Genomic DNA, 115,343 nt, shown 5'->3' on the forward strand with positions numbered 1-115,343 from the left:
TTGAATATCATAAAAAGCTATTTAACACTAGCCCTCTCTGAAAAGCAAGCAATAAGCAACTATAATATTCAGAACATGAAAAACATCCTCAAAAGTAATTCTTTTAGGTGCTAAATAGATTAGTGATCACACAATTTGTCCGGAGAGGTTAATAAAAAAACCAGCCAAAATATTACTTCTGGCTTGGTTTTTTTCTCGTAATATACAGTTTTAACTATTGTTTGCAATCTTATTAATCATAAGTAAACCAGACTAAAGCATCTTTTCGCCTTAATCTTTGATTTGACTCATTACTTCATCAACAAAATTGTCTTCTTTCTTTTCGATTCCTTCGCCAACTTCATAACGAACGAATGAATGAACCTTGCCACCTTTTGAAGCAACATATTTACCCACAGTTTGGTCGGGATCCTTAACAAATTCTTGATCATCCAAGCTAATTTCAGCTAAGAACTTATTCAAACGACCTGCAACCATCTTTTCAACAATCTTTTCAGGTTTACCTTCATTCAAAGCTTCCTGAGTCAGAACTTCTTTTTCATGGTTCAGTTCTGCTGCAGGAACCTGGTCGCGATTAACATATTTTGGATTAATTGCAGCAACGTGCATTGCAACATCCTTAGCAGTTGCCTCATCTGCTTGATCAAGGACCACGAGTGTTGCGATTTTTCCACCCATATGCAAGTATGCACCAAAGTTTTGATCATCTGTCTTTTCAGCCAAAGCGAAACGACGTAAAGTAATTTTTTCACCAATAACTTGTGTTGCTTCGATAATTTCATCATTGACGGTCCCATTAGCTGTTTTAACCTTCAGGGCTTCTTCAACAGACGCAGGTTTTTCAGTTGCAATAACACTAGCAATTTTCTTAACTAATTCTTTAAACTGCGCATTTTGTGCAACAAAGTCTGTTTCGGCATTAACTTCAACGATAGCTGCTGTATTTCCGGCAACTTCAACGTCAGCTAGACCTTCTGCAGCAACACGGTCACTCTTCTTAGCAGCCTTCGCAATTCCCTTTTCACGCAGATGATCAACTGCTTTAGCCATATCCCCGTCTACTGCAACGAGAGCTTTTTTAGCAGCCATCATTCCAACACCTGTTTTATCACGCAGTTCTTTAACCTGAGAAGCAGAAATTTTTGCCATATCAATGGCCTCCTTATTTTTTAATAAAAACTGCCTCAAACTTAAGGCCCTTAACGTGCCTAACGTTTGAGACAGCCTCTGTTTTAACTATTCAGCATCTTTAGTATTGTTTTTGCCTTCAACGGCTTCAACAATATCTTCAATTGAATCAGTTTTTTCGGTTTCACCAAATGACTTTTCTGTAAGTTTTTCTTGATCTTCACCTTGATGTGCTTCGATAACAGCATCAGCCATCTTAGAAGTAATCAAACGTACCGCACGAATTGCATCATCGTTTGATGGGATCTTAACATCAATTTCATCCGGATCAGCATTAGTATCTACCATTGCAATGATTGGAATATTAAGTTTACGTGCTTCCTTAACTGCAATTCTTTCTTTACGAGGATCAACAATAAACATTGCATCTGGAATCCGTGGCATATCTTCGATACCGCCAAGGAACTTTTCAAGACGTTCTCTTTGTTTAATCAACAAAGCAACTTCTTTTTTAGGTAAGACATCAAATGTTCCATCTTCAGCCATAGCCTTGATTTCCTTCAAACGTTTGATCCGTTTTTGGATTGTATCCCAGTTTGTCAATGTTCCACCTAACCAACGATGGTTAACATAAAATTGACCTGCACGTTTTGCTTCTTCTTCAATTGCATCTTGTGCTTGTTTCTTTGTTCCAACGAACAAAATAACACCATCATCTTGAGCTGCATCCTTAACGAAGTTGTACGCACTATCGATTAATTTAACTGTTTTTTGTAAATCGATAATATAGATCCCGTTACGTTCTGTGAAGATATATTTCTTCATCTTAGGATTCCAGCGACGTGTTTGATGTCCAAAATGAACACCAGCTTCAAGCAATTGTTTCATGGTAATTACTGCCATAATTTGTTACCTCCGATATTGTTTTTTTCCTCCCCTATGTTCGACTGATAGAAGACTCAAACTGAGCAACCTTCCGCTCATCGCATAGAGTGTGAATTGGTGCTATTACAGCAACCTTAAGTATTTTACCCTATTAACGGCAAAAAAGCAATTCTTTTTAAATGAATAGCCTTACTTAAACTTGTTCATTTTAATTTATCAATGTTTCTGCCGTTCCAGTTTCGCAGACTGCCTTGGCGCTGTTTAATGCAATATAAACCATATTTTGAACTGCTATTTCTGTATAAAAGGCTACATGCGGCGTTACGAGGACATTATCAAGCTGCAATAATTCGTTAAAAGTTTCATCCTTGATCTCTTTATTACGCCAATCATGATTGAATAAAGTACTTTCGTTTTCATAGGTATCTAATGCTGCTCCAGCTACTTGACCATTTTTGACAGCTGTAATTAAATCAGCTGTGTTGATGAGCGAGCCACGTGCTGTATTAATAATGTAAACGCCCTTTTTCATCTTGGCAATCGAAGCTGCATTTATCAGATGATGATCTGCAGGTGTTGCTGGCATATGCATTGTAATAACATCAGCTTGGGCAAATAACTCATCGTATGACGAAACATAGATTCCTTCTCTATCTAATGCTGGATTAGGATAAACATCATATGCAATAACTTTTGCGCCAAATCCCCGGTAGATGTTAATTGCAGCACGCCCAATCCTACCAGTTCCAATAACACCAACTGTTAATGAACGTAGTTCTTTTCCAACAAAAGGAGCCCACCGGAAATCGTGTTCAACCACTTTGCGTCTAAAAACCGTCGTATTACGCAAAAGCTGCATTAATTGTGTTACTGAGAATTCAGCAATTGCATTTGGTGAATAAGCTGGGACATTAGTAACCTTAATCTCGTTTTGTTTTGCTTCCTCTAAGTCAAGGTTGTCAACGCCAACATTACGGATAGAAAATACTTTAATATTATTTTCCTTCAGCTTGTTAAACATTTTTTGCGGGTATGTTCCTGTCTGCAAGCCCAGAACACCATCATACCCAGCAAGCTGATCCAAAGAGTCAGTTGTTAGTGCTTCATGTACTGTATCAACTTGGATACCATTTTCCTTTTCCCAAGCTTTAAAATACGGTAACTCATCTTCACGAACATTAAATGCAATAAACTTCATTGTGAACCTCCAATTAAATAAATGATAATTATACGGTGAGAAACCAAGCTTAACTTATAATTAGCTATGGTTACCAAATGTTATTGTACCACGAAGTTAATCTTCAAATAAAAATTAAGCTTTTTATTACTTTAAGTGTTGTGGCAGTTTAGCAGTTACGCCCGCTGCGCGTAAATAAATAAGTTTTTGTGCACGACTTTGATGCTTAAATGCATACTCAGCTTGTAAGGCTAACCTTTTTTCTTTAAATGTTTCATAATAGAGTATCTTTACTGGCTGTCTCTTTTTGACACGGGTATATTTTGCCCCTCGCCCAGTGTTATGTGCAGTCAATCGATGTTGCAAGTCGGTTGTATAACCACCGTATAGAGTTCCATCCGCACAAAGTAAAACATAAAAAAAATAATTTTTAGTCTTCTTTTTTTCCATCGTATAAAATCTCCCGTACAAAAGAGCTATATTGATTATTTTCACCATAGACCGTTATTGGCGGTAAAAAGCGGAGCCCCTGCTGCCGCCCATCTTTAATCGCTTCAACTAAAATCATATTGGCCTCACGTCTCTTTTTAGGATACACCAGTTGAATCCTTTTAGGTGCTAAACGGTGCTGCTCTAAAAGTGTTAGCAATTCAAAGGCTCGTTCTGGTCGGTGCACAAAATATGCCTTACCATTCATCTTTAGCAGGCCACTGGTAACCTCAATTATTTTCGCTAGATTAACGGTGATCTCATGCCGAGCAATCGCAAAGTAAGGATTTTCATTTTTCTTACTATTATCTAAATTAGCAAAATACGGCGGATTACAAGTTACCGTGTCAAATGAATCCTTTCGTAGATAACGTTCAGCATTAGCTAAATCAATATTCAAAACATCCATCTGTTTAGTCAATTCATTTAATTCCACACTGCGCTGAGCCATATCTGCAAGGCGCGGTTGGAGCTCAACTTCCGTAATATGTGCTTGTGTTTTAGCGCTCAAAAAGAGCCCTACAGCTCCATTTCCAGCGCATAGATCCACGATTTTACCTTTCTTTTTTCTTATTGGCTGTGTAAAATGGGCCAACAAGACAGCATCCAGTGAAAAAGAAAAAACTTCTGCACTTTGAATTATCTTAATATCACTGGAATACAGCATGTCAATTCTTTCATTTTCATTTAAATTCATTTTTTGACCTAACCTTATTTAGACTTGCAACTAACACAAAAAATATGCAATACTAATCACTGAAATATTTTAATGTAGAAAGGAATGTCATCGTGATGTTCTATTCATTTATTCGTGTTGTTGCACGTCTTTTTCTTTTTTTAATTAACGGTAATACGCACTACCGTAATAAAGAGAAACTTCCTGCTGGTAATTATATTCTCGTTGGTCCACACCGGGCATGGTTTGATATGATTTACTTTGCTCTTGCAGCTTCACCTAAGAAGTTTTCTTTTATGGCGAAGTCAGAGTTATTCAAAAATCCAATTTTACGTTTTATTTTGGTGCACGCCAATGCCTTTCCAGTTGACCGTAAACATCCTGGTGCTTCAGCCATCAAGACTCCTATCAAATGGCTAAAAAGCCGTGATCTCTCGCTGATTATGTTTCCGTCAGGTACGCGGCATTCGCAAAAACTGAAAGGTGGTGCACTTTTAATTGCTAAATTAGCTGGTGTTCCGCTCATTCCAGTCGTTTACCAAGGACCGCCTACTTTTAAGAGATTATTACTGCGCAAACGAGTAACTGTTTCGTTCGGTGAACCCGTATATATCGATCGAAAACGTAAGCTAACAGACAGTGAACAGCAGTTAGTTCTTAAAGATTTGCATGACCGTTTTGACGAACTAGACCGAGAGATCGATCCAACTTATGAATATATCGATCCCAAAACAGTAAAGAAATAAAAAAGGAGCTCCTTAACGGAGCTTCTTTTTTATTTTTTCTTATTATTTTGTGCTTTCATTGCATTCATCATCTGATGCAGTTTCTTTTCGGATGGTTTTTGTCCCATCTGCAACATCATCGCTTTTAACATATTCTCATCAATTGGAGGATTTTTCTTCAAGTAGTTTTCCATGTATTTGCGTGCTGCAAAAAAACCACCGGCAAACCCTACGATCAATGCAAGAACTGCAATAAATACCCAGATCGTTGTCGACATCAACAATTACTCCCTTCAAGTCACTCTATCTCTTAATTTTACACAACTAGCTCTTAAAAATAAAGGACATATCACAAATAAAAGTTAATCATCGCGTAATCCTTTTTTTCGCTGAATCTGTTTAACTTTTTCTGGGGTTACCTCATTGCCCTTTTTATCAAAAACCTGTAACATCTCAACATTACTTCTGAAGGTCTCTCTAAACAAGGACAAATATTTTTGGCGTAACTTTCTTTGCTCTTTTGATTCAGCAGCTGATAAGCCACTTTCCTTTTTCTTTTTAGATAACTCGTTAATACGGTCAATCAGTTCTGGTGGTATCTTTCCTGCCATTATTAGATGCTCCTAACTTATTCGTAATTATAAAATCCATCATACAAGAAAAAAATATGTTTTTCAAATGCCTAAGCCGAACATTTGTTTGTAACCATGCTTATTTTATGCTAAAATTTAACTAATAACTTAGTAAATTGAGGTGTCATAAATGACAAAAGCTTCTGAAAAAAGACAAATGGCTGTTCTGCGTTTCATCTATGAACGAGTCAATGAAAAGGGATATCCACCCACTGTTCGTGAAATCTGTCAGGCAGTAAACCTTTCCTCAACTTCAACAGTCCATGGACACTTGGCTCGACTCGAAAAAAAGGGCTACCTCCAGAAAGATCCCACTAAACCAAGAGCAATCGAGCTAACGGCTGCCGGATTAGAGGCCATCGGAATCGAGGAGCACACGCAAGCTATTCCTGTCTTAGGGACAGTCACTGCCGGAACACCTATCCTAGCTGTTGAAGAAGCTACCGATTACTTTCCTTTACCACCTACTATGGATTCAGCAACTGACTTGTTTATGTTGACGATTCGGGGTAAAAGTATGATCAATGCGGGGATTTTAAATGGAGATAAAGTCATCGTTCGTAAGCAACGTGCTGCCGATAACGGTGACATTATCATTGCACTAACTGATGAAAATGAAGCAACCTGTAAACGGTTCTTCAAAGAAGCTGATCATATTCGATTACAACCGGAAAACGATACTATGCCTCCAATTATTTTAGATTCAGTTTTAATTCTAGGTAAGGTCGTTGGCCTCTACAGGGATTTTCTTTAAAACAACTTAATATTTAGTCACACAAATTTGGACCGCAGAGAGGTTACACTTACCTAACAGCTAATTGTAACTCTTATTGTGGTCCCTTTTTATTTCTCTTTAATTGGTGTGTTTGGCTTTAAGATCATCTGCCATCTCTAATAATTCATTAGCATGTTCAAGGGTCAACTTAGTAATCGTTGTTCCTGCTAACATTCGTGCTAACTCATTTACACGTTCGGAGATAGTAAGTTTCTTAATAGCTGTTTCAGTCCGACCACCCACAGTTTTTTTAGAAAGAAAGTAATGCTGATCGCTGATTGCTGCCACTTGGGGAAGATGTGTAATACAAAGGACCTGTGAATGTGCCGCTACCTGGCTTATTTTTTCAGCTATTGCCTGTGCAACACGCCCACTGACCCCCGTATCAACTTCATCAAAAATAATACTAGTAACACCCTGCGTTTTCGCAAAAATCGTCTTTAAAGCTAGCATAATCCGTGATAACTCACCCCCTGAGGCAATCTTAGCTAATGGCCCCATTGCCTCACCTGGATTAGTCTGAATATAAAACTCAACTTCATCAATTCCATTGCGACCGAGGTCAAGCTTAGAGCTTTTAAACTTAACTTCAAATAGAGCTTTATCCATAAAAAGTTCTTTTAGTTGACGATGGACATCCTTTTGTAATCTTTTTGCTGCTTTATGTCGCTTGCTTGAAAGTTCATCTGCTAATTTTCGTGCCACTGCTAAAGCTTGTTGAACAGCTTCTTTTTGTTGTTCACCGTTATCTTCTGTTTTTCGCATCTCAGTCAATTCACTCGTAATCTTTTGTTGATAACTCAGTACTTGAGTAATTGAGTCGCCATACTTATGCTCCAACTGATGAATTAACTCTAAACGTTGGACGAGTTCATTTAAACGGTCTTCGTCCCACTCCATCATATCCAATTCACCTGAGATTTCGTGTGCAGCATCTTGAAGCGCATAAAAAGCATTGGCGAAACCTTCACTAATAGCTCGTAGCTTATCAGAATATGAAGCAATATTATTCAATTCTTCCATCGCCCCACCAATTTGCCCTAATGTATCTGTTGTTTCTCCTGATAATAACTGATAACTTCTCAGCAACGCACTACGAATCGTCTGATAATTTTCTAATTTATTTTTTTCGCTGCTCAGCTGTTCTTCTTCACCTGTTTTCAAATGGGCTTCGCTGATTTCATTTACCTGAAACTTCAACATATCTAGCCGTTGTGCCCATTCCTTTTCATTAGCTTCGCGTTTTTGTAGCGCTGCTTTTAAACTATTATACTTTTGAAAAGCTGCTAAATAACGTTTTTTCAGTATCTTAAAGCCTGGAATATACTCATCCAACAGCCCGATATGCCTTTCTGTCTTCATTAATTCCTGATGCTCATTTTGACCATGAATGTCAATCAGCCTCTCACCAATCTGCCTAAGAACTGCTAAATTTACTAGTATCCCATTAACACGACAGACACTACGTCCACTACGGTAAAGGTCCCGCTGCAAGATCAAACCGTCATCTGCATAACTGATCCCCAGCTCACAAAGAAGACTCTTTAATTGCTCGTCTGACGTTAAACTGAATAAGCCCTGTAACATTGACTTGCTCGCGCCTTTACGAATAAACTCCTGCGAACCGCGACCACCTGCTAACAGCCCCAACGCATCGATTACAATTGACTTACCGGCCCCTGTTTCACCGGTCAGTACAGTCATCCCCGCCTGAAAATCAATATCCATTTTTTCAATAATCGCAAAATCTCTAATTATGAGTTCTTGTAACATCGGATCATCCCTTTAGCTTCTATAAATAATTATACTTAGCTGTTAACCCCTACTCTGTTAAGCCTAATAACCATTGTTGTGTATCAAGTGCTTTAGCAGCTGAGGTTGAAATTACCAGCACGGTGTCGTCATCACCAATTGCACCAAAAATAAATTCGCGTTTAAGTTGATCGATCAAGCTTGCAACAACAGGTCCGTTCCCAGGCAGAACTTTGATTAAAAAGAACTCATTTTGAATTCGCGAGGAAATATAAGCATCTCGTAATGTATGCCGTAATTTTTTTTCTGCATCCATCTTTTTTTCTGCTGGCATACTGTAATGATAACTTCCCTCTGGCGAAGGTAGTTTAATTAGCTGCATATCTTTAATATCACGCGAAATCGTTGCCTGTGTAACTTCTATTCCCTGTTCACCTAACAACCTAACGATATCTTCTTGCCTATCAATATCATTCTGCTGTATTAGTGTCTTTATTGCTTTTTGTCTCTCCTGCTTTCGCACCGTCATCACCAACCTCTAAGATAATATTCGCATTTATCCTTAATCATAGCTTATCTTCTATTAAGATTAAAAATTGCTGCTTTCTGAAAGGACTAACTTTTTATTTTAAGACTGCATAAGCAGCTGTAAGAACATTTTCAACATCTACATTTGGCATCAGCTGAGCTTGCTGGTCAGTACTACGTAAGTGAACTATAAATTCAATATTGCCTTCACCGCCAGTAATTGGTGAAAAGTCTAGTCCGCAAACATTGTACCCATTAGCAACCGCAAAATTCAAAATTTTTTGCAAAACATCTTTATGCACTTTTTTATCTCGTACAATTCCGTGTTTACCCACATTCGCTTTGCCTGCTTCAAATTGTGGTTTGATCAACGCTACAACGTCCCCACCCACTGGTAAAATTGCATGTAACGGCGGCAGAATCAGTTCCAGCGAGATAAACGAAACATCAATTGTCGCAAAATTAGGCTGCCCCACTGTAAAATCAGCTAATTTACTGTAGCGAAAATTTGTGTTTTCCATCACAACCACACGTGGATCTTGCCGTATCTTCCAAGCCAACTGATTAGTTCCAACATCTAGAGCGTAACTCAATCGTGCTCCATTTTGCAAAGCTACATCAGTAAAACCACCTGTTGAAGAACCAATATCCAGCACAATTTTATCCTGAGTCGTTAATGCAAAAACTTTTAGTGCTTTATCCAGTTTGAAACCACCCCGGCTGACAAAAGGCATCTTGGTCCCCTTAAAATGCAGTTTAGTTATTTCTGGGATCTTTACGCCAGGCTTATCAAGCCTTTCTTCATTTTGACCAAGGATCTCACCTGCCATAACTGCTCTTTTGGCTTGTTCACGGGTTGCAAATAAGCCTTGCTTAACTAATAAAACATCGACACGTTCCTTTTTCATTTCTTCTTCCTTCTCATAAAATAATCTAAGAAACCGTTCAATAGTTCTGTACTCATTCCCATTTCTTTTAGAATGTTCAAACTAGTTAACGCCTGTTGTAAAGCCGCATCTAAGTGCTGATAAGCTCCATCAAGTCCAACTAACCCCGGGTACGTATTCTTATGCTCAGACTGATCCTTATGTACAGCTTTACCCAGCTGATCTTCCGTTGCAACAACATCTAAAATATCATCATAGATTTGAAAAGCTAATCCAAAGGTAGCACCAAAGCGTTGGACCTGTTCCTGCTTTTCTGCTGACAAATCACCTAGAACACAACCGGCATAACAGGCATAATTAATCAACGCCCCTGTTTTATGCTGATGAAGCTGTTGTAATTGTGCAAGGGAGAGCCGTTTGTGTTCGCCTTCAATATCCGCTGTTTGACCGCTAACCATTCCTTGTGGTCCGGCTGCCTCAGCTAATGCTGTCATTAGACGTACTTTGACATTACTTGATAAAGTTGTTTTTCCTAAACACTCAAAAGCAGTCGTCAATAACCCGTCACCTGCTAAAACAGCAATTGCCTGTCCAAACTTCTTATGGTTTGTCAGACGTCCCCGCCGTAAATCATCATTATCCATTTCTGGCAGATCATCATGGATTAATGAATATGTATGCAGCAATTCGAGACTGCTAGCAACTGCATAAACATTGGTATCTATCTGCTGATCGGCCTCACTACAAATAGCCATAATCAACAGGGGTCTAATTCTTTTGCCTCCGGCAGCAACTGAATAGAGCATAGCATCCTTAAGTGTTTGCTCACCCTCAAGTTTTGTTAAGTACTTTTCCAGATAGCGGTTAAGAACTGGCAAGTGCTGCCTTTGAAAAAGCTCTAACTTATTCTTCATTAGAATCATCACGCTCGAAGGTTTCTTCATTTCCGTTCTGGTCCATTACTTTAGTCAAAGTTTTTTCTGCATTTGCAAGTTTAGCTTGTAATTGCTTGCTAAGCTCCATTCCTCGCTGAAACTTATCAAGTGATTTTTCCAGTGGAATATCACCTTGTTCCAACTTCTGTACAATTTCTTCCAATTCATTTAAATTATCTTCAAAGGTTGGTTTTTCAGTCATTGGTTCTATTCTCCTCAATATTCTTAATTTCAGCTGTTGCTTTTCCATCTATAAAGTGAATTGCAACTTTTTCTCCAGCCGTCAGCTGTCTGACTGACTTAACAACATGTTCATCCTGAGCAATATAACTGTAACCGCGAGTCATAATCTTAAGTGGACTTAGCATATCCAGATTAACAATGGCTGTCTGGACCTGCTGCCTCTTTTGTCCCAAACAATCTATACCCGCTTTATTCAATCGTGCTTTTAGATACTCCACGTTACGGGCATTCAGCCGGACACGTTCAAGCGGAGCAACTTCACGTAAACGATTTTGTCGACGTATTAACTGATGTTCATTTTGGGTAAAAATAACTTGTGTGGCACGTTCAGCCCGTTTAGCTAAATAATCAAGTTTTTGTAAGTAGCCTTCGTAAAGCCTTTGTGGCTGTTGAAAGACGTAAGAGGCACGCAACTTGCCCAGCCTTTGCTTTTTTAGTTTTAGATCTGCCTTAAAAGCTTGATAAAGTCGGACGCGTAGCTGGTTGATTTTTAGTAATTCATCACTGAGAACAGGTACTGCCAATTCAGCCGCGGCTGTTGGTGTTGCCGCTCTAACATCAGCTACTAAATCCGCAATCGTTGTATCCGTCTCATGTCCTACAGAGGAAATAACTGGTAGTTGGCAGTCATAAATAGCCCTTGCCACTATTTCTTCGTTAAAAGGCCAAAGATCTTCGATTGAGCCGCCACCACGTCCTATTATCAATGTATCAAAACTACTGAGTTGCTCAACCCATTGGATCTTCTCAACAATATCTGCTGCCGCACTTTCACCTTGAACTAATGTTGGAAATAAGACTAGTTGTGCAATTGGATAACGTCGTCTAACTGTTGTCATAATATCTTTAATTACAGCGCCTGAAGGGCTTGTAATAACTGCTATTCGTTGTGGAAAAAGCGGCAGACTCTTCTTAGGAGCAGAAAACAAGCCTTCTGCTGACAGTTTTTTCTTTAGCTGTTCATAGGCTTGATAGAGCGCTCCCACACCGTCAGGTTCCATCTTTTCCACATAAATCTGATAATTACCTGTTGCTTCATAAAGCGAAATTCGTCCAACGACTAAAACCTTCATCCCTTCTTCAGGACGAAACTTAACTTTTTCAAAAGCTGAACGGAACATAATTGTACTAATCTTAGCATGTTCATCTTTCAAGCTAAAATACTGGTGTGCACGCGGACGCATACGGAAATTTGAAATCTCACCCGTTAAATAAACTCTTCCTAAATAAGGATCTGCATCAAACTTGCGTTTTAAATATTTAGTTAAGGCACTAACCGTTAGATACTTCTCCGTCGACATTTTGAACACCTCGTTCCGCAAATTTAACCGTTTGCTCCATCAGCATTGCAATCGTCATCGGTCCAACTCCCCCAGGAACTGGCGTCAGATAAGAAGCAACTTCAGCAACCTCTTTTTGATCAACATCGCCTACGAGTTTACCTTTATCATTACGGTTCATCCCTACATCAATCACAACTGCCCCCGGCTTAACATCCGTTTTTTTAATAAACTCTGCTTGTCCGATAGCTGCAATTAAAATATCAGCTTGACGTGTTAATTCCGACAGATTCTTCGTCTTACTATGCGTGATCGTAACCGTTGCATCATTATTAAGCATCATTGCTGCCATTGGTCGCCCAACAATGTTACTACGTCCAACGATAACTGCATGTTTACCCATCAGCGAAATATTATATTTCTTAAAAAACTGCATAATCCCGTGTGGTGTACATGGTAACGCATGGGGATCATTCATAAATAAATGTCCGATGTTAACCGGATGAAAACCATCAACGTCCTTAGCTGGGGCAATTGCATGAGTTATCTTCTCTGCATTTATTTGTGCTGGTAACGGTAGTTGGACCAGTATTCCGTGTACTGAATCATCTTCATTATACTTTTTGACGTATGCCAGTAGTTCATTCTCCGTGATTTCTTGTGGGAGCTCAATATCTTTCGTTTCGATCCCAATTTTTTGGGCAGCTCGGTGCTTATTGCGCACATAAATCCGGCTAGCACTATCATTGCCTACCAGGATCACAACTAATTTGGGGGTAACCCCTTTTTGTTTTAATTCCTGCACCCGTTGTTTTAAGTGTGTGCGTATTTCCATAGCTAACTTTTTTCCATCCAGTAATTTTGCTACCATTAAGTTCACCCTTATCATTTTTTGCTTATAGTTTATTCTAGCATATCTTCTTTTGTTTCTATAGACCCAGCTGCCAGTTATCTAGCCAGCTGAAATAAGCGGCTAAGGCTATCATCTTGAGCGCCTTAACCGCTTATTCATTCATCAGCATGCTAATTAATTCTGCCGCTTATTCCAGCTTGCTGCTTTGTTCAGTTATCAAGTTAGATAAAACCCCATTGATGAATCGACGGGACTTCTCATCACTAAATTCCTTTGCTAACTGTAATGCTTCGTTAACCGCAACCTTTGTCGGTACTTCTGCAGCAAATTTTGCTTCGTATACCGCAATCCGTAAAATAAGCAAATCAGTCTTATTAAGACGCTTGATACTCCATTTGCTGCTTAAATGCGCAGTAATCGTTTGATCAAGTTCTTCTTTTTGAGTCATTACCCCTGTGACCAGCGAAGTTAAATACGATGGCATTTCCAGGTCGGCATGTGATTCATCATTTTGAATCTGGGCGTAAAGTTCGTTAATATCTGTTTCTGGATTGCTCTCAACAGCATAAAGTATTTGAAAAGCAATCCGACGAATAGTATGTCTTGTTATACTCACTACTTGTCACCATTTTCTTCAGCAAATAAATCATTGGGGTTGATATCTTGAACATGTTTCTTAGGAACCACACCCTGAACATAGACATCAACTGTTTTCAGTTCTAGTCCTGTCATAAAGAATAATTGCTGTTTCACTTTCTCTTGAATATCTAGTGCAACCTTAGGCACAGAGACACCGTAGTTGAGGAAAACATAGATTTCTATCCCTAGATTAGCACCGTCCTGTTCTAGCTTAATTCCCTTACCACGACTTTTACGTCCAAACAATTCATTCAGACTATTAGCCAGCGAACCTCGCATAGAATAGACACCTTTTACTTGATTAGCCGCAATTCCCGCAATAATTTCAATCACCTCGGGTGCAACTTCGATCTGTCCCAGAATGGGTTTTTGACTTGTTAAAATAATACTCTTATTCTCAGCCATCCAACAGTACCTCCTTTAAACTTTAGGCACGGGAAACATAACTTCCATCTTGTGTATTAATAATCAAAGCATCGCCTTCATTGACGAAAAATGGTACCTGAACAATCAGCCCAGTTTCCAGTGTTGCTGGTTTTGAACCGCCAGAAGATGTATCACCTTTTATTCCTGGTTCTGTCGCACTGACAGACAGTTGAACAGTGTTAGGTAATTCGATCCCTAAAGTTTCATTGCCATACATTATAATATTAACCAACATGTTTTCCTTCAGATAATTTAATTCACTCTTAATTCTTTCACCGGGCAATTCTAATTGCTCATAAGTTGTTGTATCCATGAAAACATAACTAGCGCCATCGGCATAGAGATACTGCATCTTGCGGTTGTCAATTTGGGCCCGTTCAACTTTTTCACCCGCACGGAATGTCTTTTCCTGAACCGCACCGGTGCGCAAATTTTTAAGCTTTGAGCGAACAAAAGCACTGCCCTTTCCCGGTTTAACGTGTTGAAATTCAACCACACGCCAAAGGGCACCATTAACTTCAATGGTCAGCCCATTTTTGAATTCGTTTACTGAAATCATGTTATTCCTCCTGCAAATCTCTAAATTATAAATCTCTCTTTATAAGAGAAAAGTCTTAATTGTCTTCTTTCAGCTTAAGTTGATTACAGTTAATAATATCAATAAAAGCCCTTAAAATGCAAGTCTATCCTTTCAGCTCATGGTAGTCACGTTCAAAATCTGTGAGTATTTCATGGCCATCTTTCGTAACTAAAATATCATCTTCCAGCCGAACACCACCTGTACCTGGAAGATAGATCCCTGGTTCAACTGTCACAACTTGCCCAACTTGCAATTTAGCTGTAAAGCCATTACCAATATTAGGCAACTCATGAATCTCCAGGCCAATACCATGCCCCATCCCGTGATTAAAGAAGGCCCCGTAACCGCAGCTCTCAATATACGACCGTCCAATATGGTCAAGCTCCTGTACAGCTATTCCTGGTTGGATCGCCATCATTGTTCTTCGCTGTGCTTCCAGAACTACTGCATAAATTTCCTTAACCTTAGATGATTGGGGGCCTATTGCAAAAGTTCGACTAACATCTGTGGTATAACCTTGATAGTAATAGCCAAAATCTAATAATAGTAATTCATTAGATGTTATTTTTCTCGCTGTAGCTGCAGCATGTGGCTGCGCTGTCTTCTCTCCACCAGCAATAATCGTTGGAAAGGAACTTGCGCTAGCACCATGTTGTCTCATATACCCATCGACCCAGTTTGCCAAATCAAGTTCTGTGTAACCTGGCTGTACTTTTCTTAACAGCACTTGATAACATTTACCCGCCAGTTTACCCGCTTTTCTTATCTTCTCAATCTCTATCGGCTCTTTAATCGAACGCAACTCTTCAACAACATCAGCTAGTGGAACAATATCACACATGGCATTTTCATCAAGATAGTCGTACTGACGATATGACAATGAATCCTCGAAACCTAATGCCACTAACCGTAATTGTTCTGCCAATTGACATGCTTTTTTCAAGCAATCATGTGTAATAATAGTTTCCCAACCAGTCAGTTCATCTTGAGCCTGCTGCTCAAAACGGCTGTCCGTCAGCAAGTACCCTGCTTGTTCAGTAATCAGCAGTATTCCAGCATCACCTGTAAAGCCACTGAGATAGCGGATGTTAACCGGTTTTGTAACCAAGAAGGCGTCCAAACTCATTTGGTCCATTCGAGCCAATAATCTGGTAACACGTTCATTGAGCATACAAATCTCTCCTCAAAAAAAGATCCATGGAAAACAAAAAAGACCAATACAAAACAGTTCGTCCCGCATTGGTCTTATTGTAAAATATCTTTTATTATTCAGCTACTGGGTAAACCGACACTTGCTTCTTGTCACGACCCTTACGTTCGAAACGAACAACGCCGCTAACTTTAGCAAACAATGTGTCGTCACCACCCAAACCAACGTTTGTACCCGGATAGATACGTGTCCCGCGTTGACGGTAAAGGATGGAACCACCTGTAACAACTTGACCATCAGCACTCTTAGCGCCTAAACGCTTAGATTCTGAATCACGGCCGTTAGCTGTGGAACCACCACCCTTTTTATGAGCAAAGAATTGTAAGTTCATTAACATAGTTAAGTGCACCTCCCTAATTCAATTGATTATCTTAATATAATTAGCATAGTTTTCAACAATAGCTTGCAAACCAAGTTCGAGATTGGCTAATAGGAGTTGCGCATCATGATTTTGGAACTCATGTTGGGACAACTTTACACTAAGATAGCCACCCTCCTCTTCATTCGCATCAACCTTGGGCTTTATCTGCACCAGTTTTTTCATTCCGTTGATCGTGCTGATCGTTAGAACTGAAACAGCCGCACAGACAATATCCTGTCCATATTCACCAGCATCCGCATGCCCTGTTATTTCAAAGCCGGATGTTTGCTGGTTGCTCCTAAAAAAGCGGACTTTTATCATCTCAAGGCCTCACTTTCGGTAACAACTAGGCATTGATGGCATCAATGACAACCTTTGTATATGGTTGACGATGACCTTGCTTGGTATGTGAATGTTTCTTTGGCTTATACTTGAAAGTAATAACTTTCTTAGCACGGCCTTGTTTCTCGATAGTTCCTGTAACGGTTGCGCCATCAACGAATGGTTTACCGATAACAGTCTTATCTCCACCTACTAAAACAACATGATCAAAAGTAACTTTTTCACCTGCATCTGCTGCAAGTTTTTCAACATAGATAGCTTGACCAGCCTCTACCTTTAATTGCTTACCGCCTGTTTCAATAATTGCGTACATTTGTGCACCTCCTTAATAATCTTAGACTCGCCGTAATGTAGTGGTACAAAATACAATATTTGTACTCTTAAACTTAAAACGTGCGGTTGCAGTTGTGGTTTACACAAATACAACACTCAAATGATAGCAAAGAATACCTAAATCGTCAATCTTTTTTAAAAATAACTTTTTAGTAATTCCTTTAAAATATGTTGGTAACTAAGAAGAAGCATAAAAAAAGACGGAACCAAAGTTTCTTTGATCCCGTCCTTATCACTACTATATGGCGCGGGAGAGATTCGAACTCTCGACCGTCCGCTTAGAAGGCGGATGCTCTATCCAGCTGAGCTACCGAGCCATGAACAACACTCAGTATTATAGAATAATTCGATACTTGTTGTCAAAACCTTTTTGCAAAAAGTTTTTTATTTTAGTTTTCATTCGAAAGAATAAGCATTATAATTGAAATGTTTTTGTAACTATGTGACAATAATGTAAATTAAATGTAATATAAAACTAACAAAGGGATGATTTGGATGATACAATTTTTAGCACTTATCGGTATTTTGCTTCTTGCGGGTATTGTTCAGTTATATGCCAATCAACGCAAAGTTCGCAGTAATTATAAACACTTTAAAAATGAGGTTCCGCAAAATAAGCTTTTAGGTAAGTAACAAAGTAACACCAAAAAACTGTTTTAAGTAAGAGACCGTGTCTAAAGACATGGTTTTTTATTTGTAGAAGTTTTTACTTTCCAGTTTACTACTTCAACTCATTACGGACATCTTTCACTAGTACTCTAAAAAGAGGCCTGAATCAAGATCTAACTTTTGATCCGGTCTCCTCCGCTTACTTTGAATCATCATGGCATTAGCCATGATTCTTTAGTTAGTAAATTTTGTAAAATATCTCTCTTCGATCTCCGACGGTGTATACTCCAGCTCGACCAAACCAAACTTAAGCAGCAAATGCCATGCATGCAAGAATGGTTGATTCTGTCGTTCAAAAAAACTTTTATTTAATTGCTGTTGTAAAATCATAAAAAGCTTAGCTACCGCTTGACTCGCCCATTTCTGTTGTAACTGGATCGTCTGCTCATCTGACAGTAGCATTAGATACGTCCATTTTCGTTGATTACCTACCCGACAAAACGCATATAGTACATCACAATAATATGTGAGTAATTCATCCCGGGTTTCTTTCTTAGCAGCTGCAGTTGCCATAATTGCTAATGTATTATTTAACTCCAGATACAGCGCTGCAATTTTATCATCCTCTGTCAGCCCGGTAGCCAACGAAAATCCCGTATAATGTCGTGCAGCATCAATCATTTCCTTTACGCGCAAATCAAGCAACTCCCTTTCAATTGTTAGTTAAAATACAAAAGATCAGACCTAACTTCTAAGTCAGCTAGATTATCCAGATACCATTCCCTAATAAACTGATACTGAAGTAAAATATCAAACCAAGCTACTCGACTCTCTCCATCGTTCACCCTAATTATCCACTCAGAAATAGCCGTATGATCAGATCTGCTTTTATCTACCAAGGTCACTATAGTCTGTTTATCTAAATTCAGGATAGCTTCGTTATCTTCGCCAACTTTCAGCATTCGACCACCATTGGCTGCCATCACAAATAATTGGTCGATAGTACTATGCGGTAATTGTGGATTTGCTAGTTCGTAAACAGCACTATTGGAAGGATCTAGCAAGTTAAAATCAACATCGAAACCATAATCTTCTTTAAGGTAGCGTCCTAAATTTAACAAATAAACTTCAAAACCCTTAATAGCTTCGGGCTCAAGTTCTTTTAAATAGTCAACTAACAATAGTTTGACTACTGAACGGCTGTTAAAACGAACGATATTCTTTCGAAAATTCAGATAAAAGAGAATTTCACCCGAATTTTTTTCAGTATAATAAGCACCATCAGGTGACCCCTTCTCAAGTTGGAATACAAAGTAACCATGTGTATTAATTCCAGGAAACTCGTGATACAACTCGTGATTTCGATCTGAGGACTGTAAAATAACCTGTTCACTGTTATGCAATTCCAGTAGCCGATTTAAGAAAATCAAATAAAAGTCAGCTCGGCTGTACTGCTGCGGAAAGACTAGGTATGAATTATCTAACTGGTAATTGATTAATTTTTGTGCTGCCGCAAATAAGGTTTGTGGCTCCCCTGTCTGGACGAGTTGATCTAACAAATGCGTGAAATACAACCCGTTATTTAGACTATCCTTTAATTCTTGGTTGTACGCTAGTAACCTTCCCGTTGTACTCAAGGTCGCTGCACTTTCACGTATTGCTGGAGAAGGTTTAAGATTATCAATTTCCTTGGGGGTAAAAGTTACTGTTTTTTGTTTATAATCTTCAGCCATCGATCTTCACCCGCCCTTTTGTGGCAATCAAATCTGCAATGTAATTGCGGTAAAGTGATTCATTACAAGCGGTAAAGTTCGCAAAACTACCAAACTTAGCAACAATACTTTGCTTTTCATAGCCAATCAACGTGTCTTCCTTCGACAATGCTAAAACTTTTTCTTCGCTCTCGCGAATAATCTTGTATGCCTGCTGTGCTTTTTCATCTTGATCAGTTAGCAGTGATAAACGTTCTACCAGTTTTTGCTTAGCTTCCTTAGCTTTCGAAGCTTCCCATGGCAAGACTTTATCTTGTGCTAATTTCTTTAACTGCAAGCGGACCTGTTCTTTTTCTTTATCACGACTATTCTGTGCATCAATTAAAGCCTGCAGTTGATCTGTTTGCTGTGAGATAGCCGCTATTTTGTCACTGTTAAGCCGCTTTTTCTGTTCTTCGAGTTGGAAGGCCAACTCCAACTTTTTATATTCTGTTTGGTTAAAATCAAATTGCACCTTAAGGATATCGAGCGTTCCAAAAAGCCGGCGGTCCCACCAATTTCCAAAATAAAACTGAAACTGTCCCAGACCTATCTGTTCAAAGTAAAAAAAGGGATAGGTTTCACGGAGATATGCAATTAAATTACCACTAAGATATTGGCTCAGTTTATCTGAAATATCAGCAACGAGCTGTTCATTCCGCTCATCTGAAGTGCCATGCTTGGCCTGCATAATTTCTTTAGAGTAGCGTTCACCATCAATCAGCTGATAGACTAACCGATCATCTTGCTCCTGGATCGCCGCCGCTAAAGTTTGCAAGTATCTCGCTTTGTTTGCGACAGCCTTCTTCAATTCTGTTGTCGCGAGTATATGTTCTCTTTGTACTACACCATCCTGTATGTTCGCCAAATCTATCTCCCCTTATCAACAACTACCGGTTTAAAAGCCATCTAACAGTCCAAGAGTCACTGGACGGCTCACTTTATATCCAAAAAGCAACAGCAGTTATTTATCATTCTAAAATAATTGCACTAATGTATAACATTATTATAGCATTCTCTTCTAAAACAACTCAATAATATCGCCGTTTGTCTCTAGAATAACACTGACTCAGTAGAAATTTATCCAATTAATGTTAATGTTCAAGATACTGCCGCTGGTACTCTTTAACTCCTGCTAACACAAAGCGTGCCGGATCATTACTATAATCAAGTTCTTCGGTTGCTGCATGAAATAGCTGTTGCTTAAATAAGTGTTCATACTTATCCACACTAACTTGCTGGCGGTTAGCTAAAAGCTGACTATAATCTACTCCCATCAGCCCAGCTTTAAAATCTGGTTGCAAAATACCAGAATAAAACTCGGCTTCTGCACCTGAACCGTAACTAAATAAGCCCAAGCGATCACCAGCTATCAGCTGTTCACTTTGTTGTAATAGTGATAGCAGGCTCAAATACAATGAACCAGTATACAGATTACCAACAAGGCGGTTAAAAGTTCGTGCATGTTCAAATTCTTTAGTTAGCCTTAACGTTAAGGCTGGTTCTGCCCCAGTGGTCAGCTGACGTATTCCCTTTAAGCCTAGCTTAGTGTACGGTAAATGGAATAAGACAGCAGCTAAATCTTCGAGCTTTAACCCTGTCTTTTGTTGGTAATCCTGCCAAACATGATCAAGAAATTCTAAATAGATATTTGAAGAATACTTACCATCAACCATTGCTTCCGTCTGTCCCAATGGTCGCCAGAAATCCATGATATCCTGTGTTTGATAGGCACTTTGCTTGTCCAGCGCCAAAATTTGAGGATCTGCACTAACCAGCAGTGCGACCGCTCCACCACCTTGAGTTGGTTCTCCAGGCGTTTTCAAACCATAACGTGCAATATCAGCACCAATAACTAAAACCTTGCTTCGTGGAAAAAGTGCAACATGATCCCTTGCCAATTGAAGCCCAGCTGTTGCTCCATAGCAGGCTTGTTTAACTTCAAAAGCCCGTATATTTGATTTCAGACCCAATAAGCGTGCCACATATACTGCTGCCGCTTTTGAATTATCAATTCCTGATTCGGTAGCAAAAATAACCAGATCTAACTGTTCTTTATCATCAACGGTCAAAATACGCTGAGCAGCATTGGCTGCCATTGTTACGACATCTTGTGTTGGCGGGATCACCGCCATTTTTGCCTGACCAATTCCAATTAAGTACTTATTAGGATCTTCATGCCTAGTGCGAGCCAGCTCAGCCATGTCAACATACAGATCAGGGGTGAAAAAACCTAGTTTATCGATCCCTATCTTCATAAATTTCCACTCCTTTGTTTTTTTAACTATATCATACACGAAAAAAGTTCCTAAGGCACTTTCCCCTCAGAAACTTCTCCTTAATAACTTATTCATATCATTTCAATTATTAAAAAAACCAACACCCACAAAAAGATACTTATAATCAGGCCATTGAATAGACCTTTAAAAAAACTCATACTTTCATCTCCAATGTGGTGCTGCTTTTAAGACGTGCCTCATCCAATCTAAGTTTAACTTTAATCATCTGCTATTTGTTGCAAAATACTTCTTTTTAAACTTTTATTAAACTCCCAATGATTTTGTACTTTATACCAGCCTCTTTAAACCATTCTTTTACCTCTGCTTCTGTTTACCCTAATTTAGGGTATAAGGGTATAATAGTGCATAGGATAGCAGTCAAGTCCATTTTAGTAAAATCATTAACAAACCTAGGAGGAAAAAAAGTAATGAAAATAATTAACGTTGAATTAACCGTTAAACCTGAATTACAGGCTGAATATGAAGAATTTGTAACTGAATTAGTTGAGCACTCAGCCACTGAACAAGGAAATCTTTCTTACGCGCATTTCAAAAAAATGAATGCTGCTTATGACTACGAGATCATTGAACATTGGAAAGACCAAGCCGCCGTCGTATATCATAACAAAACACTACATTTCCAAAGATTTTTAAACCAGATTGAAAAATATCTTGCTAAACCGCTTGTTATTTTACGGATGGATTATAATGAATAATTTCTAAAATTTTATATTTATAAAAAAACTGCAGCATACCTTGGGTGAAAAATTTCTGGGCATCTTACTGCAGCTTTTTATTTTTTTCTTTGTTAATTTTTTATTTAGATCAAGCGTCTAAAAATTGCCGCTAACGACTCGATCCGCTTGATTCGATCGGCCACTTGTCCTGCCATAAAAGCCCCAATTATCGTGTTTCCCTCATTAACTGCCGCATGCAGCGAAAGTGCCCTGTTAGCCGTTCCCAAATTGAGTACGCGAGCAAAGATTCCCGCCTCTGACTTCTTAATAGTCGTTCCTGGATTACTTGCAGCAACAAGCAATTCCTTATACTTGGCTGATATTTCACACTCCTCAGCTGCTAAAAAGATCGTCCCAGCTTGGACGCCTTGAGCTCCTAAACACTTAACCGCTTCAATCGAGTTATGATCATAAATACCACCAGCAGCGACCACTGGCAGTTTAGTATGCGCTGTTACTTGCGGCAGTAGCGTTAACAGTGTTTCAGTTCCAATATGTCCGCCGGCTTCCATTCCTTCAACAACCAGTCCATCCACCGCCAATTTCTGCATTTTATATGCGATCTTCAGATTGGGAACCACTGGATAGATTTTCACTCGCGCCCTTTTCAGCTGTTCAATATACGGCTTGGGTGTTCCCGCCCCAGTTGTAATAACTGCTACTTTTTCCTCGCAGATTACTTGGCATAAAGCCGCTGCCTGTTTCTCAAACAAAACAACATTGACCCCGAAAGGTTGATCCGTTAGTTTTCTTGTCTGCCGAATCATTTCACGCAACTTTGCCGCAGTTCGACCACCACTGGCAAGAATCCCTAGCCCTCCAGCATTAGAAACTGCAGCAACAAATCGTGGTGTAGTGACCCATGACATCGCTCCTTGAAAGATCGGATATTTTAGCCCTATTTCCTGATACCACATTGGTAATACACCTGCTTTCATTTATCGCAACGGAACATATTGCGGCTTACTCCAGTAACCATTCCTGTTGCCATTAACAGCAAAGATCGTTCCTGTTCTTGTCGTGGGCAGCACTTCTGCAAGAATAAATTCAGCAACAGCTTCCGTTGACCCCAGCTGCCACTCTACAGGCAATTCGCCATATTTAGCTTTAAGTTTAGCTATCACAGGAGCCGTCATCTCTGTCACTGCACCAGGTGAAACAGCATTTACCCGTATTGAACAACGTTGCAATTCCGCTGCTAAAGTATATGTTAGTCCAATAAGAGCAGCTTTAGCCGCACTGTAATTGGCTTGACCTGGGTTCCCTAGCAAACCGGCCTGCGATGTCATGAAGATAATCTGACCATTTGGATTTAATTTGGGAGTCAGTGCTTTAGTAACATTAAAAGCACCTGTCAAATTCGTTGCAAGCACATCATCCCAATCTTCAATGCACATTTTCTCCCACCAATTATCTGCGATCATACCTGCATTATTAACAATGTAATCGATATCAACAATCCTTGCAAGTTCTCTTTTAGCCGCTGTTCGATTTCTGATGTCAAAACAACTGGTCATAACTTTATTCGTTTTTTTGGATAAGATCAACTTTTTCTCGCGTAAGACGTACGGATTTCGTCCCTGCAAGATGACTTCTAATCCAGCTGCAGCAGCTTTTTGCGCCAACATCCATCCTATTCCGCGCGTTGCACCTGTAATTAATATTTTTTTCATTTTTTTATTTCCATCTCCCCTTTGCCAGCAGTACTTCTCTATCATCTTTTACCCAACTAATCCTGAATGCAACATCTTCAATTTTAATTACGATTTCTTCCTCTGAATATAGTGGATGCAGAAAAGTGATACATAGCGACTGCACCGCTGTCTGTTTTATTTCAGTACAGTATTCTTCAACTTTTTCCAACAGCAAATTTCCTGGTACAATCTGCCTTGTTCCACGATGCAGTGGATTACGGTCATTAGAACGCCGTAAATAGTCATTGACCATCGCCGGTGTAATATTTAAATACTTTTTCATCCCATTCACTTTCTGTCATTAATGTTATCCCAACTCGGGCCATCATTTTTTTACCATGGTCCAATTCTAAAATCAGTTCAATAATCGCTTTTCCTTTTGAAGTTCGATGTTTCTTGACAAGATACAGAATAGTTTGGTCAATTATAAAAGGCGGTGAAAAAATTAGATCAAAATTCTCAGTCAGTAAAAGGTTATTGCCATTTTTATATTCCGGTGGCAAAGGTAAGTGTTGCCACATGCTTGCCAAATGACTACACAGATGCGGCGAAACAAGTTTCTGTGCTGCAATCTTTTGCTCACAAATTTTAAGCATTGTCTTCTTCACTCCAGTAAGCATTACCTATTAAAAGACTAGCGCCTAACCCACCAGCAACACATAGAGTAACGAGTCCCAACGCAGGACGTTTAAGTCGGTTCAAAATGTTCAGCAAATGAGTAACCAGAATTCCGCCAGTTGCTCCATATGGATGTCCATATGCTAATGCACCGCCTAGTATATTCAATTTTTCAGCTGGGATTTGCAGTTTTTTCTGGCATAACAATGCTTGAACAGCAAATGCTTCATTAAGTTCGACTGCTGCTAACTGTTCTACTCGCAGATTAAAACGCCGTAATAATTTTTGGGTAGCGTAAACCGGGCCTAAGATAAATTCTTCAGGAGAGCAGCCGAGCAATTCCGATCCCAGCAGATACCCCGCTGTAGGTTCAGCTGCAGTGTATTTTTTTAAAATAACGGAAGAAGCACCATCATTAATGGGGCAACTGTTACCGGCTGTGCAAACCCCAGCAGGTGTAAATGCTGATTTTAATTGTCCCAACACTTCCACCGTTGTATTAAATCGCGGGCACTCATCTTGAATCAGGCGCTTGTATGCAAGTATCTCAGGAGTTAATAACCCCTTAGAAAAAGCAGTGTAAGCTTTTCTTTGACTCATATAAGCAAAGTAATCAATTTGCTTGCGTGTCAAACCATATTTTACAGCTTGAGCATCTGCAATAACACCAACATCTTGGTCAAGATAAGGTCCTGCCGTCATAGGGTAGCGTTGGCTCTTTTTACCAGTAATACAATCAAAAATTGTGTTCGCATTTGAGTTACTCTCAACTCCACCGGTTAATACCATCTTAGCATTTCCTGCCAAAATATTGGCAGCACCATCAATGATAGCAGTTAAACCTGAAGCACACTGGCAATCGATTGTTTGAGCCGAGACTGTCGGAGAAAGGCCAGCAGCTAAAGCACAGCGCCGCGCTAGGTTTCCACCCTGATTCATTACATTACCCAAATAAACTTGATCGATTTCATCCAAACTAATTGCTTTCTTTTTCAATTGCTGTACTACTAATTCAGTGTATAGTGACTCTGGTTGCGCATTTTGCAACATACCATTGACTTTTCCGATAGGCAAACGTTCAGCAGCAATGATACTTACCTTTTGGTTAAATTCCATTAAAGTCTCCTCTTTCATACCTCTGCGTTAACATTCGACGTGATACTTTTTGGTTAGATTCACTGAGGATCTGCGTAACATAAATATATTCTTGCGGCCGTTTAAACTTTGCAAGGTTTTGGACAGCTTTTTGTTCAAAAACAGTTTGCGATGTTTTACAGACCACTAACGCTACAATTTTTTCACCATATACTCTGTCCGGTACGCCAAATACAACAGCTTCTTCTGCTACACGTAGAAGCTGTTCTTCAATCTCACTAGGGAAAATCTTATTTCCACCATGATCAATAACATCACTTTGCCGTGAATAGACAAATAACTTTCCATATTTAAATTCACCCACATCACTTGTTTTCACCCTTTTAGGATGCTTTTTCCCTAAATATCCTGAAAACAAATAAGGACTCTTAACCTCAATTAGCGACGAAGTATTGTGCAGTAACTGTACTTCATCAAAAAGTTGTCCAACACAGCTGACCTCTTTCCCCTTATTCAAGTCCTGCCATGAAATCATACTTGTCTCCGAGGTACCATACATTTCAAACAAGTTTGTTTTAGTAGCTTGACTTTGAATTTTTCTAGGTAAACTAGGATGCAGACACCCGCCACACATCACTAAAGTAGAAATATTTTTCCAAGCAATCTCATTGGCTTTCTGTTCAATAAACGATGGTACTGCAAAAAGCGCCAGTTGCGGTAAGACAATACTCGACCATTTTGGCTTAAGGTACATTACTTTGCCTAAAAAGAAACTCAATAATAATGTATGCAGGCCTAATGACGTCGCCAATGGGCTCGGTGTTGCCATCGATTTACAGTCTGACAATTTAAAATGCTGGTTGCAAACTAGAAATCCTGCTCGCCAAGAGGACCAGTTGCGGCAATAGACCTTGGGAATTCCTGTCGTTCCCGATGTTAGACCTAAAAATAAAAGATCATTCGCCATAGCTGGTTGTGGTCTTGTTCTTACCTCCTCAATAAACTGCCAGTTGCCGTTCAGATTAGTTAGTATCTCATCCAAATATTGCAGAATGTGTTCACTGACAATGATTGGAACTCGTCCAGCATAATGTATTGCTAAGAACTCATCAACAAAACTAAGTTCTTGGCGTCCGATTATGACAACATATTGGCAGACCCAGTGATACCGAGATGCTTTTTGATGAGCTCTTGCCGCGAGCTCATTATAGCTAAAAGACCCTTTTCTTGTTATCAATGCTGTTTGTTCACCATAGTGATCCGCAAGCATATCAAAATCAAAATGTTTAGTCATTAAATTATCCACACCTTTAAAAAATTTCAACTGAACTAATTATATTATTTGTTAACCATGTATTCAATATAAGTTAACGTGGATGTTTATATTTAAATTAAAAATCTACCTAAATCATTAGTCATGGCAGTTTGATTAACATATGATTAATTTTGTACTACACTTAAGGTAAGTTGTAGTTCGTAAGTAACTGAATGTTCAGATGATTGCGAGTCTGGACTATATTAATAGCTACTCTTTTTAATGTTAGGTTCATAATTCGAAAGGATGATAATAGCGTGAAAATAACATTAGTAACACAATACCTCGAAGGTCATGGAGGAACTGAACGGGTAATCTCAGAACTAATCAACCATGACTTGCAAAATACCTATCAAGTGCTAGTCCCCGCAAGCGGAGAACCTGAGTGGCTTCAATGGTTCACACGTCAAAATGGTTACACAGTTAAAATCTGCCACCATACCTCTGAAGAACAACAACGTGTTTTTGTAATTCGACATATTTTAGCCCAGCAACCTGACATCGTTCTTTGTCTAGAAGGAAAAGCCAATAAGTTAGCCGCTGATATTCGTCTCCATTACCACTGCCATTTCAAAATTATTTCATGGGGACATACCTCGATGATTGACTCACAAAACTTTCGCCGTGAAAATATCAACAAAGCTGACTACCACTTGGCAATCAGCTCTGGAATTAAACAACAACTAATTGATTTTGGAGCGGTGCCAGAGAATGTCTTCTTGATCTTTAATCCAATTGAAACAGCTACACATAAGTTAATCGCACCCCCGCAAATAGGTGCACCCTTTCACGCCGTGTTCATCGGACGAGTTTTACTAGACGATCAAAAAAATGTCCGTATGTTATTACACGTCCTAGCCAAACTGCCCTTTGAATGGCAGATCGACATTTTTGGTAAGGGTAAAGATCTTACAGCAGCTCAAAAACTTGCGCAACAACTAAAAATTGCTGAACATATTAACTGGCGCGGTTGGGTTCCTGATCCGTGGAGTGAAATTACAGAAGCCGACTGCCTGTTGCTATGCTCAACATACGAAGGCTTTCCAATGGTCATCGTAGAAGCAGTCTCACATGGTCTTCCAGTCATTTCAACAGACTGTCCCACCGGACCAGCCGATATTATTACTAATCAAAATGGTATTTTGACACCAACAAATAATCAGGCTGCATTTATCGCTGCTTGTACAAAAATGTACCGTCTCCGGAATGTATTCGACCGAAGGCAAGTTAAAAAAACAGCGCTTAAATTTGATACTGCAGGCTATATCAATAAAATACAAGAAATCTATACTTATGTTAAAACTACCACACATTTGCATTCTGCTTTAAGTTAACTATTAAATAGCAAAAGCCCTTGATCTACTGCCAATTGGTTACTAAATCAAAGGCTTTTTTGTTACTAAAAAATAATTACTTCTACATAAAACATAAAATTAATAGGTAATTTTCTTGACCATTTTTATTTATGTGCTATGATATATCGTGCGCATCAGGCACTTTATAAAGGAGTTTTTATTATGATTGAACCAGGACATGAACCCTATGATGAATTATGTTTTTCAGTTTACACAACGAATCGTTATTTTCATCATTTATGCAATCTCATACTTCAAGACTATAATCTGACCTATCTGCAGTATATGGTGCTGTTAGTGGTCAAGACAAAAAAACAAACAACTTTAACAGCGATTTGTTCTAAGTTAGATCTTGCCAATAACACAATTACCCCTGTTGTTCAAAAACTTGTTACTAAAAAATGGCTAACAAAGAAAAAAGCAGCTGGCGATAGCCGCTTTTTAGAAATCTCGCTGCATGCTGCTTCCCTGAAAAGTCTAGCAGAAATAAGGGAGAAAATCGGTTACGTTCAATATCGCTTCAGCCAAGTGGCTGAGCAACCCATTGAAGAACTCATTGAGCAGTATACAACGTTAAATACTAGCTTGATTAAACTAAACCAAAATCTTGCCGATGACTTCTAATTCATTTCACTAAGTACATAATTTCAACCTTAAATTAAGAGGATTAAGTCAAAATAGTATTTTTGACTTAATTCTTTATTTTTTTACCCAATCTACCATTGCAAACGTTTGCTGTAAATGTTATATTAACTACAGTAAACGTTTGCAAAAGTACTAGCCTAGATATAGCTATTACCCCAAAACACTTTTTAACACGCACGCTTAATAATTGCCACAAAATATTTTGGCATTATTCAACGTCAGTATAAGCTACACATATTAAACTAATAATGGAGGTCTTTATTATGACAACTAAAAATTGGTGGCAGCACGCTGTTGTTTATCAAGTTTACCCTCGCAGTTATCAAGACAGTAACGGTGATGGTATTGGTGATTTAGCAGGACTTAAATCACGCTTATCTTACATTAAGAAACTAGGAGCAGATGTTATCTGGCTCAACCCAATTTATGAATCTCCCGATAAAGATAACGGTTATGATATCAGTAATTACCGCAAAATCAATCCTAAGTACGGTACAATGAAGTCTTTTGAGGATCTGTTAACTGCGGCACACAGTAAAGGACTCAAGATTTTAATGGATCTTGTTGTCAACCATACTTCTGATCAGGCTGAATGGTTTAAAGAAAGTCGAAAATCAAAGGATAATAAATACCGTGATTACTATATCTGGCGTGATCCTAAAGACGGTAAGGCACCCAATAACTGGGGTTCTTACTTCAGTGGACCAGCTTGGAAATATGATGAAACAACCAAACAATATTACTTACACTTATTTGAAGAAGGCCAGCCTGATCTAAACTGGGAGAATCCTGAAGTTCGTGAATCTGTATGGGATATTATGCGTTTTTGGCTTGATAAGGGCGTTGACGGCTTCAGAATGGATGTTATTAATTTAATTTCCAAACCAGAAGGCTTACCGGATGCTCCTGCTCCAGATAACGCTGCGTATGGTGATGTTCAGGCAGTTGTTGCGGATGGTCATCGTTTAAATGAATTTCTTAAAGAAATGAATCAAAAGGTTATCTCAAAATATGATATTATGACTGTCGGTGAAATGCCCGGTTCAACTCCAGAAGATGTCATTGATTATACTGGGTTGAACGCGCATGAATTAAACATGGTTTTTCAATTCGAACACGTTAGCCTCTCCCCTAACCCTAATAAACGTTTAGGCAAATGGAATGATCAACCAGTTGCGCTGGTTGACTTAAAACAAGCCTTATCCCGTTGGCAAAAAGCGCTTGACGGTAAAGCTTGGAACAGCCTTTACTGGAATAACCATGATCAACCCCGTGCCGTATCACGTTTCGCAACTGATAACCCTAAATATCGTGAAAGAGCAGCTAAAATGTTAGGCACGACCCTCCATATGCTGCAAGGAACACCTTATGTTTACGAAGGTGAAGAACTTGGCATGACAAATGCTCATTACAAGGATCTTAAACAATATGAAGATGTTGAGTCAATCAATGCTTATAAGGAATTGGTTGAAAAAGAAGGAATCGTTGATAAACCAACTATGCTGCGATACTTAGCACATATGTCACGAGATAATGCCCGAACACCTATGCAGTGGGACGACTCAGCTCATGCTGGTTTCACAACAGGTAAACCTTGGTTTGACTTAAATGCCAATTATCCTGACATCAACGCAAAAGCCGAATTAGCAGATTCTAACTCAGTCTTTTATTACTATCAGAAACTAATTAAATTACGCCATCAAGAAGACATTATTGTCTATGGTAACTATGAAGAACTTGATCCTCAAGATAATGAGGCGTTCTCCTATCGGCGCCATTATCAAGGGCAAACATTACTTGTTATGACCAACTTTACTGATCACACGATTGAGCGTGATTATGATCAAGCAGATTATGATGAGCTTTTACTCAGTAATTACCATGAACATCTAGGTCAAACAACTTTGCAGCCTTATGAAGCACGTGTTTATTTAAAGAGAAATTAACACAAGCACCTACAAATAAGACCAGATCAAACTTCAACTTTGATCTGGTCTTATTGTGTATATTTCAATGTATCTAAAAACTAACCTTCTTAAATCTCATTTTAATCGTTAAAATTTTACTAAGATACATTAATTTTTAAAAGCCTTTTACTTAACTCATCGCTAATCATTTGACATGGTTAAAAGCATGTGTAATCTTCTGCGGCTTCAGCAACAGTAATGTTACTATTGCACATAGGATATTACTGCATGTAAAGATTAAGAAAACATTAGCTGTCCCAAAATCACCAATCAAAATAGGTGAAATCAAACTAACCACAAAATTAGTTAACCAAATAACCGTAGTTGAAATTGCCATAAAACGTGCTTTGATTTGCTGTGGGAAGATCTCTGACAGCATCAGCCAAGTAACAGGGCTGACAATACCTTGTTGGACTGCTAAAAAGAATGCTAGTAACAGTAACACGGTAACATTAGTACTTGCTTGCGAAAAAAGACTTGTATGCAAAACAACTGCCAGCAATCCTAAGAAAATAGCGTTTCCCAGTAGACCTAAACCCAGCATTTGTCCATGTTTATGTTTAACAATTACCCTTGTTCCAACAAGTGCAGCTACTGTTGAAATTGTCCCGATAAGAATATTGCTGTAAAGAGATAAACCTCTGCTCATCCCAACCTTTTCCAGCAAAATAGTTCCATAATACATCACGGCATTGACCCCAGACAGTTGTTGAATGATTCCAATAATAACACCAGCTGTCAAAAGATAACGAAGATGCTTATTACCGATCAAAGCTTTAATTCTCAATTTATTTTTAACCGTTTTTGTAGTTTTTCCCGCTTGCTGGAGGCTATTATGAACATCTGTCTGTGAGAAACCTAATTTTTCAAAATTTTCTTTTGCTTGCGTTAATGAATTATTCAAAACTTGCCATCTAGGACTTTGCGGTAAATCAAAAGATAATAAAACTAGCAGAATTGCTGGCAAAGCTGCAACTCCCATCATTACACGCCAAATTGAAGACCAGTTTCCCCAAGTATTTCCTAGAAATGCATTAACAATAAACGCTGCTAATTGTCCAACAACAATTGCTACAGCATTTTTATTGACATTTTGTGAACGCCACTGGCTAGGTGAGATTTCCGCTAAATACATTGGTGCAAGGTTCGATGTACATCCAATCGACAAACCTAATATCGTCCGAAAGGCAATCAGCATATTTATTGATAACGCAAAAGAACAACCTAATGTTGCGATCGTAAAAATAAGAGCAACTAATTGCAATGTAGCTTTTCTACCGATTCTATCTGCTAAGCGACCACTTAGTAAAGCCCCAAAACAACAACCGATAATTAATGAACTTGAGACAACTCCTTGTTGCGTTGAATTCAGATTTAACTGATCTGGTTGGCTCAAGAAGGAGAGCGCACCATTGATGACACCTGTATCATACCCAAATAAAAAGCCGCCTAATGCAATTACAGAAGATGTATGTTTTAAAAATGAATCTTCAGTCTCTTTTTGTCTGTATTGCAGCATACTATTTATCCACCTCATTTATTAATCTATAACTAAGCAACTGTGTATCTATAATTTTCATATATAGCATTCACATAGTAACTCCTGTCATCTCCTCTTCAATCATGTTCCACTCTCAGAACAAGTTCACAAGCACCTGCACTTTACTGCTTCAACTTTTTGTCCAGATTGTAAAGATCTCGGTACATTAGAAAACTATTACACTTCTCATTATAGTATTAATTTCACAAGATGAGGTCGCAGACGCTTTTATTTAAACTTCATTTTCTCTCCAGATCATCACTCTATTTTTGATCACCTAATCTTAATTCAAGACAAATAAGAGACAGTCAAAGATTTTCTTTGTACTGCCTCTTATTTCATCTATCGCAAAACTACTATTTGATTATTGCAAATAAAACCCCAGCCATTCCTGACTGGGGCTATCAGTTGAATACTGCTTGAGAACTATTAATCCCCAAGCAGTAACATACTAACAAATATACTTATTTTTGTTAAAAAATATGGCCCTCATTAATTTAAATTTTAAGAATTTTTACGATTCTCTTTTTTAAATTATTATTTTTTAAAATTTGTCTATGGACAAAAACAAATATTACACACTTTGTCCTAACTAACAGCAGTTAAAATAAAAGGGATAAAAAAGTGTTAAATATTTTGTAAAAACATTACTTCGTTATATATTTATGTTAAGGAGGTGTATTTATTATGGAAATCAACATTGCATGTATCCGTGATCTTCTGAATATTGTCGCAAATAAACCTTTTGGTCAGTACATTAATAGCCGTGATCTGCAACTTGAACAACACTATCCTAAACAACTTGTTTCCTCAACGATTCAAATGCTCTATGAGGGTGCTCTTATTAAGGTTGAAAATGAATATCTATTGAATGATGACACTAATTACTCGATTGGTGAACTGACCAAAAGTGGATGTTGTTTATTATCTTGCTTAAAAGACGAAACCTTTTTTAAAGAGGTCGCTAAAGCTATTGAGTCAAATAATAAACTTATTACGATCAGAGACCTGCAGCACTTAGCCTTTGATTACCAAAAACACTATAATTAGCAAACCAGACTGCTTAAATCATAGACAATTTGTTCCGTCACTTTCAAATCAACTGTTTGCAATTCAGACTACGGTGGTTTTAGCAGAATCACTTCTTATTCATACATACATTATCAAACATCCGGCTGTCTAACCACCATACTCCCTAACTGTCTAATTTACGCATCACAGTAAAAATAGCCTCTGAGTTACTAATAGAACTAACTCAACTAAACCTTAATTTCATATATTTTAAATAGCAGGAGGATCTAATATTGAAAAAAATATTTTTGTTAAGTACCATCGCTCTTACTTCAGTAATTTTTGCAGCTTGCGGTAACAGTACTACAAGTAAAAGTAATCATAAAACTGCCAGTATGAGCAAAACAGTTTCCACTTCAAAAAAGAGTTCATCTAAAAAAACAGTAGTAAGTAAAGATTCAACCAGCAGTTCAACTGAAACAGCCAGTAGCCAATCAATTACAGCTGATACGAATACTTCAAGTGTCATAACTTCAAATTCCCAAGCTACCAGCAGTTCCATTACTGCTCAATCTTCACAGATTCAAGCCTCTGACAGTAATTCCATATCTTATAACGAGAAAACTTTAACTGGCTTTTTAAACAAATATGGTATGTCCCCTACTGCTTACAAAGTTGAACACCAAGGGATGACAGCATATGATGCGTTAAAAAGTACTCCCGACACAATGAAAAGCTCAGGTGAAATACAGGCTGAACACTTAATGGACCAGGGATACCTCGATCATAATGGTCAAGAAACTGATAAAGGCAAGCAACAGGCACAGCAAACACCGGATTCTAAAACTGATTCTGAAACAGAAGATGACGGTTATTAGCATTAAAAACTACACCTAAAATATTTCTAATTGCAGTAATATGGTTATTATTTATTTTAATCTCAAAATAATACTCTTCAGACTGACGCTTTATATTTGAATCGTAATTTGTTTATACATCCTAAAATAGCCATCTAATAATTTATATTGCATATTAATATCAGCATATCATAGAGACTGTTATACTTTAGGTGTTCCTAAAATAATTTAGAAGGGAGTGTCTTTTCATGAAGACTCTGGATAGTATTGCACTTGGCTTATTGATTGTAGGTGGTCTGAACTGGCTTTTTGTTGGAGTATTTAATTTTGACGTTGTCGCCGCTATTTTTGGCGGTCAAACATCAATTCTTTCCAAAATTGTTTATATTATCGTTGGTATCTGTGCTCTCTATTCATTGAAGTTCTTCTCATTTATTACAAGTTCTGCTAAGAACAAAGGCTAAATTAACTTAGCCGGCTTTAGGCCGGCTTTTTTATGCATAAATTTGCCACTAACTTAACCTAATTTTTATTCAATTAAACATAAAGTATTTTTATCTGTTACTTAATAATATAATAGTTACCTTATTTTTTAAGGCAAGCGTTAATTCTAGTCCAGATGAGATATTCAGTACTGTATTATTTTTTTATAATGACCATTAATATAACATCTAAGATATAGGCCGTTTGTTTTACTGGTAATTTAAGCAGCAAGCGTGCTACAGTAATCATATAGTAGAGTAATAATTGAATCTTCATTGTAAAGAATACTATTGTCCAGATACTGATGACATTAAAAGCTGAATTCTTATTAGGGGGGAACGACCATGCAAGAAAATAGTAAAACTGTTCCTGCAGAAATCAAAGGCTGGAACTGGGGCGCATTTATGTACAATATATTTTGGGGCATCGGTAATAAAACATACCTTCCGCTCTTATGTTTAATACCTCTTTTTAATATTGTTTGGGTCTTTGTCTGTGGTTTTAAAGGTAACGAATGGGCTTGGCAAAATGGCGATTATAAAGATATTGCAACCTTCAAAGCCGTTCAAGCTACTTGGAACCGTGCTGGCCTTGTTCAATTTATCATTGCTGCTGTCGTCATCGTTTTGTATATCATTTTCTTTGCCTCGCTCTTCTCATCATTAATGAATTCATACTAATCAGATAATAGCTTATTCTTTGACAATCAAACTGAGCAAACTCAGTAGACACATTCTTATATTATGGGTGTGTCTTTTATTTGACTAAAGTAACTTGATGAAGAGAATCTTAATATTAGCTTTTAAACTGCTTGTCATAAGCAGAAGCAAACCAACTGTTGAATTCATCTTCGGTTTTGAATGCTTTGAATGGCTTCTCTTCTTTACCTTCAGGATCCGGATTACCACCATTGGGATCTTTGCCCCCATCCCCTCCGTCTCTACCAGTTAAGGAATGAGAGCTTATTTATGCTACCTCTTTAAATCTACACCAACATAATTGCATATTTCTTTTATTCGCTTTCTAGTACATTCAGTATCTGACATCTTTCCATAAATCAACTGATGGACATATGGATGGGAAAGACCAAAATGGTGTGCAATATCCAGCTGGGTCCCTGGTTTAATTCCCATACGCTTATTATGTCTTAACCCTAGCAAAATTATATCTTCTAATTTATCCGACATTATAAATCACTCCTATTATTTTCGAGTTTATTTATAAATACGCAAAAAGTTTTAATCAAAGCTCCCTTGGTACGTATATGTTTAAAGAGTATTGTACAACAATGGAACCAAAAAGTATCTTTCAACCTCGTCTTAATTCTCTATCATTGATATAAATCTCTGATCCTCAAAGCAAATGAACTTGATTGTAAAGTTTGTTTGCTTTTTTTATTCGCAACTAAAATCTAAAAAGCATAGAAATGCACAGTTGTTATTTTTTATGATTCAAATTCTTGAATTGAACTACGATCATCATTTTTATCATATCTTTCTTCAAAATCGTTATTAGTATATTCAGTAATTACCTTACGCCAAAATGCTTGTGCTGGATAATTATTCTTTATTTGAAGTACTTGCCATCTCCCTGGAAATAACTTAAAAATAGCTTTTGCAGCTTTCTTACCTATGCCTTTACCTGAAAAATAACGCATAACAAAAAACTGTTCAATAAAACTTGGCTGATTATTATTTGATTCCCTTACTAAGGCAAAACCAGCTATTCTATCACCTGCTAAAATAAAAAAAGCATGGTAATACTTACTCTCCCAATAGTCTTTGAGATTAACTAATTTAAACAGTCCCTCTGAATTAACTCGGACAGATGGAACATAAACACTAAACTCGTATTGATATAATTGAAATAAGTTTTGTAATACATCTTCTTTTTCTTTTGTAATATTTTTTAAAGTGACCTCCATTGTCGTCTCCCTTGAGCTTTATATTTTTAATTGTCAAGCTTTGAAATCAGTTATCTAAAATACATTAGTTACTAGCAGATAATCAGCTCGCGTAACTCATTCTAAATTAAAATGGAAATCAAAACAATAGCAAGTAAAAAGAGGTCCTTAAAAGTTGGATAGCTATTTTTATATTTGTATTAAAAATAGTATCTCTGATACTATAATTCAAAAAAATAATAGAAATACAAAAGCACCTCTTGTAATGAGTGTAAGCTGTTCATTTAATATTATTGCTCAGGTAGCGCCCTTAGAAGCATATAGGATAAAATACTAATTAGAAAATGCTGTTTTTACGGTGTTTTTAAGTTTTCTACTATATAACCCTGAGTTTTCTCAACAACATCAAAACTATCATCCCAAATTACATCATGTGCAATCTTAGGAAATTTAGCAAGCTTATCTTTTAAGCTGTCTTAACCTTTCCATTCAACATTAGCCACCAGTTTGCCCACCGGATGTTCCTGTACTTAAATCAGCAATATCTTTAAAGTGAATCGTAGTCATTGCCTTAATTGCATCAGCAGACGGAGCAACTGGCAAGTGTTGACCAAGCAACCATCCTTCTTGAATAACTGCTACTGGCTGTTTGCCTTCCGTAACATCTACTTCATTGTAAGTTACCCCGATCGCCTTAGCATCGTTCGTTGGATAAACGGTGCCAGCTGGAATAATCTTGTGACCAAGTCCATCAGTTTGTACATTATAGTTAGTATCATCTACAGTTTGTGTAAATGATGTCACTTTTTCAGAAACCAAGAAATTTAACTGATTGACTTCTACCTTTTTCTTTACATACATAGATATTCCTCCTTATTTATTTAACTGTGTCCCAAATACTCTTTGCAGCGCCTTTGCTCTGCTTATTCCGTTCTTCGGCTATTGATTCACTAGTAGACTTCGAACCGCCATCCCATCACCGGCACCAGGTGTCTTAGAAGAATTAGCCAGCGCCTTATCAACACCTTGTTTGAGTGCCTCACGGAATCCTTCGGTAACTTCTTTGTAAGTTGTTTCAAGATTATCTGTGTCAGCAAATGCAGGAGTGAAAGCCTTAACCAAGCTCACTGGCAGTCCATCTTCAGCGAGTTTATTCGTGATATTAGCACAATTCTCTTTGACAGTAACTTCCTGTTCACGCTGATTGAGCTTTTCTTGCTTCTGATTGAAGTCGTACTCAGCTTTCTCAGCATCAGTCATCTGTTCATAATACTTCTTTTCCTTGGACTCCTTCTCCCATTTGGCTTTCAGATTCTCCGCAGCTTTTTCAAACTGCTTGTCATAAGCAGAATCAAACCAACTGTTGAATTCATCTTCGGTCTTGAAAGCTTTGAAGGGCTTGTCTTCTTTACCTTCAGGATCCGGATCACCGCCATTGGGACCTTTGCCCCATCCCCTCCCTCCGTCTCCACCAGCAGGATCTCCACCTTCAGCGAAACGTTGCAGATTCAATAAAGTGCTGTAAAATCGTATCTTTTCCATTGTGATTCCTCCTTAGCTCATGCACATTTAATTCACCCCACGAAAAATAGCACCCCACACACGGCAAGCTGCCTCATGTACAGTGCTATCAATCATTATGTAAAGTAGTTAAACCCACACACGCTATTTAATTTAAGTAGTTTAACGACCTTGCTCAGGTTAAATCTATTTTTTGTATTTCAATAATGTACAAAAAAGTCTTATACTTATAGTCGTTTAACAAGTTAGGAGTTTTTTTGTGGAATGGATAAAGAACAGGCTTAATACTTTACTGGATAATTTGATCTTTCATTTTATTTTAAGTACTACTGCCATAACCGCATTTTTTATGTTTTTTTCAAAAAGCCTTAAAGTTATTTTTTCTAACATTTATTTTTGGATAGTATTAATTGCTGTTGCCCTATTTTGGCTAATGTTATATAAAATTAGAAATATTCATATGAATAATCAAACTGGCTATCCTAATGATAATATTCTAACTGTTGGAGATACCCATAATATTCCTTTTTTTGATGGATTTTTTTTAGTTAACTTCAATATAAATCTTAATAATGAATTATGTTTTTCTAGTATTGATGGCTTCTTTTGTCCAAAATGCAGAAGCAAACTAAAAGTTAAATCAAGTTTTCTGGGTAACTACAAATATTACTGTCCACTTGACAATTTAAAGTTTAAGAGTAATTACTCAAGCTCTACATGCAGAAATTATATTCATAATTTTTTTAACAGATATCTTTCAGTTAAAAAAAGCCCGGAAGAACTTAATAAACTCTTTGGCAGTGATAATTTCGATAAAGAATTAAGAAAAATATTAGCAAAATTATTTCCATCTATTTTTTAGTTCATACACTCTAAAACGCAAAAATAAAGTTTATGTCTAAATTTAAGTTTGTTTCTCATTCATTAATCATTCTTTCCCAGTCTCAATCCGTTGTGTCTTAGCTAATCTTGAATTTCTTACCGGTGTTAGGATTGTTTGCATTCCTTGTGACAGCATATGGACTGTTAGCAAAATGAATAACTGCCACTGTCCGGCAATTCGGATGAAACGGTGGGTAATCTGTGCCAACCTCTGCAGCCTTAGTTTTGAACACTTTACCGTCCATATGCTGGCATATTTGAGACGTACGTTTATCAAGGACTGCAACAAGTTGATACTCTTTTACGTCTCGTTCTTTCCAACTATCAAGTTTTGTCTTGTTATGGAAATAATTAGCTTCAGTCCTAATTAATCTCTTTACATTGTAAATACCGGCACCAAACTCTTTCTCAATCACCTGTGCCATCTCACACTCAGACATTCCGGACATCTGCTGGGCGGTAAATAACTCATGGAGTCTCTCAGCTAACTTATCGGTGTTGTTCCAAATACGCTGTGAGTAATTCTTACCGTGCCATCGTTCGTTCAGCGTCTGCTTAACGTAACGAGTAGAGAGTTGCTTAAACTTTCTTCTCTGGAACTGCATTGACTGTGGTAACTTTCTTGCCAGCTTCAGGATTAACAATATTTATCTTGCGTACCTTTTTTATCCAGATCAGCGACATAACCCTTTTCGTAAAGTTGAACATCTTTTGTGACATCGCCAATAATCTTTTCTGCAGTGGCTTGATTCCATGCATCTTGAATTACTTTTGTGTATAGATCAGTTGAATGTTCAATTTCAACACTAGCTGCCTGTTTAACAGCAATATAGGGCTTGGCCTGTAACTCCTCTAAGCGACTAATCCGTCCCTTAGCTGCCAAAGCTGACAAGTAATCGGTGACTTATTTCTTAGACTCAACGTCTGTAACATTCTTAGCCAACGCACGCAAAGTTACAAGCTCGGTAGAGCTAACTGTAGTGCTCATAATTCCTTCTGCTTGTGCCATCGTTGACATCATCATGTGCTTTTTATTCGTCCCTAACAGCTCTTAGCTCCCAGTAAGTTAACTTGTCTTTATCAGCCCTTTGTAGTAAACGAGAGGTTTACTGATAAGAGCAAGAGTAGCTAACCATCGTTCACACATTAAACTGTAGCGTAAACTATGTCTTTACCAAGTATATCAAAACCTGCATGACCACCGATTACTTTGGTCATAACTTGATACTCATTATATTTGCTTTGCAACTTACCTTTGTAAACCTACTCTATTTTTAGCATAGTATTTTACATACTAACATACTTACATTCTAGATATGTTAGTTAATCACTTTTCTAACGCTAGGCTATGAGTTGGGCTACCCATGACCTCTTCTTATTCATAACTTAAAACTATATACCCCCCAATAATAAATACTTTTATCACATTTTTCTGAATGTACGGTGCATTTGATCAAGAATAAAAGAAGTCATCGCAACCATGTCGTCAAAATATATATGAATTTTTTCTTTATCAACTTTCATTAACTGTGCTTTATTTAATGATGCTTTTTGCGAAAGAAAATTCATGGTTTCTTCAACTTGTGCACTACTTCTTTTCAATTTTTCAAGCAAATATATATACTTTTTTTCGTCATTAGCATTTGCCGCCCTAACAATTGTTTGTAATGACCCTGCATTATGCATAAGTTCATGCAAATTATTATTCAATTGTCTTGCTGAATTTCGTACATTTACAGGGTCAAGTTCAGCTAAACTATGCATCAAGACGTTAATATCACTAACTGCCGTTTCAAATAGTACGTCTTTTTTTTCAAATTCTTGAAGGCAAAATTGTAATTTAAATATTTTACCCTGAACATCAAAATTATTTTGCTTATTTATTTCAAGTTGTTTATATATCTCTTGCTTATTTTTCTTAGCATCAACTGTTGCTTTATAAGACTGATACAAAGAAAATAATACAGCTGTAAAAGTTGCAATAGAGCCGCCCAAATCAGCCCAAGAACCCACTTCTAATCCCCATATTGTCATTAAATTTCTCCTTCATTTATTCATTACACATTCATTTTAGCTACCATTATACTCGCAAAGAAGATACAAAAAAAGCAGCTCAATAGCTGCTTTTATAGGTATTTAAGGTTCACATCTCTCACCCGTCTTGTCTACTTTAAAAAGATAAATATTACCTATCACTTTAACAATAATAATAAAAGCTTTCAAATTAAAAAGAATTCTCTTGAACAGAATATTTAATATATATCTTTCAACACCGTATCACCACGCACGTTTTAAAAATTCTGAATTATCATCCATAGAAATAATATTAGGTAATACACCTCCTAAAGTCGCCAAGATAATCAAAGAAATAGCTATTGAATCACTCACACTTCTACGTAAGTTTTTCAAATTACATATACAAAAAATTATCAAAGATACAATGAGTTAGATGTTAACTCTGAAATTAAGCATACCTTATCTTGCATATTTCATTTACTAGTATCTGGTATCAAATAATTTTTTCGCAAAAATTTGTATACATAGCTTCAGAAGTAACCATTATCAAATTTTCCACGCTCATAACGATTGATGACACCAGCCTTGGTTTGATTAAATTAATTACGTCCAATGCAGTATCTTCTTCATGAAAAGTAATACTCATTAAAGCAGCTGTGTCCTTTTAATATAGGATCAAAATTTCATCAATTAATTTACGTATTTGTTTTTGATCTAAACTTTTTTCTTTAGATTCTCGTACCATTGATAATTCAATATTAAAGCTAGTTCCATTAATTCTCTTTAATTGTGCTATTGCTTTATTGATTGGATTATCTTTAAAATCATCTACTGCTGCAAAACTAAAACCTGAACCCTTTACAAAAATACGTCGATAGATTTTATGTTTCTTTATTTTTGAAAACATAGAGGAAGTAACGATATCGGTATGTTTCTCAACTTTCCGATGATACCATTTTATTTAATGCACCGAAACTATCGTAATTTGTGCCAAATCAGCATTCACCACAAATTTTACCCCAAAGCTCTAATAATGAGTTTCTTCGACGGTACAATTTTCTGCCTGAATATCCCAAGCTTTCGCCTATTTCATTCCACCCCATATAATTTGCTTAAATAAATTTCCATTCATAGATCTCTTTTAATTCCTCGTTTTTTTAGAAAGTTCCTTTAAAAATTTATTACCACATTTTTTTAGCAACTCTAGTTTTTTCAACCTCTTGTCTTTTTTTAATCGATTAAGATAACTTTCTTCTGGTCTAGATATTTGACTTCCTCGACCGCTATCAATATTTCCAATAAGTGTAGGTTTTCATGGAGATATTAAATATACCTTTCGAAGTCTGATTTGGTTCTCAATTCTAGCCATTATTTATATATTCGTTTCCTACCCCATGTACTGTTGCTTGGTTGCCTTTTATCCCTTTCTTATAATTAAAACTAATAGTTCTACTGATACAGCATTTTACTTCAATACTTTTCTCTTGCTATTTTATACAACATCTAATTCAATTAGATTGCTAAAAACGGATTACAAAAAAACCTTTTGTCCTTTTTATGTTACTTTTTTACGATTTAATCTTATAATTAAAAGTATGACTGTGAAAGCAAAGTAATGTCTGCTACTATTAAAAACTGATGTCCAGAAAACTGATGACAATAAAAGCTGAAATATTAGGGGGAATAAAGATGTCTAAGAAAATAATAGGAGAAGATGGAAAAACGTACAAAGTAAAGAAACCTTTCTACAAAAGAATATGGTTTTGGGTTTTAGTTGTTCTGGTGATATCTGTAGGATCACAGATGGGTAATTCTAAAAGTGACTCAGCTAAAAATACATCTAATAATTCTTCAAAAACCGCAAGCTCTAAATCTAATTCCGCTAAAAAAAGCGTTACAGGTTTGACTGAAGGAAACTTTAACAAAATAACACTTTCAGAAAATAATGGGACTACTGTTGCAGATGTTCAAAAATTATTTGGTAAAAAAGCAGATTCAACCTCGGAACAAACTATTCAAAATATCAAATCAGAAATGCATGCTTTTAATAATGTCGATGGTGGAAGTTTAGGTTCCAATATTATTGTTGGTTTTTCAAATAACCACGCAATTTCAAAAGCAATAACGGGTATAAAAGTTGACCGCGTTAAAAAAGTATCATTAAGTGAATTTAACAATGTTTCTAATGGGACTACTAAAGATAAAATCCAAGCAAGTTTTGGTAAGCCTAATGGTATTAGCTTAACCAATATTGGTGATCAAACTACTGAGATATGGACTTACACATCTGGTGTTAAAGGCTCATTAGGCTCCAATTTCGAAATAACTTTTACAAATGATGCAGTTTCGGGTAAAACTCAAACAAATATGCAATAAAAAACACATCTCTCCCCGACCAAGACGAAAGATGTGTTATACAATTTATACATAGAGGTAATATGCGCCCTTTTGTATTATATATTAAATAAGGAGAGTACAGGATTTGAACCTGCGCGCCGGTATTAGCCGGTTCGCCGGATTTCGAGTCCGGTGCATTACCACTCTGCCAACTCTCCAACAACGGTAAATATTATATCAATTTATTGGAGAAAAAGCAATAGTCTATTTTAGTCTCTACATAACCCTTGTGACTGAATTGCACGCCAGAGATCATCCCGTTTAGTTTTATGACAGTTAAGTTTTTGCGACGTAATTTGTTTTGTAAACGAATCAATTCTACGGTTGGCAGCACGCAAATCATAATATGTTTGAACAAGTTGATCATAATCGGACATTTGCTTAACATCAACTTGACGCTGATAAGTATTTTCGAAGAAAGTAAATTCAATTGGGAGTCGTGGCTTCAACTGCGGCTGTTGATCTGCTTGACCAACTTGAAGTCCTAAAATTGGATATGTCAGTGGCGGTAATTCTAGGACGTCCAGTAATGCAAAAGGATCATTATTGATACTCCCAAGGATCACTGCACCTAAATCCATACTTTCAACAGCGTTAACTACGTTTTGAACCCGTAAAACAGTATCTTGCATAGCCTGCATAAAAATATCAGTTTTATGTAGGCGTCCATCGTCTTTCCCTAGCTGCTGTCTAATCTGCTGATTACGATAAAGGTCAGCGATAAAAATAAAGAGATCCCCATTTTTGCCAACATATTCTTGATTAGTAATTTGCCTAATCTTGTCCCGCTTGCTCCTATCTGTAATATGTAAAATTGAAGTTTGCTGCATGAACATACTGGTAGCGGTTTGACTGGCAACTTCTTTAATCATCTCCAACTCATCCGTTGTCAACGTACGCTCTTTAAAAGCACGAATCGTACGGTGTGTTACCTGTTTTATTGTTGTCTGATTTCTAATCATCTTTTAGCCCCCTGTTTACCTACTTAGCCCAACACCCAACTTCTTAAAAACAAAAGATGCCTCATTCCCCTAGCAGGGCGATGATGGCATCCTTAAGCTTATTCTATTTATTTTAATTGACTACTTAACTTCTAAGATTTTTACTTTCATATTACCGCCTGGTGTGGGAATTGAAACTTCTTGACCTAGCTTGCATCCAACCAAACCCTTAGCGATAGGTGATTCATTAGAAATCTTTCCTGAGAATGGATCAGCTTCTGCAGCTCCAACGATCGTATAAGTTTCTGGTTCTTCGTCAGGGAGTTCTTTAAAGGTTACTGTCTTTCCCACTGCGATTTCATCAGCATCAACATTACCATTATCAATAATCTCTGCATGATTAACCATTTGTTCAATCGTTTTAATCTTACCTTCAACAAATGACTGTTCATCTTTTGCAGATTCATATTCTGAGTTTTCGGATAAATCCCCAAAACCACGTGCAATCTTAATCCGTTCAATAATTTCTGCACGTTTGGATGTTTTTAAAGTTTCAAGTTCTTCTTCTAATTTCTTTTTACCTTCAAGAGTCATTGGATATTTTTTTTCTTCTGCCATTAACAAACACACCTCTTATAAAATTAATTACGCTTCAAGCGTATCACAATTAGGATAACCCGGTAAAGCAATCTTCCTCCGTAGATCGTAACTACTTACGATTACTGCGTAGAACATCACGGACTTTCGTTGTTAACAGGTCAATGGCTACTTGATTTTTTCCACCTTCTGGTACAATGATATCCGCGTATCTCTTAGTTGGTTCAATAAACTGATGATACATTGGTTTAACTGTGTGCAAATATTGGGTTATGACTGATTCTAATGAACGTCCACGTTCTCTAATATCTCGTCTGATTCGGCGAATGATTCGAATATCATCATCGGTATCTACAAAAACCTTGATATCCATCAAATCACGAAGACGTGGGTCATGCAGTACTAGAATACCTTCAATAATAATAACCTCACGTGGTTGTTGTTCTAGGGTCTTAGGACTGCGTGTCAGTAACTTATAATCATAAATCGGAATATCAACGGTCTTCCATTCCAAAAGATCTTGAAGTTGCTTCAACAATAAATCTGTGTCAAAAGCATCTGGATGATCATAATTAACCTTGCCTCGTTCTTCAAGCGTCATCTTAGCTTGATCATTATAGTACGAATCTTGTTGTAGCAGCATCAATGAATACCCATGAAGCTGATTAAAGATTGCACGGCTGACAGTTGTCTTCCCGCTGCCTGATCCCCCTGTTACACCAATAATTACTGGATGTTGTTTACCTGACTGTTCTATCATCAAAAATACTCCTTGTTTTTGCCACCACTATTTACCAGGAAATTTCCTTTTTTGTTACATTACTTGGCATCGTTTTCTTTACTTAACTTATCCGTTAATTTCTGATGCTGTTCATAGGTTTTAGAATAGTAAACTTTTCCAGTCTTCATATTAGCGATGAAATACAGATATCCCTTATCACGTTCTGCCGGATTCAAAACGGCCTTAATCGAAGTCAAACTAGGATTATTAAACGGTCCTGGTCCAACCCCTTGATGAAGGTAAAGATTATACGGCGAATCAACTTTGAGGTCTTTATAGGTAACATTCTTCTTGTGTTTACCCAATGCATAAAGAACTGAGATATCTGATTGAATCATCATTTTCTTATCCAAACGGTTTTCAAAAACTCCTGCGATACGGTAACGGTCCTTTTCAGTTACACCTTCACGTTCGACTAAAGAGGCTAATGTCATAACCTCTTGGACTGACATGTTCCGTTTCTTTACCTCAGTGTAATACGGTTCCATAACTGAATTTGTCTTAGCAACCATCTTGGTAACCAGTTCTTCCAAAGAAACTTTTTTGCCTGCAAAATAAGTTGCTGGATACAGATAGCCTTCAAGCTTATACCGAACATCTTTGGCACTAGCTGCTGATGTCAACAACTCTGGATATGTGCTTTTTAACTTATCAACAAACGCTTGATTATTTAGTAATGCTAAAAAGTCTTTCTTAGAAAACCGCGTATTGGCTTCAACTGCATCACCGATCGAGTCGGCTGTCACACCCTCACGAACAAGTACTTTACCTGTGTACCTCGACTCACTACTACCACCCTTTTGTAATTTCTGGGAAATCTGTTTTAATGTCATTGAGGGTTTCAATTCATAATAGCCGGCTTTAAATTGTCCGTATTTTTTAGTTTTAACATAGTAGTCAAAAACAAAACCACTTTTTATCACTTTTTTATCTTCTAGAATACTTCCAATCTGTTTTGTCGTACTCCCAATCGGTACCTTAACCTCTATCTTTTCATCGCTTTTTGAATCTAACGGCTGTAAGCCCCTATTTACATAGCGATAACCAATTACACCAACTGTAATCACTAATAGTACGATAACAAGTACAACGCCAACAACTATTTTACGCGCAATTGTCGTTTGTTTTGACTTATTCTTGTTGCTATTTTTATTGTTGATGTTGTTATCTTCCTGGTTATCCAAATTATCCCTCCGTTCGTAAAAGTACCCTTTCTATTATACAAAAACTTTATTTAATTTTCATTAAGAATAATAGAAAAACAGTAAAGAAATTATATCTATAAAAGCACACGGAGGCTTTTCCTAATTTTTTTGACTAGCTTAACGAATTTCAACGTTAAATTCTTCTTTCAGTTTGGCAACTACCTTGTTAAAATCTTTGGTTACTTCTTCGTCAAGAAGTGTCTTTTCTTTATTTTGATAAGTCAACTTATAGGCCAATGATTTATAATCAGCTGCGATATGCTTACCTTCATATACGTCAAATAACTCAACTTTGGCTAAATCTTTACCACTAGTTTTCTTAATAGCGTTGATAATTGCATCATTTTCAACGGTTTTAGCAACAGCTAACGCTACGTCACGTGTAATGGCAGGGTATTTTGAAACTGGTGTATAAATTTCACTTTGTTTTGGCATCTCAACTATTTTTTGTAAATCCAATTCAAAAACATAGGTCCGGTCAATGTGATATTCCTTAGCAACCGTTGGATGAACCTCACCAACAAAGCCGAGATATTTGTCTTCAACATAAATATCTGCTGTTCTTCCCGGATGCATTTCTTGATGTTCTGTTGTTTGTACAAAGCGAATCCCAGTTGTGATTCCCAATGAATAAAGCATATGTTCAACGATCCCTTTGGTCAAGAAGAAGTCAACTGGGATCTTCGCATCATGCCAAGTTGCCGTCTCAAAAAGCCCTGTCAATGCTCCCGCGATATGCTCTACTTCTGTCGGGCGACTGATTCCTTCTTCACGATAAAAAACGCGACCTTGTTCATAAAGAGCAACATCATTAACTTTACGCGCTACATTGTAAGCAACATCATCTAACAATCCGCTGATCAAATTCATTCGTACTGTTGTTCGGTCTGAGCTCATCGGGAAACTTAACTGTGTTATTTCTGAAGGCTGCATAAGAAAAGACTTAGCTTTAGCAGCTGTTGTTAATCCATATGAAACTGCCTGGGTAAGCCCGGCAGCTTCCATAATCTGACGTGTCTCACGAATCATTTTTTGGACATGGGTATAATGCCCTGGTACCAGTTCACCTGTTGGCAATGTTGCTGGTAAATTATCATAACCGTAAATTCGAGCGACTTCTTCAATTAGATCTGCTGCAATGCTAATATCCCAACGACGTGGTGAAATCGAGACTGTAAATAAGTCCTGATCAACCTTCACTCCAAAGCCAAGACGTCTGAAGATATCTTCAACATCTTCTGAAGTTAACTTGGTTCCTAAGACCTTATTAATTTTTGTAAGTGTAATTTTAACCTCAACAGAGGCAATATTTTCAAGTGCTCCCTGTGCAATACCTGCTGTAATTTCACCCTCACCTAGATCTGCAATCAGCTGTGCTGCCGCATCAAGAGCTTCTGCAACCGTCTGGCGATTGATTCCGCGCTCAAATCGCATGGAAGCTTCACTGTGTAAATTATATTTTCGTGCTGTTTTACGCACTAAGGATGGGTTAAAAACTGCTGCTTCAAGAGCTACAGTCGTTGTTTTCTCGTCAATCGCCGTATCTTGTCCACCCATTGTCCCTGCTAACGCTATTGGTCCCTTTTCATCAGCAATTACAATATCAGCCGCACTTAATTCCCGCTTTTGTTCATCGATCGTCGTTAGCTGTTCACCCGCTTTAGCAAGACGAACAGTTATTTGTTTACCACTGATTTTATCATAATCGAAAGAATGTAATGGTTGTCCATAGTCCATCAAAATATAGTTTGTCACATCAACAACGTTATTGATTGGACGAACACCGGCGTTCCATAACCGCTTCTGCAACCACATCGGACTCTCTTTAATCGTGACATTCTTTATAACTCGCATTAAGTATGTTGAAGCAAGATCTGAATCAGCGGTAACTTCAACGTAGTCAGCTGTTTTTTCAGCCGCTGTTTCCTTAATTGCTGGAGTTGGCAGTGAGACTTTCTTATCATAAATAGCCGCTAGTTCATACGCTGTTCCACGCATGCTTAACATGTCAGCCCGGTTGGGTGTTACATCCAAATCAATAATATCTTCATCCATCCCTAGGTATGGATAAACTGGTTTTCCAGGCTCTGCCTCAGCTGGCAGCACATAAATTCCTTCAACAAATTCCTTAGGAACGACACTCTCAGAAAAACCGATCTCCTGTAAGGCACAAATCATCCCTTCAGAAACCTCACCACGCATCTTTCCCCGTTTTATTTTGACATTATCTGCAATCCGGGAGTTTGGTAATGCAACGATCACCTTTTGGTGTGCTGCAATATTAGGCGCTCCACAAACGATCTGTAATGGCTCTTCTGCTCCAACATTAACCTGGCAAACATGTAAGTGATCTGAATTTGGGTGATTTTTAACTTCTAATGTTTCTCCAACAACGATCTTCTTCAAGCCCTTTTCTAAGCGGTAAGCATCGTCAACTTCAACCGCTGTTCGTTCAATTTTTTCAGCCAGAACCTGGGGCTCAACATCTATATTGACATAGTCACTTAACCATTTCGTTGAAATTTTCATATTTAATCTATCCTACCCTCTCTGCGAAAATTGTTTTAAGAAACGAACATCATTCAAGTAAAATTCTCGAATATCATCAACACCGTACTTCAGCATTGCAAAACGGTCTGGTCCGAGTCCAAAGGCAAAGCCGCCGTAAACGTCAGCATCAATCCCCGATATCTTAAGAACATTGGGATGGACCATCCCAGCACCTAAAACTTCGATCCAACCTGTATCTTTACATACTGAACAGCCGTTACCATTACACTTAAAACAAGAAACATCAACTTCAACAGAAGGTTCTGTAAATGGAAAATAACTTGGACGTAAACGAATTTCACGTTCTTCACCAAAAATAGTCCGTGCAATGAGCTGCAGTGTTCCCTTTAGATCAGCCATTGTAATATGTTTATCCAGCACTAAGCCTTCGATTTGATGGAACTGGTGTGAATGTGTCGCATCATCTGTATCACGACGATATACTTTCCCAGGGGAGATCATTTTTAACGGCCCTTTAGAGAAATCATGTTTCTCCATTGTTCGTGCTTGTACTGGTGAGGTTTGTGTTCTCATCAGCAAGTTATTATCAGTTAAATAAAAGGTATCCTGCATATCACGTGCTGGATGATCTTTTGGTAAGTTCATCATTTCAAAATTATAATGATCTTCTTCAATCTCGGGTCCATCAACAACTTGGTAGCCCATTCCTAAAAAGAGTTTTTCAATCTGGTCAATAACCTGCATAATAATATGCGGTTGACCAGCTTTAACTGGTACACCTGGCAAAGTAACGTCAATTTTTTCTTCTTCTAGACGTTTAGCCGTCTTGAGTGCTTCAATCCGGTCTTTTCTTTCTGTAATTGCATTAGTTAGCTCATCACGAACTTTATTAGCAAAGCTACCGACATTAGGTCGTTCTTCCTTTGGTAAATCGCGCATTCCGCGTAGGACTTCTGTAATTGGTCCTTTTTTGCCTAAGAGGTTGACACGAATATCGTTGATCTTTTTCAAGTCTTCTGCACTACTAATTTCTTCAAGTGCTTTCTGTTGTAATTCCATTAACTTATCTTTTAATCCCAAAGTATTTCTCCCCTTTATTTCAAAACAATTATTGCCCTTTAATTTTTTATAAGAACACAAAAAGACCCCATCCCTTAAAAAGGGACGAGGTCTCGCGGTACCACCCTTGTTCCAATATCCTTAATTACTTAAACATATTGACACTTAACATGCTAACGACTATGAAACAGCCGGCACACTATTCATCTTGCGAATCCCAGTGGCAACTCAGGAAGTGAACTTCAGGAGATATTCGTAGGACACTTGCAGCAGATATGTCCTTCTCTGGATACTTAAATATCAACCATACTTTTTTCCGTCTTCGTCTTTTACTAGTTCATTATTCTAAACTTGAATCACACATTCGTCAAGCGCATTTAGCAATCTTTATCGTACCATCTTTTAGACCAGCTATGCAGTTTATGCATGATATCTTTTAGATCCTGCCCACTCTCTGTTAAACAATAGCACGACCGACAACTGTCTTCTAATGATTTTTTCTGGATCAGTCCTGCCTCTTCTAACTCTTTTAAACGTTCAACCAAGACACGGTCACTGCACTTTTGAACTTTACTTGCAATATCCTTAAAGCGCTGGGGGCCTTCTGTTAATAAAACATCAATGATAAGTCCGTTCCACTTCCGACCTAAAATACTGAATGTCTTTTCAAAAAAAGGGCACTGCTCATAGCTACTGATCACTTTAACCATCAAATCACCTCCACTGTAAAGCATTGTCTTAAATTAATTACAATGCAAAAAAAGATCCACAACACGTAATATGCAGATCTTCCTTTAGGTACTACTACTTGATAAGACCAAAACCGTGCTTAACTCGAGTCTCATAACGTTCAAGTAATGGAACACCAACTTCAGATGTAGCTTCATATTTATCGACAAAAGTTACAATGTATCCTTCTAAGTAACGTGGTGGCATTAAAGTTGCTCCCCACATATGCTTGATAATAATATCTTTTTCCAATTTTGATAAGGTTGTTATCTTTTCTGCATTCCGAACTGCGATTCGAGGATGAATCCATGCATGTGTTCCAGAATTGAACTTGGTCGTTCGCCAGTCATAGTAAAACAAATCATGCAGTAACCCAGCCCGTGCAGTAGCTCTCGCATTTAAATGCATCTTCTTAGCGATACGGTAGCTATCATATGACACTGAAATCGAATGTTCCAATCGATTAGAGAAATAATGCTGTTTAAATTCTGCTAACTTTTGAACTTCCGGTTTCTCAAGCAAATCCCCAACGTAATCCATATATTCAGAGTCATCACGCCATTCATTTGTTTTCATGCAATTCCCCTTTTTAATATTATATATATATAATAACTGATTTTAATTAATTTGCAATCTAAAAGGACTAAGATCCCCTATATTTAGATAAACTTAAATAATTACGCTTTTAACTGAAACATCAAGATTCCAGCTGCCACTGCAACATTCAATGATTCAGCGTGTCCAATTATTGGAATATACAAATTAGCCGTTGTCCTCTTTAGAATCTGCTGGCTCATTCCGTTGCCCTCATTCCCCATAATAAGAGCGAAATTCTGGTGTTTTCCCAGCTTATTGTATGGTCTAGCCGCCGGATTTAATTCTGTCCCATAAACAGGTACCTGCTGAGCAGAAAACTTTTGAACCCATTCATCTAGTGGGCCTGCTAATAAACTAATATGAAATTGGCTTCCTTGCATCGCCCTGACAACTTTTGGCTGATAGATGTCAGCTGTGCCATCGCCAAAAATCACTCCCGTAAATCCGGCTGCATCAGCAGTCCTAACCATCGTCCCAATGTTACCTGGATCTTGAACTGCATCCAACATGAGCCATGCCCCTTGAAGTGGTGGTTGTGCTGCTGGCTCAAGAGCGACAACTGCAAAAACACCTTGTGGACTAGGAGTTTCACTTAATACTTTAGCGACTTCATCCGAAATTGAGATAATTTCATGCTGGTCCTTATTTAGGCTTGTTAGCTCATCAAGATATTTAAAGTCACTTGTTACCAACAATTCTTTAATGATAATACTCTTTGCTAATGCTTCCTTGACTAAGTGCCAACCGTCTAAAAGGTAAGCTTTTTGCTTTTGCCTTCCTTTTTTTGTAGCTAGCTTTTTCCATTCTTTAACTTGTTTGTTTTGCGGTGATTGAATTACCTTCATTATTTTTCCTCTCACATCTTCAGCTTAAAGTGTAAGTATAGCATCTTAGACTGTTCTTCGTTTATACTGAATATATAATAAGTTAGTTTAAAGTACAAGTCAGAAAGGAGATTACTATGCAGGCAGTCAAAATGCGTGTTTACGGACGTGTCCAAGGTGTTGGCTTCAGATACTGTACTAAAATAGTTGCGGATCAACTCAAGATTAGCGGTATTGTTAGCAATCAAGATGATGGATCAGTTTATATTGAAGCTCAAGGTGAATCTACCATTCTAGAAAAATTTATTAATAATATCAAAGCTTCACCTACCCCCAGCGGCAAAGTTGAAAAACTTATCGTTACTAAAATTCCACCGCGTGATTATTCTTCATTTCAGGTCACTTATTAAAAACATTTTTTAATACTTTTAATACTTTTTCTTAAGAAATTACATCTATACTGATCAATTCGCACAGTTGATTGAAAAAGAAAGGGTAATACAGTATAGTTATACACGTAGTTTATTTGAAAGGGTATGAACAATGAAAAAACTAAAACATTTAAGCTTGATCCCAGCTGTTTTGACTATTACATTATTTCTTAGCGGCTGTGTCCAGCGAACAAAGAGTGGTAAACCTTACGGCTTGATTTACGATCACTTAGCTATTCCTGGACAGCATGTACTAATATGGCTGTCAAACCATCTAGGTGGAAGCTATGGTTGGGCAATTATCGTCATCACATTTATTGTCAGAATGGCCTTATTGCCGGTCATGCTTAAGCAATCCAAGAACGCAACTATTCAGCAAGAAAAGATGGCCTCTGTTAAACCACAACTCGCCTCTGTCCAAAAACGGCAAAAGGAAGCTCGAACTCAAGAAGAAAAGGCAACTGCCAGTCAAGAGTTGATGCAAGTTTACCGTGATAACGGTATTTCGATGACTGGTGGGATTGGATGTCTTCCTATTCTAATTCAGATGCCGATCTTTGCAGCTTTATATGCAGCTATCCAATATTCGCCTGAACTTTCACGTTCTTACTTTATGGGAATTAATTTAGGTAAAACTAGTTTTGTATTCACTGTCCTTTCCTTCATCGTTTATGCACTCCAAGGTTATCTTTCAACCATTGGGATACCGAAAGAACAGAAAAAACAAATGCAGTCTATGATGTTGATCAGTCCCATTATGATTACTTTCATGACAATTATTTCTCCAGCAGGTCTAGGACTTTACTTCTTCATTGGTGGTATTTTTGCATGTATCCAAACTGTCCTGATCAATATGATGCGTCCAAAGATTCGTGCCGAGATTCAAGAACAAATGAAAAAGAATGGTTCCAAGAAACCGTCTGTTGTAACTAACACGGTTACTACCAAACCTAAAACCATTACAACTAAGACTCCCCCTGCTCCAAGTAACCTTCACACTACAAATCGTAAACGTAATGCAGGCAAGCAAAAGAAACACCGTTGATCATAATAGTCTTTAAAAAACTTAATTTATATTACTAACTACTTAGCCAGCTAGAATTAACAAACTTAACTCTAACTGGTTTTTTTCTGTTTTCTAAATGCTGCTTTCCTCGTCTTCGTAAGTGTGAAGATACCATAAATTAAAAAGGCTTAGATCAAGTGTTACTTTGATCTAAGCTTTTTTAAAATACTAGCTGACTGTTATAATGACCTTTGATTTACCAAACGATTAACTTTTTTCTAGCTCACTTTGGTTTGTTGAATCTTTTTCTTCAAAATCCGTTTGAACAAGTGGCAATGAGATTCTGAAAACTGATCCCTGCTTAAGTACACTTTCAACTGTTAGTTTACCATGATAACCTTCAATCAAGCGTTGGGCAATCGATAACCCCAAACCGTTTCCGCCTTTATCACGACTGCGGGCTTTATCTACCCGATAAAAGCGGTTAAAGACACGTTCGATATTTTTTTGTGAGATTCCTTCACCAAAGTCTTGAACTGCAATATCAACATACCTAGCATTCTTTGCAACTGATAAATGAATCTCCTTCCGCCCTAACGAATACTTAACCGCATTATCCATTAAAATAATCAATACCTGTTCTAGATGGTTCCGATACATTTGAACATCAGTATGTTCATTCAAATCATCATCCAGTACAAAAACAAAGTCTGGTTTAATCATTTTAAAGTTATTAAATACTTGTAAAGCCACTTCACGGACATCCGTGATCTCCTTGCCAAAGTGAATTTCAACCTGTTCAGCACGGGATAAATCAAGCATTTCCTGTACTAGACTTTTCATCCTGTTAATCTCTTGTAATGAAGCTGCAATTGATTCTGCCAAGACTTCCGGATCGTCTTTTCCCCACCGATTCAGTAGCTCTAAGTGTCCTTGGATAATCGCTACTGGCGTCCGTAATTCGTGCGAAACATCTTCTACAAATTGCTGTTGCTGTTCGATATAACGTTGCATTTGATCAAGCATATCATTAAAAAGTGTTCCCAAATTTGAAAGCTCATCATTTTGCCGCATCGCGGGAACTCTGATGTTGGCAACCGGATCACCATCTTCTGCCCCATTAATTCGATCAATTGTTTTATTGATGTCATCTATAGGCCGCAACAACCATAACGATAAAATATAGCCAAGTAAAGAACTGATTAAAACAGCTGTTATTCCAAAAACTAAAAAAATCAACAGAAGTTTGTTCCGTGTTGCATCATATTCGACTAACCGGTTGGTAACTTGGATATAACCTAAAAGCCGGTGTTCTCGTTTAGTATAGATCGGACTTCGTCTAACGTAAATATTAGTTCCTTTGACCTCTTGTGTCTTTTCAGACGCCCCTGTTTGTTCAAACCTAATTGGAACTCGACGTGAAGCAAACAGCCTTTTTCCGCTCAGATTATAGACACTAACACCAATATTCTTCCGTGACAAAGTAACAAAAAGCGAGTCCGAGTACAAGTTAAAAGGGCGCTCTTCTCTATCCCCAACGGAGTTAAAATCGGAACTAAGTAATGGACCAACCCGCTTAGTCGTAAGTTCATCATCTTCGCGACTTAAACGCCCAGAAACAACTGCAATTGCATCAGTAACATATTGTTTTTCCTGACGTAGTAATATATTCGAAAAACTCTGATATAATAACGCAGCAAAAATAGCAAATATCAATAAGACACCTATTCCAGTTCCGATTGACCACTTCATTCGCAAAGAAAAACGATAACTGCGTTTTTTATTCTTTATTTTCTTTTTTTTTCTATTGATCACGAACGCATCACATACCCAGTTCCACGAACAGTTTGAATGTAGCTTTCTTCATCTGGACGATCAATCTTGTTTCTAAGATACCTAATATAAACATCAACTACGTTAGTTTCAATTTGTGATTCATATCCCCAAACCTTTTTTAAAAGGACATCCCGCGCTAAAACAATATTGACATTCTCCATTAACGCCAGTAATAGTTCGTACTCGCGTTTAGTTAATTCAATGATCTCGTCCCCACGACGAACAACCCGGTTCTCTTTTTCAATGGTTAGATCGCGGTACGTAACCTTCGTTTGTTTTGAAGCATTTTGTTCGCTCTCAATATCAATCCGCCGCAAAAGTGCACGTAAACGTGCTAATAACTCCTCGATCGCAAATGGTTTAACAATATAATCATCCGCCCCATGATCAAGCCCAGAAACACGGTCTATCACTGAGTCACGTGCGGTCATCATAATAATCGGAGTATTCTTTGTCTGCCGAATACGACGACAAACCTCAAGTCCATTTAAGACTGGCAGCATCAAATCTAACAAGATAGCATCCCAATCATTTTCTAAGGCTGCTTCAAGACCTGTCCGCCCATTATAATGGACCTGCGTCTCATACCCTTCATGTTGTAATTCAAGCTCAACAAAGCGAGCAAGATTTTTTTCATCTTCAATTATTAAAATTCGACTCATTGTGTACACTCCTATAACTTTCCATTTATTTAAAAAAATATTCACACTAGTACTAACTAGGGTTAATTTAACATAAAAGATAAAATTAGTCGCTACCTTAGCTGTAAGCTTCTTATACTTTCTCTACTTAAACTAAACCTTAAAAAAAACAATGAATCCTTTTGATCCATTGCTCTTTCACTTAAATAGATACGTAAAAGACTAACCAACTTGCACACTAGCCTGTAACTTGTTCAAACATTACTTTAACTGCTAAGACTACCAAATTATTTATTCTTCATGATACCACTCATAGTGATAAATCCCTGCTTTATCAGTACGTTCATACGTATGTGCTCCAAAATAATCTCTTTGAGCCTGAATTATATTGGCAGGTAAAACTTCAGACCGGTATTGGTCAAAATATGTGATTGCAGATGTAAACCCTGGGACTGCAACTCCAGCTTTAATTGCAAGAGCAGCTACATCACGAACAGCTACTTGGTACTTATCTGTAATCTCCTTAAAGTATGGATCCAACATCAGATTACTTAACTTATTGTCGTTATTAAAGGCATCCGTGATTTTTTGTAAGAATTGTGCTCTGATAATACAGCCCTCACGCCAAATCATCGCTAGATCACCATATTTTAAGTCCCAGTTATAATGTTCAGATGCAACCCGAAGTTGTTCAAAGCCTTGTGCATAGCTCATAATCTTACTGAAATATAAGGCCTGTCTTATTTTTTCAATAAATTCTTTTTTGTCAATCTTCAGATTAGTGTTATCTGGTCCAGACAATACTTTGTGAGCCTCCACACGCTCATCTTTCAAAGCTGAAATGTAACGAGCATACACAGATTCAGTTATTAATGACTGCGGAACACCTAATTCAAGAGCACTTTGTGAACTCCACTTACCCGTTCCTTTATTACCGGCACGATCAAGGATAACATCAATAATAGGTTTACCTGTTCCCTCATCATCTTTACGTGTAAGAATATCTGCTGTGATCGACATCAAGTAACTGTCTAATTCACCCTTATCCCAGTCCTTGAAAATGGCTGCGATTTCTTCAACTTCTAAGTGTAAAACATTCCGTAATAAATTATAGCTTTCAGCGATTAATTCCATATCACCATATTCGATCCCATTATGAACCATCTTAACGTAATGGCCCGCACCATCAGGACCAATATAAGTAACACATGGTGCTCCATCAGTTGCTTTAGCTGAAATCTTTTCCAAAATAGGTGCAACTAAATCATAAGCAGCTTTTTGCCCACCAGGCATCAACGATGGACCTTCAAGCGCACCCTTCTCACCACCGGAGACACCCATCCCAATAAAGTTGATTCCAGATTGATCAAGTTCAGCATTACGACGGACAGTATCTTCAAAAAAGGTATTTCCACCATCAATCAGAACATCACCTTTAGTTAAATGAGGAAGTAATTGCTTGATCATTCCATCAGTTGGTGCTCCAGCCTTAACCATTATAATAATTCGTCGAGGAGTATCTAAAGAATTTACAAACTCTTCAATTGAATAACTCGGAACCAGATGTTTTTCAGGATGATCAGCGACCACCTTTTCTGTTTTTGAACCTGTTCTATTATATAAAGCAACAGTGTAACCACGACTTTCAATATTAAGAGCAAGATTCTTACCCATAACTGCCATACCGATTACACCTATTTGCGGCTTATCCATGATCAAACCTCCTACATTATTCACTTACTTTCTAATGTTACCAAAAACAAGACTAAAATTAAAGCGGCATTCTTAAAATTAACCTACTAAAGCAGTAAATCTTAATGCTACTTTGATAAATTTAATATATCCCTTGAGTATCCGCTTACTATGAGACAACCATAACATAAAAATAGAGATCATAACAAAATAATTCTGTTACAATCCCTGAAAAATTTAAAATATTTATGAAGCTTTTTTATCGTCTGCAACTAATTTAGGTAGGTGTTTACCATCGACACTCTTCTTATCGACAATAACTTTTTTAATGTCATCACGACTAGGAATTTCATACATAATATCTCGCATCGTATTCTCAATAATTGAGCGTAACCCACGGGCACCAGTATTACGTTCAATTGCTAAACGTGCTACCTCTTTTAAGGCGCTAGGCTCAAACTTCAAGCCCACCTCGTCTAGTTTTAATAATTTAGCATATTGTTTAACTAAAGCGTTCTTAGGTTCAGTTAAAATACGAACTAAATCATCCTCACGTAACTTCTCAAGTGCTGTCAGAATTGGCAATCTTCCAATAAATTCAGGAATTAAACCAAACTTCAAGAGATCCTCAGGTATAATCTGTTGCATCAAACTTCTACTTTCATCGTAAGACTGTTTCGTGTCAACACCAAAACCAATGGCTTTATCACCTAAACGATTTTTAACCATAGTCTCAATTCCATCGAAAGCTCCGCCCACAATAAACAAAATATTCGTTGTATCGATCTGAATCAATTCCTGTTGTGGATGCTTGCGTCCACCTTGTGGCGGAACACTAGCGACAGTTCCTTCTAAAATCTTCAGCAACGCCTGTTGGACGCCTTCACCTGAAACATCACGCGTGATAGAAACATTTTCACTCTTTTTAGCGATTTTATCAATTTCATCAATATAAATAATTCCACGTTCAGCACGGTCAACATCAAAATCAGCATTTTGCAATAATTTTAAGAGGATGTTTTCAACATCTTCACCCACATAACCTGCTTCTGTTAGGGTAGTGGCATCAGCAATTGCAAAAGGGACGCGTAGAATCTTGGCTAGGCTCTGTGCCAGAAATGTTTTACCTGAACCTGTTGGTCCTACCAAACAAATATTACTCTTTTGCAGTTCAGTATCATCATTAGTGTCCTCTAGTGCCGCATTAACACGTTTGTAATGATTATATACAGCAACAGCTAACGTTTTTTTAGCTTGTTCTTGACCAATAACATACTGGTTTAAAATCTTAACTATTTCACGTGGTTTCGGAACATTTGATAATTCTTCGGTAGCTTGTGCCTTAAACTCGTCATCAATTATTTCTTTACACAAATCAATACACTCGTTGCAGATATACACTCCGGGACCCGCAACAATCTTTTTAACTTGGTCTTGGGACTTACCACAAAATGAACATACGACCGGTCCATTCTTATCCGTATTTTCAAACATTTTTATCCCCCTTACCACCTTTATCCCTACATTTTAACAAACTAATATTCTAAACGCTACTAGTTAGTTCGCAGTTGATTGTTAAGTCATTGTGCACTAATTAAATTATCTTTATTAGCATTAAACAAAGAATCACGTTGGCTATAAAAAGTCCAACGTGATCAGCTATTTATAAACTTAATTAGCTATTTATTTATCTGTTGTCTTTTTTTCGCGAGTCTGCTTTGCAGAATCAGCTATTTCATCAACAACCTTACGGATAGCAATATCATGCTTCAACATGTCATTACTTAAGGCTGAACTAACAGCTTTAGGCTCCATATTATACTGTTCAGCTAATTTCTTGATTTCAGCTTTGATATCGTCGTCAGTAACATCAACATCTTCACTTGCAACAATTGCTTCTAATACCAAGTTCGTTTTAACACGTTTCTCAGCATCTTTTTCAAATTGCTTATGCAAATCAGCTTCAGTTGTTCCTGTTAATTTATAATATGTTTCTGCGTTAATACCTTGTTGTTGCATTCCAGCCAAGTATTGATCGATTTGACGATGAATATCATCTTCCAGCATTGCTGAAGGAATCTCATCAATTTTAGCATTAGCAACTGCTAAATCAATGGCTTCATCTTGGATTGCTGCTTTAGCGTCAGCAACCTTTTTCTCTTTGAGCTCATCTTTGATCTTTGCTTTTAATTCCTCAAGGGTATCTACTTCTTCATCAATATCCTTAGCAAAATCGTCATCTAATTCTGGAAGTTGTTTTTCTTTTACTTCATGAATCGTAACATCAAAAACGGCTTCCTTACTTCTTAGATCTTCTGCTTGGTAATCATCTGGGAAAGTAACTTTAACGGCTACTTTTTCACCAGCTTTATGACCAACGAGTTGTTCTTCGAAACCTGGGATGAAAGAATTTGAACCTAATTCAAGGGAATGGTTCTCAGCTTTCCCGCCTTCAAACGGTTCACCATCAATTTTACCTTCAAAATCAATAATAACTGTATCACCCTTTGCAGCTGCTTCATCTTCTTTTAAGACTAATTCAGCCTGTTCCTGACGTTTCTTTTCAAGTTCAGCCTCAATATCAGCTACAAGAACACGTGTAGGATGTGGTGTTACTTCAAGATTCTTGTATTCTCCAAGTTCAACTTCAGGTTCAACTGTTACTTCTGCAAACAGAACCCAGTTTTTACCTTTTTCCAAGCTTTCAACATCAACTTTTGGTTGGTCAACTGGCTTGATTTTTGCCTCCTTAACAGCTGCTGAATAAGCATCCGGAAGTAAAATGTTTAATGCATCTTGATAAAGTGATTCTTCCCCATACATTTTGTTAAAAATTTGACGAGGTACTTTACCTTTTCTGAATCCTGGAACATTTAAATTTTTCTTAACACGTTTAAAAGCGGCGTCTAAGCCCTCTTTTACTTTATCAGGTGTAATTTCAAAGGTTAATTTACCAGTGTTTGCACCTTGTTTTTCCCATTTTGTAGACATTATTTTCCCTCCGAGCGAAAAAATTTGTACAATTTATTTACTAATTGCATACTAAGTTAGTTTACCGTAGTTGAAGCAAATTGTAAATAAATCTTGCTAAAAAAAGCAAAAACCGCTTAATTTAACTAAAAGAACATCTCTTTAACGAAAAAACTAGGTCAAAAATTAAATTTCGATCTAGTCTTCTCATTTGTTCATATAATTATAACTTAAAAATACACTACTTTTTCCTTCAACTTACTCATTATTAATAAATTTACACTAAGCAAATACGGATTATATTTAGACTGATTAACTATTTAATCTTTACTAAAAAGATCTTTTATTTTCCCTACAAAAAAAGCTCGGAAAAATCCGAACTTTTTAGGCTTAATCTCTTATTAGTCGTCAATCTCTGAAACGACACCAGCACCAACTGTACGGCCACCTTCACGAACAGTGAATTTAAGACCCTTTTCGATAGCAACTGGAGCGATCAATTCAACTGTAAATGTTACGTTATCACCAGGCATAACCATTTCTACGCCATCAGGCAATTCGATAACACCAGTAACATCCGTTGTATGGAAGTAGAATTGAGGACGGTAGTTTGAGAAGAATGGAGTATGACGTCCACCTTCTTCTTTAGTCAAGATATAAACTTCACCCTTGAACTTCTTGTGTGTCTGGATTGAACCAGGTGCAGCAAGAACTTGTCCACGTTCAACTTGTTCACGGTTAACACCACGTAATAACGCACCAACGTTATCTCCAGCTTCACCAAGGTCAAGTGTCTTACGGAACATTTCCAAACCAGTAATTGTTGTCTTCAAGACATCGTCTCTTAAACCAACAACTTCGATTTCATCACCGACTTTAACTGTCCCACGATCGATACGACCAGAAGCAACAGTTCCACGACCTGTAATTGTGAAGACATCTTCAACAGGCATTAAGAATGGTTTGTCAGTTGGACGTTCTGGAGTTGGGATATATTCATCAACTGTATCCATTAATTCTTGAATTTTAGCTTCTGCATCTGCATCGCCTTCAAGGGCTTTCAAAGCAGAACCACGGATAACTGGAATATCATCACCAGGGAAATCGTATTCGCTTAATAATTCGCGAACTTCCATCTCAACTAAGTCTAATAATTCTTCATCGTCAACTAAATCACACTTGTTTAAGAATACAACAATATATTCAACACCAACCTGGCGTGCAAGTAAGATATGTTCACGTGTTTGTGGCATAGGACCATCAGTTGCAGCAACAACTAAGATAGCACCATCCATTTGAGCAGCACCAGTAATCATGTTTTTAACGTAATCAGCATGTCCTGGGGCATCAATATGTGCGTAATGACGTTTTTCTGTCTCATATTCAACGTGAGCAGTGTTAATCGTGATACCACGTTCACGTTCTTCTGGGGCAGCATCGATTGCAGCATAATCTTCAGCCTTTGCTAAGCCCTTTGCTGCCAAAACCTTTGTAATTGCAGCTGTTAAAGTTGTTTTCCCATGATCGACATGGCCGATTGTACCAATATTTACATGGGGTTTTGTTCTTTCATAATGTTCTTTTGCCATTAATACGAACCTCCTGTATTTTTGCAAGAAAAATCCGCAACAGAAACAATTGCCGATAATCCTTTAACTTTTATTATACTACTTCTACACGAAAATACCAAGTCTTAGTTATCCCGTAAAGAAGAATCCTTAAGCTATTATATAGACCCTAGAACTATTTGTAAACAGTTAAGTCTGAAAAAAACAAATTGTTTTCAAAATGCTTGTATATTATATTTGCCAAGCTAAAAGTTCTTTTCTAAGAAGCCCGAGCCAGTTTTGGATCTGCATAGAAAATCCAGTTACCTGCTTCTCACATAAAAGTACTTGTAACCATAACTCAGAAGGCTGAACTATTTTTTTTTCGTACGGGTAGAGGATAATTAATTGCAATTTAACTTCATTCCACTGCTTATCTCGTAACACAAGATTATCAGATTGCTGTAGTTTGTCTTTAAAATATGCATACACAGCTGTTTCCTCTAGCGCATGCAGTCTAGCCGGTATTACAACGTGTTTTTGCCCATCAAGAGAAGAAAAGGAAATTTCTTGTGAAATATTCAATATCCTCAAATCATCCAAAATATTTGACTTAATCAAAGGGTGAATATCCGGATCATTAAGCAGATATTCTCCCACTTGAATGAAAAGACTACTGGGGAGAAAATAAGCCTTTTGAAATAACGACCTCTGCTCATACACCGCTCCTTGACCACAATGCATAATTTCTTTACGCATCTTAGCAAGCTTTTGTGTATTAGCTTTTGTATAACGTTCTTCCTCTTCAGTAAGTAACTCCACAAAATTAGTGCGCTCCTTATCACTTAGATAAGCATCAATTGAACATAAGAGCTTCTTCAAATAGATAAAACGTCTTGCGCCAGTATTAAATAAAATATATTTTTTGAAATACTCATTATTCTTAAGATATTCAATTAAATATTCTTCAGCTAACTCAGCAGCATCTTTAAAAGCCCCAGATCTAGCCAAAGATGTTGCTAGTAAGAAGTTAAGGCGGAAAGTTTTCTTGTTGAGATAACATTGTGTCAACAGCTGGTTTGCTTCTTCATATGCACCTTTTTCTAACGCTGCCATCCCCTGTTCAAACAATAATGTATCATCATCTGCCACGATTTGCCTCCTTAATAAAAAAGGCTGGGATAAGAATACTTATCCTAAGCCTTAGTTTTTTCTTTACTAATAGATACTTTACCTCTTAATCAGCCATTGGTTTCTTTTTATGTTTATTAAAATGTCGATGCTGATTTATCTCCATAATTACCGGTAGAATTACAGGATGGCGTTTAGTATGTTCATACAAGAAATGGTTTAATTGTTCTCTAACATCTTGTTTTAGATGTCCCCAATCAAATTCTTTATTGTCAAGATTTTGCTGAACAGTCTTTGAAACAAGTTCTGCACTTTCCGCCATCAAATCACGGCTGGTTTTAACATAAACAAACCCGCGTGAAGTTAATTTAGGTTCTTCCACAATCTTTTTCTTACGTCTATCGATAGTGATAACCGCAATAAAGACACCATCTTCAGATAAAATCTTACGATCACGCAAAACAATATTACCAATATCGCCTACGCCGCTTCCATCGATTAAAGTATTACCCGCCTCAACTGATGAAGCTAACAATAATTTATCCCGATCATATTCCAAAATATCACCCTTAGAAGTGATAAAAATATGGTCTTTTGGAATTCCTAATTCGCGTGCCCATTCTGCATTAGCAGCTAGCAAACGGTATTCACCCTGCACTGGAATAACATACCGCGGCTTTAATAGATTCATCATCAACTGTAAGTCATTACGGCTAGCATGGCCCGAAGAATTAAGCTCATCTGAAATAGCCTTAACATCTGCACCCGCACGGTAAATCATATCACGTGTTTTAGCAACCGTGGTTTCCATTGCATGTGAAGGTGTTGTTGTGATAAAAACTAAATCACCTTCATGCAGACTAACCTCATGGTGCTTCTTAGTAGCCATTTTCTTCAAGGACTTCAAAGGCTCTCCAGAACGTCCAGTTTCTAAAATCACTAATTCTTTATCTGTATAATTATCAATCTCTTTGATTGGAATCAGCAAATCCTCGGTTGGTAAATGAAGTTTCCCTAATTCAAGGGCTGTATCAACGATTTCTTCAATATCATGACCTGTCAATGCTACTTTGCGACCGTTTTTTGCTGCAGCGTCAAAAATCTGCTGGATTCGTAAAATGTTAGAAGCCACACACGCAACAATAATTCGTCCATCACGATATTCGAAGTTATCATTGATAAATTCAAAAATTTTACTTTCATTTACTGTTTCATTTGGATTTTCTGCATTAGCTGAATCACTCATTAAAGCTAATACTCCCCGACTGCCGATTTCTGTCAACCGCGCTAAATCAGTTTGGTAGCCTTGCGCAGCCGTCTGATCAAACTTAAAATCACCCGTATAGACAATACTGCCACTATCCGTTTTAACAACGATTCCAATTGATTCAGGAATCGAATGAGTTGTTTTAAAAAATGAAACTGTCGCTGCATTAAAATCAATCTCAGTCTGATCATTAATAACATGAAAATCATTAAACTTAGCAACTTTAGCGTCATTATGCACACTAATTTTGGCTAAAGCAATCGTCATTTCCGTTCCAAAAACAGGTACATCAAACTCACTTAGAAAATAAGGCAATGCTCCAATCGCATCTGCGTGTCCATGAGTTAAAAAGACCCCTACAATTTTGTCAGCATTCTCTCGTAAATATCCAAAATCAGGAATAACTGTATCAATTCCCAGTAGTTCATTTTCTGGATACTTTAAACCACAATCTAACACATAAATTTCATCATTCACCTCAATGACGTACATATTTTTAGCATTTTCACGTACACCACTCAGAGGAATGATTTTTATTTTACTCATTCTTTCACCTCTCTTTTTGAAGATTTAGTCTTTGTAATAATTCATTAGTTTGTTTTTCATTTAAAGGCAGAATAGGCAAACGACATCCACCAACTTCGATTCCTAAATGGTTTAAAGCAGCTTTGACCGGGCTCGGTGATGGTGCTGAGAAAACAGCTGCCATCTTGGGTGTTAATGAGCGCATGATACTCCCTGCTTCTTGGTACTTGCCATCTTCGACAGCTTGGTACATCTTGTTTAAGTCGTTTCCATACAGATGTGCGGCAACTGAAATTACGCCTTGCCCACCAAGTGTTTTAGCAGCCAAAGCATCTGCATCTTCACCTGTATAAACTAAGAAGTCATCAGGTGTTTCCGCAATAATTTGACTTAAATTAACATTACCCGTGCAGTCTTTGATTCCAATAATGTTAGGGTGTTGCGCTAACTCAGCGATCGTTGCAACTTCCATCACGACTCCAGTTCTCCCTGGAATATTGTAGATAAACAATGGCAAAGCACTTTGATCGGCCACTGCTGTAAAGTGTGCTATCATTCCTGCTTGGTCAGGTTTATTGTAATATGGAACCACTACTAATGCTGCATCAATACCTTTTATTTTTGCAACTTTGTTTGTATAGTCAATCGTTGCCTGCGTGGAATTAGAACCTGTTCCTGCAATAATAGGTACCCTGCCCTTAACTAATTTTACCGTCTCGGTAATTAAAGCTAATTTTTCCTCTTCTGTCAAAGTTGGTGCTTCGCCAGTTGTTCCTGAAACTAAGATCCCCTGGGTCCCATTATCCAACAAATAATCAATTAGTTTTCCAAGAAGTGGATAACTAATAGTTCCATCCTCTGCAAAGGGGGTGACCATAGCTGTCATAATTTCAGCCTTTTTTAAATTCATTTTTTAACCCTCACTTTTATTTTGGTACACGTAGTAAGTTCATGGCATGTAGTCTTTCTGCAATCTGCACTGAATTCCAAGCAGCACCCTTTAATAAATTATCTGAGACACAGTATAAATGAAAGGCGTTTGGCTGTTCTTGATCAGGCCGCACACGTCCAACAAAAGTGTCCTTTTTCCCAGCAGCATTAACTGCTTGTGGGAAAAGCTGATTATCTGGATCATCTTCCAAAACTACTCCAGGAGCTGACTGTAATAATTCATGTATTTTTGTTACAGTTGCATCTGTTTTTTCAACCTCAAACCAAACTGACTCAGAATGTGCAATGGCAACGGGCACACGAATACAGGTAGCCGTTACTTGGATATCCTCATCAGACATGATCTTCTTTGTTTCGTGAATCATCTTCCATTCTTCATGAGTGTACCCATCATCTTCAAATACATCGATCTGTGCCAAAGGATTAAAGGCAATCTGATAGTGTTTCTTTGCTCCAGCAACCGGGAGAACTTGCGGTTCATAACTCTTACCCTTCAAGACAGCTTCAGTTTCATCATGCAATTCCTGAATTGCGCGATTCCCTGCGCCTGAAACAGCTTGTAAAGTTGTAACAATTACCTTTTTTAGCCCAAAAGCTTTCCGAAGAGGTTCAAGTGCAACTACCATTTGAATTGTAGAGCAATTAGGATTAGCGATTAACCCCTTATGTTGATATAATGCATCTTCGTTAACCTCAGGAACAACTAATGGAACTTCTGGATCCATTCTAAAAGCACTAGTGTTATCAACAACTACTGTACCTCTCTTAATTGCCTCAGGAGCAAATTTCTTAGAGACACCGCCACCAGCTGAGAACAGTGCCAAATCAATTCCTTCGAATGATTCAGGAACTAATTCCTCAACGACTATATCTTGTTTTTTAAATTTTAATACTTTTCCTGCAGAGCGTTTTGATGCCAAATACTTAACACTAGCAATTGGTAAAGTTGATTGCTCTAACATTTCAATCATACGTGTACCAACTGCACCTGTTGCGCCAACAACTGCGACACGATATCCGTTCATATTGAAAACCTTCTTCTCACTTTATTGAAATATAATTATACCATAATTACTACTTTTAAGGGGATGTTTTGCAGCTCATACATTTTAAAAATTTGCCCTTAATTAAAATTAACATTTTATTTTAACTTAGAGGCTTTTTCTATAAAAAAAGTGGTGCTTCGCATACGAAGCACCACTTTCACAATTTTTACTAACGACGCAAACCTAAACTCTTAATAAGCTCACGGTAGCTCTGAACCTTATTCTTACGTAAGTAAGCTAAAAGGTTACGACGATGACCAATTTTTCTCATCAAGCCGCGTTGTGAAGCATAATCTTTCTTATGCGTACGAACGTGTTCATTAAGTTCATTGATATCTGCAGTCAAAACCGCAATTTGTACTTCTGTTGAGCCAGTATCTCCTTCATGCTGAGCATACTTCTCCATAATTTCGTTCTTTTTTTCTTTTGTGATAGCCATAATACTCTCACCCCTTCTATTATTGTTGCCTTGTTCCCGGTGAAACGCCGGTGAGCCGCGTCATACTGAGAAAAAGGTCACTGTGTATAAAACACAAGTCTTATTATAACCTAATACAAACAGACTGACAAGAATTCTCTTTGAAGTCCTTTTAAGAAAACACTATTCCTCTAATACTTCTAATCACTTAAAATAAATTTATTTTACTAAGTAATCCATGTAGTATGGATAAAAGTCAAGTGAAATTCCTTGACACAATTCAACTTTTTTATTGCATTGTTAGAATACCTCTTGTATAATAGCTTATGTTGAAAATTTTATGATGCCGGTCTAGGAATCATGTCGCATGGAGGTGAAGATTTTTGCCAATTATTAAATCAGCTATCAAGCGTGTTAAAACTAACGAAAAAGCTAACACACGTAATTCAGCACAACTTGGCGCAATGCGTAGTGCTGTGAAAAAATTTGAAAATGCAAAAACTACAGGGGCTGACAACGTCGAAGACTTGTACAAGGAAGCCATTGCCGCTGTTGATAAAGCAAAATCAAAAGGTTTGATTAAAGCTAACAAAGCTGCGCGCGATAAGTCACGTATGACTGCTCGTTTAGCTAAATAAGCTTTTTTAATCCAAACTTTCAAGTAGTATTATCAGAATAAATAAAAAAGAGCTGTACTTTATCTTAAGTGCGGCTCTTTTTTGACTATATTTATCAATTACAATTTAACGTTACCTCTGCTCTTTTCAAAATATCCAAGCATAAAAAGCTCAAAGAGTGCTACTGGATCTTGTTGCGTTGATTTCATTTTTTCTTCTAAATCAACCAATCCCAGATAAGCGGAGCGCAAATCAAGCCTGTTCAATGATCTACTCTTTCGCATTGCTAACTTAACCCGATACGGATGAACTTTTAGCGAACTAGCAATATTACCTTGTGCATAACCGTGCTTTTGTAAAATATTAACTTGTAAAAGCAATCTAATTTGCCCCAATAAAATTGCATTTATCTTCAACGGCTCCTCATGTTGTAAGACCAGTTCACGGTACATCTCAATAGCTTGCTTAGTTTTTTTAGCTAAAACTAAGTCGCCTAAGTCAAAAATATTTTGTTCCAATGTCTGTGAAACCATTTCTTCAACCATTACTTCCGTGATTTTTCTCTCTTCATGGGCTAACAGCATTAGTTTAGGTAGCTCATTCATTGCAAGCGATAAACTCGCTTCCGTCTTCTTAACCAACAAATTAAGAGCTTGCGGTTCAATTATATATTCTTTATCCCGTAATAATGCTTTTAGGTAATCTTTAGTACTTTTCTCATCTAAAAAGCTATTTTTAACGACAACTGCCGTTTTTAATAACTTTTTCACTATTTTTTTTCTTTCATCCAACTTATCATAAGGTGCAAAAATCACCAAAACAGTTGTTGGCTCAGGATGCTCAAGATATTTTAATAATTCATCAGTATTTTGTTCGAGCTTAACTTTTTTACTGCTTCCTTGCAAGAAGAATGGATGTTTGATATACACAATCCTTCTATCTCCAAAAAAAGGCGCCGCCAGTGCATCCCCAATTGCATCCGAAAGTGAAACACTCTCCATGTCATATTGGCCAATATTGACTGTTCGCTGTTCCTCTGGCATTGCATCAATAAACGCAGCTGAGATTCGTTGCGCATTATATTCTTCTTTTCCCAATATTAGATAAACAGGTGCTAGTTTTCCTTCGCGAATGTTCTCTAATAACTCTGCTACTTTCATCCCGTTTTTACCCCTATCTTACTTGTAAAGTATTTCCTGTTTCAAGTCTAAATTGATGCGGTCCATTTGGAATCAACTTAATCATTCCTACTTCAGCTGTATTTAAATAGGCAATTTTTCTTTTTTCCAGTGTTACTAGTGTCTCTTGATTAGGATGACCGTAGTGGTTACGCCTTCCCGCTGAGATAATTGCTAATTGTGGCTGTAACTGCTCAACATACCGGTCATCAGTAGATGTCTTACTACCATGATGACCCGTTTTCAGAATATCGACATGCAGCCCTGGGTTACGCTGAATAACTTCTAATTCTCCACTTTTATCAAGATCACCGCTGATTATTAGACTGACACCGTCAACCTCCGTCGTTATGGTAATAGAATCTTCATTCGTTCCTTTGCCTTCCTCAAAAGGGTGTAAAATCCTGAAGTCAGTAACTTGTTGAATTGTTGCTGTTGCGATCGGAATCACATCTTGTAACTTATTAGCTGATAAGAGTAGCCTTTCCCTAAATGAAGGTAATTTTTCCATTCCTGCAGGTACTAAGATTTTTTTGACTTTGATCAACCTACTCACAACAGGAAAGTTTCCCACATGATCGGTATCCTGATGAGTCAGAAATAACCAGTCAATGTGGGCTACTCCTTTACTCAATAAGTAATTAGCAACAACTGTTTCCCCATTCTCCCTGCTGTGTCTCTTTTGCCAAGGCTGATTTTGGAAAGTAACTTTTCCACCGGTATCGACTAGTGTAACTTCACGATTAAACTTTTTTCTGATGAGCGTACAGTCTCCTTGCCCAATATCCATAAAAACTACTTCATCATGTAAAGGAAACCTAATTATAACACCAGCTAGGCAATATGAAATTAAACCTAACAAATACACTTTTCGCCTATTAGTAGTTACTTCGAGGGCTAACATTAACCCTAACCAAAAAAGAACAAAGAAAAGCGGCGGCTTTCCGAAAATAATATTTGTCGGTAAATTCGCCAAGACTCCCAGACCCTTTGTAATGATACTTAATATCTCATTACATAAAAACTGCAGCCACGGAACGATAGAACCTATGATAACTGCAGGTATAATGAGCCATTCAAAAACAGGAATTATTAAAATAGAAATAATTGTCGTCAATAAATTCCAGCGAAAAGTATGCCATAAGATCAAAGGCAAACTATAGCCATTCATTTTTAACCCTAATTTAAAACTGTTCATTTTACGACTCATCATTAAAATCAAAGTCAGCAAATAACTAAGCTGTGTTCCCAGTGAGAAGATTATTCCAGGTGAATAAAAGAGATGAAGCAACAGAACGATTGACTCTGCTTCAATTCCATTCAAACCGTTATGCCATAGTTTATTAGTACTGATCATTAGCCAAGACATCATCACCGCTCTAATTAAACTAGAAGATAAACCTCCTAAAATTGCATAAAAAGGCAGGACTAGCAAGATTAAGTTATCGCAAGTTTCACGAGTTATTCGCAGACGTCCTAAGATAAACCTGATACCTGCCAAAAGGTAAAAGATATGCATGCCAGATAAACTAAAAAGGTGTAGCAGGCCTAGCTTATTAATTTGTTCTAACTCAAGTGTAAAATCCTGTGCATAATAACCTAATAACAAAATCTGGCTATAACCAGCTAATGGTGCCGGTAAAGATGCAAAATAATTTAACATTTGTTTACGTAAACTATGGACCGCCGCAATTCCTTTCGCACCTATCCCTAAGTATGATGATGCCTCTTTTATTTCCATTTTAGAAATCTGCACTGTGTTAACTACTCTTTTAGAGCGTATAAATCTACGATAATCAAACTGATTTTCATTTGTAGGCGGTTGGATCATCCTAATATTCCCAGTGACCGTTATAACTTTAGCTGTTGTAATTTTTGCTAAGTCTTTTTGTTCAGCTTGATTTTTAATCCGATAATAGGCTTGCACTGGCTGTTTTCCTTCAACCCAACTAGCATTAAGTTTTAAAAGATCCCCATCAATTTGGTAATTATCCGGTTGCAGAATTAATTTATTCTGTCTAAGTTCTGCTTCTTCTTTATAAGTTTTTTGCTGTAAATTATGATCCCACATAAAGCAATAGGCCAAAAAAAGACATGCAAACCCTACACAGCCGCTTATTGCTAACTTATTTTGTAGAGCCAGAATTCGAATCTGTAGTATTCCAAATAAAACTAACCATTCCCAACGAAAAGAAAGGATTAACAGGCTGATCAAGATAGCTTCAAGCGCTAAAAAGAAAGGAAGGCGCCTGATTATCTAGATACTCACTTTAGTCAAAATAAGTATCTGCCGCAATTGACTTTAGGTATTCTTTATCAACCTTAACTTGTTCAACCTCAACATTTTTTAATTTTAATAAGCGCATAGCATAATCATTATTATGATAATTACGTAAATAGTATATTTTCTTAATTCCCGCTTGCAATAGCATTTTAGTACACTGTAAACAAGGAAAGTCTGTCACATAAATTTCCGCATCAGCAGTTGCGATCCCAAATTTAGCACATTGAAGCACCGCATTCATTTCCGCATGAATCGTTCTAACACAGTGTCCATCAACCAAATAACAGCCTTCATCAATGCAATGGACATCCCCAGATACAGAGCCGTTATACCCACCCGCAATGATCCTTCGATCACGAACAAGAATTGCGCCCACAGATAGCCGTTCGCATGTACTTCTAAGTGATAGTAGAATTGCTTGCAGCATAAAGTATTGATTCCAAGGTATTCTTTTGTCTTTCATAAATTCACCCTCATTTTAAGCTTAACTCTAGTATAGCAAAACCCTGATTACTGCAACAGGTAAAATTATGGGCTCACCATCAATCGTGCATTCAGCTTTTCGAATGTTTTATCCCCAATACCAGTAATATTTTTTAAATCAGCTATGTTTTTAAAACCTCCATGTTGAGTTCGATAAGTTAAAATCAGATCAGCTTTCTTGTCCCCTATCCCATCTATTTCTAATAATTCATCTTTAGTCACTTTATTCAAATCTCTTTTTGCTTCATTTATTTCATTGTTTGCAGTATTACCTATTTCAGTATCGTCAACAACTCCGCCTTCAACTGTTGACGACTGACCTGCTTCCATTGTCGTAGGCGGCTTTTTCTCAACTTCCCCTTTAAACGGGATGTAAATAACTTGCTGGTCAGTTAACTTAAGGGCCAAGTTAACTTGGTTATAGTCGGCCGTTTTTTCAAGTCCTCCAGCTGCAGTAACCACATCAGCAACTCGCATTTTACTGGTTGCCTTATAAATTCCCGGCTTTTTTACTGCTCCTTTAATATCAACAAAAAAATGAGTACTTGTCTTTGAAGCAGTCACGTTTTGAGCGTCACCGGTTAACACCGAAGATTCCTTAGAAGTTTTACGACCAAGTTCTGTTGTTTTATTCAACTGTGCTCCAGAATCTGTCTTTTTTACAAAATAAACACCTGTAGCAGCTGCAACAATTATAATAGCGCAACAAAAACAAACCAGCATTTTATTTTCTTCCCAAAATTCTTTTAATCTTTCCAATTAGATCCTCCTTTCTAAAGTTTAGATACGCTGAATTCAGTCCTTTATCCCTACTGATAGCCAACAAAAAAAGCCTGTAAGTTTTGCTTATTAGGCCAAGTCTTACAGACTCTTTTGTTAAACCATAAATATTATACACAATAGATTTATTACTACTTTAATGACTGCTTTTTCTTAAGTAACTAAGTGCATCTTGGATGTTTTTAACGGGGACTATCTTCATTTTTGTACTTAGCTTCTGGGCTGTTTTCTTTGCTTCTTGGTAATTATTACGGTCACCAGCTGTTCGTTCTTCCTGTGTAAGAGTATTATCAGGGGCAAAGAAAATAACGGCTTTTTTGCGAGCGGCAGCAACCACCTTTTTATCAATACCACCAATATCACCAACTGCTCCATCAGAAAGAATTGTTCCTGTGCCGGTAATTTTACGGCCCTTTTTTAAATTTTCATGGCTAAGCTGACTATACATCTCCAGTGTCAACATCAAACCCGCTGAAGGTCCTTCGATTCCATCCATATTGATTTTTATCTTAACCGGTGAACTAACAACTGCTTTTTGAATAAAAGTTATTCCCAGTCCCCTTTTATTAATCTGCGGCAAATAATTCATTCTGCCCGTAACCGTCTTAGTTTCCCCATTACGTTGGTAACGCAGTGACATAACCGCCTGCTTAGTATGGTGCACACACTGTAATAAATCAGTTGTCTTAACACAGCGTTGCCCATTAACACCAGTTATCACATCTCCAACACGTAATTTGTCTTTAAAAGCCGAATCCTTAAGGATCGACATAACAACGATCCCTTTAAAATTTTGCTTGACTGGCTTACCTGCCAAACTCAGAGAAACAGTTTTGGCCTGATTAAGTGCATCATCCATATAATAATGTTGCACCTTTTTATACTCTTTTGCTGAACTAGCTCCTGTAACCGAACTACTAGGAAGCCTAGTTGCATATTTATCAAAATAACTAGCCACATACAAAGCAGGTGTTGCTTGTCCGAGCTCAACATATGTTAACATAAATGATCCCGGATAAGCTTTTTGAGAGCCGGATACTGTCACGTACCTCCCAACATTCTGTGCATCTCCCACTGTTTCAATATAGGCCGGAATTGGGACAAAAGAGAAAAGCCCTAGTAAGATTACTAAAGCAATGGCAATTAACCGCTTCTTCTTTAACATTCAGCACATCTTTTCTTCAAGTGCTCTGATAACATTTGCTGGCACAAGACCTGCTAGATCCCCATGGAAATGAGCTACTTCTCGTACCAGTGTCGAGGAAAGAAAATTATATTTACCTGCCGCTGGCAATAAAATAGTCTCCAGATCTGGTTCTAAGTGACGATTCATATCCGCAATACTACGCTCCGTCTCAAAGTCTTTCCCATTACGAGCCCCGCGCACAATAACCTTAGCCTGTAGCTGTCGAGCAGCTCTTACAGTTAGATCCGCCTCAAAAACACGTACTTTAACGTTCCTTAAACCTGCAACGGCATTTTCAAGTAACACAGCTTTTTCTGAAGGTGAAAATAAACTGTTCTTACTTGTGTTAGTCATAATAAGTACTGTCAACTCTGTAAAAAGCATACTAGCCCGTTTGATCAAATCAACATGTCCATTTGTAACAGGATCAAAACTTCCAGGAAAAATTGCATTCATTTCTATCATTCACCTCGGTAGCGATAAATAGTTATCTCAGTAATACCATAGTCTGCCCGCTTAAATAGCTCAAAGCCTTCAAGTTCAGTCGGTAATTTAGCTGTTTGATCCGTCTCACAGATCAACAAAGCCCCTTTTTCCAAAAGTCCTAAAGTTGCTAGGCGATTAATCATCTCAATTATCTGCTGCTTCTTATACGGAGGATCTAGAAAAAGATAGTTAAAGCGTTGTTCTTGTCGAGCCAATTTAGCTAATATTCGTTTAGCATCGGCTTTGATCACATTAAATTTTTGTGGCTCTTTAGTAACACTGATATTATCATTAATTGTTTTTATTGCTAGATATTGCCTGTCGATCAGTGTCGCTTGCTGCACACCACGTGAAACAGCTTCAATACTTAAACCACCACTGCCGGCAAAAAGATCTAGCGCTTTTCCGCCCTCAAAGAAAGGCCCAATCATATTAAAAATCGATTCTTTCACTTTATCTGTCGTCGGGCGGGTCTTCATCCCTGGAACAGCTCTTAGTCTGCGCCCACCGTACTCTCCTGCAATAATCCTCATTGTCTATTCTTTATTACTCCTATATTTTTCTCGGTCTTCCTCGGTTAATTTATAAGTCGTTCCCACTTCATCCTCAAAATTAATTTTAATATTGGGTCGCGGCGACATAAGCACTCGTTTGACAAAACGCATACCTTTTAACTTTTTAACCGTTTCACTTATAGTTGAACGATCGATATATAAAACAACATATTTCATCCGGCGTGAAACATAATGGATAGTCCCATAACGACGTAATTGCTTACTATTTTTTAAATGATACAGATAAACAATAACACTTTGGCGCTCATTTATTTTAAATTCCATCAAATTCCCCCTATTTATCAATAATGAGTACTAGCATTCCCTTATTATATGCTATCCCAATATTCTTAGTATTTCCTGAAACAAGTTTAGGGAAAATAAGCCTTAGTAAGACAGGGTCTGAAAAGAAAGCTGTATTATCATAGATTGGTGCTAAACAATAAATATCGAAGTGACGACGTGATAATCCTACTGCTTGATATAACTTTCTAGGAACATCTTGTGCATAAAGATACAACTCTTGACGTTGATTTAGATTACCACTTAAAACATTCTTAACCTGACGACTTTTCTTCTTACTTAAAAACTTCTGTGGATTCTCACCTAAATTGGAGAGTACTGTTTGACTAGCCTGTGTCAACTCGTCAGTAGCAGTTAGTTCTGGAACTCCTATCAGCTCTCGCTTCACATTAATTAAACTTGTTAGATCTCCAGGCATCAAACTGTTCATCGCTGCCCAATTAGTTTCTCCTTGAAACTGAACTGGTAATGGCGTTTGCGAGATAACACGATACAAGTTTTTCTTTAACAACATATCCGTATTTAGATATTCTAGCGCATAAACCTTTTTTGAATGCGGATGCAAGTATGTGACTGCATAGCTCTTATTTTTAAAACTTATCAGTGGTCGTTCATTTAAATCATCTTCAGACAGTTCCAACTGAAAGCTTTGTTCATGATAATTCAATTTAAAGTTTGCATATAGTGAGCTGAGCTGGACTAGCTCTTTAAAAGGCATATTGACCCTTAAGGTTTCGTGCTTCCGCATTCCCTGACCACCGACAAAAATTGCACTGACCTTATGTGTTATTAAATCAATTCCAACTTTAAAATACTGTGCTGGATCAGCCTTATAAACCCACCATTGAACATTAACTGCACTGGGGAGTTTATCCTGTGGTTCCCCAAAATCAGCTATAATAGCGTCTTCTGATGCTCCTATATAGCGAGCAAAACCGTGGGGCTGGATTCGATCGACTTTAGGTGTTGTTAAATGTGCTTTATTCGTTACAAGGTGGCGCTGTGTTCTGGGTGATAATTTAGGCTGACTGGTTCCGTCCCCAAATAAAGCTGTCCACAGATATAGCCCAAGCAATATCAATAAGAACAGCCCCGTAAATTCAAGTATACTTTTGAGAAAAAACTTTTTTCTCATTTAATAATTCATTCCTTAATAGGTTCAATTTCTAATAAAAGATCTCTCGTTTCAAGAATATCGCCAGCCTTAGCATGAACATGACTAATTTTACCATTAAATGGTGCCTTAATAGTTGTTTCCATTTTCATTGCTTCAGTCACAATTAACGGTTCACCTTTTTTAACAACCTGATTCTTAGTCACAAGAACACTTAAGACTGAACCGCTCAAGGTGGCCCCGATATGTCTTGGATTCGTTGGTTCAGCTTTCAAAACTGTCTTTACAGTTGCTTTCTTACTAAGATCATGGATAACGATCTGCTGAGCCTGACCGTTAAGCGTAAAGTAGAGATTGCGGTTTCCCTCTTCATCAGCATCACCAATTGAATTTAATCTGACAATAACTTTCTTTCCAACCCCATAGTCGATGTGAATTGTTTCTTCTTTTCTCATCCCTTGATAAAAAGTATTGGTATCTAAAATCTCTAATTCTCCAAATTTACTGATCATTTCTTCATAATCTAAGAACACATCTGGATACAGTACGTAACTTAAGACTTCTTCCGTAGTTGGTGTACGTTTTATCTTTTCTTTCAGTTCTTGAGTAACTTGTTCAAAATCAACTGGCTGTGCTAAACTACCTGGTCGAACCTTAATTGCTTTTCTGCCCTTCAAAACAATTTCTTGAAGTTTCTTAGGGAATCCACCCGCTGGTTGACCTAAATTACCTGCAAAGAAGTTGACCACTGATTCCGGAAAGTCAATTTGTGAACCTCGTTCAAAAATATCTTCTGGAGTCAACTGATTCTTAATCATGAATATTGCAAAATCACCAACAACTTTAGAACTCGGTGTAACCTTAACGATATTACCCAAAAGCTGATTGACTTCACGATATGTTTTCTTAACTACCTCAAAATCATCAATTCCTAAAGCTTTTGCTTGCTGTTGTAAGTTAGAATACTGTCCACCAGGCATTTCTGTCTGATAAATATCCGTTTGTGGGGCAGTTATTCCATTCATAAAGTCTTGATAAAACGGCTTGATTCCTTGCCAATAGCGATTTACACGCTCAACATTATCTATATTAAGCTCAGGTTGACGTGGATCTTCCGTTAAAGCGTAGTACAAACTGCTCATGCTTGGTTGACTTGTTGTCCCTGATAATGAACTCATTGCAACATCAACAATATCGACTCCGCCCCGAATCGCTTGGGTATAAGTCGCTACCCCGTTACCGGTCGTATCATGTGTATGCAGATGAATCGGAACATCAATTTCTTCTTTCAAGCTGCTAACTAATTCGTATGCCGCTTTAGGTTTTAGTAATCCAGCCATATCTTTAATACCAATAATTTGTGAACCGGCTGCGACAAGATCTTTAGCAAGCTCTTTGTAATAATTTAAATCATACTTATGTTCTGTCTTATTTAGAACATCACCGGTATAACACATCGTCCCTTCTGCAATTTTTCCTGTGTCACGCACAAATTGAATACTCTTTTCCATCTGCGTTACCCAGTTCAAACTGTCAAAAATACGAAAGACATCTATACCATTAGTAGCACTTTGTGCGATGAACTTCTGTAAAACATTATCAGGATAATTTTTATATCCAACTGCATTGGAACCTCTGAAAAGCATCTGTAAGAGTGTCTGCGGCATTCTTTGACGAATTAATTTTAGTCTTTCCCATGGATCTTCATCTAAGAAACGGTAAGCAACATCAAAAGTAGCCCCACCCCATACTTCAGCTGAAAAGACATGTGGTAAAGCTTTATCGTAGACATCCACGACCGGGAGCATATCTTTTGTCCGCATCCTTGTAGCAAAAAGACTCTGATGAGCATCACGCATCGTCGTATCTGTCAAAAGAACTTTATCTTGTGCTCTCAACCAGTTGATCATGGCACTTGCGCCTTCGCGGTCTAAAACCTTCTTAGCATTATCAGTATTCTTTTCTGCCCTGAAGTCAGTTCCGATCGTAACCTTGGGTGCAAAAACCTTCTTGTGTTTCTCTGTGCCTGGGAAGCCATTGACCGTGACGTTTCCAATATACTTCAATAATTGATTGATAGTATTCTTTTCACGCTTAAAGTTAAACAACTCTGGTGTATTATCAATAAAGGTCGTGCTTGCTTTACCAGCTAAGAAAACAGGATGATTGATAACGTTACGCATGAATGCAATATTAGTTTTAACACCTCTAATTCTGAATTCATCTAAAACTCGGTCCATCTTTAAGACTGCTCCAACAAAGGTACGTGCCTGGACACAAGCCTTTACTAATAACGAATCAAAATATGGTGTTATGACTGCACCGGCGTAAGCATTACCGCCATCAAGACGCACGCCAAAACCACCTGGTGACCGGTATGTTTCTATTTTACCTGTATCAGGCATAAACTTATTCTCAGGGTCCTCAGTAGTTACACGACATTGGATAGCAACTCCATGGCTCTTTAACGATGCTTGTTGAGGAAGATTCAAATCCTTGAAAAGGTCTTTCCCCGCAGCAATAAGTATCTGTGCTTGGACAATGTCAATATCGGTAATCATCTCTGAAATAGTATGTTCTACCTGAACTCGTGGATTAACTTCAATAAAGTAAAAATCATCTGCTGTAACTAAAAATTCTACGGTTCCTGCATTTTGATAAGAGACACTTTCCATCAAACGAACTGCTGCCTGACAGATTGCATGTCTCCTCTCTTGACTTAGCGAAATACTTGGAGCCATTTCAATAACCTTTTGATGTCTCCGTTGAACTGAACAGTCACGTTCAAATAAGTGAAGAACATTTCCATGCTTATCAGCTAAAATCTGGACTTCGATGTGCTTAGGCTGCTTCAAATATTTTTCAACATAGAGTTCATCATCACCAAATGATTGTTTAGCTTCACTGCGAGCACGATTGTAACTTTCTTCAATCTCACTTTCATTTTCAATAATCCGCATTCCACGGCCACCACCGCCAAGTGCAGCTTTAACCATAATAGGATAGCCATGTTTCTTAGCAAAATCTTTGACATCAGTCAGTGACTCAGCTGGACCATTACTTCCTGGAATAATATGCAGTCCCGCTTTTTTTGCTGCTAATTTAGCCTTGATTTTATCCCCAAATGTATCTAGTTGTTCTACGGTTGGACCAATAAAGTTAATCTTGGCTTCCAAACATTTTTGGGCAAAAACCTCATTTTCCGCCAAAAAGCCATAACCAGGATGGATTGCATCTGCACCAGTCATTTTAGCAATTCTAATAATATCATCCATATCAAGATAGGCTTCGATCGGTTTCTTTCCCGCACCAACTTGATAAGCTTCATCAGCTTTAAAACGATGAACAGAGAATTCGTCCTCTTTAGCAAAAATAGCAACTGTTTTGATTTTTAGTTCTTGACACGCACGAATAATTCGAATAGCGATTTCTCCACGATTAGCAATCAATATTTTTTCCATTGAACTCCCACTTTCTGTGAAAATCTGAATAATGACCTACTAAAAATTAAATAACCTTAATTAAGCTGTTATTCCTCTCCCAATTGCTGACCGCTGCTTTTCTAAAGTGCGGCGCTGATTAATTGAGATATTCATAATGACACCTAACGCTAATGACAAGACAACCATACTTGATCCTCCATATGATACAAATGGTAATGTTACACCAGTAATCGGTAATAGGCCATTGACAGCTCCAACGTTAAATAGAGTTTCAACCCCAATAAAAGTCCCAATTCCATAACAAACTAAAGTATCATACGTATTACGAGACCGGACACCAATTAAGTAAATACGTAAAACCAACCACGTAAGTAAGATAAGAACAAAAGTAACTCCAACTACACCAAGCTCTTCACTAATAACAGCTAAAATAAAATCAGTATGTGCTTCAGGCAAATAGCCCCTTTTCTGAATACTATTACCGAGGCCAAGTCCAAAAAGGCCACCATTACTAATCGCATAATAAGAATTAATCAATTGTTGGCCACTAGTGCTGGCAACTTTAAATGGATCATAAAAAGCGACTAATCTGTTGTACATATATGCGTAGCTGGTCCCTTTTAAAGGATTCCAAAAACGTAATAACTGAACGGCTATTCCTACACCAAGAAGGGAGCCGGTTAATGTTAACAACCTTTGACGATAATTTATCCCTTGTGCAAACCACATAACAACTACAATCATTAAGTTAATCGAAAAGCCGCCCAAGTCTGGCTCAATCAATACCAAGAGAAGCAGAGTTGCCACAAGAAGCCAGGGTTTCTTACTTCTTTTTTCAGCCAAAGCAGTTGAAGTTAGCTGCTCTCTTCTAGATAACAATTGAGCTACAAAGAAAACTAAGTATAGTTTACATAATTCTGCTGGTTGTAAACTAAAGATTTTCAAATCAATCCAGCCGTTAGCCCCATTGATTGGATCAGTCAAGAACTTAGCATATAACAATAATAACGCGATCACTATAAACCCATAGATAATAAAATTACGACTCATAAATTTCTGAAGTCGATACATATATGCCGTTGTAAAACAAATAAGTCCCAAAAAAACATATAGTAGCTGTTTGATCATATAGGTATTCGTTGCGCTACCAACATAAGATAAACTAATCGAACTAGCTGAGTAAACCATTACGACTCCTATTCCGCATAAAACAATATATGGAATAAACAGATAGAAGTCGAAATAATGTAATTTATTCCGTATTTTTTTCATAATAATTTCTACTACTTGCCCTCTCCTGCTGCAGCATAAATCGCTGATAAGACATTTTCGAGGTTTTTAACCAATTCCTGTCCTTCTTTTTCGGATACTAGACCACAGGCCTGAGCCAGGTGAACCTCTTTCGAGAAACCATAGAGCTGGGTATCTGCCACCTCTTCAAATGCAGGACATTGTGACAAGCATAACAAATTCTGTTGTTTATCCAGCAAATCCTGAATTTCTTCAGCCTCTTTGGTTAAAAAGATCAGGACCTCTTCTTTTGAAACAGATTCACGCATAAAACTTCTGCTCCTTTCCTAACTAGAGCAATTATATCATATAAACATTTCAGTTCCAGTATCTCTAGAAGCAGCACTTTAAATTATTTTGGGAAAGTGATTAATTTTAATTATCCTGTAATGCTATTATGACGTTAAAATTCGTATTTTTCAATATAAAAGTTACTGTTTTATATTATTTATACAATTACACGAACATTTATACTCAAAAAAACTAAAAAAAAGGCTTTTTAACTGTCGGGTAAAAATCTAACTGATACTACCATGACCCTTCAACTGTTAGCTGTAAATTATAAAACAGTAGCTAAGCTTTTAGACCTTCTTACTGATTACCGATCCTAAAAAAAGAGGTTAAGTCAAAGTAAATCTTGACTTAACCTCTTTTTTAGGCTTTTCCGCCCTTAATTCCTATTTATTCTTCTTTGCAGCTGTTTTCTTTTGTTTAGCTGCTTTTTCACGTGCATTTGTTTCTAAGATTCGTTTACGTAGACGAATGTTCTTAGGTGTAATTTCTAAAAGTTCATCTTCATTTAAGAATTCCAATGATTCTTCTAGTGTGTAATGCGTTGGTTTTTTAATTGTTGCTGTTTGGTCTTTATTTGATGAACGAACGTTCGTCATATTTTTACCCTTAGTAACATTAACTGAAATATCGCGTTCACGCGAACTTTCACCAACAACCATTCCTTCATAAACTTCTGTTCCTGGATCAACAAAAATCGTTCCACGATCTTCAACACCCATGATTGCATAAGTTGTTGCTTTACCACGGTTAATTGAAACCAAAGCACCATTACGCCGACCAGGTTCCCAATTATGAATAACCGGTTTGTATTCAGCAAATGTATGGTTAAAGATACCATACCCACGTGTCATTGAAAGAAATTGTGAATCATATCCAATTAAGCCACGTGTTGGAGCTGAGAATGTCAAACGGGTCTGACCATTTGAATTGGTCTCCATATTAACCATTTCACCTTTACGCTGTGCTAACGAATCAATAACACTACCAGAAAATTCATCTGGCGTATCAATCGTTACACTTTCAAAAGGTTCACACATCTTGCCTTCAACTTCACGATAAATAACCTGTGGACGTGAAACGGCAAGTTCAAAACCTTCGCGACGTAGGGTCTCAATCAGAATTGATAAATGTAATTCTCCACGACCAGAAACAACCCAAGCATCTGGTGATTCAGTATCCTCAACTCGCAAAGAAACATCAGTATGCAGTTGCACTTTCAACCGTTCTTCCAGCTTACGTGCAGTAACATGGTCACCTTCTTGACCAACAAAAGGTGAATCATTTGTTCTAAAAGTCATCTGTAAGGTAGGCGGGTCAATCCGTAAAACAGGTAAGGCATCTGGATGACCTGCAGGGCAAACTGTTTCACCTACAAAGATATCTTCCATACCTGAAATAGCGATTAAGTCACCCGCTTTTGCTTCATTAATTTCCAATCTCTTCAAGCCGAAGAAACCGAATAACTTAGTAACGCGGAAATTCTTTTGCGTTCCATCAAGCTTCATAACTGTAACTTGGTCTCCGACTTTAATCTTTCCACGGAAAACACGTCCAATACCAATCCGACCAACAAACTCATTGTAATCAAGCATTGAAACTTGGAATTGCAATGGTTCGTCAGAGTTGTCTACTGGGGCAGGAATAGTTTTCAAAATAGCATTAAAAATTGGATCCATCGTGTGTTCCTGTGTATCCAAATCTGATTCCAAAGAAGAAGTCCCATTAACGGCTGAAGCATAGATAACTGGAAATTCGAGTTGTGATTCTTCGGCACCTAATTCGATAAACAAATCAAGCACTTCATCAACTACTTCTTCAGGACGAGCTCCTGGACGGTCAATCTTGTTAATAATAACGATTGGGGTCAAATGCTGTTCCAAAGCTTTCTTCAGAACAAAACGGGTTTGCGGCATTGTTCCTTCAAAAGCATCAACAATTAGCAAAACCCCATCAACCATTTTCATGATTCGTTCAACTTCGCCACCAAAATCGGCATGTCCGGGAGTATCCAGAATATTGATTTGTTTTCCCTTATATTCAACTGCCGTATTCTTTGAAAGAATTGTAATTCCACGTTCTTTTTCAATTGCATTTGAGTCAAGTGCACGGTCATCAATCTCTGTATGTTCATCTAAAGTATCCGATTGCTTAAGTAACTCATTAACTAATGTTGTTTTACCATGGTCAACATGGGCAATAATGGCAACATTACGGATATCATCACGTATTTTCAAATTTATTTTCTTCCTTTCGCAATATGAATCTCTCTACAAGAAAAAATGCCGCTCAAGATACAATCAAAACTCTTCATCAGTTTTTGAAAACTCCCGAAGCCAGCTTTCATTACTCGGCATAAAAAAACTGTGACTCTCCCGTCACAGCTCAAGACCTAGTAAATCGACTGTACGATTCTAGTTATGTCTTTTTGAGCATTTTTCGTTGCTACTAATACATCACTAGATGATAACATATCAATAGGCTTACCGTCAATCGTTTTCACAACTAAACCCAAGGTTTCTGCAAGGACTTTTCCCGCAGCGTAGTCCCATGGGCGCAGATACGAACTATAAGCAACGCACTGACCATTCAAAACATGGATAAATTGGAGTCCCGAACAACCATATATCCTTGTTCCACAGCTCCTCATTGCTACATTCTGCAAATTATGATAATTTTTAATAAGCAGCGGCGCCCCAACTCCAAAGAGTCCGCCTTCAAGCCCTTTATTGCGGGGTGGAGCCATTTTTTCGTTATTGCAGTAAACACCGATATCAGCGCCTCCCCAATATAACTTATCTTGCATAATATCATAAATATAACCACGTAATCCCTTATCTTTCTGATAAACTGCGATCATACTTGCAAAATGATCTCTTTGCTTTACAAAGTTCATCGTTCCATCTATTGGATCAATAATCCAAAGTAGCCCGTCGACTGCTGGTTTCGTATTTTCATTTACACTTTCTTCACCTACTATTCCAGAAGCAGGATAATATTTTTTTATCTTATCTCTGTAAAAGGCTTCAACTTCACGATCAATATTGGTCACTAAATCATTTGGACCTGTTTTAGTTGTTATGTCCAATTGCTCATTGAAACTTACAAGAATTTTAGTACGAGCTTCTCGCATCCAGGCTTTTACACGCTGGTCTAACAATTTTAGTGATTCCAAAACCTACGTCTCCTTTGCTTAATCTTCAAGATGCAAATAATCCTTCTGCGTTTTGCGAGCAAACTGCACCGCTCGATAAATACTCAAGCCTGATAAGCGGTAAAATTCACGGTCAAGTTGTTTTTGTGTCATCTTCATTGAGGCAACTTCAGTAAAAGCTGCATACTTTGCTAGAAATTCTGTTCGTGCAATTTTAGCAGTATATATTTGTTCAACAACATAATAAAATTCAGTTGCTTTTACAATATCCGCTGTAGACCATTCTTCTCTTAATGGATAACTAATATTTTGCGGTAATTTCATAGATACTTGTCTCCTTTAGTTGACTAGTCTAATAGCAGTAATTATCCTACTAAAAAGCCTAACCTAAATGTATTATACATAAATTAGAACAGCAACATGAAAATAATTTTAAAAATATCCATTAATAGTCTATAATTAAGTAGATTAGATTTTAAAAATGGAGGAACTAGTTTTGATTACTATGGATAACATAATTCGCGAGGGTAACCCTACTCTACGCGCACGCGCCCAAGCTCTCAGCTTTCCACTGACCGCTGAACAAAAGCAGCTTGCACATAATATGATGGAATTTCTTGAGAACAGTCAGAATCCTGAATTGGCTGAAAAATATAAGCTCAGAGCAGGTGTTGGCTTAGCAGCACCACAAGTTGACGTCTCAATTAGAATGACTGCAGTTTTAGTACCAGACGAAAATGACAAACCACTCTTCAAACACGTTCTAGTTAACCCTACGATTTTAAGTGAGTCAGTTAAAATGGCCGCTCTTTCTGAAGGTGAAGGCTGCCTCTCAGTTGACCGGGAAGTCCCTGGTTATGTTCCCCGCCACGATCGTATCACATTACGTTGGTACGATTTAGAGGGGACAAAGCATGTTACCAAACTCAGGGATTACCCAGCGATTGTCTGTCAACACGAGATAGACCATTTGAATGGAATTCTCTTTTTTGATCATATCAACAAAAAAAAGCCTTTTAATGTTGATGATAACACCGTCATTCTCGGTTAGTTATACGCGAAAAAATCTAGCGTTTCACTGTAGTAAGGGCTGGGCAAGTTTACTTGACCCAGCCTTTTTTACAGTCAGCTTTTTGTGCACTGCTGACATGTTATCTATAAAGCTTTATTAACAGGTATGACTTACATGCGCCTTAGTGTACTTTTGGTATACCCTGATAGCTAGATCGTCTGGTATTCATACCTAAGCTTAACCCTCAAGTTTATCAATATCACCTAAGTAGTCCAATGTTTGCTGGTTAGAGATGCAAGCTACCTCGATATGAATCGACGATGTCAGGAACCATAAATCTGAAATCAAAAAAGCCGGGGTCTTTTCAAAATGAAAAATAGAATTTTTTTGGGCGTAAAGAGCTAACTGGGCATTTAGATTTTGCCGAAACTGCTCTAATTCTTTTTTAGTTGCTTTTTGCGCTGGCAAAATATATTCAAAAACGGTTACTCCCTTACCCCAGATACTCGCTAGAAGCCGTGAGTTATTGATTTCACTACTATAATCATCTAGCCACTCTGTTGACAGTTGTGCGAGAGAATTAGAGACAGCCTTATCAGTTATTTTTTTATTTTTAGCCTGTAAAATCGTCAGTGCTTTTTGGCGTAAAATTCGCTTGCTAATAAAAAAGATTAACAAGACAATAATTAAAAGTATTATCAAAATAAAAAAGCGCATCAAACCACCTCATTTCCTTCTCTGATTATACCATGTTCACTGAAGTTAGCAGTATTGAAAACAAATGTTAACCGAAATTAGCACCTTTATATACTTCTCAGAGTATCTATGCTAAAATGATAACAATTATTGTGAAAACAATCCACGTTCGGAAAATCGTTTTTGTCTTTAATTTACGCTATCACTTACTGTAGGCAGGTATAGTCGTAAAAATTTATTTATTTAATAAGGAGTTTTTTTATAATGATTTTTAAAGTATTTTATCAACCTTCTAAGAAGATCAACCCACGTCGTGAAAACACACAATCACTTTACCTTGAGGCCAACTCACAAGTCGAAGCTCGTATCATAACTGAAGAGCAGACTTCTTACAACATTGAACATATTGAGGGATTAGACCCCAAAGCTCTTGAGTATGAACAATTGAGTCCCAACTATAAATTAACGGAGTTCAACAATGAAAAAGCTTAGCGTCAGAAATAATGAAACTGCTGTTTTTGCAGTTGGCGGTTTAGGCGAAATTGGAAAGAATACTTATGGGGTCCAATTTCAAGATGAAATCATTGTTGTTGATGCAGGGATTAAATTTCCAGAAGATGACCTCTTAGGAATTGACTATGTTATTCCCGACTATCAATATTTAGTTGCTAACCAACAAAAGATCAAAGCCTTAGTTATTACTCATGGCCACGAAGATCATATCGGCGGTATCCCCTATCTTCTGAAAAAAATCAATGTTCCTATTTATGCTGGTCCACTTGCATTGGCTCTAATTAAGAGCAAACTTGAGGAACACGGTTTATTAAGAACCACTGAACTACATGAGATAAATGAAGACTCTGTTTTAAAGTTTCGTAAAACAAGTGTCTCATTCTTTAGAACAACTCATTCGATTCCAGATACTCTAGGTGTTGCGGTTAAGACACCTAGTGGAACGATTGTTGCTACAGGTGACTATAAATTTGATCTGACACCAGTTACCAACCAGCCACCTAATTTACAGAGAATGGCTAAATTAGGTAGTGAAGGTGTTCTATGTCTTCTATCTGATAGTACCAACGCTGAGATTCCTAACTTTACAAAATCCGAACGGTGGGTTGGAAAATCAATAAAGCGTATTTTTGAAAAAGTTGAAGGTCGGATTATCTTTGCCACTTTCGCTTCTAATATCTCACGTATTCAACAAGCCGCTGAAGTTGCGGTTGCCAAAGGAAGAAAAATAGCTGTTTTCGGTCGTAGTATGGAAGCGGCTATTATCAACGGACGAGAACTCGGCTATCTTGATATTCCTGATGATGCACTTGTTGATTCAAGACAGATTAATACTTTACCTGCAAATAAAGTTATGATTTTATGTACAGGTTCGCAGGGTGAACCCATGGCTGCTCTGAGTCGAATAGCTAATGGTACTCATCGCCAAGTTGCAATTCAACCAGGTGACACTGTCGTTTTCTCAAGCTCCCCTATTCCTGGTAACACAACTAGTGTTAATCATGTTATTAATGAGCTTGAAGAAGCCGGGGCTGATGTTATCCATGGTAAAGTCAATAATATCCATGCTTCCGGTCATGGTGGTCAAGAAGAACAAAAACTAATGTTGCGTTTGATCAAACCTAAATTTTTTGTTCCCGTCCATGGTGAGTACCGGATGTTAAAAATCCATACTGAATTAGCCGAGCGCTGTGATGTTCCTAAGGACCATTCATTCATTATGGGTAACGGAGATGTCCTCGCTCTTACTAAAGATTCCGCTCGAATGGCAGGGCACTTCAACGCTGGCGATGTTTACGTTGATGGTTCTGGTGTTGGTGATATCGGTAACGTTGTTTTACGTGATCGCCGTGTCCTTTCGGAAGAAGGTCTAGTAATTGTTGTCGCAACGATCAACTTAAAAAGTCAGGAGATTTTAGCAGGCCCAGATTTACTTTCCCGTGGTTTCATTTATATGCGAGAATCTGGCGAACTGATCGATCGTGGACGCCGCCGCTTATTCAGAGTTATGCGTCGCGTTTTAAGTAAATCCAATGTTAGTGAAGCAATGTTGAAGGATGCTATTATCGATGACTTACGCCGTTTCTTATACGACCAAACAGAACGTCACCCGATGATTATTCCGATGCTCGTAATGATTTAATTACTAACTTTTCAAAAAGTGAATATAAATAATTTGCCCTCTCAAACTTGCATTTAATATCAAGTCTAAGAGGGTCTTTTTAGGGTTAAAACTTAGTATATACTAAGTTACGATGTAAGTTTTTTTATTCAAGCTATACATCATTATTCAAATAGAAAATAGAATCATCAAAAAATTACTAAATTTTTATTTTCACCCCTTCAAAGTCTTGTAAATAAAGTCAATTATTATATAATAAGCGAGGATTGTTAGAATGGAGGGCAATTAGTGTGAGGACTTTTTTTATTATTGTAGATGTATATACCGCAAGGAAGAAAACAGCTATTGTATGGGATAAAATTCAGCATAGTCTGGATAAGCAACAGGTTAATTATAGCGTTGTTAAAGTGCGCCCTAAAATAGCCGCACATATTACCGAAAAATTTATTAGGACAACCTCTCCTCAACAATTAGCTGATTGCGTTATTATGGCTATTGGGCAACATGATCTGATGCTTGATACAATTAAAGGAATTAAAAATGCTGGTAAAGTTGACCTTCCTATCGCCTTCATCTCTACAGCTCAACATGATCCTTTTATGCAAAAAATTGGGGTTTCTTCCGATCCTCTTTCCGCCTTGCAACAAATATTAAATGCTGTCCGACCTGTATATTTTAATCTTGGGCAAGTTAATGAACCTACACACGACTCGCGCAGATTTTTTACCGACGAATTAAACATCGGTTTTAATGCCTACGTCGCTAACACATTGGCAAACTCACGTTTCCATCGTTTACTTACTCGGTTTCACCTTTCGTACTTATCTAAATTGTGGAATAAATTAACAGCTTACATTAACCAAGAATCATTTGAAGTAACCATGCGGATCAATCAAAAATATAATTTTTATAAACATACTTTTAATGTAACTATCAAAAATGAGCCTTATCTCTCCCAGCAACGCTCGCTCTCTTCAGTTAAGCACCCGACTTTGAATAATAATTTACAAGTTGAGCTAATTAGCAATATGAATTTACTTTTTTACTTTTTACTCCTAATCACTCGAAAGCTTAAAATACAGCATAAGTTGCCATTTGTCCATAACTATGCCAGCAATCAAGTTCACCTTGTGATTAAATCCCTTGAATTTGGTCAAGTTGATCATCATCAGATGAATAATAAATTTTATGATGTCTTTTTCAAATCTTTTAGTTATCCTTTCTGGTACGACATTGATAGTATTCCACTAGCCGATATGTCACAAAAACAATTACCTAAGAAATCTTCCAAAAATTAAAATAGGGGTCTGAATTAAAAGTTAGCTTTTAATTCAGGCCCCCTTCTTTCGCATAATGATACTTTATAAATTAAGAATACCTTATTCAAAGTCAACTTATCGATAACGAAGGATTCAATCTTAATATACTCGCTGCTTACTGGATTTTACTGAAAAGAATATGGTGTTACACCTTTCATACCTATCAATGGGTCAACTTCATTATTTGTAATTAGTTGTAACGTCAAAACTGTGTCTTGCTTAGTTTTATCATCTTTGACCTGAACATCCAATGATGATTGTTTAGTTGTTACGGTTTTGTTTTCCGTATTTATCAATTGCGGTACTTCTTTTTTCTGTCCGCTACGATCTTCCTTTTTAACTGGTGAATTTTCAAATACTGTATGTAAACGTGCAATAATCGTTGTTTTCCGATCAACTGATACTTTCTCAACACATGCCCTATATGCACTTTGTTCACCTAACAAGATCAGTAGATTCTGTGCACGTGTGATCGCTGTGTAAAGTAGATTACGTTTTAACATACGTGCGTATTGATGGACGAGCGGTAGAATTACTAATTTAAACTCACTACCTTGTGATTTGTGAATTGACATACAATACGCTAGCTTAAGTTTATTCCAATCTTTACTAGTATAAGAAACTTCATTTCCATCAAATGAAATAATCAGCTTTTCTTTTTTATCTTTACTCTCTTTAGCCGTTTCAATTCCAACAATTTCACCAATATCACCATTAAACACATTATCTTCAGGGCTATTAACTAAGTGTAAAACCTTATCACCAATTCTAAAGTTATACTGTTTAAATTGAACTTCTTTTCCACCCGGCTTTTTAGGGTTTAGAACATTCTGCAACATTTCATTAAGTCGATCAATTCCTGCTGCACCGCGATAGATAGGCGCCAACACCTGAATATCTCGCTTAGAAAAACCTCGCTGTTGTGCTTTGGCAACAACTTGTTCAAGTACACCTAAAATCTGCGCACTATGACAGCTAATAAATGAGCGATCACTCTGGTTGGTTGTAAAATCCGCAGGCAAGTTACCTTCCTTAATACTATGTGCCAACGGAATAATTGAAGACTTATTTTCTTGCCGATAGATCATTTTTAATTCCTTATGCGGAATCAACTTACTCTCAAGCAAGTCAGCAAAAATCTGTCCTGGTCCAACTGAAGGTAGCTGGTCCTTATCCCCCACTAATATCAACTGCATATGATTTGGTACTGACTCTAGCAAGAGATCAAAAAGATTTACATCCACCATTGACATCTCATCAACAACCAACAGTTTCCCATCTAATTGCTGGGGCTCACCAACATCATCGGAATTTCCATTTAGCCCCAACAAACGATGAATCGTACAAGCGGGAAGTCCTGTTGCTTCATTCATTTTTTTAGCTGCACGACCGGTTGGAGCTGCCAACAGGATAGGAAAATCATCGTTTTTATATTCATTTATATCTAAAGAAATATCATTTAAAAGTGCAAAGGTCGCCACTAAACCATTTATAATAGTTGTCTTCCCTGTTCCTGGGCCACCCGTTAGTAAAAACATTCGTGTCTGCAGTGCTTGATGAATTGCCTCAACTTGATCTTCGCCGTATGAAATACCTAACTGGTTCTCCACTTTAACCATTAAACCATTAAATGTTTTATCTTCAAGTTGCTCTTTTCTCTTAAGTTTAAGTAGACGCTTAACATTTTCAGCAATACGCCACTCAGCTTCAAAGTAAGACCGTAAATAAACTTTATTATCTTCTGCCACGATTTTGCCATCTGCTGCCATTTGCAATAACTGATCAGCAACAATATCCGGTCCCAATGAGATACGGCGACTATTCATAAGTAAATCTAAAGTTTGTTGTAGAAGCGGTTCGGCTGTAGTATAAGTATCACCTTTTTCATGGCAAAGATCGTACATACTTTGCAAAATAGCTGCTTGTATTCGACCAGGTGAATCTGCGGCAAAATCAAGTTTTGCTGCTATTGCGTCTGCCTTTTTAAAACCAATTCCGTTAATCTCTAACGCTAGCCGATACGGATTCTCATGAATAACCTCACTTGTCTTTTCCCTATAGCGATTAAAAATAGCGGTTGCCATCCGGCTACCGAAACCATAACTGTTCAATTCAATAATGATTTGCTGCATTCCATTATCAGACTGTAAAGTCTCTAATAAAGCCTGTCGCTGTGCCTTTTTTAAGCTAAGTCCTGACAAACTATGTTCGTCTGCAAGTATTTTTTGAATAGCATCCGTTCCTAGGTGGTCAACAATTTTAGTTGCTGTCTTCAAACCAATTCCCTGAAAACTAGTTCCTGACAAATACGCAATAATTCCCCCACGGGTTGTTGGTGTCTCACTTTGATAATTAACTGCTTGAAACTGCTGACCATATTTTGGATGATCAACTAATTGACCTTCAAAACGATAATCGTTTCCCTCAATTAAATCAGCAAAATTCCCCGTGACCACAATTTCATCATTCGACCACTCAAAATCAGCTTCACTAACCTGAACCTGAACGACCTTATAAAAGGTTTCATTACTTTCAAAAAAAACAGCTCTGACTTTGCCAATAATATACTTGTCTTGTTTGCCCTCAGTTTTAAATAAATCAATATTTCTAGCTGCAGACATTATTTTCCTCCTTGGTTCTTTTGCTTTTGAGCTGTAATAAATTTCTCAACGTCAACTAATCTCGCCTTCATTTTTTTAAAATAATCGGGGTCGTTCTCTTCCACCCTTTTAAAGAAGTCGACACTCTTTTCACCCATAACCATCCCAACAATACCACGTTGGAAATTAGCTTCCTTATCGTGAGGCCATTGTTCTAAAAGTTGATCAAAATAATTCTTGGCTTGCGCAAAATCTCCCAGTGCCAACAAGTTCTCGCCCGCAAGCATTAAGGCAGAACGATTTTTCCCTTCTTCTACTGCAGTTAATGCATAAGCTAAAGAAATCTGGTAATTAGCTTGGGCATACTCTGTCTGTGCTCTCATCAACAAAGCCGCCGTCTTTAGCTTAGTTTGTGTGATCTGCTGAAATTCATTCTTAGCTTCTTGGTAGAGCTCACTGGCATAGAAAACATTGCCCAACCCATAGTGCAATAATTCTCTTTGTTCGTCTCTTTTGAAATATTGTAGTGCTTTTTTGAACAATTCTTCAGCTTGTTGATAATTTTTTAATTCAGTCAACATTGAACCTAAATTATAGTAGGTTTGCGGATCATCAGGATGCTTATCAACGGCTGCTATCAGACTCTTGATAGTTTGCGCAGTCTCATTAACCATTTTCTTTTGATTTTCAGCCATTCCTTCATCTTCTTTCATTAAACCTAAACAATATCAGTATCGCTTAATTTACGTTCTAAGTAATCAGTTTTATTCCACGCCAAACATTTATAATTTTCTCCATTACCAGTTTCTAAAATAGTCGTACTTGTATTGGCCAGACCACCAGCCGCACGCAGATCTGCTAGTGGATAGCCTAACAAATGACGAATTTCAGCACACAATGCTGCCCCATGGCTTACAATTAGTATGTTTTTTGACTCTGCTTGGTGCTGTTGTGCAATTTCTTTAATGGCTGGTGTCATTCGTGCAAATAATTCAGGAAAGGACTCACCGTTTATTTCAGAAGGGTCGTATTTATCCGGATGGTGTCTGAAAGCTTCCAGTTCTTGGGGATAACGTTGTGCCACATCTGTAAACTTCATCCCCTCCATTTTTCCAAGATTAAATTCACGTAATTCAGAAATACTTTTTACTTCTAACGGTTGTTGAAGCCTAAGCCCTTCAGCAATTTTTTCAGCGGTTATCGCCGCTCGCTTAATAGGACTAGAATAGATACATTCAAACTGATAATCCTTCAAAAAGGAACATAACTGCTGGATCTCTTGATAACTTTCTTGCAGTAAAGGCGAATCTCCCTGCGCACCTTGATAGCGACCTTCTAAATTCCATTTAGTTTTTCCATGACGAATAAAAAATAATTTTGTCACTTGCAACACCCTTCTCTTTGCATACTTTTAATTATTATGACATATAAACAACCTTTTAGGAGCCAGTAACAGTTAATTTAAAAAAATTCTACCATATAAATAAACTCTCAAGCATAAATCAATTTACTTGAGAGTAGTACTGTATAGATACTTTTTTAGTTACACATATTGCAAAATACGCGTCTTTTGGTACGCATGGTCAATTGTTGCACTCCCTAAACACTCTGCTTCATCATAAAAAACGACTTCTTGTCCTGGTGTAATAGCCCGAACTGGCTGGTCGAACTCCACGCGGACCTTATCCTTATCAAGAAAAACACTAACACCGGTATCTTTTTGACGATATCTAAATTTAGCAGTACAGTGAAACTCTCTTCCTCGTGCAGCAATTGAAGCAATAAAACTCAGGTTACTGCCAGTAAGGCTGTCTGCGTAAAGATGTTCATTATGGTAGCCCTGTCCAACGTATAAAATATTTTTAGAGAGGTCCTTGCCGATAACAAACCATGGATCGTTACTCTCACCATTGCCACCAATCCCCAGTCCTCTTCTTTGACCTATTGTATAATTCATCAGACCATAATGCTCACCCTTGACCTCACCGTCAATTGTCATCATTTTCCCTGCTTTTGCTGGAAGAAACTCATTTAAAAACTTGCTAAAGTTTCGTTCACCAATGAAACAGACTCCTGTTGAGTCTTTTTTCTTAGCAGTAGCTAAGCCAGCTTCTTCAGCAATTTGACGAACTTCGCTTTTTTGCATATGGCCAATTGGAAACATTGCTTTTTGCAATTGATCTTGTGATAATTGGCTCAGGAAATACGTCTGATCTTTATTTTCATCGGCCCCGCGCAATAAATGTACTGTTCCATCAGCATCTCGCTTTAATTGTGCATAATGACCCATTGCAATATAATCTGCATCTAACTGCAAGGCATAATCTAAAAAAGCTTTGAACTTAACTTCTTTATTACACATTACATCCGGATTCGGTGTACGTCCCTTTTTATATTCATCTAAAAAATACGTAAACACGTTATCCCAGTATTCTTTTTCAAAATTAACTGAATAATAAGGAATCCCAATTTTGTTTGCTACTTTAGCAACATCTTCATAATCCTCCGTTGCTGTACAAACACCACTATCTTTCTTATCATCCCAGTTTTTCATAAATACACCAACAACATCATACCCCTGTTGCTTTAATAAATAGGCCACAACAGAGGAGTCTACTCCGCCACTCATGCCAACAACGACACGTGTTTGGCTTTTGTCTTTCATTATAATTTCACCATCATTTCACTCTAGATTCTGAAGCTACGATTTGAAGGTCGTATTATTTCAGTAAACCCCATTATATCCAGTTAGCTGTTTTTTTACAAGTTGCTCAATTCAACACTGCTTTTTTAATCTAGCTGTTGAAGCACATGCCGCTGTTCTAACTGTCCTAAAATATAATTCAGTTGCTCAATATGCAGCTGTGCATCCGCGCTTTTATAAATATTGACTTCATTCAACCCATTAGCACTAGTTATCAGCATTTTAAAAGTCTTTAAATCAGCTGTAATTGCCAGTTTAAATTTAAAACCTGCATTAAATGGTGCATTGGGTTCTAATGACCTTTCTAACTGAAACTTACCATTTTTACTTTCAGTAAAACCTAAGTCACGTAATGTATACTTTTTTATATCATCGCTGAGAACATATTGCCGTTGATCACCTTTGATTACAATTTGCTTAGCATATGCCATTACTTTCTCTTCCCTTCATTTTATTAGTAATCTTTGTTAAGACTGTTATTAAGTCTTCAATATCAGCAGTAGTATTTTGGTAGCCAAAACTAAATCGAATCGATTCGCTAACGCGTGGACTATCCTTGCCATACATTGCGGTCAAAACATGTGATGGTTCAATACTTCCCGCGGTGCAGGCTGAACCAGCCGAAGCAGCTACGCCATTTAAATCAAGGTTGGTCAGTAATGCTTCGTGTGAACATCCCTTGAACCAGATATTAATAACGTGCTGCAGATTATCAGCCGAGTTACCATTTACTTCAAATGCAACTTTATTCTCTTGTAAGCCATGTATTAACTGCTGCTTAAAGCCAGCATATTTCTGTTGCCGAGCCAATTTTTCTTTTCTATCTGCAATTTTAACTGCCTTTGCAAAACCAGCAATCGCAGGAATATTTTCTGTTCCAGCACGTCTTTTCAATTCTTGGTCTCCACCCTTTAAGAACGATGCAAAGTTTAACCCTTCACGACGATAGAGAAAGCCTAAAAATTTTGGACCATTTAACTTGTGTGCCGAAGTTGATAATAGATCAATCTTATCTTTTTGAACATCAATATCAAGCAACCCATAGGCTTGCACGGCATCAGTATGAAACCACGCGTTCGTTGGAGCTACTATCTGACCGATCTCATAAAGAGGCATACGACTACCAACTTCATTATTGCCAGCCATAATTGAAACAAGAATCGTGTCTTCACGCAACGCCGCACGTAAATCAGCTAATGTAATATGACCTTTTTCATCAACCGGTAGATAAGTAACTTCGAAACCACATGTTTCTAGATACTCCATTGATTTCAGAACTGCTTCATGCTCTATTGTAGTTGTAATCAAGTGTCGACCACTATTTTTACGCGCCCTTGCAGTCTCAATAATAGCCGTATTATCACTCTCTGTTCCACCGCTAGTAAAAACAATCTCGTCGTCCTTACGAGCATTAATTGACTGTGCAATAATATGTCGACTATCATCCAGTACAGCACGCGCTTGACGACCAAAATAATGGGTGCTGGAAGCATTTCCGTAAACATTCAGCATCATTTTATTCATTGTTTCAACTACAGATCTATCCATCGGTGTCGTTGCGGCGTTATCCAAATAAATATGCTTCACTTCAAAAGTCTCCTTCTACGCTGTTAACATCGTTAAAATCATACATGCTGAACGCTTGCCAGCTTCAAGAATAAATTGATCAAAAGTTTGACCAGCCTCCTCATCACCGACATCAGACATTGCACGTATTATAGCAAATGGTACCTTAAATTGATAAGCTGCTTGAGCGACTGCAGCACCTTCCATCTCACAGCACAAGGCTGCTGGATACACTTGCTTTATTTGTTCAATCTTAGCTGCTGAAGCAATGAACTGATCACCAGTCACAATCAATCCTTTTTTAACACTTAAATTCGTTACTGTTGCTGCCTGTGTCAGCTTATTTACCAAGTTCTCATCAGCTTTAAAAAGTTGCGGCTGCTGCGGTAATTGGCCAGGGAGATAATCAAAAGCTGTTGCATCTACGTCATGATATGCTGCGGTTGTTGAAAAGACAACATCTCCAATATGCAGTCCATGACCAATTCCACCTGCTGAACCTGAGTTAATAATTGCTGTTGCACCATACTCCACAATAAGTAACGCTGTTGTCATCCCAGCTTGTACCTTACCGATTCCAGAACGAACCAGTACCACAGCTTGATTATTAATAGAGCCCTCATAAAAAGTAATTCCACCATGTTCACTCTCATGTAGATTACTTAATTTAGCTCGCAGTACCTTGATCTCTTCCTCCATAGCACACAATATCCCATATTTCATCTACAAAATCCTCCTAAAAATTAACAAAAATCATAAAAAGATACGCCACAATAATAGCCACTACTAAACAACCAATTACCCAATTTAACTTGCGACCCAGTTTCTTTCGCTTTTTTTCTATCTCAATTTGAAACTGGGCTTTACGATAGCCTGTTCGACTCTCATGCACAGCTTGTTCGTCTTGAACATCATCTTTACTTCGGCTTCGGGTGCGCCTCTTACTATTATTAGCTATATTCTGCTCCTCATCTTCTTTAACTTTACGCTGTGACCATTTGAATATTTTAAATCTGAAACCCACTATTTATTACTCCCTTATTCGTTTCATTTTCCAATACCAGATTGCCATAAGTGTCTTACTATCACAAATCGTACCCTTTTTAACTTCCTCATCAACTTGATCTAGTGATAATTCAAAAATATTTAAAAATTCACCATTGTCTCGTGGTAGAGAATGTTTAACTGGGCTTAACCCTTCTGCCAGATACAAGAACATTTTTTCATCTGCAAAACCTGGAGAAGTATAAAAACTTGCAATATATTCAAAATGATCAGCACTTAAACGAACTTCCTCATTTAATTCTCGCATTGCTGTTTTCAACGAATCCTTTTCACCTGGTTCAATTTTACCTGCTGGAATTTCCAATACAGCTTTTCCAAGCGGCTGCCGCCATTGTTTAACTAAAACAAGCTTATCATCCGTTGTCAGGCAGATGATTCCTACAGCACCATGATGCCGAACAATCTCACGAGTTGCTTTTTGACCATCAGGTAAAAGAACTGTTTCAACATCCAGATCAATAATTTTTCCCTTAAAAATATGTTTCGTTTCTAGTTTTTTTTCTTCAAGCTTCATTCCTGCTCCCCCTTCGATATCGCGGTAGCAAAATCCTCATATGCAGCTTGTTCACCAGTCTCTTTCCAAGAAATATCTTTAAAATCACCTTCTAGAGCCGCGCTTTGTGCAACCTCGACTGTTGCTACAAAAGTGGCATTACCTATTAATGACATCCAGTATGCGCCATTAGTCCGTTGGTGGACACGTGTTTTAACCATTCCGCCTGGGTTAAAAACAGAAATCAAATCTTCCAGCTTAACTTGTTCTGGGTAAAGCAGTGCATACATTAAGCTAGAAGCAGACATCGCTGTTCCACAAGCATTAGTATAACCAACACCACGTTCGTAAGTTCTAACAAAAATCTGTCTCGGTTTTTGAATCTCGACAAAACTAACATTGACTCCGTCGGGAAAGAGTAGATTCTGACCATTATTCAGATAAGCTGCTATTCTGCCTAATTCAGGACCCGTTAAAACATCATGTGAGACAAAAGCAATTAAATGCGGATTAGGGACTGCTACTGCTGAAAATTTCAACGTTTCTGATAACTCTGGAATGTAGTCATTAACTAACTTAGTCTTACCTGCAAGGTGCATTTTTAAGTCAACTGCATCAAAACTGACAGGTGAGATTTCTGCGTCAAAAGCCTGTACATCAGGTGCAAAGGGCGTAGCCTTTTTTACTTCTAAATCAGCATACATTGTTTCAATTTTAAAATAGGCTGCATGCTCTCTTTCACTTAAATAGCGAGCAACAGTCCTAATGCCGTTACCGCACATGCTCGCCTCACTACCATCAGCATTGATAACGCGCATTTTTCCAACGACACCTGTATGACCACTAGCCGTAACAAACAAAATACCATCTGCTCCGCCATGTAATCCGACCTTGCGATCACAAACTTTTCTTGCTAATATGCTTAATTCAGCCTCAGTTAGCTGTTTGTCTAAATTTTTTCCATCCAGAATAAAAAAATCATTGTTTGATCCGTGGACTTTCAACATTTTCATTCTTCAAACCCCCTGTTTATTACGTATATCTCTTATTACTATATAATAACAAACTTTACTTAATTTATCTCACTAGTAACTTTTTTTCTTACATCTCGTCTTGATAGCAAAATAAATAAGAGTAATGCAGTCATTTGACTGTCCTTACTCTTATCATCTCTTTTTTCAGATATCCTATTCTTCTAAGCCTTCTTGTAAAGCTTCTGGATAGTTTCCTTTTACGAGGACCGCACAACTTGCACAAAGTAATGGCAGGTCAGGATCACTGCCCACATCTGTTTTAATCATTCGACAGCGCGGACATACTTTACCTTCAGCGTGTTCAACAACAATTGCCAGACCATCATTATACTTATCTGCTTCATTTGGCGCAACAGCTAAGTCCTTGATCTCTAGAGCTGAAACAATCAATGCTTGACGAACATCTGTATCTAAAGCAGCTAAATTACGTTTAACGTCTTCTGCAACATACAATGTCAGATGTGCTTCAAATGATTTCCCAATTAATTTTTCATTTCGTGCTTTTTCGAGTGATTTGAAAACATCTGATCGAATCTTCATAAAGCTATCCCATTTTTGCAGAAGTTTAACTTCATTATTAAAGTGGTGCACCGGTGGCATCTCAGCTAACTGAACATAATCTTCAGGTTCTTTTAAGTACTTCCATATTTCTTCAGTCGTGTGTGGCATTACCGGAGTTAACAATTTAGCAAGACGAACAACAACATCATATAATGCAGTCTGCATTGAGCGGCGCTTATGACTATTTTCTTGTTCAATATAGATAACATCTTTAGCAACATCTAAGTAGAAAGATGACAATGAGGTTGTGATAAAATTCAGCAGTTTCTTGTAGATATCCATGAAATTATAATTAGCATAGTCGTCAAGAATTTCCTTAGTGAAATTATTAACCATAACTTCCATGTATTTATCAATTGACTCCATTTCATCAAAAGCAACCGCATCTGTTGCTGGATCGAAATCAGTTGTATTAGCTAATAAGAAACGAATAGTATTACGAACTTTCCGATAAGCCTCAGAGATCTGTTTAAAGCTATCCATTGAGACTCTAACATCAGCTGATGAATCAACACTGAGCACCCAAAGGCGAATAATTTCTGCTCCCATTTGTTTAATCACCTTAGCAGGAACAATTGTGTTCCCCAGTGACTTGCTCATCTTTCTTCCTTGACCATCGAGTGTAAAGCCTTGGGAGAGGACTTGTTTATAAGGAGCCATTCCTGAGAAAGCAACACTTGTGATTAAACTAGAATTGAACCATCCACGATATTGGTCAGATCCTTCAAGGTATAGATCACTTGGATAGGTTAAATAATCACGCTGAGCTAAAACACCTTGATGAGACGAACCTGAATCGAACCAAACATCCATAATGTCAGTTTCTTTTGTAAATTTACCATTCGGAGAATGTTTACTTGTAAAATCTGCTGGTAAAAGATCTTTTGCTTCACGCTGGAACCAGATATTTGAACCATATTTCTCAAATAAATCTGCAACATGGCCAACTGTTTCCGGCGTAATGATAGCTTCGCCATCTTCACCGTAAAAAATCGGTAGCGGGACACCCCAAACACGTTGCCGTGAAATAACCCAATCTCCACGGTCACGAATCATATTACGCAATCTTTTTTGTCCCCAACTTGGGAAGAATTTAACTTTATCAATAGCTCCTAAAATATCTGTTCTAATCTTATCAACGGAAGCAAACCATTGCGGAGTTGCACGGAAGATGATCGGCTTCTTAGTCCGCCAGTCAAAAGGATAACTATGCTCGTAAGGCATATGTTTTAATAAAAGGCCAGCTGCCTTTAATTTATCCAAAGCAATTTGGTTGGCATCTTCATAAAAGACACCCGCAAAATCTTCACCAGCATCATCAGTCATATAGCCCTTATCGTCAACTGGAACATAGATATCCAGACCGTACTGTTTACCTACATTAAAGTCATCTTCCCCAAACCCAGGAGCTGTATGGACCAAGCCAGTTCCTGCATCTAAAGTAACAAAATCGCCCAGCATCGTTACTAATTTACGTTTTGGATAAAATGGATGCTCAGCCAACACGTTTTCAAGGTCAGCACCTTTAAGTGTTTTAACGATTTTATAGTTATCCCAACCGAAACGTTCCGCATTTTCAGCTACAAGATCTGTTGCTAAAACAAATTCACGCTGCTCTCCTTCTGGTCTTACAACTGAATAGTCAAAACCTTTATCAAGTGTGATCCCTTCTGAAGCTGGAATCGTCCACGGTGTTGTTGTCCACACGACCATATAAGTCTTACTCTCATCTAGGACACCTTTACCATCAATTACCTTTTCAGCATAAAAAGCTGATGGGGAAGTCACATCATGATATTCAACTTCTGCTTCTGCAAGCGCAGATTCCGAAGACCAAGACCAAAAAACAGGTTTCTTACCTTTGTAAATTAAACCCGCCTCAGCCATTTTACCAAACACTCTAATTTCTTGAGCTTCAAAGGTCGGGTCAAGTGTTACATATGGATTATCCCACTCGCCTGCAACACCTAAACGTTTAAAGTCTGCTCGTTGTTTATCAACTTGCTCCAAAGCATATTCACGGCATTTTTCACGAAAATCAGCAACAGATAAAGCTTTGCGGTCAACCCCAGCTTTCTTCAACTGCTGTTCAATTGGCAATCCGTGTGTATCCCAACCAGGGACATATGGTGCACGGAAACCCATCATTGACTTAGAACGTACGATTATATCTTTCGTAATTTTATTTAAAGCATGTCCCATATGGATATTTCCGTTTGCGTATGGAGGTCCATCATGCAATACAAAACTTGGTTTTCCTTCGTTTAACTTTTGCCGCCGTTCGTATACCTTATTTTCTTCCCATTCTACTTGACGTTCGGCTTCACGGACAGGTAAGTTCCCACGCATGGGGAATTTCGTCTTGCCTAAATTAAGCGTATCTTTTACTCTCATTCTTTTCTCTCCTTTTTTATATAATAAAAAAGATCTCATCCTAGGGACGAAATCTTCGTGGTACCACCCAAATTCAAGATTACTGATAACTACTAACCGTTATCAACAAATCAACTTATCCATTACATAACGGCGATGAACCGATTAAGCCTACTAGATTCAGCTTAATATTATCGAAAGATGATGTCTTTGCAAAACGTAATCGTTGGCCTCTCACCACTGCGCCAACTCGCTGCGATCTATTTTGCCAGAGCTGTTCTTTCAAATTAATTATTTTCATTAACACTAGGACCTTCATCAAAATGTTGTCCACTGTCATCTGTTTCTTCTGGAAAAATAACAACGGCCTTCTTCTGACTCAAATCTTCTGTTTCAGCATCTTCACTTGAAACATTGTTTGAAACTGATTTTACTTCCTTTGCAGCCTGCTTGTCAAGGTCTTCATTCCGCCGAATGGCATCCTGAATAGCTTCGTAGTTACTTGTATCGCCTTGCTTAAGGATTTCGTCCCATTCACTGCTTTTAACAACTTCTAACTGTGACTCCATCATAACCTGAAGTTTTTGTCTAAAAATACGTGCCTGCTTCTTCAAATCATCTGTTTCAACTGTTAGACGTTTAGCTTTTTGAGATGCGTCATCAACAATATGACGCGCTTTATCGTTAGCCTGATCCACTATGTCTTCAGCTTGTTTTTGCGCTTCATGATTTATAATTTCAGCCTCACGTTGTGCATTAGCTTTAACTTTATCAGCCGCTTCTTGTGCTACAATAATTGACTGATTCAAAGAATTCTTTAAGTCATTAAAGTACTTAAGTTTTTCCTCACCCTGTTTGAGCCCCTCAGCCAAATGCTCGTTTTCTTTTAGATTAAGTTCGTAATCCTTAATAATCTGATCAAGAAAATCATTCACTTCATCTTGATCGTACCCACGTAATTTAACACGAAATTCCTTGTTATGAATATCTAATGGGGTCAATGTCATATCCCCAACACCTCCAATTATGTATTAATTTTCTAAAACTAAAATATCTAACCTTATTTTACCTTTTTTTGAAGTACCAGTAACATCATTTACCCTGAAACGACCATGACCTCTTACAGAAACCATATCTTCTCTGCCCAGCTCTACATCTGGCTTTTCTAGCAGCATCCAATTTAAATGGATCTTTTGTGCTAGTAGTAAATCCTTAGCACGTTGCCGTGAAAGATTGTAAATAGCCGCAATTAACACATCAATACGTAAAGAACTGACAGAAATCTGTTTATGTTCCCATTCATTAAGCGGAACAACTAATTGTTCTGGTGCAACAATTTCCAGCTTAACCTTAATCCGCCCTATATGGTCAACTTGTAAACAAACGTAATCTGCCATCTGAGTATCAACGACCAACTGCCACTGTGTTCCATCAGTTAAAATATCACCGATAATATCACGCTTAATTCCAATATTCATCAATGTACCTAGTACTTGTCTGTGTTCCAATTCTGCAAATTTGGCCGGATAGTTGATCTTCAGTAGCGAAAGTTCAAAATCAGCCGCAGTTGGTGAATAGTATTCCGGATAAAATAGTATCCTTTTCCTCTCAGCTGTTACAGCTAATCCACAACTCTTCATTTTAATTTGCTCATCATCACCCAGCAGTGTTGACGCAATGAAACGTTCACGCGGATTTAAAAAGCGCGTTAAAATAGGTCGATACTCATTTCTAACCTGTTCAAGGGTATTATAAATATCATCAATAACTGCCTCTTCTTCTTTTCTGAAATGTTGATAAATACTATTTTTAGTCATTATTCATCCCACTTAAAAAGTTATTACCAAAAGATTCAGTACCATCATAAGGACAACATCAAAACCGTATTTAATAAACTGTAGCGCAACTAACGCTACAATTGGTGAAAAACTTATTCCACCAATTGGCGGAATAAATCTATCAAAGAAACCCAGATAGGGTTGACATATTCTTCCAAGAAACTGCCCAAGCTTAGTTTGATAAGCTCCCGGGAACCATGACATCAACACAAAAGCTACTATCGCTAATGAATATAATTCAAATAGGCGATCAAAAATCGTTATAATCAATTGATTAACTCCTTAATCAGTTAAAAATCATTATCAGCAAAATCAGCGGCTACATTACCCTCAACAACAAATCCATGCGGTGTGCAAAGAAAAATCTGCTCACCAATTCGCTGAACCTCTCCGCCAATCGCAAAGACCGTTCCGGTCAAAAAATCTACGACCCGATGTGCCTGCTGTTCATCCATTCTTTGAAAATTAACAACGGCTGCCTGGTCATTCAATAGTCGGGTAGCAATAACTTTAACATCAGAATATATTCTTGGCTCAAATAATGCAATCTTTTTTTCCACTTTTTCTTGCCCTTTTGCATGTAACGAAATAACTTTAGAACTTCTTGAAACGTTAGTTTGGTCATCGTCACTATTTGGATAGTAATCCGCTATACGGTCCGCTTCATCTTCATCTGTCATTCCAAAAAAACGTCCTAGTTTTTCGCCAAGAGCCATTCCCACTCTCCTCCTATCATCTCATCAGTTTTGGCTACATTATTTACGACGATGGCGGAAAAACGGTGGTCTATTCAGCCCATCATCATCACTTTCATTTTTTTCTTTAGCTGTATCCATTTTAAAAATATCAAATTTTTTCTTTTCAACACCTTGGAATTCGTCTTGTCGCTCATGCTGGTTAACCTCGCGTTCACCTGACATCTCACGACGTAGATCCCAATCACTCAGTGGATCTTTTACTTCACTAGATTGTGTTTCGTTCTCATTGCTGGTTGGGCGAGTATTTTTATCTTCCAAAGATCCCAGACGGTTACGACGTTGTGACTGCTCTCTTTTCTTTTTATCGATTCCAGTTGCAATAACAGTCACGACTACCGTGTCTTCTAAATCTTCGTTAATCGAGGTTCCAAAGATAATGTTTACATCGCTTGTTGCTGCTTGAGCTACGATATCTGAAGCATCTTGTGCTTCAAACAAGCTTAAATCAGGACCACCAGTAATATTAAGCAGAACTTGTTCAGCACCATCTATCGAAACTTCAAGTAAAGGTGAAGAAATAGCTTTTTTAGTTGCTTCGGCCGTTCTATTTTCACCGTTGGCAGAGCCAATCCCCATTAAAGCTGAACCTTGGTTTTCCATTACTGTTTTAACATCAGCAAAATCAAGGTTAACATAGCCTGGTGATGTAATTAAATCTGAGATTCCTTGAACACCTTGTCGTAGAACATTATCAGCCTCTTTAAATGCATCCAGCATCGGTGTTTTCTTATCAACGATTTCCAACAAGCGATTGTTAGCAATGATGACTAATGTATCAACATGTTCTTTCATTTGAGCAACGCCTTCTGCGGCATAACGTGCACGTTTAGGGCCTTCAAAACTAAAAGGACGTGTTACTACCCCAACGGTTAATGCACCTTGTTCTTTAGCAACTTTAGCAATGATTGGTGCTGCTCCGGTACCTGTTCCACCACCCATTCCAGCAGTGACAAAAATCATATCGGCACCCTTTAACGATTCGGCGATCGATTCTTCACTTTCTTGTGCTGCCTTATTTCCAATCTCTGGGTTTGAACCCGCACCCAACCCACGTGTCAGTTTCGGTCCAAGTTGGATTTTAGTTTCAGCATTAGAACTTTTTAATGCTTGAACATCTGTATTAGCAACAATAAACTCGACACCCTTAACATCATCTGCGATCATCCGATTCACAGCATTGCCACCAGCACCGCCGACCCCAATTACTTTAATTGTTGCACCTGTATTCTCATTTGCATCTAGTGAAAATTCCATTACACTTTCCCTCCAATTTGTAAATCAATCAAAAAATGTGTTGAAGAAGTTTTTGACACCATCGAAAGCCCCGTTTTTCTTTTTCGTTGTAGGCTTCTTCTTACTTTCCGTTTCTTCAATCTGCGAATTAAGTGCTATTACCTTATTATTCTCCTGACTACCATTATAGCTGTCTTTATTAACAATGGTACTCTTTACAATTTTCTCAATATCACTTTGCTGCATGACATATTTAATCAAGCCTATAGCCTGTGAAAACGACGGATGGCGTAATCCCATTTGTTGCGGGATAAAGACTTTAACATTCACTCCAAAAATATCTTCTGCCAGTTCTTTCATACCAGGTAAAGCAGCCAGTCCCCCTGTAAGAACCACTCCTCCAGGAAGCTGTAATGCTCTAATATCCTCAAGCGCTCCTCTCAGTTTCTCAAAAATCTGTGTCATTCGCGCTTCGATGATCTCACTTAGATATTCCCCATTGACTTGGATCGGGTCAACCTTTCCAACTACTTCGACCGGGAAGACATCATCCTTAGATGCTAAACTACTTGTCGCATATCCATAGTTGCGCTTGATTTTTTCTGCATTCTCAAGCGAAGTATTTAAAACAACGGAAATATCTTTAGTAACAAAAATACCGCCCTCTTGATCAACATATGTATACTTCAACTTATGATCGTGAACAACAGCTGCTGTAGTCTGACCACCGCCAATATCAATTATAACAGCACCAAAGTCTTGTTCGCCATCACTTAATGCGGTTGTTGAAAGTGCTAACGCTGAAACAATCGTTCCTTCAACTTTTAACCCCGCCTTTTCAACACATTTCATTGTATTATGAAGGACAGTCTTAGGGCCTGTGTACACAACTCCATTCATTTCAAGACGTACACCTATCATCCCACGTGGATCTTTTATACCATCAAAACCATCGACAATAAATTCATCTGGTATAATATCAATTACGTCACGTTCTGGAGGCAGTTTTTGAATTAAAGCTGCCTTTGTTACACGGTAAACATCATTTTCATCTATTTCTTTTGAGCTTCCAGCTTCATCGCTAACAGCAATCATTCCATTACAAGGGACGATCTCGAGAAGATTTGCTGGAATCCCTACCGTCACTTTTGATATCTGGATGTTCGCCTTTTGCTCAGCCTGCTGAATTGCTTTTTTTATTGCAGTTACTGCCTGGTCAATATCCACGATAACTCCGCGGCTTAGACCTGCTGAACGTTCACTCCCCACCCCGATGATGTTCATCTGACCTTTTATATGTTCAGCAACGATAACTTTAATTGACGTTGTGCCAATATCAAGACCAACATATATTCCAGAATTTTCCATCAATAGAGCCCCCCTTTTCATAAATTTAATTAAACACTATATAGTAAGAAATTACTCAATTTGATTATTTAAATTTTACCACACTGTTTCCTATTAATACACTTCTCGCACCCTAAAACACGAAAATTAATTATCTTCATTGTTTATTATTCATTTTAAAGGATATGAATAAGCTCCTACTTCAAAATCAACGAGTATTTTATTACTAGCTTTTGCTTTAATACTCGGATAATAAACCATTTTTTGAGCTAATGTTGAAATCGATGCAATAACTTCATTACCATCATTCATATAGATTTTAATTTTTTCTGAATTAACATCTGACGGTGTATAATGAATTTCAGATATTGCACTCCGCAGATTAGATGGTAAACCTGCAATTTGTTTTGCCAAAGCTGCCAGTCGCCGTTGATTCCTGAAATCATAATACAATGGGTAGTTGCCTTGTGCTTCATCCCGCCGTACTTTTGAGACTTCACCTCGACTGTTTAAACGGTAATACTTACCTTTTTCAGCAACATAACCAACAATTGGAAACTCTTTTACTTTATAATTTACCGTTGTTCCCTTAATTACAAGTTTAACGTCTTTGATTTCTGTAACTTTTTCTTTAACGCTAGTTTTTATCTTCTCTTCATTCAACAAAACTTTTATTATCAAGTTATCCGTGCGTACTCCACCAGCTTTGATAATCGCCTTTTGAGTAAGTTGATCCGTTCCACTGACCATTAGCTTCTGTACCTTACTTATTGGTAGGATCAGATACAATGCTATTAGACCCAGCACAAGGAACAATACGAGATTGAATGTTAAATGTCGATACAAAATTTTACGTCTCTGTCTTACTAGATCCGGTAATTTATTACCAATTCTTTCTCTTTTAAAGAAATTATGTTTTTTACGCTGCAGTTTTTGCTTGCGTTCTTGCTGAGCTTGCTCCCAAGGAGTAAGAGGAGATTTTACTTGAGATTTAAATTTATTTTTTTTCAATTTTGACATCTCGTTTTTCTCTCTCCTTTACTTTTTAGCTACCTTGAGGCGCTTGTGATCAGCTGTTCCAATAAATTCGTTATTCGATCAGCTGCATCAGTTGTCCCAGCTTTTTTAGCGTTCTTACGCATCACTTCCTGCATTTTACTATCAGACATCAGTTTATCAATCAATTGAGCTAGACTTTTGCCATTCAAATCAGCCTCTTTAATCATCTCAGCTGCATGAGCATTTACTAAACTCTGTGCATTGTGTGTTTGATGGTCATTTGTCACATAGGGACTCGGTACTAAGATTGATGGGATTCCCAAAGCTGTAATTTCAGCTAAACTAGTTGCTCCAGCTCGTCCAACAATACAACTAATTTCTGGTAAAATAGACGGCATGTCAGGAATATATGGTTCTACTACCACATTTGATGGCTTATTTTGTCCAATCATATCTTTGATCTTATTAAAATGCACACTACCAGTAACAAAAAGCACTTGATAATCTTTACCGGCCAAAAGAGGGAAGGCTTCCACGGTAGCTTCATTGATCCTTTTAGCACCACGTGATCCGCCAAAAACTAATACCGTCTTTTTGGTAGGTGATAATCCATAATCCTTGAGACGATTACTTGACTTCATGCCCGCTACTTGCTGAGCACGCGGATTACCCGTAAAGACAACTTTTTCTGCTGGAAAATTATCGGCAGCTGCTGTAAATGAAATACCAATTTTATCAACAAAATGACTCAAAAACTTATTTGTGACACCCGCTACACTGTTTTGCTCATGAATAAAAGTTGGGATTTTCATTCTGGCTGCTGCATAAACGACTGCTCCGCACACAAAACCTCCCGTCCCGACGACAACATCCGGCTTAAATTCTTTCAGTATTTTCTTAGCAGTGTGTACACTTTTTAAAAATAAATAAACCGTCTTGAGATTCTCAAGTGAGAGTGAACGTTTAAAGCCCTGAATTCGAATCGTTTTAAAAGGAATGCCAGCGTCTGGAACTATTTTATTTTCCAAGCCTTTATGTGTTCCGACATAGAGTATTTCAGATGATGGCTGCTTTTTTTTGACAGCATCAATTAGAGCCAAGGCCGGATATATATGTCCACCCGTACCTCCGCCCGAAACTAATAACCTCATTTTGTTGTCCCCACCTTTTTGGCTAATTTTTCAATTGCATCAATATACATATCTCCTCGGACTTCGAAGGTCGGATATTGATCCCAACTTGCACAAGCTGGGGATAGAAGAATAATATCTCCTTCATTACTCATCTCATAGGCTAACGGTACAGCTGTCACAACGTTTTCTGTATGTTGGATTTCATTTATTCCAGCTTTCTTACCCGCAGCTTCCATAAGATCAGCTGTTTCACCAAATACTATCAGCTTACGAACATGCTTGAAAAAGGGGATTAAACGTTCAAAGGTAAAACCTCTGTCAAGTCCCCCTGCCAATAAAATAGTTGGTGCTTTAAACCCAGCTAAAGCTTTCTCGGTCGCTTCCATATTGGTTGCCTTCGAATCGTTGTAGAACTTGCGACCATTTAAAGTTGTAACATACTGTGTTCGATGGCGAACACCCGAAAAAGTCTTCAAAACCTCAACAATACTTTCTGTATCCTGCCCCATTAACTTGGCAACAGTTAATGCTGCTAAAGCATTCTCAACGTTATGTGCACCAGGTACTTTTATCTCCGATGCAGCCATTATTTTTTCGCCTCGGAAGTAAAGAAGCCCCTCTTTCTCATACGCACCTGTTTCAATCTTATCTTGACGTGAAAAAGGAACAATTTTCGCATGTGATTGTTTACTTAATTCCTGCCACTCATCTGAATCCCAGTTAACAACAAAAAAATCATTTTTATCTTGATTCATTGTAATTCGCATTTTTGCCTTGATATAATTTGCACGTGAACCATGATAATCCGTATGAGCTTCATAAATATTAGTTAACACAGCAATGTGTGGGTGTAATTTCGTGATTCCTAGTAATTGAAAGCTTGATAGTTCACTGACCATAACATCCTTCACAGTTGCCTTTTGTGCAACTAAAGTTGCTGGAACACCAATATTACCCGCTACATAGGCTTGGCCTTCTTTACGATTCTGATTTAACATTAATGAAATCATTGTCGTTGTCGTTGTCTTGCCATTTGTTCCTGTTATCCCGACCAATTGCCCTTCAAGTATCTCAGCAGCTAACTCCGGCTCAGTAATAATCTGCAGCTTTTGTTTGACTGCAGCACTAACTAATACATTTGAATATGGGATGCCAGGGTTTTTAACCACTAATTCTGTTTCATCCAACAGCTCTAACGGATGACTCCCAGTAATAACTTTGATTCCCTTCTCTTCGAGTTCAGTAACAATCCTTGTATCTTTCGGCTTTTTTAAATCATTGACTGTTACCCGTGCACCCAACTTAACTAAAAGCTGAGCTGCGTTGAGGCCACTTTTTCCTAAGCCAATAACAAGGATATGTTTATTCTCGTAATTTGTAATTTTCTTCATTTAGAGGACTTCCTTTTAAATTATCGTGATTATTATTAATATCTAAACACTTGTTAGTAAAAAGACTAGGCCAGCAATCAAACCAATCGTCCAAAAGGTCAAATCGATGCGCCATTCGCTCCAGCCACATAATTCAAAATGATGATGGATTGGACTCATTTTAAAGATCCGCTTACCTGTCAGCTTAAAGGATGCAACCTGCAACATAACACTAGCCGTTTCAATCACAAAAATAATCCCTACAAAAAGTAAAGATAGTTCATGGTGTAGTAATATCGAGACTGCTGCCAAAGCCCCTCCCAGTGCCAAGGAACCCATATCACCCATAAAAATTTTAGCAGGTTTATGGTTAAAGACTAGAAAACCTAACAGAGCACCGATAACGGTTAAACAGAATAATAAAATATCAATTTGATTTTGAATATAAGCAGTAATAGCATATGTCCCAAAAGCGATACTTGCCTGCCCAGCGACCAGGCCATCAATTCCATCAGTTAAGTTAACCGCATTTGAAAACCCAACTAACCAAAAAATTACAAAGAAAATATACAAGAAACCTAATGGTAATTCATATCCGAAAAATCCGAGTGAAAGTGGAAGTCCTTCTTGTAAGTAGACCCACATAAAGACGACTGCACCAATTATCTGTCCTAAAAGCTTTTGCCAAGCTTTTAAACCTTCGTTTTGCTTTTTCCAAAGCTTAATAGAATCATCCCAAAAACCTAACAGCCCATAAAGAATTAAAATAAACTCCAATACGATAACTCTGACTGTCAGTTCTTTCATAACAAACGAAATCAAAATACCGACAATAACGATCGTGCTATTAAAAACTAAACCACCCATCGTTGGTGTCCCAGATTTTTTTTGATGCCACTTAGGTCCATCTTCACGGATCATCTGGCCCTGATTCTTTTTATGTGCATAATTGATAAAAACCGGTAAAAAGATCACCGTAATAACAAAACTGCTGATAATTGGTATCATTGCTTCTAATCCTGTCATCGCCTAAATTGCTCCTCTTCCCTTTAATGCTTTCTCAGCTTCTTCAACATCATCAAAATGATTTTTCTTACCCTTAATAATCTGATAATCTTCATGGCCTTTTCCAGCAATCAAAATAATATCATTAGGTTGCGCCCGCTTAATCGCATATTCAATTGCTGCATGACGATCAGTCAAGACCTGTACTTCACTCTGTTCTTGAATAGAAAGGCCAGCTAACATATCATCAATAATTGCCTGAGGTTCTTCCGATCGTGGATTATCCGAGGTAAAAATAGGATAATCACTATATTTTAATGCAATCTGTGCCATTTTAGGTCGCTTGCCATGATCACGATCACCACCGCAACCAATAACACAAAAAACCTTTCCTTGAGCAAAGTCATTGATAGTTTCTAGAGCATTCAATAACCCATCGGGCGTATGTGAATAATCAACTATTGCACTAATTCCAATAGAAGAAGAAATTAACTGCAACCGTCCTTTAACACCCTTAAAAGACGTTAGTGTAGCTATGATTTCTTCTGATGGCAATCCTGCTGCGTAAGCTGCTGCATAAGCTGCCAAAATATTATAAACATTAAATAGTCCGACCATTTTGACTTTCAAATGCTGTTTTTCCCCAAAAACTTCTAAATCAAAGTCAGTTCCTTGACTATGGATAACAACATTTGATGCCTTGATCATCGCGTTGTCTTTAATACCATATGTCAATACTGGAGCTGCTGTATCTTCTTCTAGCTTTCTGCCCATTGGGTCATCTATATTTAAAATAGCTACTTTATTATCCCCTTGATGCTTGTACTCATTACCCAATTGTGAGAACAGCAGGCTTTTAGCATGCGCATAATTCTCCATCGTTTTATGATAATCTAGATGATCCCGTGTTAGATTAGTAAAGACGGCGATGTCAAAATCAACTCCCCAAACTCTGCCTTGAACAAGTGCAATTGAAGAAACTTCCATTGCTACAGAAGATACACCTTGCTCAACCATCTTACTTAAAGTCCGTTGTAAAGTGATCACATCGGGAGTCGTATTTTTAGTTGGATAGATTTTATCACCAATTCGTCGGTACATAGTTCCAATCAAACCGGTCTTTTCACCATGTTCACGAAAAATCTTTTCGATAATATGCGTCACAGTTGTTTTACCATTCGTACCCGTAACTCCAATCATGCGCATTGCTTCACTGGGAGCTCCATAAAATTTATTACTTAAAATAGCCATCGCCCGATTAGTATTTTCAACATAAACCACCGGAATATCTGGTGAAACTACTTTCTCTTGTGCAATTATCATTGCCGCACCCTTTTTAAGTGCGTCCGGTACAAATGTATGCCCATCGATCTGTGAACCAGCAATTGCGATAAAAATACTGTTTTCAATTACTTCACGTGTGTCTTGTGTAACCGTCGAAACAACAAAATCATTATAATCTGCAGGAATAACCTGTTTGAATCTTAAACTTTCTATCAATTTACTTGCTAACATTTTTTACCACATCATTCCTACTTTAATTGTATATTGATTGATCCAATACCATCAAGTGACTTATTAGTCGCGACACTTTGCGAGACTACATAGCCTGTCCCCGTGATATTAAATTTTATCCCTAATAGACTAGCTAATTTTAACACATCACTTCGCGACCAACCACTAGTATCAGGCATTCTCTTCTGACCATTAGTCAAAATAATAATTCGTTCTCCAGATAAGAGAATACTATTTTTAGTGGCTGACTGCGCCGTAACTTTAGTACCATTCCCAATTGTCGTGACAAAGAAGCCTGCTTCACTTAATTTTAGCTTAGCCTCCACTGTACTTTTTCCAACTACGTCCGCTACCTTTGCTTGCGTAGATGACGATGATGTCTCTTTATCTTCTTCCAATGCGCGCCGCATTAATGGATTAAAAATAAAAGCCAACATCTGTGAAGAAGTCCCGGTTCCTAACGTTGTCGGTTGTTTCATCGTCAAATACAGAATATACTTCGGGTTAGTTGCAGGTGCCATGCCTACTACAGAAAAAATATAATTAGTATCCCCAGTCAGGTAACCGGTCCCCGCGGAATTTCCAATTTGAGCAGTCCCAGTTTTGACACCGATCCGATAACCATCAATTTTGTACGCTGAGCCTGTTCCATTTTCATTATAGACAACGTCTTGCATCAGTCCCAAGACCTTGTTAGCTGTTTCTTTCTTAATTGGATGACCAACAACCTTAGTTTTATTCTGCAAAATAGTTTCATTATTGTTCGGGTCAACAACCTTTTTTACAAACTGTGGCTTAACCATTTTACCATTGTTTGCAATTGCAGAAAAAGCTTGCATCATTTGAAGTCCCGTAACAGTTATCCCTTGCCCATAAGCAGTATTAGCACGGTCAATCGGATATTTATACTCAATACTGCCACTAGCTTCATTTGGAATTACTGAACCAGTTTTTTGCAACAGACCGAAGCGTTTAATATATTTCAACCACACTTTACTCCCCATTGTTTGTTCAAGATGGGCCATGCCAACATTAGATGAACGAATAAAAGCATCCCGATACGTAATGTAGCCCCAACCATTCGTGTCCCAATCATCGATCGTTTTACCGTCAATTTTATAGGTACCAGATTTAAACGTACTATTTGCATTATATGCACCACTATTAATTGCAGCTGCTGTCGTCAAAA

General features: G+C 37.7%; 120 protein-coding genes, 2 tRNA genes and 2 other annotated features (1 of these 124 only partly in view). Of the genes, 20 read left to right on the plus strand and 102 right to left on the minus strand.

Going from position 1 to position 115,343, the window contains the following annotated elements; genetic code table 11:
• Positions 1 to 270: 270 nt before the first annotated feature.
• From tsf to FC81_RS06750, 5 genes are all read right to left on the minus strand, one after another.
• The gene (gene tsf, locus FC81_RS06730; protein ID WP_057744660.1) at positions 271 to 1,149 is read right to left on the minus strand and encodes a translation elongation factor Ts; all 879 of its coding nucleotides are present in this window, start codon (positions 1,147 to 1,149) and stop codon (positions 271 to 273) included.
• Positions 1,150 to 1,236: 87 nt separating this feature from the next.
• Positions 1,237 to 2,031 carry a 30S ribosomal protein S2 gene (gene rpsB / locus FC81_RS06735; protein ID WP_057744664.1) on the minus strand — a complete coding sequence of 265 codons (795 nt, stop codon included), beginning with the start codon at positions 2,029 to 2,031 and terminating at the stop codon, positions 1,237 to 1,239.
• A gap of 190 nt (positions 2,032 to 2,221) precedes the next feature.
• Positions 2,222 to 3,211: a D-2-hydroxyacid dehydrogenase gene (locus FC81_RS06740; RefSeq protein ID WP_057744666.1), complete on the minus strand. Its 990-nt coding sequence runs from the start codon at positions 3,209 to 3,211 to the stop codon at positions 2,222 to 2,224.
• A gap of 126 nt (positions 3,212 to 3,337) precedes the next feature.
• The gene (locus FC81_RS06745) at positions 3,338 to 3,640 is read right to left on the minus strand and encodes a GIY-YIG nuclease family protein (RefSeq protein ID WP_057744669.1); all 303 of its coding nucleotides are present in this window, start codon (positions 3,638 to 3,640) and stop codon (positions 3,338 to 3,340) included.
• On the minus strand, positions 3,621 to 4,376 hold the full coding sequence (locus FC81_RS06750) for a tRNA1(Val) (adenine(37)-N6)-methyltransferase (protein ID WP_057744672.1): 756 nt from the start codon (positions 4,374 to 4,376) through the stop codon (positions 3,621 to 3,623). Before FC81_RS06750 ends, FC81_RS06745 begins: the two co-directional genes overlap by 20 nt.
• Positions 4,377 to 4,471: 95 nt before the next feature.
• Here FC81_RS06750 and FC81_RS06755 point away from each other — a divergent pair, with 95 nt between their 5' ends.
• Complete coding sequence (locus FC81_RS06755; protein WP_057744675.1) at positions 4,472 to 5,101, plus strand: lysophospholipid acyltransferase family protein; 630 nt, start codon at positions 4,472 to 4,474, stop codon at positions 5,099 to 5,101.
• A 29-nt stretch (positions 5,102 to 5,130) separates the two neighbouring features.
• On the opposite strand, the gene FC81_RS06760 is transcribed toward FC81_RS06755, so the two are convergent.
• Both FC81_RS06760 and FC81_RS06765 read right to left on the minus strand, forming a co-directional pair.
• On the minus strand, positions 5,131 to 5,358 hold the full coding sequence (locus FC81_RS06760; protein WP_057744678.1) for a YneF family protein: 228 nt from the start codon (positions 5,356 to 5,358) through the stop codon (positions 5,131 to 5,133).
• Between the two features lie 84 nt (positions 5,359 to 5,442).
• On the minus strand, positions 5,443 to 5,691 hold the full coding sequence (locus FC81_RS06765) for a DUF896 domain-containing protein (RefSeq protein ID WP_057744681.1): 249 nt from the start codon (positions 5,689 to 5,691) through the stop codon (positions 5,443 to 5,445).
• A gap of 151 nt (positions 5,692 to 5,842) precedes the next feature.
• Here FC81_RS06765 and lexA point away from each other — a divergent pair, with 151 nt between their 5' ends.
• The gene (gene lexA / locus FC81_RS06770) at positions 5,843 to 6,466 is read left to right on the plus strand and encodes a transcriptional repressor LexA (RefSeq protein ID WP_057744684.1); all 624 of its coding nucleotides are present in this window, start codon (positions 5,843 to 5,845) and stop codon (positions 6,464 to 6,466) included.
• Positions 6,467 to 6,565: 99 nt separating this feature from the next.
• On the opposite strand, the gene recN is transcribed toward lexA, so the two are convergent.
• From recN to FC81_RS06845, 15 genes are all read right to left on the minus strand, one after another.
• On the minus strand, positions 6,566 to 8,260 hold the full coding sequence (gene recN / locus FC81_RS06775) for a DNA repair protein RecN (RefSeq protein ID WP_057744686.1): 1,695 nt from the start codon (positions 8,258 to 8,260) through the stop codon (positions 6,566 to 6,568).
• 49 nt (positions 8,261 to 8,309) lie between these two features.
• The gene (locus FC81_RS06780; RefSeq protein ID WP_057745073.1) at positions 8,310 to 8,762 is read right to left on the minus strand and encodes an arginine repressor; all 453 of its coding nucleotides are present in this window, start codon (positions 8,760 to 8,762) and stop codon (positions 8,310 to 8,312) included.
• 100 nt (positions 8,763 to 8,862) lie between these two features.
• Complete coding sequence (locus tag FC81_RS06785) at positions 8,863 to 9,675, minus strand: TlyA family RNA methyltransferase (protein WP_057744689.1); 813 nt, start codon at positions 9,673 to 9,675, stop codon at positions 8,863 to 8,865.
• Complete coding sequence (locus FC81_RS06790; RefSeq protein ID WP_057744692.1) at positions 9,672 to 10,568, minus strand: polyprenyl synthetase family protein; 897 nt, start codon at positions 10,566 to 10,568, stop codon at positions 9,672 to 9,674. Before FC81_RS06790 ends, FC81_RS06785 begins: the two co-directional genes overlap by 4 nt.
• A complete protein-coding gene (locus FC81_RS06795; RefSeq protein ID WP_057744695.1) occupies positions 10,558 to 10,791 on the minus strand; it encodes an exodeoxyribonuclease VII small subunit in 234 nt (77 codons plus the stop codon). Before FC81_RS06795 ends, FC81_RS06790 begins: the two co-directional genes overlap by 11 nt.
• Positions 10,784 to 12,133, minus strand: a complete 1,350-nt coding sequence (xseA, locus tag FC81_RS06800; protein WP_057744698.1) for an exodeoxyribonuclease VII large subunit — start codon at positions 12,131 to 12,133, stop codon at positions 10,784 to 10,786. Before xseA ends, FC81_RS06795 begins: the two co-directional genes overlap by 8 nt.
• Positions 12,105 to 12,983, minus strand: coding sequence for a bifunctional methylenetetrahydrofolate dehydrogenase/methenyltetrahydrofolate cyclohydrolase FolD (folD, locus tag FC81_RS06805; RefSeq protein WP_057744701.1), 879 nt, complete (start codon positions 12,981 to 12,983; stop codon positions 12,105 to 12,107). Before folD ends, xseA begins: the two co-directional genes overlap by 29 nt.
• Before the next feature lie 169 nt (positions 12,984 to 13,152).
• Positions 13,153 to 13,581 (minus strand): transcription antitermination factor NusB, encoded by a 429-nt coding sequence (gene nusB / locus FC81_RS06810; RefSeq protein WP_057744705.1) that lies wholly within the window; start codon positions 13,579 to 13,581, stop codon positions 13,153 to 13,155.
• Positions 13,581 to 14,009 carry an Asp23/Gls24 family envelope stress response protein gene (locus FC81_RS06815; RefSeq protein ID WP_057744707.1) on the minus strand — a complete coding sequence of 143 codons (429 nt, stop codon included), beginning with the start codon at positions 14,007 to 14,009 and terminating at the stop codon, positions 13,581 to 13,583. The genes nusB and FC81_RS06815 overlap by 1 nt, the downstream gene beginning before the upstream one ends.
• Positions 14,010 to 14,031: 22 nt before the next feature.
• Entirely contained in the window at positions 14,032 to 14,589 is a 558-nt protein-coding gene (gene efp / locus FC81_RS06820; RefSeq protein WP_057744710.1) for an elongation factor P, read from the minus strand.
• Between the two features lie 124 nt (positions 14,590 to 14,713).
• On the minus strand, positions 14,714 to 15,781 hold the full coding sequence (locus FC81_RS06825; RefSeq protein WP_057744713.1) for a M24 family metallopeptidase: 1,068 nt from the start codon (positions 15,779 to 15,781) through the stop codon (positions 14,714 to 14,716).
• Positions 15,782 to 15,875: 94 nt separating this feature from the next.
• Positions 15,876 to 16,157 carry a 50S ribosomal protein L27 gene (rpmA, locus tag FC81_RS06830; RefSeq protein ID WP_057744715.1) on the minus strand — a complete coding sequence of 94 codons (282 nt, stop codon included), beginning with the start codon at positions 16,155 to 16,157 and terminating at the stop codon, positions 15,876 to 15,878.
• 21 nt (positions 16,158 to 16,178) lie between these two features.
• The gene (locus tag FC81_RS06835) at positions 16,179 to 16,502 is read right to left on the minus strand and encodes a ribosomal-processing cysteine protease Prp (RefSeq protein ID WP_057744718.1); all 324 of its coding nucleotides are present in this window, start codon (positions 16,500 to 16,502) and stop codon (positions 16,179 to 16,181) included.
• 25 nt (positions 16,503 to 16,527) lie between these two features.
• A complete protein-coding gene (rplU, locus tag FC81_RS06840) occupies positions 16,528 to 16,836 on the minus strand; it encodes a 50S ribosomal protein L21 (RefSeq protein ID WP_057744721.1) in 309 nt (102 codons plus the stop codon).
• Between the two features lie 13 nt (positions 16,837 to 16,849).
• Positions 16,850 to 16,934: a sequence feature (ribosomal protein L21 leader region), on the minus strand.
• A gap of 165 nt (positions 16,935 to 17,099) precedes the next feature.
• Positions 17,100 to 17,173, minus strand: a tRNA-Arg gene (locus FC81_RS06845).
• Between the two features lie 178 nt (positions 17,174 to 17,351).
• On the opposite strand from FC81_RS06845, the gene FC81_RS10900 reads away from it, so the two are divergent.
• Positions 17,352 to 17,489 (plus strand): hypothetical protein, encoded by a 138-nt coding sequence (locus FC81_RS10900; RefSeq protein ID WP_157054737.1) that lies wholly within the window; start codon positions 17,352 to 17,354, stop codon positions 17,487 to 17,489.
• A gap of 210 nt (positions 17,490 to 17,699) precedes the next feature.
• Here FC81_RS10900 and FC81_RS06850 read toward each other — a convergent pair whose 3' ends face one another.
• The 4 genes from FC81_RS06850 to FC81_RS06865 form a co-directional block, all read right to left on the minus strand.
• The gene (locus tag FC81_RS06850) at positions 17,700 to 18,161 is read right to left on the minus strand and encodes a hypothetical protein (protein WP_057744724.1); all 462 of its coding nucleotides are present in this window, start codon (positions 18,159 to 18,161) and stop codon (positions 17,700 to 17,702) included.
• A 23-nt stretch (positions 18,162 to 18,184) separates the two neighbouring features.
• Positions 18,185 to 19,198 carry a hypothetical protein gene (locus FC81_RS06855; protein WP_057744727.1) on the minus strand — a complete coding sequence of 338 codons (1,014 nt, stop codon included), beginning with the start codon at positions 19,196 to 19,198 and terminating at the stop codon, positions 18,185 to 18,187.
• Positions 19,191 to 20,084: a hypothetical protein gene (locus FC81_RS06860; protein ID WP_057744730.1), complete on the minus strand. Its 894-nt coding sequence runs from the start codon at positions 20,082 to 20,084 to the stop codon at positions 19,191 to 19,193. Before FC81_RS06860 ends, FC81_RS06855 begins: the two co-directional genes overlap by 8 nt.
• A 226-nt stretch (positions 20,085 to 20,310) precedes the next feature.
• Positions 20,311 to 21,474, minus strand: a complete 1,164-nt coding sequence (locus FC81_RS06865) for a hydroxymethylglutaryl-CoA synthase (RefSeq protein ID WP_057744732.1) — start codon at positions 21,472 to 21,474, stop codon at positions 20,311 to 20,313.
• Positions 21,475 to 21,923: 449 nt separating this feature from the next.
• Between FC81_RS06865 and FC81_RS06870 the strand changes: the two genes are divergently transcribed.
• Positions 21,924 to 22,211 carry a putative quinol monooxygenase gene (locus FC81_RS06870; RefSeq protein WP_057744734.1) on the plus strand — a complete coding sequence of 96 codons (288 nt, stop codon included), beginning with the start codon at positions 21,924 to 21,926 and terminating at the stop codon, positions 22,209 to 22,211.
• A 104-nt stretch (positions 22,212 to 22,315) separates the two neighbouring features.
• On the opposite strand, the gene FC81_RS06875 is transcribed toward FC81_RS06870, so the two are convergent.
• From FC81_RS06875 to FC81_RS06900, 6 genes are read right to left on the minus strand one after another with little or no spacing between them, the layout of a single operon-like run.
• Entirely contained in the window at positions 22,316 to 23,149 is an 834-nt protein-coding gene (locus FC81_RS06875; protein ID WP_235804648.1) for an NAD(P)H-dependent flavin oxidoreductase, read from the minus strand.
• A 21-nt stretch (positions 23,150 to 23,170) separates the two neighbouring features.
• Positions 23,171 to 23,905 (minus strand): SDR family NAD(P)-dependent oxidoreductase, encoded by a 735-nt coding sequence (locus FC81_RS06880; RefSeq protein WP_057744740.1) that lies wholly within the window; start codon positions 23,903 to 23,905, stop codon positions 23,171 to 23,173.
• 4 nt (positions 23,906 to 23,909) lie between these two features.
• Positions 23,910 to 24,209, minus strand: a complete 300-nt coding sequence (locus FC81_RS06885; protein WP_057744743.1) for a hypothetical protein — start codon at positions 24,207 to 24,209, stop codon at positions 23,910 to 23,912.
• Positions 24,169 to 24,522: a hypothetical protein gene (locus FC81_RS06890; protein WP_057744746.1), complete on the minus strand. Its 354-nt coding sequence runs from the start codon at positions 24,520 to 24,522 to the stop codon at positions 24,169 to 24,171. Before FC81_RS06890 ends, FC81_RS06885 begins: the two co-directional genes overlap by 41 nt.
• The gene (locus FC81_RS06895; protein ID WP_057744749.1) at positions 24,515 to 25,660 is read right to left on the minus strand and encodes a thiolase family protein; all 1,146 of its coding nucleotides are present in this window, start codon (positions 25,658 to 25,660) and stop codon (positions 24,515 to 24,517) included. The genes FC81_RS06890 and FC81_RS06895 overlap by 8 nt, the downstream gene beginning before the upstream one ends.
• Complete coding sequence (locus FC81_RS06900) at positions 25,650 to 26,933, minus strand: AMP-binding protein (RefSeq protein WP_057744752.1); 1,284 nt, start codon at positions 26,931 to 26,933, stop codon at positions 25,650 to 25,652. Before FC81_RS06900 ends, FC81_RS06895 begins: the two co-directional genes overlap by 11 nt.
• 278 nt (positions 26,934 to 27,211) lie before the next feature.
• Between FC81_RS06900 and FC81_RS06905 the strand changes: the two genes are divergently transcribed.
• The 3 genes from FC81_RS06905 to FC81_RS06915 all read left to right on the plus strand — a co-directional run bounded on the left by FC81_RS06905 (position 27,212) and on the right by FC81_RS06915 (position 30,900).
• Positions 27,212 to 28,288, plus strand: coding sequence for a glycosyltransferase (locus tag FC81_RS06905; RefSeq protein WP_057744757.1), 1,077 nt, complete (start codon positions 27,212 to 27,214; stop codon positions 28,286 to 28,288).
• A 183-nt stretch (positions 28,289 to 28,471) separates the two neighbouring features.
• Positions 28,472 to 28,933, plus strand: coding sequence for a MarR family winged helix-turn-helix transcriptional regulator (locus FC81_RS06910; RefSeq protein ID WP_057744760.1), 462 nt, complete (start codon positions 28,472 to 28,474; stop codon positions 28,931 to 28,933).
• A gap of 284 nt (positions 28,934 to 29,217) precedes the next feature.
• Positions 29,218 to 30,900, plus strand: a complete 1,683-nt coding sequence (locus FC81_RS06915) for an alpha-glucosidase (protein ID WP_057744763.1) — start codon at positions 29,218 to 29,220, stop codon at positions 30,898 to 30,900.
• A 166-nt stretch (positions 30,901 to 31,066) separates the two neighbouring features.
• On the opposite strand, the gene FC81_RS06920 is transcribed toward FC81_RS06915, so the two are convergent.
• Positions 31,067 to 32,437 (minus strand): sugar porter family MFS transporter, encoded by a 1,371-nt coding sequence (locus FC81_RS06920; RefSeq protein WP_057745076.1) that lies wholly within the window; start codon positions 32,435 to 32,437, stop codon positions 31,067 to 31,069.
• 711 nt (positions 32,438 to 33,148) lie between these two features.
• Between FC81_RS06920 and FC81_RS06925 the strand changes: the two genes are divergently transcribed.
• The 4 genes from FC81_RS06925 to FC81_RS06940 all read left to right on the plus strand — a co-directional run bounded on the left by FC81_RS06925 (position 33,149) and on the right by FC81_RS06940 (position 35,492).
• Positions 33,149 to 33,511, plus strand: coding sequence for a DUF2513 domain-containing protein (locus FC81_RS06925; protein WP_057744765.1), 363 nt, complete (start codon positions 33,149 to 33,151; stop codon positions 33,509 to 33,511).
• Between the two features lie 254 nt (positions 33,512 to 33,765).
• Entirely contained in the window at positions 33,766 to 34,350 is a 585-nt protein-coding gene (locus tag FC81_RS06930) for a hypothetical protein (RefSeq protein ID WP_057744768.1), read from the plus strand.
• Positions 34,351 to 34,577: 227 nt separating this feature from the next.
• On the plus strand, positions 34,578 to 34,793 hold the full coding sequence (locus FC81_RS06935) for a DUF378 domain-containing protein (RefSeq protein WP_057744770.1): 216 nt from the start codon (positions 34,578 to 34,580) through the stop codon (positions 34,791 to 34,793).
• Positions 34,794 to 35,156: 363 nt separating this feature from the next.
• Positions 35,157 to 35,492 carry a hypothetical protein gene (locus FC81_RS06940; protein ID WP_057744773.1) on the plus strand — a complete coding sequence of 112 codons (336 nt, stop codon included), beginning with the start codon at positions 35,157 to 35,159 and terminating at the stop codon, positions 35,490 to 35,492.
• A 291-nt stretch (positions 35,493 to 35,783) separates the two neighbouring features.
• Here the strand turns inward: FC81_RS06940 and FC81_RS06945 are convergent, their stop codons facing one another.
• The 4 genes from FC81_RS06945 to FC81_RS06960 all read right to left on the minus strand — a co-directional run bounded on the left by FC81_RS06945 (position 35,784) and on the right by FC81_RS06960 (position 38,257).
• The gene (locus tag FC81_RS06945) at positions 35,784 to 35,999 is read right to left on the minus strand and encodes a hypothetical protein (RefSeq protein ID WP_057744776.1); all 216 of its coding nucleotides are present in this window, start codon (positions 35,997 to 35,999) and stop codon (positions 35,784 to 35,786) included.
• Positions 36,000 to 36,256: 257 nt separating this feature from the next.
• Positions 36,257 to 36,736, minus strand: coding sequence for a GNAT family N-acetyltransferase (locus tag FC81_RS06950; RefSeq protein WP_057744778.1), 480 nt, complete (start codon positions 36,734 to 36,736; stop codon positions 36,257 to 36,259).
• A 474-nt stretch (positions 36,737 to 37,210) separates the two neighbouring features.
• On the minus strand, positions 37,211 to 37,576 hold the full coding sequence (locus FC81_RS06955) for a hypothetical protein (protein WP_057744781.1): 366 nt from the start codon (positions 37,574 to 37,576) through the stop codon (positions 37,211 to 37,213).
• A 78-nt stretch (positions 37,577 to 37,654) separates the two neighbouring features.
• Positions 37,655 to 38,257 carry a capsid assembly scaffolding protein Gp46 family protein gene (locus FC81_RS06960; RefSeq protein ID WP_235804649.1) on the minus strand — a complete coding sequence of 201 codons (603 nt, stop codon included), beginning with the start codon at positions 38,255 to 38,257 and terminating at the stop codon, positions 37,655 to 37,657.
• A 238-nt stretch (positions 38,258 to 38,495) separates the two neighbouring features.
• Here FC81_RS06960 and FC81_RS06965 point away from each other — a divergent pair, with 238 nt between their 5' ends.
• On the plus strand, positions 38,496 to 39,098 hold the full coding sequence (locus FC81_RS06965) for a hypothetical protein (protein ID WP_057744782.1): 603 nt from the start codon (positions 38,496 to 38,498) through the stop codon (positions 39,096 to 39,098).
• Between the two features lie 97 nt (positions 39,099 to 39,195).
• Here the strand turns inward: FC81_RS06965 and FC81_RS11150 are convergent, their stop codons facing one another.
• From FC81_RS11150 to FC81_RS06980, 4 genes are all read right to left on the minus strand, one after another.
• Positions 39,196 to 39,723 (minus strand): minor capsid protein, encoded by a 528-nt coding sequence (locus FC81_RS11150; RefSeq protein ID WP_235804650.1) that lies wholly within the window; start codon positions 39,721 to 39,723, stop codon positions 39,196 to 39,198.
• A gap of 32 nt (positions 39,724 to 39,755) precedes the next feature.
• Positions 39,756 to 40,010 carry a hypothetical protein gene (locus FC81_RS11155; protein WP_235804651.1) on the minus strand — a complete coding sequence of 85 codons (255 nt, stop codon included), beginning with the start codon at positions 40,008 to 40,010 and terminating at the stop codon, positions 39,756 to 39,758.
• A gap of 530 nt (positions 40,011 to 40,540) precedes the next feature.
• Positions 40,541 to 41,152, minus strand: a complete 612-nt coding sequence (locus FC81_RS06975) for a hypothetical protein (RefSeq protein ID WP_057744785.1) — start codon at positions 41,150 to 41,152, stop codon at positions 40,541 to 40,543.
• A gap of 646 nt (positions 41,153 to 41,798) precedes the next feature.
• A complete protein-coding gene (locus FC81_RS06980) occupies positions 41,799 to 42,095 on the minus strand; it encodes a DUF6731 family protein (RefSeq protein ID WP_338041714.1) in 297 nt (98 codons plus the stop codon).
• A gap of 728 nt (positions 42,096 to 42,823) precedes the next feature.
• On the opposite strand from FC81_RS06980, the gene FC81_RS06985 reads away from it, so the two are divergent.
• Positions 42,824 to 43,510 (plus strand): DUF3862 domain-containing protein, encoded by a 687-nt coding sequence (locus tag FC81_RS06985; protein ID WP_057744791.1) that lies wholly within the window; start codon positions 42,824 to 42,826, stop codon positions 43,508 to 43,510.
• 91 nt (positions 43,511 to 43,601) lie between these two features.
• On the opposite strand, the gene FC81_RS06990 is transcribed toward FC81_RS06985, so the two are convergent.
• The 10 genes from FC81_RS06990 to FC81_RS07035 form a co-directional block, all read right to left on the minus strand.
• Positions 43,602 to 43,689: transfer RNA gene (locus FC81_RS06990), tRNA-Ser, on the minus strand.
• 51 nt (positions 43,690 to 43,740) lie between these two features.
• Positions 43,741 to 44,493: an NADPH-dependent oxidoreductase gene (locus tag FC81_RS06995; RefSeq protein ID WP_057744794.1), complete on the minus strand. Its 753-nt coding sequence runs from the start codon at positions 44,491 to 44,493 to the stop codon at positions 43,741 to 43,743.
• Positions 44,494 to 44,613: 120 nt separating this feature from the next.
• Entirely contained in the window at positions 44,614 to 45,090 is a 477-nt protein-coding gene (gene greA / locus FC81_RS07000; protein ID WP_057744798.1) for a transcription elongation factor GreA, read from the minus strand.
• Between the two features lie 91 nt (positions 45,091 to 45,181).
• Complete coding sequence (udk, locus tag FC81_RS07005; protein ID WP_057744803.1) at positions 45,182 to 45,829, minus strand: uridine kinase; 648 nt, start codon at positions 45,827 to 45,829, stop codon at positions 45,182 to 45,184.
• A 59-nt stretch (positions 45,830 to 45,888) separates the two neighbouring features.
• The gene (gene mltG / locus FC81_RS07010; RefSeq protein ID WP_057744806.1) at positions 45,889 to 47,034 is read right to left on the minus strand and encodes an endolytic transglycosylase MltG; all 1,146 of its coding nucleotides are present in this window, start codon (positions 47,032 to 47,034) and stop codon (positions 45,889 to 45,891) included.
• A gap of 138 nt (positions 47,035 to 47,172) precedes the next feature.
• Positions 47,173 to 49,584: a phenylalanine--tRNA ligase subunit beta gene (gene pheT, locus FC81_RS07015; RefSeq protein ID WP_057744809.1), complete on the minus strand. Its 2,412-nt coding sequence runs from the start codon at positions 49,582 to 49,584 to the stop codon at positions 47,173 to 47,175.
• 12 nt (positions 49,585 to 49,596) lie between these two features.
• Positions 49,597 to 50,646 (minus strand): phenylalanine--tRNA ligase subunit alpha, encoded by a 1,050-nt coding sequence (gene pheS / locus FC81_RS07020; RefSeq protein ID WP_057744812.1) that lies wholly within the window; start codon positions 50,644 to 50,646, stop codon positions 49,597 to 49,599.
• Between the two features lie 77 nt (positions 50,647 to 50,723).
• Positions 50,724 to 50,957, minus strand: a binding site (T-box leader).
• Positions 50,958 to 51,002: 45 nt separating this feature from the next.
• The gene (locus FC81_RS07025; protein WP_057744816.1) at positions 51,003 to 51,335 is read right to left on the minus strand and encodes a winged helix-turn-helix transcriptional regulator; all 333 of its coding nucleotides are present in this window, start codon (positions 51,333 to 51,335) and stop codon (positions 51,003 to 51,005) included.
• 94 nt (positions 51,336 to 51,429) lie between these two features.
• Complete coding sequence (locus tag FC81_RS07030) at positions 51,430 to 51,930, minus strand: HD domain-containing protein (protein ID WP_057744819.1); 501 nt, start codon at positions 51,928 to 51,930, stop codon at positions 51,430 to 51,432.
• A gap of 101 nt (positions 51,931 to 52,031) precedes the next feature.
• Entirely contained in the window at positions 52,032 to 52,796 is a 765-nt protein-coding gene (locus FC81_RS07035; protein WP_057744822.1) for a TrmH family RNA methyltransferase, read from the minus strand.
• A gap of 116 nt (positions 52,797 to 52,912) precedes the next feature.
• Here FC81_RS07035 and FC81_RS07040 point away from each other — a divergent pair, with 116 nt between their 5' ends.
• Both FC81_RS07040 and yidC read left to right on the plus strand, forming a co-directional pair.
• The gene (locus FC81_RS07040; RefSeq protein WP_057744825.1) at positions 52,913 to 53,185 is read left to right on the plus strand and encodes an acylphosphatase; all 273 of its coding nucleotides are present in this window, start codon (positions 52,913 to 52,915) and stop codon (positions 53,183 to 53,185) included.
• A gap of 133 nt (positions 53,186 to 53,318) precedes the next feature.
• Positions 53,319 to 54,251, plus strand: coding sequence for a membrane protein insertase YidC (gene yidC / locus FC81_RS07045; protein WP_057744828.1), 933 nt, complete (start codon positions 53,319 to 53,321; stop codon positions 54,249 to 54,251).
• A gap of 228 nt (positions 54,252 to 54,479) precedes the next feature.
• Here the strand turns inward: yidC and FC81_RS07050 are convergent, their stop codons facing one another.
• The 11 genes from FC81_RS07050 to rpsO form a co-directional block, all read right to left on the minus strand.
• Positions 54,480 to 55,964 (minus strand): HAMP domain-containing sensor histidine kinase, encoded by a 1,485-nt coding sequence (locus FC81_RS07050; protein WP_057745079.1) that lies wholly within the window; start codon positions 55,962 to 55,964, stop codon positions 54,480 to 54,482.
• Positions 55,965 to 56,023: 59 nt separating this feature from the next.
• Positions 56,024 to 56,710 (minus strand): response regulator transcription factor, encoded by a 687-nt coding sequence (locus tag FC81_RS07055; RefSeq protein WP_057744831.1) that lies wholly within the window; start codon positions 56,708 to 56,710, stop codon positions 56,024 to 56,026.
• 270 nt (positions 56,711 to 56,980) lie between these two features.
• Entirely contained in the window at positions 56,981 to 58,402 is a 1,422-nt protein-coding gene (gene gndA, locus FC81_RS07060; protein WP_057744834.1) for an NADP-dependent phosphogluconate dehydrogenase, read from the minus strand.
• Positions 58,403 to 58,627: 225 nt separating this feature from the next.
• A complete protein-coding gene (gene clpX / locus FC81_RS07065; protein ID WP_057744837.1) occupies positions 58,628 to 59,875 on the minus strand; it encodes an ATP-dependent Clp protease ATP-binding subunit ClpX in 1,248 nt (415 codons plus the stop codon).
• A gap of 189 nt (positions 59,876 to 60,064) precedes the next feature.
• Entirely contained in the window at positions 60,065 to 61,372 is a 1,308-nt protein-coding gene (tig, locus tag FC81_RS07070) for a trigger factor (RefSeq protein WP_057744840.1), read from the minus strand.
• Positions 61,373 to 61,752: 380 nt separating this feature from the next.
• On the minus strand, positions 61,753 to 62,940 hold the full coding sequence (gene tuf, locus FC81_RS07075) for an elongation factor Tu (RefSeq protein ID WP_057744843.1): 1,188 nt from the start codon (positions 62,938 to 62,940) through the stop codon (positions 61,753 to 61,755).
• A 210-nt stretch (positions 62,941 to 63,150) separates the two neighbouring features.
• Complete coding sequence (locus FC81_RS07080) at positions 63,151 to 64,050, minus strand: hypothetical protein (RefSeq protein ID WP_057744846.1); 900 nt, start codon at positions 64,048 to 64,050, stop codon at positions 63,151 to 63,153.
• 85 nt (positions 64,051 to 64,135) lie between these two features.
• Positions 64,136 to 65,842 carry a ribonuclease J gene (locus FC81_RS07085; RefSeq protein WP_057744848.1) on the minus strand — a complete coding sequence of 569 codons (1,707 nt, stop codon included), beginning with the start codon at positions 65,840 to 65,842 and terminating at the stop codon, positions 64,136 to 64,138.
• A 4-nt stretch (positions 65,843 to 65,846) separates the two neighbouring features.
• A complete protein-coding gene (dapA, locus tag FC81_RS07090) occupies positions 65,847 to 66,731 on the minus strand; it encodes a 4-hydroxy-tetrahydrodipicolinate synthase (RefSeq protein WP_057744851.1) in 885 nt (294 codons plus the stop codon).
• Positions 66,732 to 66,747: 16 nt separating this feature from the next.
• Positions 66,748 to 67,797, minus strand: coding sequence for an aspartate-semialdehyde dehydrogenase (locus tag FC81_RS07095; RefSeq protein WP_057744854.1), 1,050 nt, complete (start codon positions 67,795 to 67,797; stop codon positions 66,748 to 66,750).
• Between the two features lie 190 nt (positions 67,798 to 67,987).
• Complete coding sequence (gene rpsO, locus FC81_RS07100) at positions 67,988 to 68,257, minus strand: 30S ribosomal protein S15 (RefSeq protein ID WP_057744856.1); 270 nt, start codon at positions 68,255 to 68,257, stop codon at positions 67,988 to 67,990.
• A gap of 362 nt (positions 68,258 to 68,619) precedes the next feature.
• Between rpsO and rpsT the strand changes: the two genes are divergently transcribed.
• Entirely contained in the window at positions 68,620 to 68,874 is a 255-nt protein-coding gene (gene rpsT, locus FC81_RS07105) for a 30S ribosomal protein S20 (protein WP_057744859.1), read from the plus strand.
• 98 nt (positions 68,875 to 68,972) lie between these two features.
• Here the strand turns inward: rpsT and holA are convergent, their stop codons facing one another.
• The 15 genes from holA to FC81_RS07180 all read right to left on the minus strand — a co-directional run bounded on the left by holA (position 68,973) and on the right by FC81_RS07180 (position 85,723).
• Entirely contained in the window at positions 68,973 to 70,013 is a 1,041-nt protein-coding gene (gene holA / locus FC81_RS07110; RefSeq protein ID WP_057744862.1) for a DNA polymerase III subunit delta, read from the minus strand.
• Positions 70,014 to 70,026: 13 nt separating this feature from the next.
• Complete coding sequence (locus FC81_RS07115) at positions 70,027 to 72,246, minus strand: DNA internalization-related competence protein ComEC/Rec2 (protein WP_235804652.1); 2,220 nt, start codon at positions 72,244 to 72,246, stop codon at positions 70,027 to 70,029.
• 55 nt (positions 72,247 to 72,301) lie between these two features.
• Positions 72,302 to 72,778, minus strand: coding sequence for a ComE operon protein 2 (locus tag FC81_RS07120; RefSeq protein WP_057744869.1), 477 nt, complete (start codon positions 72,776 to 72,778; stop codon positions 72,302 to 72,304).
• 65 nt (positions 72,779 to 72,843) lie between these two features.
• Positions 72,844 to 73,557: a helix-hairpin-helix domain-containing protein gene (locus FC81_RS07125; RefSeq protein ID WP_057744872.1), complete on the minus strand. Its 714-nt coding sequence runs from the start codon at positions 73,555 to 73,557 to the stop codon at positions 72,844 to 72,846.
• A gap of 157 nt (positions 73,558 to 73,714) precedes the next feature.
• Entirely contained in the window at positions 73,715 to 74,743 is a 1,029-nt protein-coding gene (locus FC81_RS07130; RefSeq protein WP_057744875.1) for a SepM family pheromone-processing serine protease, read from the minus strand.
• The gene (gene coaD, locus FC81_RS07135; protein WP_057744879.1) at positions 74,744 to 75,220 is read right to left on the minus strand and encodes a pantetheine-phosphate adenylyltransferase; all 477 of its coding nucleotides are present in this window, start codon (positions 75,218 to 75,220) and stop codon (positions 74,744 to 74,746) included.
• 5 nt (positions 75,221 to 75,225) lie between these two features.
• Positions 75,226 to 75,783, minus strand: a complete 558-nt coding sequence (gene rsmD, locus FC81_RS07140) for a 16S rRNA (guanine(966)-N(2))-methyltransferase RsmD (protein ID WP_057744881.1) — start codon at positions 75,781 to 75,783, stop codon at positions 75,226 to 75,228.
• A gap of 3 nt (positions 75,784 to 75,786) precedes the next feature.
• Entirely contained in the window at positions 75,787 to 76,089 is a 303-nt protein-coding gene (locus FC81_RS07145) for a YlbG family protein (protein WP_057744884.1), read from the minus strand.
• A gap of 10 nt (positions 76,090 to 76,099) precedes the next feature.
• A complete protein-coding gene (locus FC81_RS07150; RefSeq protein WP_057744887.1) occupies positions 76,100 to 77,242 on the minus strand; it encodes a CAP-associated domain-containing protein in 1,143 nt (380 codons plus the stop codon).
• Positions 77,243 to 77,250: 8 nt separating this feature from the next.
• The gene (locus FC81_RS07155; RefSeq protein ID WP_057744891.1) at positions 77,251 to 80,682 is read right to left on the minus strand and encodes a pyruvate carboxylase; all 3,432 of its coding nucleotides are present in this window, start codon (positions 80,680 to 80,682) and stop codon (positions 77,251 to 77,253) included.
• A 60-nt stretch (positions 80,683 to 80,742) separates the two neighbouring features.
• Positions 80,743 to 81,936 carry an FtsW/RodA/SpoVE family cell cycle protein gene (locus tag FC81_RS07160; protein WP_057744894.1) on the minus strand — a complete coding sequence of 398 codons (1,194 nt, stop codon included), beginning with the start codon at positions 81,934 to 81,936 and terminating at the stop codon, positions 80,743 to 80,745.
• A gap of 11 nt (positions 81,937 to 81,947) precedes the next feature.
• The gene (locus FC81_RS07165; RefSeq protein ID WP_057744897.1) at positions 81,948 to 82,223 is read right to left on the minus strand and encodes a DUF1507 family protein; all 276 of its coding nucleotides are present in this window, start codon (positions 82,221 to 82,223) and stop codon (positions 81,948 to 81,950) included.
• Between the two features lie 408 nt (positions 82,224 to 82,631).
• The gene (gene typA, locus FC81_RS07170) at positions 82,632 to 84,482 is read right to left on the minus strand and encodes a translational GTPase TypA (protein WP_057744900.1); all 1,851 of its coding nucleotides are present in this window, start codon (positions 84,480 to 84,482) and stop codon (positions 82,632 to 82,634) included.
• Positions 84,483 to 84,637: 155 nt separating this feature from the next.
• Positions 84,638 to 85,378: an inositol monophosphatase family protein gene (locus tag FC81_RS07175; protein ID WP_057745082.1), complete on the minus strand. Its 741-nt coding sequence runs from the start codon at positions 85,376 to 85,378 to the stop codon at positions 84,638 to 84,640.
• Between the two features lie 60 nt (positions 85,379 to 85,438).
• Positions 85,439 to 85,723, minus strand: coding sequence for a UPF0223 family protein (locus tag FC81_RS07180; RefSeq protein WP_057744902.1), 285 nt, complete (start codon positions 85,721 to 85,723; stop codon positions 85,439 to 85,441).
• A gap of 172 nt (positions 85,724 to 85,895) precedes the next feature.
• On the opposite strand from FC81_RS07180, the gene def reads away from it, so the two are divergent.
• Positions 85,896 to 86,450, plus strand: coding sequence for a peptide deformylase (gene def / locus FC81_RS07185; protein WP_057744905.1), 555 nt, complete (start codon positions 85,896 to 85,898; stop codon positions 86,448 to 86,450).
• Positions 86,451 to 86,648: 198 nt separating this feature from the next.
• On the opposite strand, the gene FC81_RS07190 is transcribed toward def, so the two are convergent.
• Positions 86,649 to 87,128, minus strand: coding sequence for a hypothetical protein (locus tag FC81_RS07190; RefSeq protein ID WP_057744908.1), 480 nt, complete (start codon positions 87,126 to 87,128; stop codon positions 86,649 to 86,651).
• Positions 87,129 to 87,371: 243 nt separating this feature from the next.
• Here FC81_RS07190 and FC81_RS07195 point away from each other — a divergent pair, with 243 nt between their 5' ends.
• The 3 genes from FC81_RS07195 (at position 87,372) to FC81_RS07205 (ending at position 90,539) form a co-directional block, all read left to right on the plus strand.
• Complete coding sequence (locus tag FC81_RS07195) at positions 87,372 to 87,599, plus strand: DNA-directed RNA polymerase subunit epsilon (RefSeq protein ID WP_057744911.1); 228 nt, start codon at positions 87,372 to 87,374, stop codon at positions 87,597 to 87,599.
• Positions 87,586 to 89,262: a ribonuclease J1 gene (rnjA, locus tag FC81_RS07200; protein WP_057744914.1), complete on the plus strand. Its 1,677-nt coding sequence runs from the start codon at positions 87,586 to 87,588 to the stop codon at positions 89,260 to 89,262. Before FC81_RS07195 ends, rnjA begins: the two co-directional genes overlap by 14 nt.
• Before the next feature lie 269 nt (positions 89,263 to 89,531).
• Complete coding sequence (locus FC81_RS07205) at positions 89,532 to 90,539, plus strand: hypothetical protein (protein ID WP_057744916.1); 1,008 nt, start codon at positions 89,532 to 89,534, stop codon at positions 90,537 to 90,539.
• Between the two features lie 146 nt (positions 90,540 to 90,685).
• Here the strand turns inward: FC81_RS07205 and recD2 are convergent, their stop codons facing one another.
• The 24 genes from recD2 to FC81_RS07320 form a co-directional block, all read right to left on the minus strand.
• Positions 90,686 to 93,181, minus strand: a complete 2,496-nt coding sequence (recD2, locus tag FC81_RS07210) for an SF1B family DNA helicase RecD2 (protein ID WP_057744919.1) — start codon at positions 93,179 to 93,181, stop codon at positions 90,686 to 90,688.
• Positions 93,181 to 93,855 (minus strand): tetratricopeptide repeat protein, encoded by a 675-nt coding sequence (locus FC81_RS07215; protein WP_057744922.1) that lies wholly within the window; start codon positions 93,853 to 93,855, stop codon positions 93,181 to 93,183. Before FC81_RS07215 ends, recD2 begins: the two co-directional genes overlap by 1 nt.
• 23 nt (positions 93,856 to 93,878) lie before the next feature.
• The gene (locus tag FC81_RS07220; protein ID WP_057744923.1) at positions 93,879 to 94,544 is read right to left on the minus strand and encodes a histidine phosphatase family protein; all 666 of its coding nucleotides are present in this window, start codon (positions 94,542 to 94,544) and stop codon (positions 93,879 to 93,881) included.
• 159 nt (positions 94,545 to 94,703) lie between these two features.
• Positions 94,704 to 95,825, minus strand: a complete 1,122-nt coding sequence (mnmA, locus tag FC81_RS07225; RefSeq protein ID WP_057744926.1) for a tRNA 2-thiouridine(34) synthase MnmA — start codon at positions 95,823 to 95,825, stop codon at positions 94,704 to 94,706.
• A gap of 125 nt (positions 95,826 to 95,950) precedes the next feature.
• Positions 95,951 to 96,295, minus strand: coding sequence for a DUF1831 domain-containing protein (locus FC81_RS07230; RefSeq protein ID WP_057744929.1), 345 nt, complete (start codon positions 96,293 to 96,295; stop codon positions 95,951 to 95,953).
• Positions 96,282 to 97,451 carry a cysteine desulfurase family protein gene (locus FC81_RS07235; protein ID WP_057744932.1) on the minus strand — a complete coding sequence of 390 codons (1,170 nt, stop codon included), beginning with the start codon at positions 97,449 to 97,451 and terminating at the stop codon, positions 96,282 to 96,284. The genes FC81_RS07230 and FC81_RS07235 overlap by 14 nt, the downstream gene beginning before the upstream one ends.
• A gap of 15 nt (positions 97,452 to 97,466) precedes the next feature.
• Complete coding sequence (locus FC81_RS07240; protein ID WP_057744935.1) at positions 97,467 to 98,153, minus strand: 5'-methylthioadenosine/adenosylhomocysteine nucleosidase; 687 nt, start codon at positions 98,151 to 98,153, stop codon at positions 97,467 to 97,469.
• Between the two features lie 13 nt (positions 98,154 to 98,166).
• Positions 98,167 to 98,454, minus strand: a complete 288-nt coding sequence (locus tag FC81_RS07245; protein ID WP_057744938.1) for a hypothetical protein — start codon at positions 98,452 to 98,454, stop codon at positions 98,167 to 98,169.
• A 6-nt stretch (positions 98,455 to 98,460) separates the two neighbouring features.
• A complete protein-coding gene (locus FC81_RS07250) occupies positions 98,461 to 99,009 on the minus strand; it encodes an NUDIX hydrolase (protein WP_057744941.1) in 549 nt (182 codons plus the stop codon).
• Entirely contained in the window at positions 99,006 to 100,001 is a 996-nt protein-coding gene (dapF, locus tag FC81_RS07255; RefSeq protein WP_057744944.1) for a diaminopimelate epimerase, read from the minus strand. The genes FC81_RS07250 and dapF overlap by 4 nt, the downstream gene beginning before the upstream one ends.
• A 174-nt stretch (positions 100,002 to 100,175) precedes the next feature.
• Positions 100,176 to 102,977, minus strand: coding sequence for an isoleucine--tRNA ligase (gene ileS / locus FC81_RS07260; protein WP_057744947.1), 2,802 nt, complete (start codon positions 102,975 to 102,977; stop codon positions 100,176 to 100,178).
• Positions 102,978 to 103,092: 115 nt separating this feature from the next.
• On the minus strand, positions 103,093 to 103,257 hold the full coding sequence (locus FC81_RS10905; protein ID WP_157054739.1) for a hypothetical protein: 165 nt from the start codon (positions 103,255 to 103,257) through the stop codon (positions 103,093 to 103,095).
• Complete coding sequence (locus FC81_RS07265; RefSeq protein WP_057744950.1) at positions 103,244 to 103,963, minus strand: DivIVA domain-containing protein; 720 nt, start codon at positions 103,961 to 103,963, stop codon at positions 103,244 to 103,246. The genes FC81_RS10905 and FC81_RS07265 overlap by 14 nt, the downstream gene beginning before the upstream one ends.
• Positions 103,964 to 103,987: 24 nt before the next feature.
• Complete coding sequence (locus FC81_RS07270) at positions 103,988 to 104,773, minus strand: YlmH family RNA-binding protein (protein ID WP_057744953.1); 786 nt, start codon at positions 104,771 to 104,773, stop codon at positions 103,988 to 103,990.
• A 12-nt stretch (positions 104,774 to 104,785) separates the two neighbouring features.
• Positions 104,786 to 105,064 carry a YggT family protein gene (locus FC81_RS07275; RefSeq protein ID WP_057744956.1) on the minus strand — a complete coding sequence of 93 codons (279 nt, stop codon included), beginning with the start codon at positions 105,062 to 105,064 and terminating at the stop codon, positions 104,786 to 104,788.
• 20 nt (positions 105,065 to 105,084) lie between these two features.
• On the minus strand, positions 105,085 to 105,510 hold the full coding sequence (locus FC81_RS07280; protein ID WP_057744959.1) for a cell division protein SepF: 426 nt from the start codon (positions 105,508 to 105,510) through the stop codon (positions 105,085 to 105,087).
• A gap of 39 nt (positions 105,511 to 105,549) precedes the next feature.
• Positions 105,550 to 106,806 (minus strand): cell division protein FtsZ, encoded by a 1,257-nt coding sequence (ftsZ, locus tag FC81_RS07285; protein ID WP_057744962.1) that lies wholly within the window; start codon positions 106,804 to 106,806, stop codon positions 105,550 to 105,552.
• A gap of 24 nt (positions 106,807 to 106,830) precedes the next feature.
• Positions 106,831 to 108,153: a cell division protein FtsA gene (gene ftsA / locus FC81_RS07290; RefSeq protein WP_057744965.1), complete on the minus strand. Its 1,323-nt coding sequence runs from the start codon at positions 108,151 to 108,153 to the stop codon at positions 106,831 to 106,833.
• A 150-nt stretch (positions 108,154 to 108,303) separates the two neighbouring features.
• Complete coding sequence (locus FC81_RS07295; RefSeq protein ID WP_057744968.1) at positions 108,304 to 109,152, minus strand: cell division protein FtsQ/DivIB; 849 nt, start codon at positions 109,150 to 109,152, stop codon at positions 108,304 to 108,306.
• A gap of 29 nt (positions 109,153 to 109,181) precedes the next feature.
• Positions 109,182 to 110,282: an undecaprenyldiphospho-muramoylpentapeptide beta-N-acetylglucosaminyltransferase gene (gene murG, locus FC81_RS07300; protein ID WP_057744970.1), complete on the minus strand. Its 1,101-nt coding sequence runs from the start codon at positions 110,280 to 110,282 to the stop codon at positions 109,182 to 109,184.
• Positions 110,279 to 111,655 (minus strand): UDP-N-acetylmuramoyl-L-alanine--D-glutamate ligase, encoded by a 1,377-nt coding sequence (gene murD / locus FC81_RS07305; protein WP_057744973.1) that lies wholly within the window; start codon positions 111,653 to 111,655, stop codon positions 110,279 to 110,281. The genes murG and murD overlap by 4 nt, the downstream gene beginning before the upstream one ends.
• Before the next feature lie 42 nt (positions 111,656 to 111,697).
• The gene (gene mraY / locus FC81_RS07310) at positions 111,698 to 112,660 is read right to left on the minus strand and encodes a phospho-N-acetylmuramoyl-pentapeptide-transferase (RefSeq protein WP_057744977.1); all 963 of its coding nucleotides are present in this window, start codon (positions 112,658 to 112,660) and stop codon (positions 111,698 to 111,700) included.
• 3 nt (positions 112,661 to 112,663) lie between these two features.
• Complete coding sequence (locus FC81_RS07315) at positions 112,664 to 114,154, minus strand: UDP-N-acetylmuramoyl-L-alanyl-D-glutamate--2,6-diaminopimelate ligase (RefSeq protein WP_057744979.1); 1,491 nt, start codon at positions 114,152 to 114,154, stop codon at positions 112,664 to 112,666.
• A gap of 17 nt (positions 114,155 to 114,171) precedes the next feature.
• Positions 114,172 to 115,343 carry the 3' portion of a penicillin-binding transpeptidase domain-containing protein gene (locus FC81_RS07320; RefSeq protein WP_057744989.1) on the minus strand. Its footprint extends 979 nt past the window's final position, so the window shows 1,172 of its 2,151 coding nt (coding positions 980-2,151); its start codon lies beyond the right edge, outside the window; the stop codon is at positions 114,172 to 114,174.

Origin of the sequence: Liquorilactobacillus capillatus DSM 19910 (assembly GCF_001434915.1) — a bacterium.
GTDB classification, from domain to species: Bacteria; Bacillota; Bacilli; order Lactobacillales; family Lactobacillaceae; genus Liquorilactobacillus; species Liquorilactobacillus capillatus.

Excerpts from the sequence above, each read along its gene's own strand:
- tsf (WP_057744660.1), bottom strand. The coding sequence starts at position 1,149 with ATGGCAAAAATTTCTGCTTCTCAGGTTAAAGAACTGCGTGATAAAACA.
- rpsB (WP_057744664.1), bottom strand. The coding sequence starts at position 2,031 with ATGGCAGTAATTACCATGAAACAATTGCTTGAAGCTGGTGTTCATTTT.
- FC81_RS06740 (WP_057744666.1), bottom strand. The coding sequence starts at position 3,211 with ATGAAGTTTATTGCATTTAATGTTCGTGAAGATGAGTTACCGTATTTT.
- FC81_RS06745 (WP_057744669.1), bottom strand. The coding sequence starts at position 3,640 with ATGGAAAAAAAGAAGACTAAAAATTATTTTTTTTATGTTTTACTTTGT.
- FC81_RS06750 (WP_057744672.1), bottom strand. The coding sequence starts at position 4,376 with ATGAATTTAAATGAAAATGAAAGAATTGACATGCTGTATTCCAGTGAT.
- FC81_RS06755 (WP_057744675.1), top strand. The coding sequence starts at position 4,472 with ATGTTCTATTCATTTATTCGTGTTGTTGCACGTCTTTTTCTTTTTTTA.
- FC81_RS06760 (WP_057744678.1), bottom strand. The coding sequence starts at position 5,358 with ATGTCGACAACGATCTGGGTATTTATTGCAGTTCTTGCATTGATCGTA.
- FC81_RS06765 (WP_057744681.1), bottom strand. The coding sequence starts at position 5,691 with ATGGCAGGAAAGATACCACCAGAACTGATTGACCGTATTAACGAGTTA.
- lexA (WP_057744684.1), top strand. The coding sequence starts at position 5,843 with ATGACAAAAGCTTCTGAAAAAAGACAAATGGCTGTTCTGCGTTTCATC.
- recN (WP_057744686.1), bottom strand. The coding sequence starts at position 8,260 with ATGTTACAAGAACTCATAATTAGAGATTTTGCGATTATTGAAAAAATG.
- FC81_RS06785 (WP_057744689.1), bottom strand. The coding sequence starts at position 9,675 with ATGAAAAAGGAACGTGTCGATGTTTTATTAGTTAAGCAAGGCTTATTT.
- FC81_RS06790 (WP_057744692.1), bottom strand. The coding sequence starts at position 10,568 with ATGAAGAATAAGTTAGAGCTTTTTCAAAGGCAGCACTTGCCAGTTCTT.
- FC81_RS06795 (WP_057744695.1), bottom strand. The coding sequence starts at position 10,791 with ATGACTGAAAAACCAACCTTTGAAGATAATTTAAATGAATTGGAAGAA.
- xseA (WP_057744698.1), bottom strand. The coding sequence starts at position 12,133 with ATGTCGACGGAGAAGTATCTAACGGTTAGTGCCTTAACTAAATATTTA.
- folD (WP_057744701.1), bottom strand. The coding sequence starts at position 12,983 with ATGGTAGCAAAATTACTGGATGGAAAAAAGTTAGCTATGGAAATACGC.
- FC81_RS06815 (WP_057744707.1), bottom strand. The coding sequence starts at position 14,009 with ATGGCTGAGAATAAGAGTATTATTTTAACAAGTCAAAAACCCATTCTG.
- efp (WP_057744710.1), bottom strand. The coding sequence starts at position 14,589 with ATGATTTCAGTAAACGAATTCAAAAATGGGCTGACCATTGAAGTTAAT.
- FC81_RS06825 (WP_057744713.1), bottom strand. The coding sequence starts at position 15,781 with ATGCTCAATGAACGTGTTACCAGATTATTGGCTCGAATGGACCAAATG.
- rpmA (WP_057744715.1), bottom strand. The coding sequence starts at position 16,157 with ATGTTAATGAACTTACAATTCTTTGCTCATAAAAAGGGTGGTGGTTCC.
- FC81_RS06835 (WP_057744718.1), bottom strand. The coding sequence starts at position 16,502 with ATGATAAAAGTCCGCTTTTTTAGGAGCAACCAGCAAACATCCGGCTTT.
- rplU (WP_057744721.1), bottom strand. The coding sequence starts at position 16,836 with ATGTACGCAATTATTGAAACAGGCGGTAAGCAATTAAAGGTAGAGGCT.
- FC81_RS10900 (WP_157054737.1), top strand. The coding sequence starts at position 17,352 with ATGATACAATTTTTAGCACTTATCGGTATTTTGCTTCTTGCGGGTATT.
- FC81_RS06855 (WP_057744727.1), bottom strand. The coding sequence starts at position 19,198 with ATGGCTGAAGATTATAAACAAAAAACAGTAACTTTTACCCCCAAGGAA.
- FC81_RS06865 (WP_057744732.1), bottom strand. The coding sequence starts at position 21,474 with ATGAAGATAGGGATCGATAAACTAGGTTTTTTCACCCCTGATCTGTAT.
- FC81_RS06870 (WP_057744734.1), top strand. The coding sequence starts at position 21,924 with ATGAAAATAATTAACGTTGAATTAACCGTTAAACCTGAATTACAGGCT.
- FC81_RS06875 (WP_235804648.1), bottom strand. The coding sequence starts at position 23,149 with ATGTGGTATCAGGAAATAGGGCTAAAATATCCGATCTTTCAAGGAGCG.
- FC81_RS06880 (WP_057744740.1), bottom strand. The coding sequence starts at position 23,905 with ATGAAAAAAATATTAATTACAGGTGCAACGCGCGGAATAGGATGGATG.
- FC81_RS06885 (WP_057744743.1), bottom strand. The coding sequence starts at position 24,209 with ATGAAAAAGTATTTAAATATTACACCGGCGATGGTCAATGACTATTTA.
- FC81_RS06890 (WP_057744746.1), bottom strand. The coding sequence starts at position 24,522 with ATGCTTAAAATTTGTGAGCAAAAGATTGCAGCACAGAAACTTGTTTCG.
- FC81_RS06895 (WP_057744749.1), bottom strand. The coding sequence starts at position 25,660 with ATGGAATTTAACCAAAAGGTAAGTATCATTGCTGCTGAACGTTTGCCT.
- FC81_RS06900 (WP_057744752.1), bottom strand. The coding sequence starts at position 26,933 with ATGACTAAACATTTTGATTTTGATATGCTTGCGGATCACTATGGTGAA.
- FC81_RS06910 (WP_057744760.1), top strand. The coding sequence starts at position 28,472 with ATGATTGAACCAGGACATGAACCCTATGATGAATTATGTTTTTCAGTT.
- FC81_RS06915 (WP_057744763.1), top strand. The coding sequence starts at position 29,218 with ATGACAACTAAAAATTGGTGGCAGCACGCTGTTGTTTATCAAGTTTAC.
- FC81_RS06925 (WP_057744765.1), top strand. The coding sequence starts at position 33,149 with ATGGAAATCAACATTGCATGTATCCGTGATCTTCTGAATATTGTCGCA.
- FC81_RS06935 (WP_057744770.1), top strand. The coding sequence starts at position 34,578 with ATGAAGACTCTGGATAGTATTGCACTTGGCTTATTGATTGTAGGTGGT.
- FC81_RS06940 (WP_057744773.1), top strand. The coding sequence starts at position 35,157 with ATGCAAGAAAATAGTAAAACTGTTCCTGCAGAAATCAAAGGCTGGAAC.
- FC81_RS06945 (WP_057744776.1), bottom strand. The coding sequence starts at position 35,999 with ATGTCGGATAAATTAGAAGATATAATTTTGCTAGGGTTAAGACATAAT.
- FC81_RS06950 (WP_057744778.1), bottom strand. The coding sequence starts at position 36,736 with ATGGAGGTCACTTTAAAAAATATTACAAAAGAAAAAGAAGATGTATTA.
- FC81_RS06955 (WP_057744781.1), bottom strand. The coding sequence starts at position 37,576 with ATGTATGTAAAGAAAAAGGTAGAAGTCAATCAGTTAAATTTCTTGGTT.
- FC81_RS06960 (WP_235804649.1), bottom strand. The coding sequence starts at position 38,257 with ATGGAAAAGATACGATTTTACAGCACTTTATTGAATCTGCAACGTTTC.
- FC81_RS11150 (WP_235804650.1), bottom strand. The coding sequence starts at position 39,723 with ATGCAGTTCCAGAGAAGAAAGTTTAAGCAACTCTCTACTCGTTACGTT.
- FC81_RS06975 (WP_057744785.1), bottom strand. The coding sequence starts at position 41,152 with ATGACAATATGGGGATTAGAAGTGGGTTCTTGGGCTGATTTGGGCGGC.
- FC81_RS06985 (WP_057744791.1), top strand. The coding sequence starts at position 42,824 with ATGTCTAAGAAAATAATAGGAGAAGATGGAAAAACGTACAAAGTAAAG.
- FC81_RS06995 (WP_057744794.1), bottom strand. The coding sequence starts at position 44,493 with ATGATTAGAAATCAGACAACAATAAAACAGGTAACACACCGTACGATT.
- greA (WP_057744798.1), bottom strand. The coding sequence starts at position 45,090 with ATGGCAGAAGAAAAAAAATATCCAATGACTCTTGAAGGTAAAAAGAAA.
- udk (WP_057744803.1), bottom strand. The coding sequence starts at position 45,829 with ATGATAGAACAGTCAGGTAAACAACATCCAGTAATTATTGGTGTAACA.
- pheT (WP_057744809.1), bottom strand. The coding sequence starts at position 49,584 with ATGAAAATTTCAACGAAATGGTTAAGTGACTATGTCAATATAGATGTT.
- FC81_RS07025 (WP_057744816.1), bottom strand. The coding sequence starts at position 51,335 with ATGGTTAAAGTGATCAGTAGCTATGAGCAGTGCCCTTTTTTTGAAAAG.
- FC81_RS07030 (WP_057744819.1), bottom strand. The coding sequence starts at position 51,930 with ATGAAAACAAATGAATGGCGTGATGACTCTGAATATATGGATTACGTT.
- FC81_RS07035 (WP_057744822.1), bottom strand. The coding sequence starts at position 52,796 with ATGAAGGTAATTCAATCACCGCAAAACAAACAAGTTAAAGAATGGAAA.
- FC81_RS07040 (WP_057744825.1), top strand. The coding sequence starts at position 52,913 with ATGCAGGCAGTCAAAATGCGTGTTTACGGACGTGTCCAAGGTGTTGGC.
- yidC (WP_057744828.1), top strand. The coding sequence starts at position 53,319 with ATGAAAAAACTAAAACATTTAAGCTTGATCCCAGCTGTTTTGACTATT.
- FC81_RS07050 (WP_057745079.1), bottom strand. The coding sequence starts at position 55,964 with ATGAAGTGGTCAATCGGAACTGGAATAGGTGTCTTATTGATATTTGCT.
- FC81_RS07055 (WP_057744831.1), bottom strand. The coding sequence starts at position 56,710 with ATGAGTCGAATTTTAATAATTGAAGATGAAAAAAATCTTGCTCGCTTT.
- gndA (WP_057744834.1), bottom strand. The coding sequence starts at position 58,402 with ATGGATAAGCCGCAAATAGGTGTAATCGGTATGGCAGTTATGGGTAAG.
- clpX (WP_057744837.1), bottom strand. The coding sequence starts at position 59,875 with ATGTTTGAAAATACGGATAAGAATGGACCGGTCGTATGTTCATTTTGT.
- tig (WP_057744840.1), bottom strand. The coding sequence starts at position 61,372 with ATGTCTACAAAATGGGAAAAACAAGGTGCAAACACTGGTAAATTAACC.
- tuf (WP_057744843.1), bottom strand. The coding sequence starts at position 62,940 with ATGGCAAAAGAACATTATGAAAGAACAAAACCCCATGTAAATATTGGT.
- FC81_RS07085 (WP_057744848.1), bottom strand. The coding sequence starts at position 65,842 with ATGAGTAAAATAAAAATCATTCCTCTGAGTGGTGTACGTGAAAATGCT.
- dapA (WP_057744851.1), bottom strand. The coding sequence starts at position 66,731 with ATGAATTTAAAAAAGGCTGAAATTATGACAGCTATGGTCACCCCCTTT.
- FC81_RS07095 (WP_057744854.1), bottom strand. The coding sequence starts at position 67,797 with ATGAACGGATATCGTGTCGCAGTTGTTGGCGCAACAGGTGCAGTTGGT.
- rpsO (WP_057744856.1), bottom strand. The coding sequence starts at position 68,257 with ATGGCTATCACAAAAGAAAAAAAGAACGAAATTATGGAGAAGTATGCT.
- holA (WP_057744862.1), bottom strand. The coding sequence starts at position 70,013 with ATGAAAGTAGCAGAGTTATTAGAGAACATTCGCGAAGGAAAACTAGCA.
- FC81_RS07120 (WP_057744869.1), bottom strand. The coding sequence starts at position 72,778 with ATGAAAGACAAAAGAATACCTTGGAATCAATACTTTATGCTGCAAGCA.
- FC81_RS07130 (WP_057744875.1), bottom strand. The coding sequence starts at position 74,743 with ATGTTAAAGAAGAAGCGGTTAATTGCCATTGCTTTAGTAATCTTACTA.
- coaD (WP_057744879.1), bottom strand. The coding sequence starts at position 75,220 with ATGAATGCAATTTTTCCTGGAAGTTTTGATCCTGTTACAAATGGACAT.
- rsmD (WP_057744881.1), bottom strand. The coding sequence starts at position 75,783 with ATGAGGATTATTGCAGGAGAGTACGGTGGGCGCAGACTAAGAGCTGTT.
- FC81_RS07145 (WP_057744884.1), bottom strand. The coding sequence starts at position 76,089 with ATGGAATTTAAAATAAATGAGCGCCAAAGTGTTATTGTTTATCTGTAT.
- FC81_RS07150 (WP_057744887.1), bottom strand. The coding sequence starts at position 77,242 with ATGAGAAAAAAGTTTTTTCTCAAAAGTATACTTGAATTTACGGGGCTG.
- FC81_RS07155 (WP_057744891.1), bottom strand. The coding sequence starts at position 80,682 with ATGGAAAAAATATTGATTGCTAATCGTGGAGAAATCGCTATTCGAATT.
- FC81_RS07160 (WP_057744894.1), bottom strand. The coding sequence starts at position 81,936 with ATGAAAAAAATACGGAATAAATTACATTATTTCGACTTCTATCTGTTT.
- FC81_RS07165 (WP_057744897.1), bottom strand. The coding sequence starts at position 82,223 with ATGCGTGAATCTGTTTCAAAAGAAGAGGTCCTGATCTTTTTAACCAAA.
- FC81_RS07175 (WP_057745082.1), bottom strand. The coding sequence starts at position 85,378 with ATGCGAGAAGCTCGTACTAAAATTCTTGTAAGTTTCAATGAGCAATTG.
- FC81_RS07180 (WP_057744902.1), bottom strand. The coding sequence starts at position 85,723 with ATGAAATTACCGCAAAATATTAGTTATCCATTAAGAGAAGAATGGTCT.
- FC81_RS07190 (WP_057744908.1), bottom strand. The coding sequence starts at position 87,128 with ATGCGCTTTTTTATTTTGATAATACTTTTAATTATTGTCTTGTTAATC.
- FC81_RS07195 (WP_057744911.1), top strand. The coding sequence starts at position 87,372 with ATGATTTTTAAAGTATTTTATCAACCTTCTAAGAAGATCAACCCACGT.
- rnjA (WP_057744914.1), top strand. The coding sequence starts at position 87,586 with ATGAAAAAGCTTAGCGTCAGAAATAATGAAACTGCTGTTTTTGCAGTT.
- recD2 (WP_057744919.1), bottom strand. The coding sequence starts at position 93,181 with ATGTCTGCAGCTAGAAATATTGATTTATTTAAAACTGAGGGCAAACAA.
- FC81_RS07215 (WP_057744922.1), bottom strand. The coding sequence starts at position 93,855 with ATGGCTGAAAATCAAAAGAAAATGGTTAATGAGACTGCGCAAACTATC.
- mnmA (WP_057744926.1), bottom strand. The coding sequence starts at position 95,825 with ATGAAAGACAAAAGCCAAACACGTGTCGTTGTTGGCATGAGTGGCGGA.
- FC81_RS07230 (WP_057744929.1), bottom strand. The coding sequence starts at position 96,295 with ATGGCATATGCTAAGCAAATTGTAATCAAAGGTGATCAACGGCAATAT.
- FC81_RS07240 (WP_057744935.1), bottom strand. The coding sequence starts at position 98,153 with ATGAAATATGGGATATTGTGTGCTATGGAGGAAGAGATCAAGGTACTG.
- FC81_RS07250 (WP_057744941.1), bottom strand. The coding sequence starts at position 99,009 with ATGAAGCTTGAAGAAAAAAAACTAGAAACGAAACATATTTTTAAGGGA.
- dapF (WP_057744944.1), bottom strand. The coding sequence starts at position 100,001 with ATGAAAATGTTGAAAGTCCACGGATCAAACAATGATTTTTTTATTCTG.
- ileS (WP_057744947.1), bottom strand. The coding sequence starts at position 102,977 with ATGAGAGTAAAAGATACGCTTAATTTAGGCAAGACGAAATTCCCCATG.
- FC81_RS10905 (WP_157054739.1), bottom strand. The coding sequence starts at position 103,257 with ATGAAAATAATTAATTTGAAAGAACAGCTCTGGCAAAATAGATCGCAG.
- FC81_RS07265 (WP_057744950.1), bottom strand. The coding sequence starts at position 103,963 with ATGACATTGACCCCATTAGATATTCATAACAAGGAATTTCGTGTTAAA.
- FC81_RS07270 (WP_057744953.1), bottom strand. The coding sequence starts at position 104,773 with ATGACTAAAAATAGTATTTATCAACATTTCAGAAAAGAAGAAGAGGCA.
- FC81_RS07280 (WP_057744959.1), bottom strand. The coding sequence starts at position 105,510 with ATGGCTCTTGGCGAAAAACTAGGACGTTTTTTTGGAATGACAGATGAA.
- ftsZ (WP_057744962.1), bottom strand. The coding sequence starts at position 106,806 with ATGGAATTTTCACTAGATGCAAATGAGAATACAGGTGCAACAATTAAA.
- ftsA (WP_057744965.1), bottom strand. The coding sequence starts at position 108,153 with ATGGAAAATTCTGGAATATATGTTGGTCTTGATATTGGCACAACGTCA.
- FC81_RS07295 (WP_057744968.1), bottom strand. The coding sequence starts at position 109,152 with ATGTCAAAATTGAAAAAAAATAAATTTAAATCTCAAGTAAAATCTCCT.
- murG (WP_057744970.1), bottom strand. The coding sequence starts at position 110,282 with ATGAGGTTATTAGTTTCGGGCGGAGGTACGGGTGGACATATATATCCG.
- murD (WP_057744973.1), bottom strand. The coding sequence starts at position 111,655 with ATGAAGAAAATTACAAATTACGAGAATAAACATATCCTTGTTATTGGC.
- mraY (WP_057744977.1), bottom strand. The coding sequence starts at position 112,660 with ATGACAGGATTAGAAGCAATGATACCAATTATCAGCAGTTTTGTTATT.
- FC81_RS07315 (WP_057744979.1), bottom strand. The coding sequence starts at position 114,154 with ATGTTAGCAAGTAAATTGATAGAAAGTTTAAGATTCAAACAGGTTATT.